At 51.4% G+C, this 115,343-nt stretch carries 93 protein-coding genes and 1 tRNA gene (1 of these 94 running past the window's edge); 31 read left to right on the forward strand and 63 right to left on the reverse strand.

Going from position 1 to position 115,343, the window contains the following annotated elements; all coding sequences use genetic code 11:
* Nucleotides 1-177 precede the first annotated feature (177 nt).
* Both AB1656_15175 and AB1656_15180 read left to right on the forward strand, forming a co-directional pair.
* Nucleotides 178-1,176, forward strand: coding sequence for a methyltransferase (locus tag AB1656_15175; GenBank protein ID MEW6236724.1), 999 nt, complete (start codon nt 178-180; stop codon nt 1,174-1,176).
* A 412-nt stretch (nt 1,177-1,588) separates the two neighbouring features.
* Nucleotides 1,589-2,590 carry a hypothetical protein gene (locus AB1656_15180; GenBank protein MEW6236725.1) on the forward strand — a complete coding sequence of 334 codons (1,002 nt, stop codon included), beginning with the start codon at nt 1,589-1,591 and terminating at the stop codon, nt 2,588-2,590.
* 97 nt (nt 2,591-2,687) lie between these two features.
* Here the strand turns inward: AB1656_15180 and AB1656_15185 are convergent, their stop codons facing one another.
* On the reverse strand, nt 2,688-2,864 hold the full coding sequence (locus AB1656_15185; GenBank protein MEW6236726.1) for a hypothetical protein: 177 nt from the start codon (nt 2,862-2,864) through the stop codon (nt 2,688-2,690).
* A 178-nt stretch (nt 2,865-3,042) separates the two neighbouring features.
* Nucleotides 3,043-6,657, reverse strand: a complete 3,615-nt coding sequence (locus AB1656_15190) for a VCBS repeat-containing protein (protein MEW6236727.1) — start codon at nt 6,655-6,657, stop codon at nt 3,043-3,045.
* 485 nt (nt 6,658-7,142) lie between these two features.
* Between AB1656_15190 and AB1656_15195 the strand changes: the two genes are divergently transcribed.
* The 6 genes from AB1656_15195 to AB1656_15220 all read left to right on the forward strand — a co-directional run bounded on the left by AB1656_15195 (nt 7,143) and on the right by AB1656_15220 (nt 16,345).
* Complete coding sequence (locus AB1656_15195) at nt 7,143-10,010, forward strand: Cache 3/Cache 2 fusion domain-containing protein (GenBank protein MEW6236728.1); 2,868 nt, start codon at nt 7,143-7,145, stop codon at nt 10,008-10,010.
* 98 nt (nt 10,011-10,108) lie between these two features.
* The gene (locus AB1656_15200; protein ID MEW6236729.1) at nt 10,109-11,980 is read left to right on the forward strand and encodes a hypothetical protein; all 1,872 of its coding nucleotides are present in this window, start codon (nt 10,109-10,111) and stop codon (nt 11,978-11,980) included.
* A gap of 168 nt (nt 11,981-12,148) precedes the next feature.
* Complete coding sequence (locus AB1656_15205) at nt 12,149-12,478, forward strand: flagellar FlbD family protein (protein MEW6236730.1); 330 nt, start codon at nt 12,149-12,151, stop codon at nt 12,476-12,478.
* Between the two features lie 208 nt (nt 12,479-12,686).
* Nucleotides 12,687-13,511 (forward strand): flagellar motor protein MotB, encoded by an 825-nt coding sequence (locus AB1656_15210; GenBank protein MEW6236731.1) that lies wholly within the window; start codon nt 12,687-12,689, stop codon nt 13,509-13,511.
* 1 nt (nt 13,512) lies between these two features.
* Complete coding sequence (locus AB1656_15215) at nt 13,513-14,340, forward strand: flagellar motor protein MotB (GenBank protein ID MEW6236732.1); 828 nt, start codon at nt 13,513-13,515, stop codon at nt 14,338-14,340.
* Between the two features lie 76 nt (nt 14,341-14,416).
* Nucleotides 14,417-16,345: a 6-hydroxymethylpterin diphosphokinase MptE-like protein gene (locus tag AB1656_15220; GenBank protein MEW6236733.1), complete on the forward strand. Its 1,929-nt coding sequence runs from the start codon at nt 14,417-14,419 to the stop codon at nt 16,343-16,345.
* 60 nt (nt 16,346-16,405) lie between these two features.
* Here the strand turns inward: AB1656_15220 and AB1656_15225 are convergent, their stop codons facing one another.
* The 13 genes from AB1656_15225 to AB1656_15285 form a co-directional block, all read right to left on the reverse strand.
* A complete protein-coding gene (locus AB1656_15225; GenBank protein MEW6236734.1) occupies nt 16,406-17,551 on the reverse strand; it encodes a VCBS repeat-containing protein in 1,146 nt (381 codons plus the stop codon).
* A 74-nt stretch (nt 17,552-17,625) separates the two neighbouring features.
* Entirely contained in the window at nt 17,626-18,111 is a 486-nt protein-coding gene (locus AB1656_15230; GenBank protein MEW6236735.1) for a hypothetical protein, read from the reverse strand.
* 39 nt (nt 18,112-18,150) lie between these two features.
* Nucleotides 18,151-20,061: a hypothetical protein gene (locus AB1656_15235; protein ID MEW6236736.1), complete on the reverse strand. Its 1,911-nt coding sequence runs from the start codon at nt 20,059-20,061 to the stop codon at nt 18,151-18,153.
* Nucleotides 20,062-20,161: 100 nt separating this feature from the next.
* Nucleotides 20,162-23,026 carry a secretin N-terminal domain-containing protein gene (locus AB1656_15240; GenBank protein MEW6236737.1) on the reverse strand — a complete coding sequence of 955 codons (2,865 nt, stop codon included), beginning with the start codon at nt 23,024-23,026 and terminating at the stop codon, nt 20,162-20,164.
* Nucleotides 23,027-23,147: 121 nt separating this feature from the next.
* The gene (locus tag AB1656_15245; protein ID MEW6236738.1) at nt 23,148-24,032 is read right to left on the reverse strand and encodes a hypothetical protein; all 885 of its coding nucleotides are present in this window, start codon (nt 24,030-24,032) and stop codon (nt 23,148-23,150) included.
* 2 nt (nt 24,033-24,034) lie between these two features.
* Nucleotides 24,035-24,643: a type 4a pilus biogenesis protein PilO gene (pilO, locus tag AB1656_15250; protein ID MEW6236739.1), complete on the reverse strand. Its 609-nt coding sequence runs from the start codon at nt 24,641-24,643 to the stop codon at nt 24,035-24,037.
* 157 nt (nt 24,644-24,800) lie between these two features.
* Nucleotides 24,801-26,261: a hypothetical protein gene (locus AB1656_15255; protein MEW6236740.1), complete on the reverse strand. Its 1,461-nt coding sequence runs from the start codon at nt 26,259-26,261 to the stop codon at nt 24,801-24,803.
* Nucleotides 26,258-27,565 carry a helix-hairpin-helix domain-containing protein gene (locus tag AB1656_15260; protein MEW6236741.1) on the reverse strand — a complete coding sequence of 436 codons (1,308 nt, stop codon included), beginning with the start codon at nt 27,563-27,565 and terminating at the stop codon, nt 26,258-26,260. The genes AB1656_15255 and AB1656_15260 overlap by 4 nt, the downstream gene beginning before the upstream one ends.
* Nucleotides 27,566-27,623: 58 nt before the next feature.
* The gene (locus AB1656_15265; protein ID MEW6236742.1) at nt 27,624-28,466 is read right to left on the reverse strand and encodes a prepilin-type N-terminal cleavage/methylation domain-containing protein; all 843 of its coding nucleotides are present in this window, start codon (nt 28,464-28,466) and stop codon (nt 27,624-27,626) included.
* Between the two features lie 9 nt (nt 28,467-28,475).
* On the reverse strand, nt 28,476-28,931 hold the full coding sequence (locus AB1656_15270; protein ID MEW6236743.1) for a type II secretion system protein: 456 nt from the start codon (nt 28,929-28,931) through the stop codon (nt 28,476-28,478).
* Nucleotides 28,906-29,439: a prepilin-type N-terminal cleavage/methylation domain-containing protein gene (locus AB1656_15275; protein ID MEW6236744.1), complete on the reverse strand. Its 534-nt coding sequence runs from the start codon at nt 29,437-29,439 to the stop codon at nt 28,906-28,908. The genes AB1656_15270 and AB1656_15275 overlap by 26 nt, the downstream gene beginning before the upstream one ends.
* Nucleotides 29,440-29,565: 126 nt before the next feature.
* Nucleotides 29,566-30,786 carry a type II secretion system F family protein gene (locus AB1656_15280; GenBank protein ID MEW6236745.1) on the reverse strand — a complete coding sequence of 407 codons (1,221 nt, stop codon included), beginning with the start codon at nt 30,784-30,786 and terminating at the stop codon, nt 29,566-29,568.
* Between the two features lie 139 nt (nt 30,787-30,925).
* A complete protein-coding gene (locus AB1656_15285; protein ID MEW6236746.1) occupies nt 30,926-32,611 on the reverse strand; it encodes an ATPase, T2SS/T4P/T4SS family in 1,686 nt (561 codons plus the stop codon).
* Nucleotides 32,612-33,277: 666 nt separating this feature from the next.
* Between AB1656_15285 and AB1656_15290 the strand changes: the two genes are divergently transcribed.
* Nucleotides 33,278-33,511, forward strand: a complete 234-nt coding sequence (locus AB1656_15290) for an FmdB family zinc ribbon protein (protein MEW6236747.1) — start codon at nt 33,278-33,280, stop codon at nt 33,509-33,511.
* Here AB1656_15290 and AB1656_15295 read toward each other — a convergent pair.
* Nucleotides 33,481-33,657: a hypothetical protein gene (locus AB1656_15295; protein ID MEW6236748.1), complete on the reverse strand. Its 177-nt coding sequence runs from the start codon at nt 33,655-33,657 to the stop codon at nt 33,481-33,483. The genes AB1656_15290 and AB1656_15295 overlap by 31 nt on opposite strands.
* On the opposite strand from AB1656_15295, the gene AB1656_15300 reads away from it, so the two are divergent.
* The 4 genes from AB1656_15300 (at nt 33,656) to rimI (ending at nt 36,897) form a co-directional block, all read left to right on the forward strand.
* Nucleotides 33,656-34,354 carry a tetratricopeptide repeat protein gene (locus AB1656_15300; GenBank protein ID MEW6236749.1) on the forward strand — a complete coding sequence of 233 codons (699 nt, stop codon included), beginning with the start codon at nt 33,656-33,658 and terminating at the stop codon, nt 34,352-34,354. The genes AB1656_15295 and AB1656_15300 overlap by 2 nt on opposite strands.
* A 277-nt stretch (nt 34,355-34,631) precedes the next feature.
* Nucleotides 34,632-35,714, forward strand: a complete 1,083-nt coding sequence (locus tag AB1656_15305; GenBank protein MEW6236750.1) for a 5-formyltetrahydrofolate cyclo-ligase — start codon at nt 34,632-34,634, stop codon at nt 35,712-35,714.
* A 23-nt stretch (nt 35,715-35,737) separates the two neighbouring features.
* Nucleotides 35,738-36,448, forward strand: coding sequence for a tRNA (adenosine(37)-N6)-threonylcarbamoyltransferase complex dimerization subunit type 1 TsaB (gene tsaB / locus AB1656_15310; protein ID MEW6236751.1), 711 nt, complete (start codon nt 35,738-35,740; stop codon nt 36,446-36,448).
* Nucleotides 36,409-36,897, forward strand: a complete 489-nt coding sequence (rimI, locus tag AB1656_15315; GenBank protein MEW6236752.1) for a ribosomal protein S18-alanine N-acetyltransferase — start codon at nt 36,409-36,411, stop codon at nt 36,895-36,897. The genes tsaB and rimI overlap by 40 nt, the downstream gene beginning before the upstream one ends.
* A 4-nt stretch (nt 36,898-36,901) precedes the next feature.
* Here rimI and AB1656_15320 read toward each other — a convergent pair whose 3' ends face one another.
* From AB1656_15320 to AB1656_15330, 3 genes are read right to left on the reverse strand one after another with little or no spacing between them, the layout of a single operon-like run.
* Nucleotides 36,902-37,513: a Uma2 family endonuclease gene (locus tag AB1656_15320; GenBank protein ID MEW6236753.1), complete on the reverse strand. Its 612-nt coding sequence runs from the start codon at nt 37,511-37,513 to the stop codon at nt 36,902-36,904.
* Nucleotides 37,514-37,537: 24 nt separating this feature from the next.
* Nucleotides 37,538-38,116, reverse strand: a complete 579-nt coding sequence (locus tag AB1656_15325) for a Uma2 family endonuclease (protein ID MEW6236754.1) — start codon at nt 38,114-38,116, stop codon at nt 37,538-37,540.
* Between the two features lie 8 nt (nt 38,117-38,124).
* The gene (locus AB1656_15330; GenBank protein ID MEW6236755.1) at nt 38,125-38,706 is read right to left on the reverse strand and encodes a Uma2 family endonuclease; all 582 of its coding nucleotides are present in this window, start codon (nt 38,704-38,706) and stop codon (nt 38,125-38,127) included.
* 165 nt (nt 38,707-38,871) lie between these two features.
* On the opposite strand from AB1656_15330, the gene AB1656_15335 reads away from it, so the two are divergent.
* The 3 genes from AB1656_15335 to AB1656_15345 all read left to right on the forward strand — a co-directional run bounded on the left by AB1656_15335 (nt 38,872) and on the right by AB1656_15345 (nt 43,626).
* On the forward strand, nt 38,872-41,415 hold the full coding sequence (locus AB1656_15335) for a S41 family peptidase (GenBank protein MEW6236756.1): 2,544 nt from the start codon (nt 38,872-38,874) through the stop codon (nt 41,413-41,415).
* Nucleotides 41,416-41,540: 125 nt separating this feature from the next.
* Nucleotides 41,541-42,758 (forward strand): N-acetylglucosamine-6-phosphate deacetylase, encoded by a 1,218-nt coding sequence (nagA, locus tag AB1656_15340; GenBank protein ID MEW6236757.1) that lies wholly within the window; start codon nt 41,541-41,543, stop codon nt 42,756-42,758.
* 79 nt (nt 42,759-42,837) lie between these two features.
* Complete coding sequence (locus AB1656_15345; protein ID MEW6236758.1) at nt 42,838-43,626, forward strand: N-formylglutamate amidohydrolase; 789 nt, start codon at nt 42,838-42,840, stop codon at nt 43,624-43,626.
* A gap of 15 nt (nt 43,627-43,641) precedes the next feature.
* Here the strand turns inward: AB1656_15345 and AB1656_15350 are convergent, their stop codons facing one another.
* Complete coding sequence (locus AB1656_15350) at nt 43,642-43,827, reverse strand: hypothetical protein (GenBank protein MEW6236759.1); 186 nt, start codon at nt 43,825-43,827, stop codon at nt 43,642-43,644.
* 110 nt (nt 43,828-43,937) lie between these two features.
* Between AB1656_15350 and AB1656_15355 the strand changes: the two genes are divergently transcribed.
* Nucleotides 43,938-44,252 carry a cupin domain-containing protein gene (locus AB1656_15355; protein ID MEW6236760.1) on the forward strand — a complete coding sequence of 105 codons (315 nt, stop codon included), beginning with the start codon at nt 43,938-43,940 and terminating at the stop codon, nt 44,250-44,252.
* 95 nt (nt 44,253-44,347) lie between these two features.
* Here the strand turns inward: AB1656_15355 and AB1656_15360 are convergent, their stop codons facing one another.
* Nucleotides 44,348-45,673 carry a Gfo/Idh/MocA family oxidoreductase gene (locus AB1656_15360; GenBank protein ID MEW6236761.1) on the reverse strand — a complete coding sequence of 442 codons (1,326 nt, stop codon included), beginning with the start codon at nt 45,671-45,673 and terminating at the stop codon, nt 44,348-44,350.
* Nucleotides 45,674-45,976: 303 nt separating this feature from the next.
* Between AB1656_15360 and murJ the strand changes: the two genes are divergently transcribed.
* Nucleotides 45,977-47,560 carry a murein biosynthesis integral membrane protein MurJ gene (gene murJ / locus AB1656_15365; GenBank protein ID MEW6236762.1) on the forward strand — a complete coding sequence of 528 codons (1,584 nt, stop codon included), beginning with the start codon at nt 45,977-45,979 and terminating at the stop codon, nt 47,558-47,560.
* 401 nt (nt 47,561-47,961) lie between these two features.
* On the opposite strand, the gene AB1656_15370 is transcribed toward murJ, so the two are convergent.
* The 6 genes from AB1656_15370 to rpoN form a co-directional block, all read right to left on the reverse strand.
* Nucleotides 47,962-50,364: a beta-L-arabinofuranosidase domain-containing protein gene (locus tag AB1656_15370; protein MEW6236763.1), complete on the reverse strand. Its 2,403-nt coding sequence runs from the start codon at nt 50,362-50,364 to the stop codon at nt 47,962-47,964.
* Between the two features lie 98 nt (nt 50,365-50,462).
* Nucleotides 50,463-50,813 (reverse strand): cupin domain-containing protein, encoded by a 351-nt coding sequence (locus tag AB1656_15375; GenBank protein ID MEW6236764.1) that lies wholly within the window; start codon nt 50,811-50,813, stop codon nt 50,463-50,465.
* Nucleotides 50,814-51,701: 888 nt separating this feature from the next.
* On the reverse strand, nt 51,702-52,559 hold the full coding sequence (locus tag AB1656_15380; protein MEW6236765.1) for a sugar phosphate isomerase/epimerase: 858 nt from the start codon (nt 52,557-52,559) through the stop codon (nt 51,702-51,704).
* Between the two features lie 153 nt (nt 52,560-52,712).
* Nucleotides 52,713-54,446 (reverse strand): chloride channel protein, encoded by a 1,734-nt coding sequence (locus tag AB1656_15385; protein ID MEW6236766.1) that lies wholly within the window; start codon nt 54,444-54,446, stop codon nt 52,713-52,715.
* Nucleotides 54,447-54,460: 14 nt separating this feature from the next.
* Nucleotides 54,461-55,168: a PTS sugar transporter subunit IIA gene (locus AB1656_15390; GenBank protein ID MEW6236767.1), complete on the reverse strand. Its 708-nt coding sequence runs from the start codon at nt 55,166-55,168 to the stop codon at nt 54,461-54,463.
* 132 nt (nt 55,169-55,300) lie between these two features.
* Nucleotides 55,301-56,743, reverse strand: coding sequence for an RNA polymerase factor sigma-54 (gene rpoN, locus AB1656_15395; protein MEW6236768.1), 1,443 nt, complete (start codon nt 56,741-56,743; stop codon nt 55,301-55,303).
* Between the two features lie 194 nt (nt 56,744-56,937).
* Here rpoN and AB1656_15400 point away from each other — a divergent pair, with 194 nt between their 5' ends.
* From AB1656_15400 to AB1656_15410, 3 genes are all read left to right on the forward strand, one after another.
* The gene (locus AB1656_15400) at nt 56,938-57,108 is read left to right on the forward strand and encodes a hypothetical protein (protein ID MEW6236769.1); all 171 of its coding nucleotides are present in this window, start codon (nt 56,938-56,940) and stop codon (nt 57,106-57,108) included.
* 100 nt (nt 57,109-57,208) lie between these two features.
* A complete protein-coding gene (locus tag AB1656_15405; GenBank protein MEW6236770.1) occupies nt 57,209-61,297 on the forward strand; it encodes a heparinase II/III family protein in 4,089 nt (1,362 codons plus the stop codon).
* A 75-nt stretch (nt 61,298-61,372) separates the two neighbouring features.
* A complete protein-coding gene (locus AB1656_15410) occupies nt 61,373-62,854 on the forward strand; it encodes a hypothetical protein (GenBank protein ID MEW6236771.1) in 1,482 nt (493 codons plus the stop codon).
* A gap of 65 nt (nt 62,855-62,919) precedes the next feature.
* Here AB1656_15410 and AB1656_15415 read toward each other — a convergent pair whose 3' ends face one another.
* From AB1656_15415 to AB1656_15455, 9 genes are all read right to left on the reverse strand, one after another.
* On the reverse strand, nt 62,920-64,842 hold the full coding sequence (locus AB1656_15415; protein MEW6236772.1) for a 6-hydroxymethylpterin diphosphokinase MptE-like protein: 1,923 nt from the start codon (nt 64,840-64,842) through the stop codon (nt 62,920-62,922).
* Nucleotides 64,843-65,041: 199 nt separating this feature from the next.
* Entirely contained in the window at nt 65,042-68,083 is a 3,042-nt protein-coding gene (locus AB1656_15420) for a hypothetical protein (protein MEW6236773.1), read from the reverse strand.
* A 414-nt stretch (nt 68,084-68,497) separates the two neighbouring features.
* Entirely contained in the window at nt 68,498-68,656 is a 159-nt protein-coding gene (locus tag AB1656_15425; protein ID MEW6236774.1) for a hypothetical protein, read from the reverse strand.
* Nucleotides 68,657-68,818: 162 nt separating this feature from the next.
* Nucleotides 68,819-69,829, reverse strand: coding sequence for a GHMP kinase (locus tag AB1656_15430; GenBank protein ID MEW6236775.1), 1,011 nt, complete (start codon nt 69,827-69,829; stop codon nt 68,819-68,821).
* A gap of 33 nt (nt 69,830-69,862) precedes the next feature.
* The gene (locus AB1656_15435; GenBank protein MEW6236776.1) at nt 69,863-71,305 is read right to left on the reverse strand and encodes a hypothetical protein; all 1,443 of its coding nucleotides are present in this window, start codon (nt 71,303-71,305) and stop codon (nt 69,863-69,865) included.
* An 83-nt stretch (nt 71,306-71,388) separates the two neighbouring features.
* Complete coding sequence (gene hisF, locus AB1656_15440) at nt 71,389-72,168, reverse strand: imidazole glycerol phosphate synthase subunit HisF (protein ID MEW6236777.1); 780 nt, start codon at nt 72,166-72,168, stop codon at nt 71,389-71,391.
* A gap of 24 nt (nt 72,169-72,192) precedes the next feature.
* Nucleotides 72,193-72,807, reverse strand: a complete 615-nt coding sequence (gene hisH, locus AB1656_15445; GenBank protein ID MEW6236778.1) for an imidazole glycerol phosphate synthase subunit HisH — start codon at nt 72,805-72,807, stop codon at nt 72,193-72,195.
* Between the two features lie 71 nt (nt 72,808-72,878).
* A complete protein-coding gene (locus tag AB1656_15450; protein MEW6236779.1) occupies nt 72,879-74,021 on the reverse strand; it encodes a tyrosine--tRNA ligase in 1,143 nt (380 codons plus the stop codon).
* Between the two features lie 112 nt (nt 74,022-74,133).
* Nucleotides 74,134-74,216: transfer RNA gene (locus AB1656_15455), tRNA-Tyr, on the reverse strand.
* A 201-nt stretch (nt 74,217-74,417) separates the two neighbouring features.
* On the opposite strand from AB1656_15455, the gene AB1656_15460 reads away from it, so the two are divergent.
* A complete protein-coding gene (locus tag AB1656_15460; protein MEW6236780.1) occupies nt 74,418-75,530 on the forward strand; it encodes an NAD-dependent epimerase/dehydratase family protein in 1,113 nt (370 codons plus the stop codon).
* Nucleotides 75,531-75,682: 152 nt separating this feature from the next.
* Here the strand turns inward: AB1656_15460 and AB1656_15465 are convergent, their stop codons facing one another.
* The 7 genes from AB1656_15465 to def all read right to left on the reverse strand — a co-directional run bounded on the left by AB1656_15465 (nt 75,683) and on the right by def (nt 83,203).
* Nucleotides 75,683-77,134 (reverse strand): hypothetical protein, encoded by a 1,452-nt coding sequence (locus AB1656_15465; protein MEW6236781.1) that lies wholly within the window; start codon nt 77,132-77,134, stop codon nt 75,683-75,685.
* A gap of 376 nt (nt 77,135-77,510) precedes the next feature.
* On the reverse strand, nt 77,511-78,962 hold the full coding sequence (locus AB1656_15470; protein ID MEW6236782.1) for a hypothetical protein: 1,452 nt from the start codon (nt 78,960-78,962) through the stop codon (nt 77,511-77,513).
* 304 nt (nt 78,963-79,266) lie between these two features.
* Entirely contained in the window at nt 79,267-79,632 is a 366-nt protein-coding gene (locus tag AB1656_15475) for a DUF5615 family PIN-like protein (GenBank protein MEW6236783.1), read from the reverse strand.
* Nucleotides 79,629-79,880, reverse strand: a complete 252-nt coding sequence (locus AB1656_15480; GenBank protein ID MEW6236784.1) for a DUF433 domain-containing protein — start codon at nt 79,878-79,880, stop codon at nt 79,629-79,631. The genes AB1656_15475 and AB1656_15480 overlap by 4 nt, the downstream gene beginning before the upstream one ends.
* Before the next feature lie 314 nt (nt 79,881-80,194).
* A complete protein-coding gene (locus AB1656_15485) occupies nt 80,195-81,748 on the reverse strand; it encodes a hypothetical protein (GenBank protein ID MEW6236785.1) in 1,554 nt (517 codons plus the stop codon).
* Nucleotides 81,749-81,751: 3 nt separating this feature from the next.
* Nucleotides 81,752-82,684, reverse strand: coding sequence for a methionyl-tRNA formyltransferase (gene fmt, locus AB1656_15490; protein MEW6236786.1), 933 nt, complete (start codon nt 82,682-82,684; stop codon nt 81,752-81,754).
* An 18-nt stretch (nt 82,685-82,702) separates the two neighbouring features.
* Nucleotides 82,703-83,203, reverse strand: coding sequence for a peptide deformylase (gene def, locus AB1656_15495; GenBank protein ID MEW6236787.1), 501 nt, complete (start codon nt 83,201-83,203; stop codon nt 82,703-82,705).
* A 279-nt stretch (nt 83,204-83,482) separates the two neighbouring features.
* Here def and AB1656_15500 point away from each other — a divergent pair, with 279 nt between their 5' ends.
* The 3 genes from AB1656_15500 to AB1656_15510 all read left to right on the forward strand — a co-directional run bounded on the left by AB1656_15500 (nt 83,483) and on the right by AB1656_15510 (nt 87,953).
* Nucleotides 83,483-84,019, forward strand: a complete 537-nt coding sequence (locus AB1656_15500) for an LOG family protein (protein MEW6236788.1) — start codon at nt 83,483-83,485, stop codon at nt 84,017-84,019.
* A 482-nt stretch (nt 84,020-84,501) separates the two neighbouring features.
* Nucleotides 84,502-85,713 (forward strand): FIST C-terminal domain-containing protein, encoded by a 1,212-nt coding sequence (locus tag AB1656_15505; protein ID MEW6236789.1) that lies wholly within the window; start codon nt 84,502-84,504, stop codon nt 85,711-85,713.
* Nucleotides 85,710-87,953 (forward strand): response regulator, encoded by a 2,244-nt coding sequence (locus AB1656_15510; GenBank protein ID MEW6236790.1) that lies wholly within the window; start codon nt 85,710-85,712, stop codon nt 87,951-87,953. The genes AB1656_15505 and AB1656_15510 overlap by 4 nt, the downstream gene beginning before the upstream one ends.
* A gap of 125 nt (nt 87,954-88,078) precedes the next feature.
* Here the strand turns inward: AB1656_15510 and AB1656_15515 are convergent, their stop codons facing one another.
* The 3 genes from AB1656_15515 to AB1656_15525 all read right to left on the reverse strand — a co-directional run bounded on the left by AB1656_15515 (nt 88,079) and on the right by AB1656_15525 (nt 89,978).
* Complete coding sequence (locus AB1656_15515; GenBank protein MEW6236791.1) at nt 88,079-89,206, reverse strand: trypsin-like peptidase domain-containing protein; 1,128 nt, start codon at nt 89,204-89,206, stop codon at nt 88,079-88,081.
* 72 nt (nt 89,207-89,278) lie between these two features.
* Entirely contained in the window at nt 89,279-89,500 is a 222-nt protein-coding gene (locus AB1656_15520) for a hypothetical protein (GenBank protein MEW6236792.1), read from the reverse strand.
* A complete protein-coding gene (locus AB1656_15525; protein MEW6236793.1) occupies nt 89,481-89,978 on the reverse strand; it encodes a type II toxin-antitoxin system VapC family toxin in 498 nt (165 codons plus the stop codon). The genes AB1656_15520 and AB1656_15525 overlap by 20 nt, the downstream gene beginning before the upstream one ends.
* A 72-nt stretch (nt 89,979-90,050) precedes the next feature.
* Here AB1656_15525 and AB1656_15530 point away from each other — a divergent pair, with 72 nt between their 5' ends.
* Nucleotides 90,051-90,278 (forward strand): hypothetical protein, encoded by a 228-nt coding sequence (locus tag AB1656_15530; GenBank protein MEW6236794.1) that lies wholly within the window; start codon nt 90,051-90,053, stop codon nt 90,276-90,278.
* 47 nt (nt 90,279-90,325) lie between these two features.
* Here AB1656_15530 and AB1656_15535 read toward each other — a convergent pair whose 3' ends face one another.
* The 10 genes from AB1656_15535 to AB1656_15580 all read right to left on the reverse strand — a co-directional run bounded on the left by AB1656_15535 (nt 90,326) and on the right by AB1656_15580 (nt 103,080).
* Nucleotides 90,326-91,156 (reverse strand): glycerophosphodiester phosphodiesterase family protein, encoded by an 831-nt coding sequence (locus tag AB1656_15535; GenBank protein MEW6236795.1) that lies wholly within the window; start codon nt 91,154-91,156, stop codon nt 90,326-90,328.
* Between the two features lie 180 nt (nt 91,157-91,336).
* A complete protein-coding gene (locus AB1656_15540; GenBank protein MEW6236796.1) occupies nt 91,337-92,335 on the reverse strand; it encodes a hypothetical protein in 999 nt (332 codons plus the stop codon).
* A 206-nt stretch (nt 92,336-92,541) separates the two neighbouring features.
* Nucleotides 92,542-93,600, reverse strand: a complete 1,059-nt coding sequence (locus tag AB1656_15545; GenBank protein MEW6236797.1) for an HD-GYP domain-containing protein — start codon at nt 93,598-93,600, stop codon at nt 92,542-92,544.
* Between the two features lie 238 nt (nt 93,601-93,838).
* Nucleotides 93,839-94,696 carry a phosphoribosylformylglycinamidine synthase I gene (gene purQ, locus AB1656_15550; protein ID MEW6236798.1) on the reverse strand — a complete coding sequence of 286 codons (858 nt, stop codon included), beginning with the start codon at nt 94,694-94,696 and terminating at the stop codon, nt 93,839-93,841.
* Nucleotides 94,697-94,823: 127 nt separating this feature from the next.
* On the reverse strand, nt 94,824-97,187 hold the full coding sequence (gene purL / locus AB1656_15555; protein MEW6236799.1) for a phosphoribosylformylglycinamidine synthase subunit PurL: 2,364 nt from the start codon (nt 97,185-97,187) through the stop codon (nt 94,824-94,826).
* A gap of 169 nt (nt 97,188-97,356) precedes the next feature.
* A complete protein-coding gene (locus tag AB1656_15560; protein ID MEW6236800.1) occupies nt 97,357-98,673 on the reverse strand; it encodes an FtsW/RodA/SpoVE family cell cycle protein in 1,317 nt (438 codons plus the stop codon).
* A complete protein-coding gene (gene mrdA, locus AB1656_15565) occupies nt 98,648-100,510 on the reverse strand; it encodes a penicillin-binding protein 2 (protein ID MEW6236801.1) in 1,863 nt (620 codons plus the stop codon). The genes AB1656_15560 and mrdA overlap by 26 nt, the downstream gene beginning before the upstream one ends.
* A 4-nt stretch (nt 100,511-100,514) precedes the next feature.
* Nucleotides 100,515-101,018: a rod shape-determining protein MreD gene (mreD, locus tag AB1656_15570; GenBank protein MEW6236802.1), complete on the reverse strand. Its 504-nt coding sequence runs from the start codon at nt 101,016-101,018 to the stop codon at nt 100,515-100,517.
* A 67-nt stretch (nt 101,019-101,085) separates the two neighbouring features.
* Nucleotides 101,086-101,976 (reverse strand): rod shape-determining protein MreC, encoded by an 891-nt coding sequence (gene mreC, locus AB1656_15575; protein ID MEW6236803.1) that lies wholly within the window; start codon nt 101,974-101,976, stop codon nt 101,086-101,088.
* Nucleotides 101,977-102,042: 66 nt separating this feature from the next.
* Nucleotides 102,043-103,080, reverse strand: coding sequence for a rod shape-determining protein (locus AB1656_15580; GenBank protein MEW6236804.1), 1,038 nt, complete (start codon nt 103,078-103,080; stop codon nt 102,043-102,045).
* Between the two features lie 664 nt (nt 103,081-103,744).
* On the opposite strand from AB1656_15580, the gene AB1656_15585 reads away from it, so the two are divergent.
* Entirely contained in the window at nt 103,745-104,455 is a 711-nt protein-coding gene (locus tag AB1656_15585; GenBank protein MEW6236805.1) for a hypothetical protein, read from the forward strand.
* Between the two features lie 85 nt (nt 104,456-104,540).
* Here AB1656_15585 and AB1656_15590 read toward each other — a convergent pair whose 3' ends face one another.
* Nucleotides 104,541-106,253, reverse strand: a complete 1,713-nt coding sequence (locus AB1656_15590; protein ID MEW6236806.1) for a family 16 glycoside hydrolase — start codon at nt 106,251-106,253, stop codon at nt 104,541-104,543.
* A gap of 218 nt (nt 106,254-106,471) precedes the next feature.
* On the opposite strand from AB1656_15590, the gene AB1656_15595 reads away from it, so the two are divergent.
* Together AB1656_15595 and AB1656_15600 are read left to right on the forward strand one after the other, a co-directional pair.
* On the forward strand, nt 106,472-107,035 hold the full coding sequence (locus tag AB1656_15595; GenBank protein MEW6236807.1) for a Uma2 family endonuclease: 564 nt from the start codon (nt 106,472-106,474) through the stop codon (nt 107,033-107,035).
* Between the two features lie 77 nt (nt 107,036-107,112).
* The gene (locus AB1656_15600; GenBank protein ID MEW6236808.1) at nt 107,113-107,676 is read left to right on the forward strand and encodes a Uma2 family endonuclease; all 564 of its coding nucleotides are present in this window, start codon (nt 107,113-107,115) and stop codon (nt 107,674-107,676) included.
* Nucleotides 107,677-107,861: 185 nt separating this feature from the next.
* On the opposite strand, the gene AB1656_15605 is transcribed toward AB1656_15600, so the two are convergent.
* From AB1656_15605 to AB1656_15630, 6 genes are all read right to left on the reverse strand, one after another.
* Entirely contained in the window at nt 107,862-109,091 is a 1,230-nt protein-coding gene (locus AB1656_15605) for a hypothetical protein (GenBank protein ID MEW6236809.1), read from the reverse strand.
* Nucleotides 109,092-109,423: 332 nt separating this feature from the next.
* Entirely contained in the window at nt 109,424-110,065 is a 642-nt protein-coding gene (locus tag AB1656_15610; protein ID MEW6236810.1) for a DUF6338 family protein, read from the reverse strand.
* Nucleotides 110,066-110,178: 113 nt separating this feature from the next.
* Nucleotides 110,179-110,820, reverse strand: coding sequence for a uridine kinase (gene udk, locus AB1656_15615; protein ID MEW6236811.1), 642 nt, complete (start codon nt 110,818-110,820; stop codon nt 110,179-110,181).
* The gene (locus AB1656_15620; protein ID MEW6236812.1) at nt 110,817-111,290 is read right to left on the reverse strand and encodes an ATP-binding protein; all 474 of its coding nucleotides are present in this window, start codon (nt 111,288-111,290) and stop codon (nt 110,817-110,819) included. Before AB1656_15620 ends, udk begins: the two co-directional genes overlap by 4 nt.
* Nucleotides 111,291-111,406: 116 nt before the next feature.
* The gene (locus AB1656_15625; GenBank protein ID MEW6236813.1) at nt 111,407-111,820 is read right to left on the reverse strand and encodes an STAS domain-containing protein; all 414 of its coding nucleotides are present in this window, start codon (nt 111,818-111,820) and stop codon (nt 111,407-111,409) included.
* Nucleotides 111,821-112,012: 192 nt separating this feature from the next.
* On the reverse strand, nt 112,013-112,888 hold the full coding sequence (locus AB1656_15630; GenBank protein ID MEW6236814.1) for a N(4)-(beta-N-acetylglucosaminyl)-L-asparaginase: 876 nt from the start codon (nt 112,886-112,888) through the stop codon (nt 112,013-112,015).
* A 271-nt stretch (nt 112,889-113,159) separates the two neighbouring features.
* On the opposite strand from AB1656_15630, the gene AB1656_15635 reads away from it, so the two are divergent.
* Both AB1656_15635 and AB1656_15640 read left to right on the forward strand, forming a co-directional pair.
* A complete protein-coding gene (locus tag AB1656_15635; GenBank protein ID MEW6236815.1) occupies nt 113,160-114,518 on the forward strand; it encodes a mandelate racemase/muconate lactonizing enzyme family protein in 1,359 nt (452 codons plus the stop codon).
* 424 nt (nt 114,519-114,942) lie between these two features.
* Nucleotides 114,943-115,343, forward strand: the 5' portion of a protein-coding gene (locus AB1656_15640) for an RraA family protein (GenBank protein ID MEW6236816.1). It continues 475 nt past the right edge of the window; only the first 401 of its 876 coding nucleotides appear in the window; its start codon is at nt 114,943-114,945; its stop codon lies off the right edge, out of view.

A 115,343-nucleotide genomic window follows, 5' to 3' on the forward strand; every position in this document is an offset into this window, starting at 1 on the left:
GCTCCCCACTTAGTCCGGCTGGTGAAAGAAGGAAAAACCTTTATTAACGGCATTCTTTTAAAAGAAGAAAAAAAGATTGATCGGGACGCTGCCTAACTTCCGATCCACAACTATTGACAATAACTCTCGTATTACAAAATAGATCGCAACTCCATGCCGCTTTAAGGAGACGCTTCCATGAAAACGAAAGAAAACGCCCTGACCAATATCGTCGAAGAAATCGCCGCCGGTTACCGAGGGTCTCAGATTCTGTTGACTGCCAACCGTTTGGGGCTTTTCGCCGCCTTGGGCGAAAAGGCGATGACTTCCATTGAATTGGCGAAAGCGTTAGACGCCGATCCGCGCGGAATTCGTATCCTCTGCGATGCGCTGGCGAGCCTCTCTCTTCTGGACAAAATAGGAAACGCCTACCAAAACAGCCAAGCGGCTTTGAAGAGTCTGATCCCCGGCGCGCCTCAATCCAAAACGGCGTTGCTGCTTCATTCGGCCAGACTCTACGAAAAGTGGGGAAAACTCTACGACGCCGTAAAAAAAGGGACGCCCGCGCGCGAGGAAGATATCGATCCGCGCCTCATCAGCGACGAAACCGCCTTCGCGAAAGCGATGGCGGATGTGGGACGCCTTTCCGCCATCGAGATAGCGGAAAAATTGGACTTGTCCGGCGTGAAAAAATTATTGGATATCGGCGGAGGACCCGGCTTATACTCCATCGAATTCGCCCGCCGCAATCCGGAACTGCGCGCCGTCATTCTCGATAACGAAAAGACGCTGAAAGTCGCCCAGCAGAACATCCAACAAGCCGGTCTATCGGATCGCGTATCCGTTCAAGCGGTCGACGCTTTGGAAGACAATTTCGGCCAAGGCTGCGACTATATCTTCATCTCCAACGTAATCCATAGTTACTCCGCCATCGAAAACGCCGCCCTCGTCGTGAAATGCGCTAAGGCTCTCGCTCCGAAAGGCCATCTCTGCATTAAGGATTTTATGCTCGATTCCACTCGCACTCAGCCGCAATGGTGCGCCCTTTTCGCCATCAATATGCTAGTGAATACGGAAAGCGGCGACTGCTATACGCGGGAAGAAGTTCGCCATTGGATGCAAACAGCGGATTTGGAACACGTGGCGGAAATGGACGTATGCGGACAATCCCACATTATCGTCGCCAGAAAAAAATGAAATGAATTGCAGTTAAATATCTAATACACTGATTATATTAGCTTTATTTATTGTATTCCAAAAAATACGATGGCTTCATTCCATCGGTAAAGCCACTGAATCTCACCATTCGGCTTTTCTCTCTTTGTTACCCACGACACAAAGTACTCCTAAATCATTAAATTCTTTTTGATATGCTCTTTGGTTTCCTTGTTCAGACCTGGAACCATCACGATGGCTTCTTCTTTAGACCAAAGTTCCCCCCCAAAAAAGTCAAATTAATGGGCTTACAAGAAAGAGAATTGAATTTTCCGCTAGTTGGAAAGAAAAAATAAATATTGAGGAAATAGGTCTTTTCTTTCTCGTAGAATTATGGCATAAATAAATAAGTTAGTTAGTAATCTATAAAACCGATAAAACAGGAGGTTGCATCATGAAAAGAGGCTTATTTTGGGCGCTGTTGATTATGGGGATCGCGCTGACGGGCGCCGCACAGGATTATCCTTTGCGGGCGACGATCAGTACGAAGATGGGTGGAGATCAGGTGGAATATCCTCCGGGAAATATCCGGCTGTTTCCCCAAGGACCTTCCAACGAAGACGTGGCGATGGCGATTTTGCTGCAGGATAATGGTGTTCGGGCGCGCGTGCTAGGCGATAAAGCGTTTCACGATAGTTTTGGGCATTTGACCATCAATGATAATATCGAGAATAACGAAGCCCCCGTAGATCTGGTGATTTTGTCCGGCTCCAGCGGTTCAGGCGACGTGCCGAACACGCAGCCGATGTTCGATCTGGGCATTGGCATGATGTGCGGCGAGCATGTATGCCTTGCGCAGGAAGACAAGCCCGCCAAGTTGAAAATGTATATCGGCGGCGGAACGGCGCATACGGATTGGCGCAATACGCGGCTGCGCAAAATTAGAATTATGGACAAGAATCATCCCATCACTAAAGGCATCGAGACCGACGCCGACGGCTGGGTGCAGATTTTCCGCGATCCTTATCCCAATGAGGGCTATTTCCGCGAGCCTGACGAGACGGGAACCATCGTCGAATGGCTGGAACCGAACAAATTGGTGGCGGCCACCGGCCTCTACGACCTGCGAGTCGCGCTTGGTTCGGTTAACCTCAAAGCGGATGGAACGCAAATCTTAGGCGAAGTCAGCGAAGACGAATTGATCGCCGCGGGCAAGGACCCCGATCTCCGGTCCGTATTCGCCGTCGTCGATAAAGGCGGCGTATTGGCGGACGGTACGAAATCGCCCTGCCGGTTGGTTCATTGGATCATCAACGGCGAAGGCAGCGGCGGCCCGGGGCGCAACTTCCTGGCGCTTAATGCGGTAGGACGGCAACTCTTCATCCGCTCCTGCTTTTGGGCGATGGGACAAGAGATTCCCAGCAATATCGCCGATTTTTCTCTTTACGCCAATTAATCGGCTAGGCGCATGAAAACGAATTGAGCCGCCGGAAGCGCACCGGCGGCTCTTTTTTGTCTGGATAATGATTTCCTGATTTCGCACTTGCAACACCCTAAATTTCGCGAATGGCATTGTATAGGGTTTTCTGATCCTGATCCATACTCAAAATGAGGCTCTTTTTCCCTTGGGAGTCGGGAAGGAGGTATTGCAAATCGTACATGGTCTGAGTCAATTCCTCCGCCCGGGCGGCGCTCATATCGATTTTCTTCGCTTTGAGCAGCCATTCCATTTCCTTATAAATTCGTATTTCTTCTCTTCATACGGCTAAATAGTTACGAAAATGGTTACTCTTCAAAGTGATGCGAGCAAAGCATCGGAGATTACTGCATTGGCCGCCCTCAGTTTTGACGAAAAAACGAATCTCTTATGTTGACCCTTGGCTGCTAATCGCTATTGTAAGGATGATATCAATAAAGCGGCCAGGCGCCAATTTCCGATTCTTCCCGCGGATCGTAGACGGTTACCCGCAATAAATCTTTGGCATTCCCGGATTGCGGATCGTTGGAATGTTCCAAGAAAACGGCCCATAGCTCGCATACGCCAGTTTCTTTCGGGCGCCAGGAAATCCAGGCGTAATTGTCCTCGCGCAATCCATACAAGGTTTGGATTCCGATCGTCTCCTCCTTCCGTAAAGACGACCGGTCGTGAAATACGACAAATCCGCTCTTCGTTAAGTAAGTTCCTTCGCAATGGATCTTTGCCCGCAAGTCGTATTTCGATCCGAGAGGGATGCGAATTTCGCCGGAAGATAGCAAACCGGCGCCGGTTTGAATCGCAAGGGAATCTTCGTGGAGAAAGATTTGCGGAGACGAACCGTATGAAGGAGGTTCGGCGCCAACGATTCTTTTCCCAACAAAATAACACGAGTTGTGGGGAAAATATCCTTCGTTGTTTCCATGATAGAGCCGTCCTTCTTTGTCGGTCCACCCGTCGGCGTTTGGATGTTCTTCGTCTTTCCATTCGTGAATTTCGTTGGGAATCGCGTTCTCCGGGTCGACGGTTACATAGATGCGATAGCCCAGGTTGCCGTCTGAGGGCAATCCAAAGCCGGTTGTATCCCAGACGACGCTGGCTTCTTTCTTCTCCCGCGCGGCCAGGGAAGTTACCGTGGTTTCGCCGATGAAGATTCTTTCTTCCGAGGCTTCCACCCGTTGGCTTGGATCGAATAGAACCGCTTCGAAGCGAACATGGAAGGGCGCGTTCATGATGTCTACGAGACTGAGATTGTAAACTCTCGCCGCCAGTTCGATTTTATCGCCTTCTTCAATCCCCGTTCCCGGATGGAGGACTTTCTCGTCCGAATTCGAATTCACGGCATACATGAAAAAGCCTTGCATCGCCATGCGCGTCTCTTCCTGGTTCAAATGCCAGGTTTCAAATTCGTATTGATCGGCGTAAGTGGGTTCGAAGCGATTGGGCAAAGCCAAAGCCGGATCGGGACGGCTTCCATAGTACCAATACCAAGCGTTTCCCAGCGAGCGGAAATCGACGGCGAAAGCGGTTTTCAAACCGCCTCCCTTGCTCATGACATAGACGGCGGGAACATAGGAAAAGGTCCAATCGCTCGTGAAAGGGGTTTCCGGTTGTTCGATGCGGATCCCTTTGCTGGAGGCCTGTTCGTTCTTGGCGATTTTGTTGTCGCCCCAATTCTTGTATCGATCGAGAGCCAGGGTAAGCGATCCTTCGATTTCCCCCGTAATCTCCCCCGAACGAGCTTTGGCCTTGTACCCTACTTGCAAATCGTAATTTTGATTGAATGCGTTCTCATGAATCGTTTCGTCGCTCTCCGCCGTCTTTTGCGAGAAATTGACCTTGATTTCCGCTTGATTGCTGGAATAGGTAAAATGGATTAGATCGTTCCAGGTTTGTTCAATTTCTTCTTCCTTGCCGTCCTTCAACACTTTGTAGGATCCCATGTCGGCGGGGAAAGATGGCGAGAAGTCGGGATAGGAAAACAAGTTACGATTGATATGAGAGGGTTGGTAGAAATCATGGACATGCGCCTGACCGGCAAAACGATACTTGGGACCAGGCAGCACAACATCCTGAAAGAGATAATTTCCGTTACTGTCTTTTTGATTAACCAATGGGTAGCGCCAGACATCGATCAATTGAATTTTTCCATATAGAATATCGTCTTCATTGGCTTCAAACGCCAGTTCTTGAGTAGTGGCTTGATATTCCTCGTCCATGTGTTCCTTTTTCGTTGTCCAATCCCAGCCAAGTTTCTCAGACGCTTCAATGGACAATTCCGTCTTTAACCAAATGTTATCTTCCGTCAATGTCCCTTTAGCCGAAACTTGTTCTGACAATCCCCATGTGACGGACGAGTGTTCGGTCGATTCGATCGATTCCAACTTTTCCTCTTCGTAACTGTACGCCGTCTTGAAGAACCGGTAGGCGTTGACGTTTTTTATTCCCCACTTATTGTTATCGTTTTCCCATTCTTTATAATCGAGAGGCAAATAATCGAGGTGTTTCGGGGGTTCCTGAATAATCGTTTGGGCGGATATAAAATCTTCCAGGACCAGATGAACGGGCGCGCCGAGAATCAGGGAGTCGCCGTCGGCGTCGTAACGCAAGACGGCGATTCGGGAATTTCCGTTAATCCCAGGGAAGACATTATTTTCGAGTATTTTCGGATTTCCCTTGGCGTCTGTCGAGAAAAGAAATATATACTCATTGGCCTCCGAATAAGCGACGAGTATTTCCTCCATATTCGAAGGAACATTTCCCTCCGGCGATTCCATAAAATTCCCCGCTATACAATCCACTCCATGAAATTCGTTTGACAAATTGGTAGGAAAAAGAGTATATTCGCCGACGTTCGTCAACGAAAATAGTCGATCCGCTTGAACGATATGAACGGCGATTTTGGATTTGTATCCGGCAATGGGCAGCCAATCCGCCGTAATGACCGCCAATTGCTTCCGAAGGGCATCATAGCCCTGTTCCGGATCGTAAACGAAAAATCCGGCGGTCATGCGAACATTAATAAATACGCTGGTTGAAAAATCCTCTTTTTGCTGAAACAGAAATTTCACTGGATCGATGCGCCCTGTCTTGACGTCGGCGTTATTCGCGTCAACGGCGTATAACCGCAATTGGTCCGTATAAAAGACGGCGAGATCGGCCAATCCATCCCCATTAAAATCCCCCGCCGCCGTATCGAAAATATTATCGTTGCAGGATTGATTGAGATCGGCTATCATCGGTTCTTCGCGATGATATAGGCTGTCATCCGGATCGAACGTATAGGATTGGATGACGAATCCATTCTTTTCAGTAGCATAAACCAGGACAAAATCGAGATGGCCGTCATTGTTGAAATCCCCCTTTTCGATTCTTATGCCGATAGGGGCGTTCGAATTCGCGCAAACATACTTTCCTAGATGGGGATCGGAACCGTCGCCGTCTCCGGCAAAGGCTGGAAGTAGATTTAGTTTCCGATCGTAAAGGCGAAGAGAAAAATAATTGCCTTTCGCTGCATAATGGACATATAAAATTTCGTCATGATACTCCTCGTCCGCATCTTGGTTAGGGAAGAAATTTCCGGATGCGATTTCGAAAAGACCAGTATTGAAATCGCCGATGAGCATGGATAGTTTCGTTTCGGCTGTCAAATCCTTATTGAGAATTTCGATGCAAAACTTTTCCTTATCGAGAAAGAAGGCGCGCGCAATCTGTTCGTATTCTGGCGCAAACCGTCCCGCGGCCGCTTTTACGATCTTGAAGGCAGGATCGTTGACCGCTTCCGTCCGAGTCTCGCATTTGCCGCTATCGATCTTGCCGGAAGACTCGCTGATCCAAAGTTTCGTTAAGCTGATGGTTTTGTCTCCCGATAAGAAAAAGACGCCTTCATCATCGCGATACAAGTTGGAATCTTCTTCCGTCTTATAAGGATTCTCTTCCCCGGGCCTGGGACCGGTTTTCTCATACTGATCGTCTTGAGCAATGGTCATCGAGGGAAGAGCAAGCAAAATGAGAATTGAAATAGTCCAACGACCTTGATTTGCGTTCATCTTTTCACTCCCGCCTTACAAGTAGTTTGACGCGTCGAATCCGCTATAAGAGGCAATTCCGTTTAGTGGATATCGCATCGCGCATTCGCCTATTATACAAAAAAAAATTCCCCATTTGTAGTTTTGGGGATTTCTCGAAAACAAATTAAGCGACGCTTTGCCCATAGGAAGCATCCATTACAGAGTCATGAAAAAAACCGTAAAACCCGTGTGATTTTCCCTTGAACTTGGTGGAAATGAAGAGAGATTGAACGTTGTTATAATTTGCATTGAGAAGCGTAGAGAAATTGTCAAAGATTATGAAGCGCAAATATTTTCGGGTATACTATATCGAAGAGATCGAATGGATTTTCTTCTCCCGCCGAATAGGATAGTGAATCGGATTGGATTGACGGCTTAAGAAAAACATAAGCGCATAACAATCGTTTCCTCGTTAAGCCGGCGCAAGATGGTTTTGATTCGAAGCGGTTTAAAGAGCGCGATTCATGTTCAATGTATTGAAAAATCGAAACCTGAATGTAAAGGTGTCTCTGCTGGGAGCCGGCAGCGCGCTGATTACGGCCATTTCACTGGTGCTGTTGGCGGTTTGGCAAAGCGGACAATACAGTCGGCTGGCTCAAACCGAAGTGGACCAATTGATTCGCGCCGATTTGGACCATATCACTCAAGGGATTTACAACTTAGTCAAGATCGGCGATGAAACCGTGCAAGAGCGCGTCAACTACAATCTCAATGTGGCGCGGCTCCTTCTCTCCAACGCGGGCGGAATAAGTTTGTCGCAAGAAGAAGCCGCTTGGACCGCCGTAAACCAGTTCACCGATGAACGCATCGATATTCGATTGCCCAAGATGTCGATAGGCGGCCAATGGCTCGGCCAAAATAGCGATCCGAACGTTAAGACCGCCGTGGTGGACGAAGTGATGCACTTGGTCGGCGAAACCTGCACGATCTTTCAGAGAATGAACGAAAAGGGCGATATGCTCCGCGTGGCGACGACCGTGCGGAACGCCAGCAACGAACGCGCTATTGGAACTTACATTCCCGCCATCAATCCGGACGGCGCTCCCAATCCCGTTATCGCTTCGGTATTGAGAGGCGAAACGTACCGCGGGAGAGCTTTTGTCGTCAATGCGTGGCATCTCACCGCTTATGAGCCGATCTATACCGAGGCGGGCGTCCTCTTGGGCATGTTGTATGTCGGCGTCGAACAGGAGAGCGTCGTCTCGCGGATTCGCCAAACCATCCTGCAAACCAAAATCGGCAAAACGGGTTACGTCTACGTTTTGGGCGGCAAAGGCCGCGAACGGGGCCTTTACATCATTTCCCAAAGCGGCAAGCGCGACGGCGAGGATATTTGGGACAGCAAGGATAGCGACGGCAATTATATGGTCCGAGCGATCATCCATACGGCGATCGTCCTGCAACCCGGCGAACTGGGCGCCGAACGCTACCGCTGGCAAAATCCGGGCGAACCGGCGCCCCGCTGGAAAATCGCCCGGCTGGCTTACTACGAGCCTTGGGATTGGGTTATCGGAACCAGCGTTTACGAAGACGAAATGGAATATTATTACTCGGTGCTAAGCCACGGCAGGATGCGAATGACTCGAATCATGAGTATGGCGGGTTTGGCGATTACGCTTATTATCATAGCCATCGGCATACTCATCGCCTGGACGATCGTCCGCCCCATCCGGCAAATCAAGAATTCGGTGGAGACCATTATACGCGGCGACTTGGATCAGACTTTCGAAATCCAATCCCATGACGAGATCGGCGCATTAGCCCAAACCTTCAATCTCATGACCAATCGTTTGAAACAAACGTTGGATGGATTGCGCCAAAGCGAAGAAAAATACCGGCATATCTTCGAGAACTCGTTGGAAGGACTCTTTCAAACCTCCTTAGAAGGACATTTTTTGAATGCCAGTCCGGCGATGGCGCAAATATTAGGATACGATTCTCCGGAAGAAATCATCGAGACGGTGACCGATATTCGGAATCAAGTCTATGTCGATCCCGAGGAACGCGATCGACTCCTATCCCTTCTTCTTGACGAGGGAGTGATTCGAGGACGGGAAATCCAATATTGCTGCAAAGACAAAAAGAAGATTTGGGTTTCTCTCAGCGCCCGCATTGTTCGCGGCGAATATGGCCAGCCGTCATTCATACAGGGCTTCGTGATCGACATTACCGAACGAAAGCGGTTGGAAGAACAGCTGCTGCAATCGCAAAAAATGGATGCGGTAGGACAACTGGCGGGCGGCATCGCGCACGACTTCAACAATCTATTAACCATTATTTCCGGCTATAGCGAACTCGTATTCAACAAACTGGCGCAAAACGATCCCTTGCGAGACAAACTCAAAGAAATCATCAACGCCGCGGAACGAGCCTCTTCTCTGACGAAACAACTATTGGTTTTCAGCCGCAAGCAAGTGTTTCAGCCTGTCATTGTCAATCTCAACGAATTGATCCTCAATATGGAGAAAATGCTGCGGCGATTGATTGGAGAACATATCGAACTGACCGCTTCCCTTTCCCGGGAGAGCGGCTGCCTCAAAGCCGATCCCACTCAAATCGAACAGATCGTTATGAATCTCGCCATTAATGCTCGAGACGCCATGCCCTCAGGGGGAAAGCTGACGATCGAAACCGCGAATGCGGATTTGGACGATACGTTTTGCTCGACTCATGCCGAGGTGCAAACGGGATCTTACGTTATGTTGTCTATAAGCGACAATGGCTGCGGCATGGACAAAGAAACATTGTCGCAAATTTTCAATCCGTTTTTTACGACAAAGGAAAAAGGGAAAGGGACGGGTCTCGGCTTATCGACTGTTTATGGAATCGTAAAACAATCCAGTGGGCATATCTTCGCTTATAGCGAACCGAAATGCGGCACGACGTTTAAAATCTATTTCCCCCGATTGGACGAAAGGGCGAGTCCGCATCCCATGAAATTAATGGGGGAAGAAACGCTGCGCGGCGACGAAACGGTGTTGCTCGTGGAAGATGAAGAAGCCGTGAGAAATACGGTATCTGAAATATTGGCGGATTCGGGCTACGCCGTACTTCCAGCGAGAAATGGCCAAGAGGCTTTGGAACTATGCAAAACGCGCCAAGATGATATCCAATTGCTGATTACCGACGTCGTGATGCCCGATATGAGCGGCGTGGAGACGTCGCAACGTTTAAGCCAAATGCGGCCGGACATCAAAATTCTCTTTATGTCCGGCTATACCGATAACGCCATTTTGCGTCACGGCATTTTAGACGAGAGCGTCGCTTTTATCCAAAAACCATTTACGCCGGATAACCTCTTGAGAAAAGTGCGCGAGGTTTTGACGAAATAACCGGACAACGAACGCCCGCCGCGTTACTCTTATTGTTATTGACCGATTTGAGGAATTGCGGTTTTAACCTTTCACCTATTTACAAGATGCGGCGGCTGATGGCTAGATCTAATTTTTCCTCCTTATTCATCGAACGAAGCCTCGCAGTTCTTTCCCATAAAAACCTGCCTCTCGGCGTTTCGTTGTTCGCCGTCTTGCTGGCGTCTCCATTAATTTATACCGGTTGGTTCGCCGACGATCTATTGCAGCGCTGCGCCTATTTGGATACGCCCGCCGCCAATGAATTCCTCCCCAAGGAAGACCGGCTTGGCGGACCAATGCGGATGTATTCTTTTTTCGATGGAAACAAGGAACGGAAACAGCGCTATCTGGACAAAGGCGGTTTTCCCTGGTGGATCGATCTTGATATCCTGGCCTGTTTTTGGCGGCCATTTACCGCCTTGCTGAGCATGGCCGATTATCGATTGTGGCCCCAATCCTCCGTCTTGATGCACATTCACAGCCTTGGTTGGTTTGCGGCGCTGCTATTCATCGCCAACGCGCATTATCGCAGGATCATGGGACCGGGATGGGCGGCGGGCTTGGCTCTTTTGCTTTTCGCCGTGAACGACATTCAAGCGGTTCCGATTTCGTTTCTGGCCAATCGGCACATTCTTCTCGGCGCCGTCTTCGGAGCGTTGACTTTATTGGCTCATAGCCGCTGGCGTGAACGGAAACAGGTTCGCTGGGCTTTCGCCGCCTGCCTCTTCCTCTTGTTTTCGCTGCTTTCGTCGGAATCGGGAGTGGCCGTCTTCGCTTATCTGTTTTCGTATTCGCTTTGGATTGAACGGGGCGCAATCCGTGCGCGAATCGCAACTCTCGTTCCTTACATTCTGCTCATTCTTGCATGGAGGATCGTATACGTTTCGTTAGGCTACGGAATCTCCGGGATAGACCTCTACGTCGATCCGGGAAGAGAACCGGTCCGTTTCGCCTATAAAGTGATGGAGCGGCTTCCCATTTTGTTGCTGGGCGTACTCGCGTTTCCTCCGTCCGATATTTACATCATACTCACGCCTTTTGCGATGCCGATTTATTGGCTATTCGCCGCGGCGGCGCTTTCGATTTTATCGCTGGTTTTCTTTCCTTTATGGAAAAATTGCCGGCTTTCCTGTTATTGGCTGTGCGGAACCGTTCTATCAGCCATTCCTTTATGCGCCGCCATTCCGGGAGGGCGTTCCATGCTTTTAGCCAGTCTGGGCGCAATGGGGCTGCTCGCGCAAACGGCGCGTAATTTTGAATGGAAAAAAAAGTTATCTGGATATCCTTTCCAAAAAAAGAATTTGACGCTGGGAATTCTTACCTTGGCGCTGTTCCTGCGGTGGGCCGACGGCGCGGCGGCTTTAACGCAGAATGGCAAGATGTTCAACTATGCTCAAAAAGGAATCGACGTTTTTTCCAATATCGGCGTCCATGATCCTGGTTTGGCCAAGCAGGATTTGATCGTCGTCAATCCGCCCATGGCGCTCATCGTCGCTTACCTAATCCCCTTGCGATTGTTGGATGACGAATCCATACCAGCTCATATAAGGGTGTTATCTCCCAGTCTGGAATCCATAGAGGTGCGCCGAATCGACGAATATGCGCTGGCCGTGCGTCCGCAATACGGATTCATGAGTCCTCCCCGGTGGCATAAGGGAAATTGGACCGAATGGCGGACCTATATCGATTTTCCCAACGCAATAAAGCGTTTCGAGCAATTGATTATGAGCAGCCATCGGCCTATGTCCGTAGGGGAGAAAATTCGCTTAACCGGATTGACGATCGAGATAACCGAATTGACCGAGGATAACCGTCCGGCGGAAGCGGCGTATCGATTCGATGTTCCCTTGGAAGATGCTTCGCTGCGTTGGCTGCAATGGAATAATAAGCGGTGGCGATACGAGGAATTCATCCCTCCCAGCATAGGCCGATCGGTTTGGCTGAACTAAGTTAGAGATCTTCCTTCCTTCCCGTATTCCATAGATTGGCGAATGGCGAAGATAGCGGATCGTTTGATTTATCGGCGGATTTGCGGTTATAATAGGCTGAAGGGAATCCGAAATAGGAACGCCTTCGAGCGGATCCGTTTGCCCAACGGAAGAGCGAGGAGTTGGCCGATGATGCTTGGACCTATCGACCAGCAACGGTTGAACGATATTCGCCGCAAACTGGAAATAGTGTACGCAGCCCCCATCGCGGAACAAGAGATTCGCCGTTTCCTCCCCGGCGTACTTTATAGGAGAAATGGCTTGATTCATCTCACCAAACTAAACGATACGCCGTTCGTCTTGAATGCGGAGTTGATCGAAACCATCGAAGCGACGCCGGACTCCATTATAACGTTGGTCAACGGACGCAAATACCTCGCTCGCGAATCGGTGGAAGAAATCCGCAGGCGATGCCTTGAATATAAACGGGAAATCCATTCGTATGCGAAGAATCCATAAAGCCGGAAAACAAACCTTTCGATAAGGAATACAGACGACAGATCGAATGCGCCGAGAGATGCCTGCGTTATGAGATATTGGCGCGCGAGGTATAAAGCGCCCGCCGCGGCCGCTTGCCGAAGAAATCCGCTTGAGTTTTCTTGAGCGGCGATATAATGAATTCAATCGGACGCAGATGCGGACGATATGGGAAATGAGGTGATGATTTATGCCGAGGAAACAAGAAAAAGCCTCCGGGGGCGCGCCGGAGTGGATGTGCACGTTTTCGGATATGATGTCCTTATTATTGTGTTTTTTCGTTTTGCTCTTTGCGATGTCCTCCACGGAAAAGATGAAAATGATCCAGGCTTCTGGTTCCTTGCGAGCCGCCTTCGGTGGACTTCCGGCGCCTTATTTGGTGGAAAACATTCCCGACATGAAGCAAAAACCGGAACTATCGCGTCCACCGCAGACGGAACGAAAGCAATTTTACGGCAAAGACGAATTGTTGAGGGAGGAAGAACATAAATTCCGATCTCGCAATTTGCAGGAAGTGATTCAGGTTACCGGCACGGAACAAGGCATCACTTTCCGGCTTTCGGGTGACCTGACGTTCGAAAAAGGCAGTTCGGAACTGACGGCCGCCGGTATCCTCGCCCTGCTTTTCATTACGGACGAATTGAATCAATTTCCCAAAAATCCCGTAAAAATCGTGGGCCACACCGACGCCTCTCCCCATCGCGGCGATCCTAATCGCAATTGGACGCTGGCGGCGGACCGGGCATACGCCGTGATGGAATACATTACGAAAATTGGCACCCGCTGGGGGCGCGTTGCTCAAGACCGCTGCACTTACGAATCCTTCGGACAATACGCTCCTTTGCCTGACGTGAATCCCAATACGGTGATAGGCATGACGCTTAACCGCAGAGTTGAAATCACGTTGATCCAAACCGATGAAGGAAATGGAACCTTCTACACCGATTCTTGGATTAAAAATCCCCGGACGCCGCTGATGAATCCCGACAATATGCCGCAGGCGAAAGGCGAATAAAATGGTCGAAAGAAAAAATAAAGAAGAAGCGGCCGGGGGAGCGCCGGAGTGGATGTGCACCTTCTCCGATATGATGTCGTTATTGCTTTGCTTTTTCGTGCTCCTTTTTGCGATGTCTACCGTCGAGAAACAAAAATTCGCTCAAACGATCGGATCGATCCAAGGCGCATTGGGCCGCATTCCGAACATGTTCAATAATTCTTTTGTGAAACCCATAACCATCAAACCGCAAATCGCAAAGCCGGTGCAGCGGACGAAAACCGTGCAACGGGCGAAAGAAGCCATCGCCAAGAAGGCCCGCTCGCGGTTGGTGGCCGATGAAGCGTCCAAGGAAATCATCGTCGAAGGAGTGGACGAAGGTCTCCGCTTCTCCATCGCCGGAAGGATTCTATTCGACGAGGGCGTGGCCTACCTTAAGCCGGAAGCGAAGGAGATTCTATTGAAACTCGCGGAAATTCTCAACGATTTTCCCACGCTTCATATCCGCGTAGAAGGACATACGAATTCGATTCCCCTCAATTCGCCCTTTTTGAATAATTGGAGATTGGCGCAGGCGAGAGCGTATGAGACAATGCTGTTCTTGAAAAACGAGGGAAATGCGGATCAAAGCATGGAAAGGGGACAATCCCGCGTGAGTTTCATGTCCTGCGGCGAGTTCCGTCCCCGTTTTCCCAACGATACCGTAGAAAATCGCGCACTCAACCGGCGGGTGGAAATCGTACTGATGCAAGGGGATCAATCGGAAATTGTTTCCGGCGCCATCGAAGGCGATGAGGAAAGACACGAAGAAGCCGATAAAAAAGATTTCGTCCCCATCGCGCCGCAGTAAAAAGACAGAGGGGACGGCAAGGGCAAGTCGTTTCTGTTCTTGAACGATGCCTGCATTCTCGAATCGTGGACGCATCTTGAAACGATCAATTTTTGAAGAAAATTTGGCGGCGTTGGAAATCCATTCTCCGGAAACGGCTCGCCTGATGCGGGAATGCTCGATGGAAGGGCTTCCCATTGAATTGATTCCCACGAAAACGCAGGCGGCGTCGGCCCGTTTTCTTCCGCCCGGAACGGATAAGCCGGTGTTGCTGCATAGCGCTTACGATCCCATGCGCGAAGCCGTTCGTTGGGTGGAGAGCATAGAGATCGCCGAACCTACGAACGCCGTCGCGTTGGGCGCGGGCATGGGCTACCATCTCCTGGCGCTGCACCTGAGGCATAGCGGAAACCTGCGCTATATCGTCGTGATCGAACGCGATCCGCGCCTTCTGCGGCTGGCTTTCAGTTCGATCAATCTCACCCGGATCATCGCCCATCCCGGAACGATTTGGATCGCGGGGGAAGAACCGAAAAAGATTCCCGAACGCCTGCAGGAAACGCGCACGGACATGATTTTGCATAATTGCAAAATCCTGCCCCACGATCCCTCTTTGAAATGCTTCGCCGATTATTACGCCCAAGCGCGGGAAGCGATTCTCGACGCTTTGACTTACGACGAAATCAACTTGCGTACGACCTTCGAAAGCCAGGGACGCAATCAATTCAACGTCTACATGAACGTCCCCGCCGTCTTTCGCGGCTACGCCTTGAAGGACTGCGAAGGAATGTTGAAGGGCTATCCCGCCATCGTGTCGGCGGCGGGACCGTCGCTGGATAACAACATCCGCCTGCTGCATGGCATCGGCGACCGGGCGCCTTTGCTGATCGTGGATACGGCGCAAAACACCTTCAAGAAGCATGGCCTGCGAGCGGACATGGTGGCCGCCGCCGATCCCACTCCATTGAACTTCAGCCATTTCGAAAAGATCGACAGCCTGGGCGATGCGTTCTTGGCCTTTCACCCCGAAGTCAACCGGCAAATCCCTTCTAAATTTCTCCATCATCCCTACCTTCTGCCGCTTTTCGATCGCGATTCCACGTTCCTCGATTTTCTGTTCGATGTGCAAAACCATTACGGCGTCGTAACGCGAGCGATGAACGTCGGACATATCGCCTTCAACCTAGCGCGCCATCTCGGTTGCGCCCCCATCGTGCTCGTAGGCTTCGATTACGCCTTCCCCAAGCATGGCGGCGCCACACATGCGGCGGATGCGGCGGTTTCTCGAAGCGTAGACAAGATGGAAGAAGACGGTACGGTGCGCATCGGCGGCAAGGAAGGCAAGGCGATGGCGGAATCGGGAACCATGATGTTGGTTCCGGGCTATTACGGCGACAGCGTCCCCACTACCGTTCCGTTTCAGCAATATATAAAAGCGCTGGAAAAGGATATCGCCGAATGCGATTTCGACGTGATCGACGCCACGGAAGGCGGCGCATATTTTGAAGGCTCCATCCGGATGACCTTAAGCGAGGCGATGGAAAAGACGCTGCGAAAGCCGGGCGTAAAAAAGATTTTCGACGATTTCCGGCAAAAGAAAAGACATCCCGATTTGGATCGAATTCTTGGCAGACTGCAAGACTGCCAAGACCATCTCGTCAAGAACCGCTCGCATTGCGACGTTATGAAAAAACAATTGGTAGAATGGGCCGCATTGCTGCAACAAGGCGGTTTTGACGCGCAAGAAGCGAAGCGGCGTTGGGAGAAATTCGATAAGGTTTGGATAGAGATGGCGAGCGATCCCTACATTGACGGCTGTTTAGGAACAACCGTTCAGCCGCTCTATTTCCGCCGCCAGCGCGCCACCCGCCCCAAAGACGGAACTCCCATCGCCTTCTTGCAATGCATGTACGAGAAATACGATCCCATCGTCCGCGACATGGACGCCCTGCTCGGCAATTTCGCCCACTGCATCGATCTGACCCGGGCGGCGCTGCAAGCGTTGGAAAAGGAGCGCCGCATTTGAGAGCGCATCAAGACGCGTTGCTTGGCGTCGAATCCGCTTCAAGATCAATCGTCTCTAAGATTATTTCACTTGTTCGAACAGATAGAGGCCGCTTTTGCCCGGACAAACCAGGTCGATATCGCCGTCGCCGTCGATGTCGCCGATGGCGGGATTGAGGCCGAAGCCCGCATTGCCGTTTTCCTCGACAACATGGCGCTTCCATTCGTCCTTTTTCGGATCGAACGTATAAACATAGATGCAGCGGGGATCGTTGGCGCCGGGATCGTGGCCGTTGTGCGCATAGTAGCGCTTGCCCGTAACCAATTGCCAGGAACCGTCCCCTTTCAAATCGCCGATCCAGATGTAATGGGGCTGCGACCAGCTCTTATCGATCAAATGCTTCGTCCAGGTTCGCTCGCCGTCCTTCTTGCCCTGTTGCAGCCAATATAGCCCGTAATCGTGACCCAAGCCCCAAACGATGTCGTTCAAGCCGTCGCCGTCTACGTCTTTAACGAGAATGGGAAAGCTGGCCGTCCCCAGTTGAAATTCGGGGCGCCATGTCCAAGCCATTTCCGCGCCGTTCTTTTTGCCTTCCAACCAGCCGCCGGGAGCGACGATGTCGGTAACGCCGTCGCCGTTGACGTCGCCCACGCCGTGGCCGTGGCCTCCACCGTTCTTGCTCGCGAAACGCTTCGTAAAGTAGGGCGCCCCTTCTTTGGCCGGGCGTTTTTCGTACCAAACGACTTCTTGAGCCAGATCGGGAAATACGTCTTCCAGGCCGTCGCCATTCACGTCGAAGAGAAAGCCCGTCTCCATGTTGCCTGGAGTATCTATCGTGTGCGTAGCCCAAATCGCATCCTTGGCGCCGGGATTCTCGCGCCAGAAAACTTCCTTGCTGAAATACGTCACGCAAACGATATCCAAATCCCCATCGCCATCTACGTCTTGTATTTCGTCAGCGAAGTCGTTGTAGTACGTATCGATAGGCTCCAGCTCGGCGATTTTATGCGGCTTCCAGGCGGGGGCTTCGTACCAATATTCCCCGCTGACAATGTCTTTCTTGGCATCGTTGTTCATATCCCCGATTCCCGCCGCTTCGAAATGGGAATCGGCGTTGATCGTATGTTTTTTCCAATGGAAATCCCCCGCGGATTGATCCGCTGCGGCGGCGGGAAGGACAAAAATGGCCATCAAAAAGAGAACGATATTTCTTCGGCTGCGAAGCATAGAAATCCTCCTGAAAGAATAGGTCGAATGGAAGAAAATTGTATAACGGCGGCGAGGAAAAAGATATGTCCGAATCAGGCCGTTCGCTTATAGCGGGAGGGAAGATAGAGTCCAATCAGTGTTACGGCGCCGAACCAGATTACGACGGCGTACAGCCAATACATGGAGATATACGCTCCCACCGAAGGCATGATTCCCACCGTCCAGACATAGGAGAAGATCAGCGTATAATCTCCTGAACCGACAGGAGCTTCCAAGTCGATATTATCCGGCAGTCCGGCCATGCTGGCGTCGCGCACAATCCGCAAGGGAGCGATTTCCGTGAAATAATAAATCCCCCAAATCAGTTCTATCGACAAAAATAGAAGCATGATCGCTAGGAATAAAATGCGGAACCTTCGCTTTCCGCACTTGGGGCATTGGGAAAGACGGTACAATTCCCAAAGGCGCGCAAATCCCAACGAGAGAATCCCTGTCAACAAATGAATGGCGGGGAAAGAAGGTGGAATTTCAACGTCGAAGATTTTCCCGCAACGGCAATGAAAACGATATTCGTCCATGCCTTTTCCCTTGTTCTCGTTATTCCATTCGCTGTTGCGTCAATAGCCCATAAACCGGTATACGGCCAGCCCCAGCAAAACCGAATCCACGAGATGCGATAATTCCGGCGCAGCGTAGGTTTCCAAGAACCATTCCTTTTCCTGCACGCCTGCGCTCAGCGCCATTGGCTTAACTAGATCGGCGGCGGCGGTGGTGAGAGCGCTGAAATCTTTTTTCGATTCCTCGTCGCCGGGGAGGCGGTCTTCTTCTTGTTTTAAAATATATAGGAAGAAGTCGGAAGAGATAACGGTTTGAATCTGCGCGGGCGAGCGGACATCTTTCAAAAGCAATCGCATCTCTTTCGACCGGCGCGCGGCGCCCGCCGGATCGGAAGCGGCTTCGCCGAGGTAGTTCTTCGCCGCTTCCTCAGCATCAAACACGTAGGTGATTCCGTCCCTTTCCACGGCGTAGAGATTATTCAAAGGCAGCATAGGCGGCATGGGATTGTCGCCGATTTGAAATCGTTTCCCAGGCAGCATGGCCAACTCAATCTCCGATGTTTGAACGAACGGCATTTTGGAGAATTGGGATAAAAACGATTTTTGCGGATCCAATTCGGGAAACGCCATCGCCATCGTCGGCGTTCCATTGACAAAGCCGAAGAGGTTGAATCCGATTTCTTTCCCGGCTGGAAACCATTGCGAAAGCATCTGCCATTGAGCTTGAACGGCGAGAGGTCTCTTCGATTCCCCCCGATTCGATCCCATATTTGCGATTTTGTCTATCGGCGGTGTTCCCGACGCCATCATTTCTTTTAGGCGTCCATCGCGGTTTCCACGCCGGTTGGAGATTTGAACCTCCATTCCCGCCGGCATGGTTGGTCGGCCCGGCGCCATTTCTTCTCCCGATGCGGAAGGCTCCGCCGCAGCGGGGCCGGAGGAGGCGGCGACGGCGGCGGTAGCCGAAACGATCTCCGGCCACCGCATGGCGAATTCTATCATGCCGGGCGGATCGGCGGGAGTGAATAAGAACTGTTCGAGCGGCTTCCAGGCTTCCGCCCACGGGGGCAGGCTGTCCGCTGGCGCCAGAATCGTCAATCGTCCCGCTCCCTCTTGAAGCTGGTAAAGGCATACCGCCTCACGAACGCCGGAAGCCTTGAGAAACATTGGGAACGTTCCTGGAGGTCCCAGCGACGGCCCTTCTTGTTTCGCCGCATTAAAGAAAAGCGCCGCGCCTGAATTTTCGAAGCGTTTTTTGTAAGGAGAATAGGGATCGGATTTTTCCGCCAATTCCGGAGGCGGCGGAGTGGTCCACAATTTCATCAAGGCGTCTTTTTGATTGGAAATCCATACGATCCCCGAATCGGCCAGGATAGCAATCTCTCCGAAGGGTACGGAAATCACTTGCATTTTGGCGGCGCCTGCGGGCATTTCCGAAGTCGCCGCGCCGGGAAAAGCGGCGATCAAGGTCTCAATGATTTTGGGGAGTGGGCTGCCTTCCTCCGTACCCTTCAGAATTTTCGCAGCGGCGGCTATGGAAGAAACGGGAGCATTGCCTTCGGAGGGAAGCATAAACAACCGCACTTGCTCTGCATGGGCGCCAATGGCGGAAACAGCCGCCGTTACCCCGTGGGGAAGCAACGCCGAGGCGAATTGGCCGCCAATCTGCGAAAAGATTTCTTCCTGGCCTATCGCCGAAAAAACATCGCCTTCGGCTCTCAACGTCTCCATATCGAGAAGCAGCCAACAGGGGGAAGCATTAGGCAGCGTTTTTTCGAAAAGGAGAGCGGAAAGATTCGCAGGCATAACCGGAACGGGAGCGTTGGCAGTTTGATCGCCCTGGCCGTCTTTTTTGTCTTCTACGGCGGCCGCCTTGCCGGTTCCGGACGGCGTTCCCCAATAACGATCAAGCGAAATTCCACATACTAAACCGATTATGAAGATGACAAGTACAAGAAGATACTTTTTCATAATTCTCCCTGACGATAACGTTTTTTTATAAGGACGAATCCAAGGGGACGAATAAACATGAACGGCAAAAATCCCCATCCCTGCCTCCTTAACGAATAACCTAATTGGGTTTGATTCCGACCTCGACATTGAGGTTATTCAATTGCTTCATGAAATCGCCATATCTTTCCATCCGTTCGCTTTGCCGCCGTAAGATGCGTTGGCGGTCTTCGGGCGTTTGCAGGATGAATGGCGTAATGAAGGTCAGAAGTTCCGTATTCGATTTTCTTTTGGATTTCGATTTGAACAGATACCCCAAGATGGGAACGCTTTTCAATCCGGGAATGCCTTTATCGATGTCGGAATAGCTCGTATCAAGGACGCCGGAAAGAACGGCGGTCTCTTCGTTGTCGATAGTCAGGACGGTGGTAATAACGCGTTTTGCGAAAGCGGGAATGATCGTATCCCCCACTTTTAATGAATAGCGATCGACTAATACCTGGCCCGTTTCCAGATTGACGTTAATCGTAACGGTAGTGGCGCTGTTAATGCGCGGCTTTACTGAGAGTTTCAATCCCGGCTGTTTGAATTCAATGCTTTGCTGGGAGAGATTATTGGATATAGTAGATCCGCCAAGAACGGGAACCTCATTAATCACTTCGACGTAGGCGCTTTGATTGTCCTTCGTCAGGATGTTGGGCCGGGCGACGACGTTGGTTTTTTCGTCATGCGCCAGCATATTGAGAACGGCGGAATAATTGGCGCTGGAGAGAACGGCGACTCGATCCAGATTGAGCGCGGAGATCGGCGTTTCCAAATTCGCTTCTACGTTGATGGGAAGATTGTCCGCCCACTTAATGCCCAGCTCGTTGTTCTTGATATCCGAAATTTCCACGATGAGAATTTCGATCAACATCTGAGCGATGTCTTGATCCAACTCATTAATCAACTCGCCAATGGGTTCGAAATACTGGGAATTGGTGGTTACTAAAAGCGAATTGGTGCGGGTTTCAGCGACGATGCGCACATTGCCGATCAGGTTGCTGATTTGCTGGTTCTGATTGGCGGAAGATTGATTCATGAACCAATAGAAGCCCTGGTTGCGCTGGTTGCCGCCGCGCTGTTCTTCGAAAAGAGACGTCAACTGCTGGCTCATATATTCTGCTTCCGCATTCTTCAGAGGAAAAACCTTCGTGGTTCCATATTCGGGATTCTTTTGATCCAACTGTTTGATCAGTTTTTCCACGACGTCGAAGGCGCGCGGCGTACCTGCGATTACGACGATGGAATTGGTTGTCGTGTCGGCGATGACCTTTACTTTGCCGGAAAGTCCCGTCAACGATTGTTGCTGTTGATAGAAAAAGAAAAATCCGCCGCCCGATTGCTGGTCGCTGAAAAGTTCGTTGATGATATAGGCCAGATCCGAAGCTCTGGCGTATTTAATGGGATAGACGCGAGGCTCTTCCTTGGATTCGGGCAAGGGTTGATCGAGTTGTTTGATCAAATCTTCGATCATGTCGAAATCGGACGGCCGGGCGGTGATGATGAGAGCGTTCAACCGCTGATCCTCGATGATTTTGATTTGATCCTCTTCTCCGCCTCGTCCCCGGCGGCTGTAGCTGTAATAGTAATCGTAATAATACCCGCCGCGGTTTGAAGAAGAATCGCCTTCTCCAATTAACTGTTTCAACATCCCGCTGAGGATAATGGCGTCGGCGTGCTCTAGGGGATAAACGCGGGTGATCTTGTCGTAACTTTTCTTGGCGTCCAGCGTTACGAGGATATCTTTGATGGTTTTCACGTCTTCGGGATAGGCGGAAATGATTACGGTATTAGAGCGTTGATCCGCCACTACCGTCGGACGGTAATTCTGCGACGAACGCGATTGCAGCATCTGATTCAAGCCCTGCGCGATTTCCGTCGCGTTGCCGTTTTTCATCGTGAAGGTTTCGTTGAGTATTTCCGCCGTGGCGCTGACGTCTAATTTCTCGATGAAGTCGGATACTTCCTGAATCGCTTCTTGAGGAGCGGAAATGATGAGGGAGTTGGTGGAACGATCGCCAATGACTTCCACGTTGGCGTTGCGGCGCCGGTCTTGCCGGTTGCCGCCAGTCATTTTGGAAACCACTATGTTTTCCAACAGATCGTTCAGGCTTCTCGACATTTCCGATGCGTTCAGGTAGCGCAGCTTGAATACTCGGATCGCCACGCCTTCCAAGGCCCCTTCTTTATCCAACTGGCGGATGATTTTCTCCAGTCGGGCGGTGTTGGCCGCCGTATCCGTGATGATGATCGAGCCGGTGCGGTCGTCGGCGATGACATTGGCGTTTTCCGGCATCAACGGCGCGAGGGATTCTTTGAGTTGGGAAGGAGAAGCGTATTTCAGATCGATGACCGTGCTGGTAACGCGGGCGCTGGAGTCCTGATCTCCAGTTCCGACTTTTACGTCCACGCCCATTTTTTTGGCGTCTGCAATTGGCAGTATCAGAATCATCTGATCGGTTTCGATATACGTCGTCCCCTTGAGGCCGAAGGCGGCGTCGATGATGTTCATCGCCTCTTCCTGAGTCACTTCGTTGGGATTCATAATGGTATAGTTGCCCTGCACCTGATCGCTCTTGAGAACGACTTTCTTTTTCATATCGCTCAGAAATTTCAAGATTTGATCTACAGGAGCGTTATTAAAATTAAGTTTGAACTTCTCCGGCTCTCCCGGCTTGCCCGGCTCTGACGGCGTCGCCGACTCGCCGTTGGGGACGAACATCTTTCCCTTTTTGAGCATATCCTGCAGCGCTGTGGCGAACAGATTGCCCAAACCTCCCGAAGCCTTTGGATTATTGTCATCCGCGGGCTTGGCCTGCGCCGCCGCTTCGGTATTGGCGTTTTCACCCGCCGAAGCGTCTTGGGACAAGACTCTCGAAGGCAGAGCGATCGCTCCCAGGACGATGAGAACGATCGTTAGGATTGTTTTTATTCGGTAGTTCATCTTCTCCCACCTCGTATAGGAATAGTTTTCATTCGGAATGCGCGGATGCGCGCGCGATGATCTCTTTTCAAGAAGATCCAATGTAATCGATTGAAGGTCTATATCTTTATAGATTCGTTTCTCAACCGCCATTTCTCATTTTCTCAAAGACTTGTTGCCGTTCCTGCGGACTCATATTTTGCATTTTCTGTTGCAGCTGTTCCCGTTCCTGCGGCGACATGCTTTCGAAACGCTCTCTCATGCTTTTTTTTAAGGCTTGATCCGGAGGAGGCGCCGAAAAAGAAACATCAACATTAACCGATGTTTTGGATGGACCCGAAGGACGCTTTGCATTAGGCATAGAAGGCTGGGGACCGCCCGGCGGCGGAGCACCGCCTCCCTCGCCGGGCTGGAACAAATTCAGTATCCGGGGCTGGTTTTTGCCGTCTTCCATCAATGTAACGGTATCTACTCCAATAGCCGTCACCGTCGCATTGCCGATTTTTCCTCCCACGGCGATATACTGGTTGTTGATAACGGCTTTATCCATGAAAATGCCCGTAAACTGATAATTCATTGGCATCTCTTTAAAGATATTGCGAGCGGGTTTTCTGGGCGGTTTTTGCCCTTGAGGTCCCCCCGGAGGCATTCCCGGCCCGCTCATTCCCGGACCCCCCATTTCTGGCCCGCCCATTCCTGGCCCGCCCATTCCTGGAACGCCAGGCGGCATTCCCTTCCCTTCCGGGTGCATCCCCGGTTTGTTCGATGGATTGTTAGAAGGATTTTTCATTTCCTTCTTAGCGTTAACTTTAGAATCCTTGGCGTTGCTTTCTCCATCCTTGGCGTTGGGAGACGAATTGGGGTTTGAAGTTTGGGCGATTAAAGAATCGACCTTGGCGAGTTCAACGTAAACCGATCCCCATGAGTACAATTGAAACAAAACCAATAGACTTAAGATGGCTAATGCAAAGGATTGCCAATAACGCTTAGCGATAAGTTGAAAGCGGTTGAGCGGAAATGGATTCATAATCATCCTCTCGCAACGGCGGCCGCCGGACTGGCGGATTGGGTTTTGGCATCGATCAGATAAGTGGAAACAGTCAACTGAACGTCTAAATCCGGCCGGTTTTTATCCTGCAATGTACTTTTAATGGATGTAACTTGGCAGACGATGCTGCAATTGCGCAGATTGTCCAGAAAAGGGATCAATTGCTCGTATTGGCATTGCATCGACAATTTGACATCCAAACGCGGCATAGGCCGCGTGCGCATATTTTCGTTGTAGGAATAACTCTTGATTTGCATTCCGCTCATCCCCGCTGTTTGCTCCAATGCGGCCACGAATTTGTGAGCCTCGTTTTTCTCGATGAATGTCCCTTTTTCGTTGCCTAATTTATTGCGCAGCGCCAAATTGCGCGTCTTTTGCTCGTCGACGTTATCCATCATGGCGAAAAGTTCAAGAAATTGCTGCTGGGTAGCGCTGGATACGCTGGAATCGGATATCCTGGAGGAGATTAGTTTGCCTCCCCACATCAAGATAACCGCAATCGCCGATGCGAAAGTGATCCATGCTAAACGTTTTTCCCGTTTGGAGAATGCCATGCGTCCGCGCTCCTTCCGCTCGATTATTTCACTCATGTTGTGCATTTCCATTCCCTCGCCCTTTGGGAGAGGGGGTAGGGTGATGGGGATTAAGTTCAATCAAATCAACCCTCACCTAACCTCTCCCAATCTTGGGAGAGGAATTGTAAAGTCAGCAAATTCCTTTAAAAATAGTTTACTTGCATAACATTAGTTATTTCAATTTGCCTTTCAAGTAAATGACGAATTGTCCCGATTCGTTCACAGAGCGGTCGAGTTCCATGTCTTTGATAAGGGAACCGGAATTCAATTTTTCGATGATTTCAATGATGCGTTGGTGGTTGACGCCCGCCAGAGCCAATTCTATGCCCGTCTTCAAATCCACGGAGATGGAACTTACCATTACGCCTTGGGGAAGCGCTTCCGACAGGAATATGAAAAGATTGCCGAAATCGAAATCGCTGCGCATCATCTCTTTCAAGACGGTCTCTTCCCGCAACAGGCGTTCCGCCACTTTAATCATGTCCGCGCCTTTATCCAACCGTGCGGCGCGGGCTCCTTTATACCAAATCGATCCTCCCGCCCATAGAACGATTAGAAACGCCGCCAGGCAACCGGCGGCGGCGAGGAACGAACGCGAAGGCGCAGCCGCTTCATGGAACAAAGCGCGCCAGGAGATCGCTTCCGCCTCCGCGCTCAACAAGTTGATTCCCTTTATCGCTTTATGCAAACGGCAGTAGGCGATGCAGAGAAGCGGCAGATGCAGCGGCGTCAATTCGCCCCCCTTGCGTTGGAAATACGCCATTACGTCTTTCAGAACAAGATGATTAAGAACAATCCCGTTGCGTTCGGTCATTTCCCGCAACTGATTCAGTTCCCAATCGGGAAAACCGCAGAGGATCATGCTTTTGATCGATCCTTTGGGAAAGCGGTCCGAAGCGAAAGCCATCGTGCGTTCGATTTCGCCCGCCAGAAGTCTCTCTTTTTGAACCTCCGAGTCCGCCTCTCCGCCGGATAGCGAAGGGCGGGTCAGCGTGACGGAGCGGGCGGCGTATACGGCGCGGCGGTTGGCAACGGTGATCGTCGCCCTTCCCCCTTCCTGGGAAACGATGACCGTAGGCGTCTTGAGGGATTCTTCGTCCAGGCTCAACAGAAATTCGTAAAGTCCCCAAAAATCGGGAGTAACCTGAGTGGGCGCCAAATCCGAACTGGCCCATTCCTCCATCAAGGAATCGATAAAATCCTTGCGGGCGGCCACCCAGAGAAGGTGCTTCTCCATCGCGTCGCCGTGAGCCGATGAGATCAGTCTGTCCCATGCGATCTCTTCGATGGGAACCTGCAACGCTTCGGAGACTTCGAACGCCGCCAATTCGCCGATGTCTTGGATATCGGCGGGCGGCGTCTCCATAAAGCGGGCGGTGAGAAGATGCGTGGGCGCGATCAGGATCACTTCCGGCTTCTCAAGCCAGCCCACATGAAGCTGGTTCGATACGGCATGGATTGCTTGGCGCAAGTCCTTAGCGGAAGAGACCTCTTCTCCCCCGGCGGCCAACGGCTCCATCCCGCCGCCGATCAAGAGCAGCGAACCTTCCGTCTCTTTCGCCTCCAGCCACGCCAAATGGCCGCCCGCGATCTGCAAAAGCACGATATGTTTCGCAAGTTTTTCCGATTTCATCGCAGCACTTTCCAATAGCGGATTTGCACAGGGTCCGACCCTCGGTCGAAGAGGGCGAAAATTTCCTTATAAGCTTTCGTTGCCGGCATCGAGCCGATGGATCGCATGGAGAAGACGGAGGATTTAGTACAGACCAGATTGATCAGTTGCTTGATCTGGTTGTTCGAAATGCCCGCCACGTCCACCAATTGTCCTATATCTTCGAACGGTCCTTGATCCGATTGGCGGTATTCGAGGATGTTCTCCACGATATCCTCGTTGTTGGGGAGCAGGCAGCGCAATACTTGAGGAGGGGCCGTGTTGATATTCACGCGTCCGATGAGTTGATCTTCGTCGGAAATCGTGATCCGGTCGGCGATGGCTTTGAATTTTTCCTTGCTCAAATTGACGCCGCCTCCGCCGCCTCTTCCTCCCCCTCCTCCATCGTTTCCCAGTAGATCGCCAATGGATTGAAATTGGTTTTGATCCCGCGTGGTGACGATGGAGTTGATTTCCTCTTCCGATAGTTCGTTTTGAAAATTCTGCGTTAAGGAATCTTTGTCCGCCGAATTAATATTGATGCGCGTACTTCCATTTTTGTCTACGTTTTTCTCGTAGGAATAGTAAGTAATAAAGGGACGCCATCCGTAATCCAAAATCCCATCGTTGTTGTCGAGAGGATAATTCTTGGCGCCGTCGTTTTCATTGGCGTCCAGAATGCCGTTGCCGTTCGTATCTTCGCCATACAGAATATCGACGGTCATATCCTTGACCAGCAGCAACTCGTCAATGGAATCGAAATTGTCGTTCTTAGGGGAATACGGCTCCGCCAGGGATTGATAATAATCGATCTCCGCCCCATACGTTTGAGGATTGTCGTCATTGTCTCGCCAATCCAGCACGGCTTCGACGACAGGTTCTACCGCGTTAGGCAACTGCATAAGCATTTCCTTGGTCGCCACGTTGATGTTGATTTTGCCGCATTCGTCTTCCGCCCCGTACCGATAGGCGTTTTTCTCTTCCAGGTTGGGATGGATGAGCGTATAGACTCCTTTCCCCAGGGCGGCGTTGAAAAAAGAGGCCTGGTTGTCGCACCAGCTCTCTTTTTCGTTGTCCGATAACGTTTCGAGGGCGTCTTGAACCAACGCTCCCATCATATGATGGATGCCCGCCTCCGCTAACAGTTCCGCCTGCGTCGCCTCCGTGGAATTGCGGTTGATCTTGAGGGATAGACGCGCCTGGCGGGAAAACATCATCGTGATCGTTCCCATAATGGCTACGATCCATAACACCACAATCAAAGCGAATGCCCGCTTCCGTCTCACCCTCGCCGGGAGGAAAAAAGAGGCGTCCGCCGCCCCTCGACGTTTTTTTCCAAGCCTTCTATCGCCCACGGGACGAATTTCCTCCCCGACTCGAATTGCCCCCGCTGTTCGAATTTTCTCCCCGGTTGGAATTGCCTCCCCTATTGGAACCGCCGTTGTTATTGGATGAATTCCCGCCGCCGGAGCGGTCGCCGCTTCCCTGCGATTCCGCCTCCGTCCCCATCGTCGATCCAGGCTGGCCTTGGCTTTCCACATAACGGTAATTAGCTAGCCAAACCATGGTGGTATATTTGACGAGGGCGTCTTCGCTCGGCTCCTGGCCCAATTGTTCGGGATTGAAAAGACCGATGGAGATATACACGGCCTTGGGGATCGACTCGCTGGAGTCCCATTCCGGCCACCACATCTCCCCGTCGTAATACTGAAAATCGAGATAAACCACGTTCGGACCCAACAAAGCGATTTCGCCGCCGTGGAAGGGGTCCATATCGGGCGTAGGATCGTAGCGCCGCATCAACCAGGGATTATTCGTCTGAGCGGTCTCTTCGGAATTGTTGAAATATTGAATTTCCGCCAGGTCGCTGGTTCCTTCGCCCATCTCCACGGGATTGTTGACGGCGCTGATAAACATGAGTTTGTCTTGCTGCATGGCGGTATTTTCGGAATCGACGCCGACAAAGCGCGTCATGTTTTTGTGCGGCGAGAAATAGGTTGCGGTCAAGTCCCGCCGCATCCGGTCCAAAATGAGGCGGGCGCTGTCGGCGGTAGAGGATTTCCCCGCTTGGCTCTTGTAGGCTTGCAGCACCACCGAAAGCGATAAAAACGCCCCCGTCAGCACCAATCCCGACAGGGTGGCGGCCATCAATAATTCGACCAAGGTAAATCCAGGCGCTTTTTTCATCGTCTTTCGCTAGACCGACGACGGTCCGGCCGTTTCTTCTTCCGGAGACGCATAATAATGATAGGTATAGTATAAAAGCGATTGCTCTTGATTGGCCCGAATCCAAGCGATTGTCAAGCGCACCTGATAGAGTTTATCGATCTCCGTATAATAGTAATCCACCTTCCAGGCGAATTCCGGATAGGAAGTAAAATTGCCTTGGTTAACATCGGTAGGAAGAAACATGTCCGTCCGCAATTCCGCCCGCAATTCGTCCATTAAAGTAGCGGCCAAGGCGTAATCCTGCGATATTCGCGACGCCACGAGGCTGGCGGAGAACGTGGTCAATATGCTGGTGACGGCGATGCCGAGTATGGTCATCGCCAAAAGCGCTTCCACAAGGGAAAAGGAAGCCTGGCCTTCCGGCGCCAAGATCGTCCGAGAGGGCGTTTTCGCTAAATTAATCGGTAAAAGAGGTCGCTTCATAATTCCACGTCATCACCTGACCGGTTAATCCCACGATCGCGATCGTATTCTTCCTGCCGTCCCGATCCGCCAGATAAATAAAAGCGTCCGAGGTCGAGCCATCGGGATTGAACGTCAATTCGTTCTCCGCCTGCGATCCAAAAAGCGAATTTTTAACGATGCCCGCTACTTTTACTTCTTTCTTGTATTCCTTGGGATAAGCGACGGGAACCGGTTCCGGAACATAAACGCCCGGCTGCAACGAAGGGTCTTCTTCCACGGAAAAAATAACGTCGCCGTTTTCGGGATTGAAGCTGATTTTCGTACGTACGCTGCGTTCCACGGCGGCGCTGCGAGCGAAACGGATGATATAACCCAACGTGCTAGTGGCATTTTTGATGGTATTGCCAGAAAAATAGGAATTGAGATTGGGGACGATGGCGCCCGCCAGGACCGCCATGATCGTAACGACCATGATTAACTCCAGCAGGGTGAAGCCCGCTCTATCGGGGGAGGCGCTTTTTCTCACACTTCTTCTCCTGCTATGGATGAAACGCAAAGGCGAACCAGCCGGTTTAAGATTTACTCTGGAAATGATTTAAAATCATGCGTCCAGGCGGCTTATTTCTTTCCTATGGAATATTCATCGAAAACCTCATCCCATCATGTTGCCGATTTTCATAATGGGCAGCAAGAAAGCGAAAAGAATGCCTCCCACGCCGATAGCCATAAGAATAATAACCATAGGCTCGAAGAGGGTGATGAACCGTTTAATGGAATGCTGGACTTCCACATCATAAGCGTCCGCCACCTGGAAAAGCATCTCATCCAGCGATCCCGATTCTTCCCCAACGGCGATCAAGTTCGTAACCATCGGCGGAAAGAAGCCCGTTTCGCGCAATGGCTTAGCCAATCCTTCGCCTTTTTTGACCTTTTCGCACACATTGCGAAGCGAATGCGACAAAATGGCGCTCGTTGTCGTATCCACGACTAGATTCAACGCGTTGAGCACGGGTATGCCGCTTTTCACCAGCGTGCCCATCGTCCGGGAAAAGCGTGCGATCTGCGCTTTAATGAAAACCGTTCCCAAGGCGGGAATGCGATCCTTGAAACGATCGAGTTTTTCTCTCCCCGCCTCGCTTTGAAGCATCCGGCGTATCATGTATACAACGCCCGCTAGCGCCAGAAAAAACACCCACCAATATTTCAATACGCCGTCGCTGAAACGGATGAGCGTCCGCGTCAACCAAGGAAGATTGTCTCCAAAATCGGCGAAAACGCCGCTCAAACGGGGGATGACGAAGGTAACCAGAACGGTAATGGAGCCGATGCCCACCAATACCACTAACATGGGATAAGCCAAAGCCGTCAGGATGTTGGAACGCAAGACGTTCTCCGCTTCCATGAATCCCGACAATTGCTTAAGAACCACATCCAGCACGCCGCCGGATTCGCCGACGCGCACCATGCTGCAATACAACTTATTGAATTGCTTTGGATATCGGCTTAGGGATTCCGACAGACTGGCGCCGCCGTGAATATCCTCGCGCACGTCGTGAATGATTTGGGAGAGAGAACCGCTTTCCGTCTGCTCTTCCAGGATGGAGAGCGCGTTGGACATCACGATTCCCGCGTGTAAAAGCGCCGCCAGCTGGCTGGTGAAGACCTGGATGTCGCGGCTGGTGATGCGAGATCGTTTTTCGATGGACGCAACGGTGGGAGCCGTCTGGACCTTGGCGCTTTCTTCGTCCACATTGACCGGCCGCATCCCCCGTTCCTTGATCTGGGAGACGGCTTCGACGCGCGTCACGGCGGCGATGGCGCCGGAGACGAGTTGTCCTTCATTGGTTAAGGCTCGATAATGATACAAAGGCATAAAAATTACCGTCCCCTAGATTCAATTCGCACTTACCCGCGCAACGCGGCCATCCTTCCCGCGCCGCACGGCGATCAGGCTTATCTTTTGCTCTCGACGGAAATAAATGAGATCGGCGCCGCCGAACCTTGGCTCTTGGTTATAGATTGACTCCGGCGATTTCTTCTTCCTCGGTAACTCGGATCACTTCTTCGATCGTCGTTTCTCCATGCAGAACCTTCTGCCAGCCGTATTCGCGCAAACTTTTGATATTCGCCATTTGCTGAATTTGGTTGGAAGAGGGGCGAGTCAGGATCAAATTCCGCAGTTCGTCGTTAAATGCAATCAATTCATAGATACCAGAGCGGCCTTTATAACCCTGGTTATGGCAAAATTCGCAACCGATGCCTCGAAAAGGCCGAATGTCTTTCGGCAGTTGAGCGCCGGCGAGCATCAAAACTTCGGGATCGGGTTCGTAAGGCTCGCGGCATTTCGGGCAATTCAAGCGCACTAGGCGCTGCGCCAATACCGCCGCCAAGGAAGAGGAAATGAGATAGGGATCCACGCCCATATCCAAAAGCCGCGTAACGGCGCCGGAGGCGTTGTTCGTATGCAGCGTGCTGAAGACGAGGTGGCCCGTCAACGCCGAGCGGATGGCGATTTCCGCCGTTTCGAAATCGCGGATTTCCCCCACCATGATGATGTCCGGGTCCTGCCGCACGATCGACCTTAGCCCGTTGGCGAAGGTCAAGCCCCGCCTGGGATTGACCTGCATCTGATTGATGCCCTCGATGTTGTACTCGACGGGATCTTCGATGGTAACGATTTTTACCATGGGGTTTTTGATGCGGTTCAATCCCGCATAGAGCGTAGTAGTTTTCCCCGATCCCGTCGGTCCCGTCACCAGAATGATGCCGTGGCTGCGATGCAACAGGCGGACGAACCGTTTGCGCATGTCCTCGAAAAATCCCAACTCGGATATATCGTAAAGGACGTTCGTCTTATCGAGAATGCGCATAACCACGCTCTCCCCATACACCGTGGGGATGGTAGAAACGCGAAAATCCAACTCGCGGTCGGCGATGCGCAGGCGGATATGGCCATCCTGGGGAGTGTAGCGTTCGGCGATATCCATTTCCGACATGATCTTCACGCGGGAGATGACCGCCGACTGCAAATGCTTCGGCGGCGGCGGCATTTCCCGCAACATGCCGTCGATGCGATAGCGGACTTTCAACTCGTTTTCAAACGGTTCGATATGGATATCGCTGGCGTTTTCCTGCACCGCCTGGAAGATAATGAGGTTCACCAGGTTGACGACGGTCGGTTCGCGCGCCAATTCCTGAAGATCGGAGATATTGTCGCCCACCTGGCGGATTTCGTCTTCCTCGCTGCTCAAGTTGGCGATCATTTTTTCGATGCTGGCGCCGAAATAGCGTTCGATGCTTTCCAGCAGTTCTTTCTTGCGCGCCAGCACCACTTCGATTTCGCAACCCGTCAGCATTCGTAAATCGTCGAATACTTGCAGATTGTTGGGATCCATCGCCGCTACCGTAAGGGTTCCGTTTTCCTTTACTACCGGCAACACGCAATGGCGCAAGGCAAACTCCGCCGGGACGGCGTTAACGACGCTCGGCGGAAGTTTTTTGGGGATTTCCATCCAACGTACGCCGTAGGCTTGACTTACGGCGTCTAATAAACGCTCTTCTTCAATAATTTGATGCCGCAAAAGCACTTCATCGAGCGGATCACCCGTCTCAAATTGCTCCTGTTTGGCTTTTTGCCATTGTTCTTCGTTAATCCACTCGGAACTTTTCAATATTTCCTGTAAATTCAGCCCGTTCATGTCCTCTTCCCATCGACTAGTGACTCGATAAAAGAGAAGGCGCAGCCAGCGGCGCCAACGCATTCCCAAAACATACTATTAATAGATACCTTATCGTATAGTATTATAGTAAAACTAGGATAAATTGTCTGGGTAAAGTCCCTCTCTTATCATTTAACGAATCTGTCGGTGAAAATGTTTCATTTGTTCTGTTTATTTGTTGGTAGGGCGCATTCGTAAAATTCCTTATCTGCTTTGCTTTAGGCTTGATTTTCTTGAAGTAACATTCTCGTCTCCCTAGGATGAAGGCGTATAAAATCCAAAAACGATTTTCTGCCGCCATTTTTTCTCAGCCGCAGGATGGCGCCGTTTCTTTATCTCATGAGCCTCTTGCAAAATTCCTTTATTTTTATTCCTCCCCCAAGCTTGGGGGAGGTTAGGAGGTGGTTGACGTAAGTCCATAAAAATCAACCCCCCTCTAACTCCCCCCAATCTTGGGGGGAGAATTTTAAGACGGATTTCATTAATTTTGCAAGAGCCTCTCTTTATACGGCAATTTCAAATATAAAAATTTAACGGCGTTGACTATGCTGCGCCCCCATATAAACTATTTATAGTCTATTCCCATATCGAAAAAACCTTTTATTATATTTTTCGGCAACCATCACTAAAATTAGGAGTTACGCCATGCCTCTTTTCGAATACCAATGCAAGGAATGCGAGCGCGTGTTCGAGGAATTGGTCTATTCCGGTTCAGAAAAAATTCATTGTCCTTCATGCGCAAGTTCTAAAGTCGAGAAGATCCTCTCAACATTCGGCGTGAGGATGGCGCAAAACAATCCCTGCTCGAGCGGCGTTTGCGGTATGCCGGGCCCCTCTCCCGCATGCGGTCAAGGATGCTGTCCTTCTTGCATGGATTGAGAATCCGTGCAAAATACACCCATTACCCGATTATTTATATTTACCTGTATGGTTTGCAAAACCTTCAAGGTGGAGGCAATATAGCCTTTAATTTCAAAGAGTTGCAATCGCTCACTCCAAACAAGAACGAATAAAGGAAATTTCATGACCCCTTCCAAAATCGACCGCAAGGAACTTCAACGCCGTTTGAAAGAAGATGAATTAACCGTTTTTTTACAGGAATTTTATGAAAACGCGCGGGTTTTCTTTTCCCAATACGGAAAAATGTTAGGCTTGACGTTGCTGCTAATTATAGTTGTCGGCCTGGCCGGTTATTTCTGGCGCACGAAGTCGACGTCGGACTTCAACGAAGCGCAAATCCTGTTCGGCAACGGCGCCGCCTTTATTACGCAAGGACAATATGAAGAAGCATTAGGCGAGTACAATAAATTGCTCGAAAGCTATCCTAACCAGAAAATCGCCAAACTGACCCTTGTGCAACGCGGCAACTGCTATTTCAAAATCAATAAGTACGCCGAGGCGTTGAACGATTATAAAGCCGCCCTCCCCGGTTTGGAGTTGTCCGAGGCGATTTCCGTTCGCATCGCCATGGTTCAAACCTTCCGCAGCCTGGGACAATTCAATGAAGCCATAACCGAATTGGACGGCATAGAAAAAGAAGCCCAATCCAATTCCCTGAAACAATATCTTCTCTTTTTAAAAGGCGGCTGTTACGAGGATATGGACCAACCGGAAAAAGCCTTGGATAGTTACCGCGCCATTCCCGCCGATTCCGCTTATTACATGCAAGCGTTGGAAAGAATCGAATGGCTCGAAACGAAACCGGTCGGGGCCATCAATTAGCCCGAGAAACAGTAACAATCGGCGAGTAACGAGGATTTTAATAACTCATATTACGCAGCCAATATTTTCATACCATCGGAAAAATCATTCAAAAAAGGCGTTGAGGCTTCCATGATTATGGTTCTTTCGAAACGCAAAAAAAGTTGAATGCCGCGAAATTGCTTCTCCCAGCCTTGAAAGGCTGGGCTATTGCCAAATGCCCCTTTAAAGGGGCAAACAATAATAGCCCGCCGTTTCAACGGCGGGTTTTGGCTGACCATTGGCCGCTGTTTTTGGAATGAATCCTCTCTCTTCCGCCCAATCTTCCGCTTTGAAGCGGCGAGCTTTCCCTCCTTCCGCCCTTTGGGAAAAAAACGTTTTACGCCCCTTAATGCGGGATATGCGCGCCTCCCAAGACCCCAGGGCCATTCGTTATAAAAACCAGAAAATCGCGTCAGCCGTTCTTTCCCTACCGGAAATCCAAGCGGCGCAATGCGTCGCCGCCTACGCTTCCCTGCCTACGGAAGCGGGAACGGATGAAATGATTTCCTCTCTCTTGGATCAAAAAAAACATGTCGTTTTGCCCCGCGTTAACGGCAATAATCTCGAACTCTACCGCATCCGGGATTTGCGCGACGACCTTGCGCCGCAAGGCGCTTTTTCCATCCGCGAACCGATTCCAAACCGCTGCGAGCGAATTTCTCCCTCCTCAGTCGATCTCTTCCTGATTCCAGGCGTGGCTTTCGATCCCTTCGGTTCCCGCCTTGGATTCGGCGCCGGTTATTACGATCGCCTGCTTTCCCTGCGCCGCCAAGATGCGGCGGCGGCGGCCTTAGCGTTCGAATTCCAGGTGGTTCACGCTCTGGAAACCACAGAGCGCGACATCCCCGCCGATCTCGTCGTTACCGAGGAATCGATTTACGAACTTACGCTTAGCGCATTCACCAGCGCCAGCGAGGAGGAGACGCGAAAACTGGCGCAACGGCTTTTGGAAAACGGTTTGCGCAATGGAGGCCTCATCGCCATTCACGGCGGACTGGGAACCGGCAAAACGGTCTTCGTCCAGGGATTAGCCGCCGCTTTGGGAGCGAAAGGACAAGCCGTCAGCCCCACGTTCGTTTTCTGCCGGGAATATCGCGCCGCCGTTCCCCTTTTTCATGCGGACTGTTACCGTATCGAAGCCATTTCGCCGGAGGATGAGGAGTTCTGGCGCGAGACGATCAACCAACCGGGAATCGTCGCCGTAGAATGGGCGGAAAGGCTGGGCGCCCTCATCCCCAAAAACGCAATCCATCTTTTTGGCGATTTGCGCGATGACGGCAAGCGCGAATGGACGCTGGCAACCGTTTTGCGGGATCAGAAATCGTTGCACAAAGTTTGAATCTGAACGCCGGGAAAAATCCTATGCTTCTTTTAGCCATTGACGCCTCGACGCCCACCGGTTCGGCCGCCCTCTGGCGGGATGACGGCCTGGCGGCTCTCATTACCGCCAGCGTCGATATGACGCACAGCGAAGGATTGATGCCCGCCGTGGACCTATTGCTTCGTCACGCCCGCTGCGGCGTAGAAGATTTAACGGCGGTCGCCTGCATTTCCGGCCCCGGCTCCTATACGGGTTTGCGCATTGGCATCGCCACGGCCCAGGCGCTGGCTTTTGCGCGCAACCTGCCCTGCGCCGCCGTCTCCTCTCTGGAAACGCTCTCCTGGGCGCTGCCTTATGCGTCCCATCCCCTATGTCCTCTTCTGCCCGCCCGCAAGGGATGGTCCTACGCCCAGTTCTTTCAATGGAATGGAACGAAACCCGAAGCGATTTCCGAAGAACTCAACATTCAGCCGGACGAATTGGTTTCTCATATCCATCAACCGGCGATTTTCTATGGGCCGGGACTACCCGCCTGCCGCGAGCAACTGCGCCATATGCTGGGTGAGGATTATCTGGAACCGCCTCAAGCCTTTCACCAGCCCCGCGCCGATCTGTTGGCGGAAATCGCCGTCCACCGCCTGATGGAAGGAAAAGGAGTCGCGCCCCAGGAGCTGCAACCCCATTACCTCGGCCCCTCGCAGGCGGAAATCAATTGGAAAAAGCGTTATCCTCATGGACGGCCTCCGCTATGAAATTCCGCTTCCGCTCCATGCGTCTTTACGACGTGCCCCAGGTTTACGCCATCGAGGTGGAATCGTTCAGCGATCCCTGGTCGGAACGCATTTTCCTGGAAGATTTGCAAGATCGGGGATACAACCGTACTCTGGTCGCCGAAGAGGCGGAGACTTGCGCCATTGCGGGCTATTGTTGTTTTTGGGTTTTTCCAAACGACGAGGCGCACATCAACAACATCGCCATCCATCCCGCACGCCGGAGAATCGGCCTGGCGGAAGCGCTCTTGAAGCAGGCGATTAATGTCGGCTTAAAGGAACGAATTCACTCCGTTACGCTTGAAGTCAGAGTCTCCAATGAAGCCGCAATCGCTTTCTATAAAAAATTGGGATTCCAAGAGGAAGGCCGGCGCAAAGATTACTACGTCAAACCGAAAGAGGATGCCTTGATTTATCGATTAATGTTATGATCCGCTAGATTTCGGTCTTCGCGGACGCGTCGCCATCGGGCGCGGCGTTCTCCGCCTCTGGTCCTTTAACTTCGAAGATTTCCCATAAAAGAATTTCCATCTCGCCAAGCGATTTTAGAGACATCGTTTGTTGAGAATCGAAAATCTCTCCCCGGTCGAATTGCCCATCGCTCCCTAACAAATAACGTTCAACGAAAAGTGCGGAGGGATCGATTAGGATATATTCCTTTACGCCGAAATGTTCGTATAAATTTTTCTTATCCCAGCGGTCTTTCTTGGCAGTAGCGGGACTCAAAACTTCGATAATCAAATCGGGAGCGCCCTGAATATTCCCCCCTTTCATTTTGTTCTTGTCGCAAACGACGAAAACATCAGGCTGGACGACATCGCTTTCCGAGAGAACCACATCGGTGGGAGCCACCCAAGGCGTACAGGCTTGTCCGCGCAATTTCTGTTTCAGATAAGCAATAAGATTGCCCACAATCGCCTGATGCTCAAGATTCGGCGCCGGAGACATGGCGTAAGCCGTTCCATCGATAATCTCCCAGCGCTCGTCATCCGGCCAGGTCAGATAATCCCGATACGTAAATTTCGTTTTTTCTTTCAGCAAGGGCATGGTTAACCTCTCTCAAAGATAAAACTAAATATTGATCTCTTCTTCCGGTCCTTTAACTCCGAAAATTTCCCATAAAGAAATTTCCATCTCGCCAAGCGACTTAAGAGACATCTTTTGTTGAGAATCGAAAATCTCTCCCCGGTCGAATCGCCCATCGCTCCCCAACAGATACCGTTCGGCAAACATTCCGGAGGGATCGATTAGAACATACTCTTTTACGCCGAAATGTTCGTAGAGATTTTTTTTATCCCAGCGGTCTTTCTTGGCGGTACCGGGACTTAAAACTTCAATAATCAAATCGGGAGCGCCTTGAATATTCGCCCCTTTCATTTTGTTCTTATCGCAAACGACGAAAACATCAGGCTGGACGACGTCGCTTTCCGAAAGAACCACATCGGTGGGAGCAACCCAAGGCGTACAGGTCTGCCCGAGCAATTTTTGTTGGAGAAACGTTATAAAATTGCGCACAATCGCCTGATGCGCAAGGTTCGGCGCCGGAGACATGGCGTAAGCCGTTCCATCGATAATCTCCCAGCGCTCGTCATCCGGCCAAGTCAGATAATCCCGATACGTAAATTTCGTTTTTTCCTGCGGCAAGGGCATAATTAATCTTACCTTAAATCAGTCTCTTTTTCCGGTCCTTTAACCTCGAAAATTTCCCATAATGAAATTTCCATCTCGCCAAGCGACTTAAGAGACATCGTTTGTTGGGAATCGAAAATCTCTCCCCGGTCGAATCGTCCATCGGTTCCTAACAAGTAGCGTTCGGCGAAGAGCGCAGATGGATCGATCAGGATATACTCCTTTACGCCAAAATGCTCGTAAAGATTCTTTTTCTCCCAACGATCTTTCTTCGCAGTAGATGGACTCAAAACTTCTACGATCAAATCGGGAGCGCCTTGAATATTCCCCCCTTTCATTTTGTTCTTGTCGCAAACGACGAATACATCAGGCTGGACGATGTCGCTTTCCGAGAGAACTACATCGGTGGGAGCAACCCAAGGAACGCATGTCTTCCCCTTCAGTTTTGCGCCAAGCGTCAAAACCAAATTCCAAATGATGGACTGGTGCTCAAGATTCGGCGCCGGTGACATGGCGTATGCCGTTCCGTCGATAATCTCCCAGCGTTCGTCATCCGGCCAGGTCAGATAATCATGATATGTGAATTTCGTTTTTTCCTGCGGCAAGGGCATAATCATCTCTCCCGATTTTTTATTATACTATCAATTCTCATTCATACGATGACGATCGACATTCTTCAACCACTTTTTAACAACAATAATTCATATATCCATTCATATCCACAAAGCCGTCTATTTATGATATTTTATTAAAAAAATAACGATGGGGGAACGATAATGAAAAAACTATCCGTTCGGATTCTTGGGCTGGCGTGCGTTATGCTGTTGGCCTATTCCTGCGCGCCGAAAGATAAGGGGTTGTTGGGAACATATCCCACAACCTTGACGGAAGGCTATTCCCAAGCGGAACAAGCCAAGCCGTGGCGATTTACTTCCGACGATATTTACAAAATATCTCGTTTTTCTTTCTCCGTGGGATCGAACCTTACCATCGAATGCGGCGAGTCGGACTTAGGCGTGGGACATAGCGACGACGGCGCCGTCTGGGCCGTCGTCATGCCTGTGGAAAAAGGATCTTTGACTCATATCCGCAATAAATCCGCCGAAGAAATTTCGCATCTATGGCTGCGATTTCATCCCGCCAAGATCAACGAATTGTTTCCGCCGAAGACAGTACTTTCCGGGAAAGAAAATCGGGAGTTGCTTCCCCTGATGCAGCGAATCGCCAACGCAAAGTTTCGCAACAGCTATCATGCGGGAATGTCGGCGCTCATTCCCTCTCCTCCAGACATGATCGTCGATGCAGACGTAAAGTCGGAGCCGCCGCTGCGGCGTTTTTACTCGGTGGATTTAAAAAAGAAATCCATAAAATACGAATCGTTTTTCCAGAATAAGCCGCTGCCGCCGCTGCAACCGATTACGCCGGAAATGACGGAAAAAAGTTTCGACCAATTATGGACGGCTTACGATAAACAATACCCCCTGTTTACGCTGCGTCCGGAAGTGGATTGGAACCAACTGAAAGAGCAATTCCGCCCTCAAGCGTTGCAGGCGAAAAACAGTTTCGAATTCGCTTGGATTTTAGCCAAGATGCTCGCTCCTTTGCGCGACCTGCATATCTGGATTCATATCGGAAAAGAGAGCGTCCCCGTCTTCAACCGGCCTCGTTCCAGCAACGCCAATCCCTCAGCGCTTGAAGCCATGATCGGAAAAATAACGAAAACGGGTCAGCAAGTCCATTGGGGAAAAACGAAGGAGCAAATCGGTTATATCGCGATTTGGAGTTGGACGAATCCCGAAATTCCCGGCCAATTCGATCAGGCTTTAGAGGAAATGAGGGACGTGCGAGGGTTGATCGTCGACGTCCGTCTCAACGGCGGCGGCAGCGAGGATTTAGCTCAAGCCGTTGCCGGACGTTTTTTGGAAAAAGAAGTGATTTATTCTTATAGCCAATACCGAAAAGGCCCCGCACACGGCGATTTGACGGAAAAGATGCCGCGAAAAACTATCCCTCGCGGCCCTTGGCGTTTCGACCGTCCCACGCTCATCCTCATCGGCCAAAAGTGCATGAGCAGCAACGAATCCTTCATCTGCATGATGGCGGAAGCGCCGCAAGCAACCACAATGGGAGATCGCACCTGCGGCTCCAGCGCTAATCCCACAATCATCGATCTGCCCGCGGGAGTGCAGGTCAGCCTGCCTCGTTGGATCGATCTTTTAGCGGACGGGACGCCTTTGGACGAACGCGGCATTCAACCGGATATCGCTTTCGAACCGGACGCAGACGCTTTTACCGGCAAAAACGACGACCTGCTCGCCGCCGCCCTTGAACGGCTGCGCCATGAGCCGTTACCGCCGCAGCCTATCGCCGGTCCTTCCGCCATACACGCCGCCGCCAAGAAGCGGGCATGGAGCGCGGAGCAAGTAATCGGCGAACCGGACGTCCACAATCCCGGCTCCTCTCCCGCCGCCTGGGCGCCTGCCGCGCCCCATAGTCCGGATGAATGGTTACTGCTCGCTTACGGCGAAGTAATCGATGCGGCGTCGGCGGTTATTCACGAGAATCATCATCCGGGCGCGGTTTATAAAATCTGCGCCCTCAATCCAACGGAAGAAGAAATCGAACTCTGGGCGGGAAACGATCCCACGCCGCCGGATCGAAATAACGGCGTTTCGCAGATAGATTTTTCCAAACCGGCGAAGATCCAGCGCCTCAAAATTTATCTTGACGGTTCCCGCGTATTCGGAAGCGGCGAGATCGACGCCGTGGGACTGATCGGCGTGGACGGAAAAACGCGCTGGGCGGTTGGAGCCGATGCCAGCAGCAGTTTCGCCGACATCATGGAGCCGATCGTCCTATCATCCACCCCTCTCCAAAAACGGCCTTGGGGTCCCGAACAAGCGACGGGCGAACCCAACACGCCGAACGCGGGCGATCTAGTAACGGCCTGGGCTTCCTTGACCCAAGACGGGCAGAGGGAATGGCTAATTTTGGAATTCGAAGAGCCGATTTTTCCCGCAAGCGTGAAAATCGTAGAAACCTTCAATCCCGGCGCCGTGGATAAAGTTACGCTCATTAACGAGAACGGCGAGGAGACGGAAGCCTGGAGCGGCGAAGACCCGACGCCTCCCGGCCAGGAGATCGGCGTATCCGAGATCAAGTTCGAAAAGTCGATCCAATGTCAAAAGATCAAGATTTATATCGACTCGCCCAAAGTTCCCGGCTGGAACGAAATCGACGCCGTCGGATTGGCGGATGAGGCGGGAAAAACCTACTGGGCAGTTCGCGCCGAAGCCAGCAGCTCCTACGCGGAAAGATAATAAGATGCAATTTATATTAAAATCAACGCCAATCCCCTATCTTTGCTTGTTACTGTTCAAGGGAGAGTTATACTTCAAATCCATGTTGCGCAAATACTAAATCAGTCTTATGCCGCGTTAAAAAAATGATCGATGTCAAACCTATCGTATTGAACAACGTTACGGCGATTACGCCGTTTCGCCGGGCGGAAAATTGTTTTCTGCTGTTGCGATCCGGCAAGATCGTCAAGATCGGACGTACGGAAGATTTGCTGCACATGCCGGACGTGGACGTATTCGATCTGCCCGGGCATTACGTCTTGCCCGGCTTCATTGACGTCCATGTTCACGGCGGGGCGGGTTTCGACTGCACCGATTCGGATCCCGATGCGCTGGACGAAATCGGACGCTTCCACGCCAGTCATGGAACGACTTCGTTGATCGCCACCGTCTATTCCCAGCCCAAGCAAGAACTCTTCGCCTGCATCCGCCGCATCCGGCGATTCTGCGAATCCTCCAGTCCCCACCGGATCATCGAAGGCGTCCATCTGGAAGGCCCTTTCCTCAATCCCGAAATGCACGGCGCCATCCGGCCCGATTACATGTGGCCCGCCTCTCGCGAAGCGTTCCGGGAGATTATGGACGTCGGCGGCGCCTGGATTCGCGTCATGACCATCGCACCGGAAATTCCTGGCGCCATGCAGGTGCTGCGTTCAGCCTCCATCGCCAAATCGGCGGAAGGCAACGTCGGAACGGAATTCATAAAGCCGTTGCATCTTTCCATCGGCCACTCCAAAGCCCGCTACGAACAGATTTCGGAAGCCATCGACAGCGGCTTGGAAGGCGTTACCCATATTTTCAACGCCATGCCTACTATGCACCATCGGCGTCCCGGCGTTCTGGTGGGTACAATGTTGCGGGACGAATTGTTCGTCGAGGTTATCGCCGACACGCTTCATGTCCACCCCGCCGTTCTGCAACTGCTTTTAAAAGTGAAGAAGCACGACAAAATTCTATTGGTCAGCGACGCCATCCGCGCCGCCGGTTCGCCGGACGGCGAATACGATTTCAGCGGCCAGAAAGTCATCATGCGCGAAGGCCGGGCTTATCTGGCGGATTCTCCCGATACGCTGGCGGGAAGCACCTTGAGCATGGACAAAGCGTTGAAAACCATGATCGATCACGCGGGCGCTTCTTTAGAACAAGCCGCCCAGATGGCCAGCCTCAATCCCGCCCGCATTCTGGAATGGAAATACCGCCGCGGCATTCTGGCCGCCGGCAAAGACGCCGATCTCGCCGTACTCGATAAAGATATGAAAGTCCGCATGACCATCAAAGCCGGGCGTATCGTCTATCAAGCTTGACGCCTTGAAAAACAACGGTTCGCTTCGATAGTTGCTAACCACTGGTCACTAATCACTATCCACTGGTCACTTTTTTAGAATGTACGACTCGACTCTATGGCGTTTGACGGAAGGAGACGGCCCCATCCTGGCGGCGGCCAATCATGATGGCCATGAATTGCGTCCGGAAGTCGCCGAGCGGCTGGCGCTATCGGAAGAAGATCGTTTGCTCGAAGAAGACCCTTTTACCGGTTTATGGACGAAAGCGGGGGATATCCAAATCGTCATGCGCCGCTCGCGCTTCGAAATGGACGTCAACCGTCCCCACGCCAAAGCCGTTTACCTCCATCCCGAAGACGCATGGGGACTGCGCGTTTGGAAAGAGCCTCCCTCGTCCGAATTGCTCGCCCGCTCGCTAGCGCAATACGACGCCTATTACGCCGAAATGCGCCGCCTCCTTTCCCGCCTGGAAAAACGCTATGGCCGTTTCATCGTTCTCGATCTTCATTCCTACAATCACCGCCGCCTCGGCCCCGATAGTCCCCCCGCCGATTCCGCGCAAAATCCCGAAGTCATCCTGGGAACGCTGACGATGCGGCGGGAGCGTTGGACGCCGCTCGTCGAACGCTTTTTGCGGGAACTGCGCGAAGCGGATTTCCTGGGACGAAAATTGGACGCGCGCGAGAACGTCAAGTTCGGCGGCGGCTATTTTCCCCAATGGGTGCATGAAAACTTTCCCCAATCCGGCTGCGCTTTGGCCATTGAATTCAAAAAATTCTTCATGGACGAATGGACGGGAGCAGCGGATCACGTACAATTGGACGCCATCACGCGCATCATTCAAAAAGCGGCTGACGCTTTGCGGGAAGAGTGGGGGAAGCGGGAATGAGCAGCGGGACAGATCTTATCGATCAGTATGATCGCTTGCTGGCGAATTGGTTAGTAGATTTGTCTCTGACTCTTGCTTGATCGCAACCTGGAGGATGGCTTGCGCCGCTTCCTCCATCCCTTCCAAGGAAACGTTAAACGCCACAGCCTTACGGATCATTTCTTCACGTTCCACTGGGTCCATTTGTTCATAAAATTTCATTCGCGTTGTCCATTAATCCGTTTTTACATAGTATACAACAAAACGATAGATACATCCGGTTATCGGATGATTTCCTAAAAAACAATCCACTATTCTCAGGAGTTCAAAAAATGCTTCAATACAAAGCCGACTTTGAAAAGATAGCCTGGGAATCTCCCATTGCAGGAGTAAGGCATAAATGCTTCGATCAAAATCGTCTGCGCCTGCGCTTGGTTGAGTATACGCAAGCCATGCCGCCCCATTGGTGTGAGAAAGGGCATTATGGATATATCATCGAAGGCGAATTGGAAATCGAATACGACAAGGAAACCATAACCTATAAATCGGGCGACGGCCTGTTCATCCCCGATGGATTGGAGCATCGGCATAGAGGCAGAGTCCTATCTGAAAAAGTGTTGGTTTTCTTTATGGAAATGGTTCGATAAGATAGGGCGTTTCGATCAAGCCGTCATTTCTCTATCAAAACAAACAGGAGACGATCCGAAAACCGTCCCCTGCCTTATTTCATGGAAGAATCGATCTAAGCTTCAATAACTTCTTGTTTCTGTTTATCCCAGACCAGACGGCGGCCTTTGTGGTAGGCTTCCACCGCCATCGAGGAGAGAGCGGAGCCGTAAAATCCGGTCTCCACGTCGCAGTTGGGGGTTTTGCGCGATTTGATGCACTCCAGGAAGTTGTGAATGTGCGCCTGCACGGAAGAAATATGGCCGTACATTTCGTCCTTCTTTTCGTTGTCTTCGGGGAAATAGTAGGTTTTCTTTTCCAGGTTTTTGTTGACGCGCAGATTCTCCGGTTCCGGAGTAACGGTCATCGCCATGGATTGCAATATTTCGATGGTTCCGTCCGTTCCGCAGATGCGGATGCCGTATTGCTGAAGCGAGGTGCTGAAATTGCTGCGGTAATTGGCCTGAAAGCCCTCGTCGTATTCGAAGACGCTGCTCCAGGTGTCGCAGGAAGTGCGCCCGTCTTTCCAACGGTAGATATCGCCGGAGGAAACGACGCTCTTGGGCATGACCGCGCTCATGACCAGGTTGATGACGTCCATCTGATGCACCATCAGATCGCTGCCGATGCCGTTGGAATAATCCCAGAAACATCGCCATTGGAAGTAACGCTTCAAATCGAAGGGAGCAAAAGGCGCCGGGCCGATGAACTCCTTCCATATAATATTGTCTTCGGAAGCGTCATCGGGAATTTGGTATTGCCAGGCGGCGTTGGGCTGGCCTTCTTTGAAATTGCGGTGCCACCAGCCTTCGCAATAATTGACCTGGCCGATCTCGCCGTTTTTGACCATATCGCGGGCCATGTAATAAAGAGGAACGCTGCGGCGCATGGTGCCGCACTGAATGATGCACTTGCTCAACTTGGCGGACTTGACCACCTTCTTGCCTTCCTCGATCGTATGAACCATCGGCTTCTCGACGTAAAGGTCTTTGCCCGCCGCGATGACGTCCAGCATTTGTTGCGCGTGCAAGTGCTCCGGCGTGGCGATGATGACAGCGTCTACGTCTTTGTTCGCCAGCAGTTTGCGGTGATCATCGTACCCCTTCACTTCGCTTTCCGCCGTGCGTTCGGCTGTGGCGATGCCCTTTTCTCTCCAGCCTTCGAAAATATCCGCTACGGCGATGAATTCGAGCGGTATATTTTTATCTTCCGCCACGCGCTGGGTTTGCTCCATCAGGAATCCGCCCCGCTTTCCCGGTCCGATGATTCCCATGCGGATTTTATCGTTCGCTCCCTGAACTCCGATCGCCGGACCGGCCAAAACAGCGGCCCCCACGCCTGCCGCAACCTTGCCGGAACGGTTGATGAACTCTCTTCGCGTCACATTTTTTTTCTCGGACATGCTTGCTTCTCCCACTTTATTTTTGGATTGATTTTAAAGGCGTTTTTATATCAGAGCCTTGCTCTAACCATCGCAATTATAGAATAACCGGCTAATCCTCATAAGGTGGAAGAAACGGGAGAGAAAAGATTCCGTTTTTTTCCATCCCTTCGGCGGCCAGGATTTCGCCCTACAATTCTCTCCGATTTCAATAAAAAATAATTTCGATCGATTCGTTGCGTTGGGCGGGAAATGGATTCGTCGTTTATTTCTCCAAACGTCCAATAAAATAATACTCTCGATTCCAAAGGCGGCGCCGCATCGATGAAAAAAACGGATTCCCTGCTTCGTTCCACTAGCCTATTCAGCCTGGCTACCTTGATCTCGCGGGTGTTGGGGGTGGCGCGCGATTCCAGCATCGCCGCTTGCCTGCCCAGGGTTTGGCAAGATATTTTTTGGGCGGGAATTAAAATCCCTAGCACGTTCCGCCAACTCTTCGCGGAAGGCTCGCTTTCAGCGGCATTTATCCCGCTGCTATCGGGAGTGATTGAAAAAGAGGGAGAAGACAAAGCGCGGGAAACGGCTCATGCCATCTTCAATTTATTGGCGTTGGTCGTATCGGTTGTCATTCTCGCCGCTATTCTCCTGGCGCCTTGGATTGTGCCTTATATCCTCGCATTCCCTTCCGAGAAAACAGCGGACTGCGTCATTGCCGACTGGCGCGTTGGGGCGGGAGTGCAGGTTACGCAGATTATGTTCCCCTTTCTTTTCTTCGTAGCCTTGGCGGCGTGGGCGATGGGGGTATTGAATACGCATCGCCGTTTTTTCATGCCCGCCGTCGCTTCTTCGTTCTTTAACGTCTGCGTCGTTGCGGGCGCTGTTACCGGCGCGGCGGTCTTCCATCTCGCAGACATGCCAATGATGTGGTACATGGGAGGCGCCGTCATCTTCGGCGGCTTTTTGCAATTCGCCGTCCAATTGCCCCAGGCGCGTCAGTTGCGTTATTTCCCTCCCAAGGCGGTTTCGCCCTTCCATCCCAAGGTGAAAATTTTTCTGCGCATGTTGGCGCCCACCGTTTTCGGTTTGGCTATCTACCAAATCAACGCCCTCATTACTCAAACCTATTTCGCCTCCAAATTCGGCGAGGGCGGCATTTCCATTACGCAATACGCTTTCCGCCTCATCCAATTTCCTCTCGGCATAATCGGCGTAGCGTTGGCGACGGCGTCTTTTCCACAAATTGCTCAACAGATCGCCCAAGAAAAACACGCCCAAGCTGCCCGCACCCTGACGGAAGTAATGAAATATCTTCTGCTATTGATGATACCCGCCGCCGTAGGATTGATCGCATTAGGCCGCGATATTAACGGCGTTATTTACGATCATGGCGAATTTCACAAAAGCGCCTGGTTGGAACCAACCGTGCAAGTATTGAATTTTTACTGCCTGGGATTGTTCTTCTACGCTGTTGTGCAAGCGTTGGTGAGAACATCGCAAGCGCACCGCGATTTCCGCACGCCCGTTTATTCCGGCGCGGCGGGCGTCATCGTTAACATCGCGTTATGCAAAATCTTCGTGGACGAGGGGATGCCATTATGGTCGTTGGCGTTGGCTTCTTCCATCGCCAGCGGCGTGAATAGCCTCTATCTGCTGATTTCCCTACGGAGGCGCATGGAGCATTTCCTGATTCTTCCCCTCGCCGCCTACGCCCTGCGCGTATTGCTCGCTTCCGCGCTGATGGGATTGGCCTGCGCTCTCTTCGCCGCCTATTTTCCTATCGCGGGAGGAACATTCGCCCGCTTTACGATCCGAGTAGTTCTAGGCATCGGTTTGGGATTGGGAGTTTATGGCCTTTGCGGCTGGTTTTTGTTTAGGGATGAATTGAAAAGATTGTTGAAAATGCAATAACGCAACTCAATTTTCGAAATTCCATTCCCTCGCCCTCTTAACTGATCTTCACCCATAAGTTGGGCAGGATGGATCGAGCGGGGGGTGGCAAGGTGGCAAGGCCTCAGCCTTCCCTTGAGGGATCGATCAAAAGCAGACATCGTCTTGCTTTGCCGCCCCGTCACTCATCGTCATCCCAGACTTGAAAGGCTGGGCTATTATAAAATGCCCCTTTAAAGGGGCAAACGACACTAGCTCGTCGTTTCAACGGCGGGTCGGCAGGTCTTTTCTTCCTGCAATCGCCGAGAGCCTTTCCTCGGTAAGTGGCTCAACAATCAACATTCAACATTCAACATTCAACATTCAACATTCAACATTCAACATTCAACATTCAACATTCATCATTCATCATTCATCATTCATCATTCATCATTCATCAGTACGCGGCATCCGAACAAGCCGCCCGCCATGGCGCGGGGATGCGCCTGCAGCCGCACGGTGATTTTCTCTTTCCCGCGCACAAGTTCGAGCGGAAGAGCGTAGATCTCGTCGTAGAATTTCCCCGGCTGGTTGTTTTGCAGCGTCTGTTCGGCAATCTTGACGCCATCCACTAAAATATCGAACCGGCGGGCGCCGGAATCGCCGCCCCAATACGTGCAGGCTAATTCCTGCGGTGCATTCGCCTTAATTTTCATCTCGAAGGAGAACCAGCCGCCGTCCGCCGCATGACGCCATTTGCGGCCGTTTAATTCGCCCGCCGACGTTTTTTCGCCTTGCAAGTTATGATCGCGTTCGGGCTGCATTTCGCCGATGCGCAGAACATCAACCGTACGCGCTTCCAATTCGCGCAACCGCTTTTGTTCGGTTTGGATTTCCACTTGCCGCTTGTTCCAATCCGCTTCCGTATAGAAATCCCAATAAACGGCGTAACGGCGATGGTGCATCCGATAGAAGGGAATCAACTCGACATCGTTTGGCCGTCCCACGCCTTTGGTTTTAAAGGATAAATTTGAACCTGGGATGGATTGCATCCATTGCTCCGGCGCCGCCGCTTCCGTTAGCAATACCGGAACATGGGCGGCATCCCCGCCATCATCGGAGGCCTTCTCCGTTATCGCCCCCAGATCGCCTGCGAGAACCAGCGGGCCATAAGCAATGGCTGCCCGCTTGGAATTGTCCGGCATAGCCTCCAGCCGCAGACTCATAGGAATCGTGATCTCCAGCCGGTCGCCGTCTTTCCATGTTCTATCGATCGCGGCGTAACTGCCCGGCTGACTGTCGATAGCCAGGGCGCTGCCATTGCACAGAATCTTCATTCCCGCCTCGGCCCATCGCGGATGGCGAATATGGATCGGCGTTTTCACCGGCTGCTTGCAGGAAATGCTTAGGCGGATCGCATCCTCTTCCGGATAGCGCGTCTCCTGGCGAACCGTCATTCCCATCTCTCTCCAGGTCAGGATGGAAGGAATAAATAGGTTCACATATAAACCGTCCGCGCCGTGGAAATAGATGCTGTCGCCGTATTTGGCGTGATTCTCCATGCCCGTCCCCACGCAGCACCAGAAGGAATCGAAGGGCGTGGAATAGGTTTTGGCTCCGCCCGCCCGCAGCGGGATGAAATAGCACATCATGCCGTCATCGGGATTTTGCGAAGCGAGAATGTGGTTATAGAGCGCCCGTTCGTAGTAATCCGCATACGGAGCCGAGGCGCTCCAGCCGAACAAATGCCGCGTGAGTTTCAGCATATTGTAGGTGTTGCAGGTCTCGGCGGTATCGTCGCTCAACCGGTCGGAAAGTTTGTCCGGCTGCCCGAAATGTTCGTGATCGCTGTTGCCGCCGATGACGTAGGAATGATGATGCGCGACCGTATCCCAAAAATATTCGGCGATGGTTTTATCCCGCTCGTCGCCGGTATATTCATGCCGCAGAGCGACGCCGATGATTTTGGGAATTTGGGTATTGGCGTGACGTCCCGGCAGGCAGTCTTGATGCTCGGCCAGGGGATCGAGCATCGCCTTATGATGGAAGCGGCGCGACAAGACTAGATATTTTTCCTCCCCCGTCCGCGCGTAGAGTTCGGCCAACGATTCGTTCATGCCGCCGTGCTCGCAGGCCAACATTTTTTGGAACTGCTCCTCGTTAAGGCCGGATGTAACGCCGATGGCCCAATCCCCCAATTTGACGGCGATGTTCAGCGCCTTGGCCTCCCCGCCATAGCGCTGCGCGTCCAACAGCCCCGCCAGCAACTTATGCAGGTTGTACCACGGCACCCAGCCGCCGTTGAGATCGAAGCCCGCCGAGCGGATATTCCCCGCCGCCACTTCAGCGAAGATGCGCTTGCCTTCGGGAATGGCGGCGACGTAGCCCCTCTCGTCCTGGCACTCATCTAATTCCTTCACAATATAGACGACGCGTTCGCGAAAGCGTTCGTCGCCGGTGGAGGCGTACATCAGCGCGCAGGCCGTAAGATAATGCCCCAGCGAATGGCCGGCGATGCTCTGCAATTCCCAGCCGCCGTATTTCTTGCCTTTTGGCTCCAGCCCCGCGTTCTCGCGGTAGCCCGCCAGCAGCCTGTCGGCTTCGAGTTGCAGCAGGTATTCCCCATCCAACTCCATCGCCTTCTTGAAGGGACCGTCGAGCAGACGCACATCCTCCAAATCGAAAGGCAGCGCCTTCAGCGAGACGGCGGGCTGGATTTTGTAATCGATGCGGCAAGTCGCAGCCCCCCTATCAATCCCCGCGCCGCTCTTCAAGTCCGCCGCGAAGGAAGCCAGAACAACGCATACAGGCAAAACCAGCGCCATTTTCCATTTCCAGATTGACATACCGCAATTTCTCATCTTATCCTCCGCAGAATGCATTATTTATTGATGGGTCAAAAAACGCGACCCATCCTACGTTTCTTCATCCCGCCGTCACTACTTCACGGAAAGAAAATATCATCCTCGGCGATATCAGGCACGCCGCAGACCAAAACTAAATGATCCCCCTCGCTGGAGTGGATGGAGCCGGGATCGAGTTTGACCATGGTTCCGGGGCGGATGGGGAAGGATTCGCCGTCGACGGTCATGATTCCCTCGCCTTCGAGGACGTAATAGAACTCCGTCGCCCGCTTATGGTAATGCTGCTTCGAGGCGTGGATGCGCACAAGATGGAAAAAGGCGGGAGAATCGTCGCCCGTGCTGAACAAACGCTGCCGCCAACCGCACGTGCTTTTTTCCTTCTCGATCGCCTCCAGCCGCCGCACTTCGAAACGCTTGGTTTTATTTTCCATTGGAATATTCTCCACATCTTTCGAATTAATGGTGGCTACGCTTCGCTTTGAGCCCACCCTACAAAAACTGGATCCGGATAGCCAGGATTTGCAAGATATCCAGGATGATTTTTTATTTTTATCCTCGTCATTTTTTCATCCTGGCTGCGTTTTTGAATCACGGATTTCATGGATGCTTAGGATTTCACGGAGAAGAACTTATCCAAACGTTATTCCTGGCGCAATCCTTTTTTCGCCTTTTTTCGCGCTCTTCTTTTTCCTTCGCGTCTTCGTGATTCAATCCCATAAACGCCATCGCGACATCCTGGTCATCCTTTCATCCTGAGCATCCCGATTCGGACATTCATCATACCGAACCGCCGCGGCCATGTAAATTCGAACGCCCCCATCCATTTGCATTTTTCCCCAGTCTCATACAATAGCGTCTACAGGCTCTTACCCTTCGCGAAAGGAGTACGCTTTCATGGATAAGAGTTCTCTATTAATTGCAATACTTAAAAATGGTCAAATTAAAACCACCGCATAATCAGGGGGTTTTATATTATATTCCTATAATATCAATGACTTACGAACGCTTAAAATCCCCATTTTCTCATTAAAAGTTAAACGCGAATTATGATTGATTTAACCTCTTTTAGCACTTTAAAACGTGGGAAATTAGTGGAAAATGAGATGGATTGAGGGAAAAACGTTGACCTGAAAAAGGGAGTGGGAACCATACCGAGAAGACCGAATTCTTATGGCTGCATCGTCAAGAAGGGAAATAATTTTTATCTGCGCGTAACCAGGGATGGAAAAATCCCACATTATCGTCGCCAGAAAAAAGTAACGAAAAGGGAGCCGACTTATCGGCTCCCCATAAAAACAGCGATGGGATCGCATTCAATGCTAAAGAACGGCGAGAACTCCCCGCAAATAGCCGAACGATTCCGCCATTCCCGGCAGCGGATCCTTCGACTCTTTTTCGTATTCTAACGCCACATGGCCTGTAAAGCCGATTTCCATCAGCGTTTTTAATACGCCGGGAATATCGATGACGCCGCGGCCGATCTCGATCATTTTCCCTTCTTTCGCGCGGGCGGATACGTCCTTGATGTGAAAATCGTAAAGACGATCCTTAACGGCGCGGATGACTTCGATCTCATTGTCTCCCCAACGGACGGAATGGCCGATATCGATGCAAAGGCCGATGCGCTTGTCGTAAGGCAGCGCGCAACGGTAGGCATCGAGAGGCGAAGGATATTTATTGTCACCGGGGCCGTGATTGTGGATCGCGACTTTGATATCGAATTCATTCACCATTTTTTCAACAAGAGGCAAGGCGTCGATATCGGGTGCGCCTACGATGACGGGCATCCCCGCGTCGCGGGCGTATTCGAAGGCGTTGCGCACCTGCTTTTCATCGTTTTTCATATAAATCACGCCGCCGCCCATGAGAACGAGTCCGGCATCCTTGATCTTCCTAGCCGCCTCATTGCGCTCCTCCGCCGTTGTATCCATCTTCAAATGAAAATCTTTCAGCGTCAGATAGCGTACATCCAATCGCTTCGCCATTTCGATGGTCTGATCAAGCGTAAATTCCCTCGTCGAATAGGAAGCGATTCCCACTTTCAAGCCGCAAAAACGGTCTTTCGGCGCCGAGGCTTCTTCGCCATGCGCGTTTCCCTTCGGCAGTCCAACGGCAAAAGCCGCCGCGCCGGATGCGCTTAGAAATCCGCGGCGCGTTAACATTTCTTCTCTCTTCATATCCTCTTTCCTCCTATGCGATTCCTTTTCGCGTTACTAGCATGAAGCCATTCCATTCTCCCAAAAATAACGGCATTTCCAAGAAAGGATAGGGCGGCTCTGCATCGTTCGCTTCGCTCCCATCGAAGGGACGCCGCTAATGGACGCCCTTCCTTATATTGTCGTTTGAACGATCAATTCTTTTCGATACTGCATCAGGACGTCGGCTTTCGAAATCGCGCCGATGAAGCGGTTGCGCTCGATGACGGGAAGCACTTCCGTTCTTCCATGATCGAAATAATCCATGACGGTAAACAAGTCGTCAGTAGGAGAGATTCGGATATCGGCCCCTTCGATAATCTCCTCCACGACAACGACGTCGAATAAGTCGGGGCTTAAAAGATACGGCTGAGCCTTATCAACCAAAACCAATCCGATATATTTCCCCGTTCCCGGATCGATGACGGGAAAATAGGAACGGGGATCCTGCTTAATCAATTCGACGAATTCGCGCAAGAGCATATCCGGCGGCAGCGGCCGCCAATTTTCGTTCAATACGTCGAGAATGGAGATATCCGCCAAGATGCGGGAATCCGTGCGCGGACGCAAAAGCTGGCCTCTCTCGATCAATTCCTTGTGATAGATGGAAGCGCGCAAATAAGCGCGGCAGAACGTGGAAGCCAAAACCGACGCTAAAATCAAGGGTAGAATCACTTCGTACCCTCCGGTAATCTCAACAATCAGAAAGATGCCCGTCAACGGAGCGAGCAATACGCCGCTGACGACGCCCGCCATGCCCAAGAGAGCAAAACAGCCGCCGCTGGCCCATACTACAGTCGGCCACAACCAATGCAAAAGTTCCGAATAAGCCAATCCTACAAACGATCCCAATGCCAATGACGGCGCAAAAACGCCGCCTGCGCTGCCCGTTCCCAGCGTCAAGGACGTCGCGATAATCTTGCAAACAATCAATACGCCCATCATCCCTAACGCGGGAGCATAACGCCCCTCGATGATGGAACGGATGGTTTCGTAGCCTTCTCCCAACACGTCCGGCGCAAAAAGGCCGATGCCGCCGACAAGAAGCCCCCCCGCCGCGCCGCGAAGATAAATATTGGGAAAAAAACGCTTGGCCTTTCGCTCCGTATAGGATAGAGTTTTGGAAAAAATCACCGCCGCCGCGCTGACCATGACGGCCAGCCCAAAACTGGCGGCGATATCGATCGTGTCGATAGGAAAACTCGTATGCTCAAAGGGAATTTGATTGCCCCTTAACAGGCGGCTTGTTTGGGTGGCGACAACGGAAGCGATAGCGATGGGAACCAGGTTCACGGATACCCACTCGCCCAAAATCACTTCCACGGCGAAAACGATCCCGGCGATCGGCGCATTGAAAATCGCCGAGATGGACGCCGCAATGCCGCAGCCCACCATCGCCACCCGCTGCCGTTCCTTCAAATGAAACAGCCGGGCGATGCTCGATCCAATAGAGGAGCCGCTTACCACAACAGGTCCTTCCGGCCCCGCCGATCCCCCGAAAGCGATAGTGCAAAGACATCCGATAAGATGCGAGAAGGCGGATCGGACGCGCAGCAAACCGCCCTTGCGCGATACGCTGTAAATCACCATCGGCACGGAATGCCCCGCCTCTTCCCGAAAAACGTTGGTCAGAAAAAAGATGGAGAGAACGGCGCCGGCGGCGGGGAAGAAAACAAAATACCAATGAGACTGGGCAAAATGAAGCGTCGAGGAAAGCCATTCAATGGAATGATTCAAAGCGACGGAAGCCAAGCCCCCGCATACGCCGACGGGAACGCCGAAAAGAATGAGTAAAAAATGTTCGTCGAAGAAAGGAAACGTATGCAGGAATATTCGGCGGGACGAACGCGGACGGCGCAAACGAAACATAATGGGAAACAGTCCTATCGGCCTTTCATGACTTCCATTTTCGCTTCCAGCTCCTCCACCCTGCGCCGCAACGCCTCCCCATCCGGCTTTTCGCGCAAGAAAGCGGTGAACGATTTATCCCGCAAGCAAAAACCGACGCGAGCCAGCAATTGAAGATGCGCTTTGGTATTGGGCGAAATCATGAGAAACAAAACGAAAACCGGCTCGCCGTCGATCGCTCCATAATCGATGGGAGAGGACAAAAAACACGCCGCCGCGATCGGATCGGGGGGAGCGTTCTTCAATGGCGTCCGGGGATGAGGGACGGCGACGCCGCCGCCTAGGCCCGTGGAGGCTAGATTCTCCCGCTCCAAGAGTTTCGACAACAGCAAATTCCGGTCGATTCCATCTGGCAGGGCAACAGCGCGGACGGCGGCTTCCAAAACCTCGCGGGCATTCGTTCCGGCAATATCGCTATAAACGCCGCCGGATCGAATGGCGTTGGCAAGGCTTATAGTTTTCGCTTCGGAGACGGGCTTTCTGGGGCTTTCGAACCAAGCCATCTTATTCGATTGCGCCCATTCTCGCAGTAGCGACTTATCGAAAGCAATCTCTCCTGCGGATTCGATGCAAGGAATGGTTCCTTGGCGGATCCAGCGTTCCAAAGAATGCTCCGAGACGCCCAAAAACCTGGCGGCTTCCGTCAAACCAATTTCATAGGGATCTTCGTTGACCGTATTCATTGAGTTAAGGCAAGGACGTTCGATCTCGTTCTTTAAAACTATTGCCGCATTTATACATACTGTCAATCTTGATACGGCGAACGCGAACGAAGTTCATAGAAATCCAACAATTGGATAGCGGCGATTTCCGTTTCATACGCGCTTCCGCTTGCTGGTGGGTAGAAGACCCATCTTTTCGCGGTATTTGGCGACGGTGCGGCGGGCGATGTTGAGGTTGTAGTCGCGATGTAGAATTTCGGTAATCTTTTGATCGGAGAGGGGTTTTTTGGGATCTTCCTCTTCAATGAGAGTGCGGATGTACTCCATGACGCTTTTAGCGGACATATCCTCGCGGCCCGTCGCGTCCAATCCTGTGGAGAAAAAATACTTCAGTTCGAACAAACCGCGCGGCGTTTGCAGATATTTTCGATTCACCACCCGGCAGACGGTAGCTTCGTGGATTCCCAATTCGTCGGCAATATCGCGTAGTTTGAGCGGCTTGAGCGCCGTAACTCCCTCTTCGAGAAAATCCTTCTGCCGCTCCACGATGGCGTTGGCGACGCGATAAAGCGTCTGCTTCCGCTGCTCGATATTGCGCATCAACCAGATCGCCGATTGAAATTTTTTCTTGATGAAATCATATTCTTCGCTAGAGATGCCATTGCGGTTTTGCAACATCTCGCGGTATTTTTTACTGATGCGCAGGGGGGGCGCCCCCTCGTCGTTGACGCGAACTTGCCACTGACCGTCCACTCTCTCCACGAATACGTCTGGAGTAACGTATTCCACATTGGTGGGAATATATTGCCTCCCTGGCCGCGGATCGAAAGAACTGAGGATGTCGGCGATCTCCTGCACATGCTGTTCCGTCACATCCAAAGCGCGGGCGATATCTTTCAAACGGCGCCGCTCCAAATCGTCGAGATGATGGCATATCACTTCCAAGATATCGTCGTCATCGATATCGAAATGGCGGCATTGGATTTCCAGGCATTCTGATAGATTTCTCGCCCCGATGCCTGGCGGATCGAATCCCTGAATAATCTTCAAGACGGATTCCACGAACTCGAGGCTCTGGTTCAAATATTCCGCCGCATCCTCCACGGTCACGGAAAGATATCCGTCATCGTTCAATTGATCGATAAGATATTCCCCTGCGATATATTCGTCTTCATTGTTCGTGGAAACGCCCAACTGCCAAATGAGATGATCCTTCAGCGATTCCTCTTTGGTAATCTGTTGCGCGATTTCCTCCTCTTCGCCAGAAGAATAAGAGACGCCGCTCGATACTTGCCCCAGGTCGCTGCTGTCGGTGAAATAGTCGGACCAATTGTCGTCCAGATCGATATACCCGGTTTCGGAGAGATCGTGGACGGGCAAATCTTCATCCTGCGCCGGTTCGGCCACGTCGGCGCCGCCGTCTGCATATTCCGTAAATTCCTCTTCCTCCAGCATGGGATTTTCCGCCATCTCTTCCTGGAGTAGTTCGGAGAGTTCCAGCGTCGAGAGCTGCAACAGTTGAATAGACTGCTGCATCTGCGGCGTCATAATCAGCCGCTGCGACATCTTCTGCTGGAGTTGAAGGCGTTGATCCACGTTTTTTTGCCTTTGAATATTCGGAATTACTTATAATATTGTTTAGCAATAAATTTTCATGCCAACTTTATCATTACCTCGGCGCATTGTCAATGGAATAAGAATAGCCCGATTTCGCGAAATATTATCTTATATCATTACCAATCAAGTACTTAAATAACGCAATAGCATGAGAGTATAATTGGAAAGATCATATGCGTTCCTTTTATAATTTTATCGCTTCTATTCGCTTACGCAATAAGAAGAGTAAAGGAATCAACGCCGTCCAGACGGATTATCCAGTTTGCAAGACGAACCGCGCCATTTACTCCACTTTTAGCTATATCCATAACCAATGGTTCGAAAAACGCGGCCCATCCAATTAATCTTCTTGCATACCATGAGATAATCCATATAAACCATTAGAATTCGTTATCGAGCATTATACCATCAACGTAAAGATTCATGCTTTGAAAGTTAAGTTTTATGCAAAGTCTATTTATTTTATTATTTTTAATCGTAGGATACTCCATTCCGGCGGCTCATTCTCTCGCCGATGAGTATCCCGCTACAGCCTGGGATTTTATCCCCTTTATGTTGGATGCGAAGGAACCGGCGCCTTTATCATCCATTCGCTCCATGCGCCAACCATTGCAACTCGAAAGCCATTCCGGCGCCATGCTCTTGGCTATCCGCAAAAGCGGCGAATTGTTGATCCATACCTCGAAAAGCCATCTTTCGATATCTATCTTTAAGCAGGATTTAAACTGGGAAGCCGGACCCGATCCCTTGAATCTATCGTTATACGATTCCTTCGACCGTCTTTTGTTCGCGCAGGAGATCGAAGACGACGGCGACCAACAAGCGACGTTTTGGCGCGGACCGATCATAACCAAAACATTCGATATTCGTCTTCCCACCGCCGGAATCTACCGCATTCAAGCTGTAGGCAGCCGAGATCAAACCTTTTTTCTCGATGCGGACGCCGAACATCAAGCCTATTATTCCACCCTTGAACTAACCAACTCCATACTACCTATGGACCTCTATTTTCCCGCGCCGCCGGAAACACTGGAAATCTCCCTATCCACGCTTCACGAAGCGGGATTGAACCAAACCGTCTCGCTCTATGACTCCATCGGCCGCCTCGCCGCCAGCGTCAACCTCTCGGAAACCAACAAACAGTACGTCTTGCGCGCCGTTCCATCGACGGAAGAAGCAGGACTGCTATGGCGCCTATCTCTTAAAGCCCAAGACCTGGTCATGCAATCGCCGAATATATCCTATTGGTTTCTGCGCCCGGAAGATTATTTCCCCTTCGATCAAGCCGCCAGCCTGTTGCAGCCGCGTTCGCTGGAACTTTACGCCGTCCCCGGCGCCGACATTCCGCTGCGCTTTAAAATCGCAAACGATCGATCCCAACCTATGAACGTCATCCCCCAAGCCATCCGCCTGGAGGGACCGGATTGGCCCATCGCCGCGCCAGCCGCGCCGGCAACGGTGAATTCAGCCTCTTTTACGGCGGTCTATTTCCATTTAACCGTTCCAGCTAACGCTCAACTAGGAGAAACGGTTTCCTACCAAATCGATCTCTTGGACTCGGATAACCAACCGCTGGCATCCTCCCTAGCCATCGTCCATGCAACGCAACCGCCCGCCCTGCCATCCCCCCCGCGATGGATTTATCTTACTCCCGAACGGCTGGAGCAAATCCGCCATCAAGGCCGGGAAGGCCAACCCTACCAGCGCGCCATCTACCAAAACCTATTGCAATGGGGCGACCAGATCGTTTCGGAACATCTGCCCGTTCCCGAAGAAGAAGGCGGCTGGTTCAACAATTATATTTGCGACGGCGTTGGCGATGGCGACGACGATCCCAACAACGGAACCGGCGCTCCTTTGATCTTTAATCCCAATCGTCCTGGCTTTTTCATCTCCTCCGTCGATGGCCGACGTTATCGCGGGCGGCGCTACGAGCGGGGATGGTTAGGCCATTATCACTTCGAGATGGGAACACGGCTTCAGCAGCTCGGCCTCGCTTACGCCCTGGAACCAACGCCGCAATACGCCGCCCTGGCGCGGGAAATGCTGCTGGCCTACGCCGACCGTTATCTCTCCTGGCCGTTGGACGATTTCCAGGATCGCCCCTCCCCCCGCGCCGCCCGCATTCTCACGGATACGCTGGGTGAATCTCAATGGTTGCTGGGAGCGCTTACGGCGTATGACTTCACTCGCCGCGATCCCCTCTATTCTCCCGCCGACCGCACCCATATCGAGTTGAACCTGCTGCGTCCCGCCGTCGATATCGTACGCGGCAATCCGATGGGCGCCGTCAACTGGCAATCCTGGCACAACGCCGCCATCGCTTTCGCGGGTTATTTGTTCGATGACGATGCGCTATTGCAAGAAGCCCTTTACGGTCCCAACGGTCATGAATTTCTGAAACAAAACGCCATCCGCGACGATGGATTATGGATCGAAGGCTCCATCGCTTATCACTATTTCGCTCTTGCGCCTATGAATCTGCTATTGGAAGCCCTCGAATCCCACGGCGTACCCGCCTTTGACGACCGCATTCAGGCAGCCTATTCCGCTCCCCTCGATTTGATGCAGCCGGACGGGCGCTTCCCCGCTTTAAACGATGCCTCGCCGCAACCGATATGGCGGCTAAAAAACCAGTACGAATACGCCAATGCCCATTACGGCGGCGCCCGCTTTTATCCCATCCTTTCTTTTATCTACGACGAATTGGGCTACCCCCGCGATTCGATGGAAGCGTTATTCTTTGGCAAGGACTATGAATCGAATCCCCAGTTATTCGACAGTTCCCTCAAAGAAGGGATGGGATTGGCCGTCTTGCGTTCGGGAAGCCTTCAACAAGACCAAATGGCGTTGATGGATTTCGGCCCGATGGGCATGGCGCACGGCCATCGGGACAAACTCCATCTCTCTCTCTACGGCGCCGGGGAAGTGTGGCTGCTAGACATCGGCAATGGTTCCGTCCTGCTGCCAGAATTTACCGGATGGTTCCGCAGCACCATCGGGCACAACGCCATCCTGCTTGGCGAGAATTATCAAAACGAGGATGCGGAAACGGTAAGACCTATTGGCGCTTTTTCCGCCGCCTTCCCCCTTCTTCGCGTCATGCAGTCCGCTTTCGGCGCGCCGGTTTATCCTGCTGGATCGCAGGTAAGCCGCGCCGTATTGATGGCGGATCGCTTTTATTGCGCCGTCATTGACGACGTTCAGGGAGGGCCGCCGCCCTACGATTTCGTTTTTCATACGGCGGGAGACCTTAGTACGTCCGATCCTTACTCGCTCGCGCAAATATCGCCCGGTTGGGAGTCATCGCAAACCGGTTACCAATTTCTTCGCCCGCCCCGATTGTTGAACGGCGCTCCCGTTGCAACCATTCTCCAATACACCACTACTAATGGAGGCGCCGTCATCAGCGAAAAAACATATGGCTTCGGCGACGATTTCGAAAACGTCGACGACTGGTCGGGAAACATCGGCATCGACGATGACGCCGTCCAAGGCGCGCATTCTCTGCGTTGGGTAATCGTCCCCCGTGACTACCAATCCATCCAAAAAGAATTTTCCATTCTCGACGAACCGATGATTGCGCCCGATAGATTGACGTTTCAATACAAGATCGGCGGCGCCACTTTTTCCCGCCTGCTATTGACTATCAACGCGCCGCCGCTCTATCGCAACGCGCAATACGAAATCGCGCGCGGCGCTATAGTTGAAACTGGACGCTGGCTGACAGCGGAAGTGGATTTGACTAAACCCATCGCCGTTGCTGGCGGAAATCGCAGCCATGGCGTGGTTCAATTCCTTCTCACCGGCGCGGATCAAGGCGAGAACGCATTTTCCATTCTTATCGACGATCTGCAAGCCTTCAGTAAGGGAGTTCATATTCCCCAACAAACGCGCGGCCTGCAATTTCTCTTCCCCGGCGGAACCGAGACGCAATACTTTCTCGCTTCGGGGCCATCGTCCGAGCCGCCCCGCGTTCATCCCGTCGTCATCGCCCGCCGCGCCGCTGCGGATTCCACCCGCCATATCGCCGTGTTGGAACCATTCATCACTCAACCCAAGATTCTCGACGCTAAGCTAACCGATCAAGGGCAAATGGTTGTTCATCACGCCGATTTTACCGACGTCCTCGCCTTCGATCCCGCCAACAAAACTTACTCCCTCATTCGCCGCAACAGCGGAAATGAATTCGCCGCCGCCGTCCTCATCAATGGCCGCGAAATCGCAGGAGACGGTTGGTCTTATCGCGCAGAGACGGCGACATCCTTTGCGCTCAACTTGAATTATACGCAGGGAGAAGATCGGGTATTTCTAATCGAAAAAGAAGGCGAAGCGCCGGATCGTCTGGAACTCGCAGCTCGCCCTGATTCCATCATGTTCTTGGATGGGAATAAAATTGATATCGTCGTATGGATGGAACGGGAAGGACGGTTTTATGCTTCGATAAATAATTTACCAACAGGCGCGCATGTTTTAGAAATTAATTCTCCTCACGCTACCACCGTCGATAATTGGCCTATCCATAAGAATTGACCCGTCGCGCAGACTCTTTTATTCTCAATTCGTTTTCAAAAATAAATCCCAGCGAATAACCAGCAAGATAGATAAATGTCATTATCCAAAATCATTCATTCCATAAAAAATGTCCCCGCCCGCCTTTGGAAAGCATTCCTAGAGCATCCCTATTCTTATGTCCTCTTGCTGGCGGCCTATATAGGAATCCACTTGCATTTTTATGGGCTGGGAGGAACGTTCGACGATTACGATTACGGGTTTTGGCAGATGCTGGACATTGAGCTTTTGCGTACTCGTCTGCTGGAAAGCCTTTGGTACTTGCACATCCAACCGCCGCTCTTCAACCTTTTTCTTGGCCTGGTGGAGCAAGGTTCGTTCGGTTGCGCCAAAATCGTTTATCCTGTTTTTTATCTTCTCTTAGGCGTTGTTTCCGCCATCGCCCTCTTTCGCTTATTGCTTCGTTTCCGGATTCGAGCGTGGATCGCCCTCTCCGTCACTTGCGGATGCTTTATTTCCCCTTCCTGGCTGCTTTATGAAAACTGGCTGATGTACACCTTTCCCATCATGGCGCTTTTGTTGTTCATCGCGCTACGGTTTCACGCCTACGTTCAAATTCAGAAAACCCGCGACGGCGTAATTTTATTTCTCCTGATGATGCTTATGGCTTATCTCCGCTCGATTTTTCATTACGTTTGGTTTCTCGCCGCCGTGTGCATTTTATGGACTTATTTTAACGGGAAACGCAAATCGCTTTTGCTGGCGGCGTCGATTCCATTTCTCCTTATTATGGCTCTCTACGCCAAAAACGCCATCGTATTCGGCGAATGGACCACCAGCACCTGGTTGGGACCGAATTTGAACATGATGACGGCGGCCATCCCCATAAGCATCAAGCGCGATTATCTCTTGCAGGGAAAAATCACTCCCATTTCGGTGGAATATCCCTTTTCGCCGGTAGGTTACTACCAAAAATTCATAACGCACAAAACCTGGGGCGTTCCCGCGCTGGATCGAAAAGAGAAAAGCAACGGCGACATCAATTTCAACCACGGCGACTTCGTCGAAATCAACCATCGCTATCGAAAAGAGGCCTTGACGCTGATCGCCGCCAGCCCCTGCGATTATTGGATTCTCGTGAAGCGAAACTGGCGGCGCTACTGCCATCCGGCCTGGAACTACGAATTCTTCATCCGCCAATCGCCTGTTTACAAGAATTATCTTCTTGCATTGGATCAATGGTTGTTCGGCTGGAAAGAAGCGGATTTTTCCCAATCGACTTACAAAACTAAAACCAGCCCCCAAGGAACTTTTTTATGCTGGGCGCTTCCGATATTGATTCTATTTTGGCCGGTTCTGATGGCGGCGCCCGAAAAATACTCTCGCCTATCGCCCGCCGACCGCGCAACGCTGACGTACTGCATGTTTACGCTGCTGTTGGTTACTTTCGCCGCCCTCTTTTTCGTCAACAACGAAAATTTCCGCATTCGCTTTACCCTTACGCCGTATTATGCTCTTTTATTGGGTCTGCTGCTGGATCGAGGGATGGGATATTTTTCTCAGCGAAGAAGAAACTAAGAGATTGGTGGGCTACGCTTCGCTTTGAGCCCACCCTACTCAACATTGAGCCCACCCTACGCAATTTATCTTTCCAATTCTCCGATCTTCTCTTCCAACAGCGAAATCATCACGCCTGCTTGCCAAACGAAAGCGTCGAGCGCTTTGGAGCGGGCGCGCAGTTTTTCCGTGAGAATTTCCTCTTCGTTTTGCAGAAGCAAGTTTCGCCAGCGGCTATCGTCGAACTCGTAATGCGGTTCCTGCAAGAGTTCGTTGAGCAATTCGAAAGCCAAGGCATGTTGTTTGGAGCATAATTCAATGGTATGGTCGAGCCGTTCTAGCAGCCGCCGTTTCTCCTCCATTTTCAGACCCGCGAAATCGTCCGGCGACATCAGGTTCAATCCGATCTTCGCTTCGGCGTAAAACGCCTCCACGCTCTGCAGCGCTTCCCGCAAAATCGCGCGCAGATCGATCAGATCGATCTGGGGACGGAAGGATTGATGCAGCATAGCCAACTGCTGGAAATAATTCATGGAACCCGTCTTCACTTCCATTAGCAGCGAAAGCAGCCTCGTCGTGATAGCGCCATCGATCGCCGCTCCCGAACTCGTATTGAATACGGGAATCTTGAAACGGGCGATTTCATGCTCCAGCCATTGCTTATAGACCAACAACGTGTCGCTCGTTGGAACGACGCCTCCGTCCACCGAGGCGACCCAATGCGCCGACTCGCTGTCTTGAGGAAGTTGCTTGTCGTCGAATATGGTTCCTGCGGCGTATCGTTTATCGTTGGTAAAGGCAAGGTCCTGGCCGATGAGTACGATCGGTTGGCATCCCAAACGCGCGAGAATATGAAATCCAACGACGGCCACGCTGCCGGGACCGAAAACGTCCCCCTTGCTTCCCGCCTTGGTTTGCAGCCACAGATAAAACGAATTGCCGCTTTTTTGGGGTATGGGGATGCGGCTGAGAGGAGCGGGCTGGCCCATCGTCTCCATCGTCGAACGCCATGACGCCAAAAAGACTCGCGGATGAAAATGCCGCACGATTTCCGGATGAACCCGGGGATCGGCGATCAAAAACGATTCCGGAGACGGCGCATCGTTTTTGAAGGATTTGACGTTGCGCTCCTGGTGATCCATGGCGAAAACGATATGCGGCCGAATGCCGTTCTTGCGCAAGATCGGGTAGGCCGTATTCACGCATGAGATCAGCATCCGATCCTGCGCGTCGCGCAGCGTCGCCAATTCGTTTTCCAGCGAAGGACCGGCGGCAATCAACGCGGCGGGCATCCGGGGGAAATGATGGAACAGCGCGGAGACGCCGGGATATTGGACAATGGCGCCGGCATTGGCGATGGTGTTGATGACGACGTTGTTGCTATGCTCGACGCGGGAGCGCCGGTACATAAGTTCGCGCTGCAAAGCGTTGCGCCATAGAGCGGCGAATTGCGAAGGATATTCCGGACGCAGCCGCCGCAGCAATGGATTCGCCAACAGATGATACGGCAAAGCGAGAAAGCGCGAATATTCCAGCTCTTCGCCGAGGCTCTGCGCCGCCTTTTCCATCGTCTGGCCGATATAGAGATGCACCCGTTCGTCCCCCAGAATCCGCGTCAAATCCACATGATGGAAGGCGGTAAAAAACAGCAGCGGATCGGGATCGACGACGGCTAGAACCCCCCTTTCCGGCAGCAAGGATAAAATTTTCTGCGCGTAATACCCCAATCCGAAGCCCAACAGAATCACGGCATGTTCCCGCTGCTTGCCCAGAGGGCTGCGTTGGATCCAGCTGGCGATTTCCTTTTCCGGATCGGAGGTTTTGAAAAGCGGCTCGCTAGAACTGAAGGAATCGTAAAGGACGACGTTGAAGTATCCGCATTCCATCGGTTCGAGGGGATAGAGGCGATCCGACACTTTGGGCGCAAGCTGGGCGATCGTTTCCGCTTGCGCGGGATTTCTTTTTTTGAATGCTGCTAAGTTGACCTCGAAGAAAGACCCATCCGCCATCGTATCCAAAACCTCAACCCGCGCGGTTAAGATATTGCCATTTTACTTTTCGAAATAATATTTCGACTCAGCCGCATCGCCTATCGATTCGATGATGCGACTCTCAGTCTATTTTTGCCGGACGCCAGCGAATTGAATAGGCGCCGAAACCACTCTAAGCGTTTCTTTTGCGGGAAAAAAGCCTTCTCAAGCATCGGCGCTATTCTTTCCAATTCAATTCATAGCGAATGGCTTTTCCTTTGGCGGAAATCGTCCACCCCTCCTTGCTGGATTCGGCCTTTGCTTCTCCCAGATTTTCGCCATTGACGTCCCATGCCGTCGCGGAAAAAGTTTTAGCCTTGGCGGCGGACGCAATCCGGGCGCGAACGTCAGCGGCGCCATATTCGCCGCCGGGAGAAACAATCTTGATTCGATCCACGCCCTCCACGGCAATGATGGAAAGCCCTTCCCCATCCTTCGCCTTCCTCACGGCGGCGCAGCCCGAAACGCCGACGCCGCCAAAAACGCGCTCCACGCCCCGCCCATCGATGAAAATAAACTCCGGCGAGAGGACGCGGTCGCAACGGCTTCCCTCCACCAGCTCCGACGCCACGTAAAAATCGCCGCCTTGAACCGCCAACCAGCCATATGGCGGCAGTTCGTGGACATCCTCTCCCTGCGTTACGCGCCAAGGCTTATCCGCATGGCCATTGACCCAAATTTCCAAGCCGCCGGGATAACGCACAACCAAGCGCGACTGCTTCCATTCTCCATTCAGAAACGCCTCGGAAGAACTAATCGTTCCCGCATCGGTTCCATAGCGAATCGCTTGCGGCTTTTTCATGACATAGCGGCTTTGCAACGGCTGCATCGTATAATAGGAACGGCAAGCGCGGCGGATGCCGTGACTCTCTTCCACCAGCCATCCAATATGACCGTAGGCGATAGTGGCGGCGATGAATTGATCGATGCTTCCATCAATATTTTCCGGCTTATCCCATCCCTCTTTTTGATCGAAGAAATAAGCGGTCCAGGGCATCCCGATATCCACGCTGAGCGAGTGCATTTTTAATAGATCGAAATGAGGAAGATAGGGATATCGCCATAATTTCAGGCCGCTGTACGCCAATCCGTAATTCCCCGTACAAAGTCCGGCGTAGAGCCACTGATGATTTCCCTCCGACCAGCAATGATGATCGTAAACCTGTTGATCGTTCAACAACAGCTCGCCGTAAGCGTAAAACGTAGCGGCGAAGGTTCCCGCGCCGGGAACGCGGGCGTCGTAATCCGTCCGATCCCACGGAGAGACGGAAGTATGCACGTCCGTATACGCCGCGTCGGATTGATATTTTTCATGAATGGCGGGAGCGAGTTCGCGATCCATCTCCACGGCGTATAGCGCCTTGGGGGAATAACAGCGCGGCCAGGCGGTTACGAGATCGCCGGACGAATGGCGCATCACTCTGTCGATGTTCCAATAGGAATTCACCGGCGAGAAATCGCAATAGTTCGTATACAATCCCGAACGCCAACCTAGCGATTTCTGCGCTGCGACGTATTTCTGCAACGCTTCGTCGCCTCCTTTGGCCGGCGACGCCTTGGTGCGGAACGTAAAACTCTCGCCCTCGTTGCGCCAGGTGATTTCATGATTGCACTGCGTCAGCATTTCGATGCCGTAGGCGCGCAGAGTCAGGCAGCGTTGATGCTCCTTCTCGTAATCTCCCGGCCCCCAGCTCTCCTGCCACAACCGCGTCCCCGCTATCTCCCCTTCCACGGCGGGAGTATTGGGAATCGTCGCCAGCGTCTCCTCGAAAGTGGGAGCCAGCGTAACGAAAAAGCGCTCGTACATATCGTTGCGCTTGCCGTCCGTTTTGGGTTGATAGCGCACGCCGCCATTCAAAAAGATTTCTCCGTTCTCGATTTTATCGGCGGCGTAAGGCGCTGAAGCGTTCGAGCGATACCAATCCATCCATACGGAAGCGAAAAACGGCTCTATGCCATGAGACATCAAGACATTCAAATGATGGCCGCCATAATTCATGAACGGCAGTTGCATCAATTCCGGCTCCCGCACATTTAGAAACTTGCCATAAGACAATTCCACCGCATCGCCGCCCCGGCAGATGAAATCCACTACTAAACTTTTTTGCCATAACCGGATCGACGATTCCACCGCAATTTCCTTATCGCCCAGCTTCCCCTTCCATTCCGCATGAGCCGTCTCGTCTTTCATTTCGCATTGCGTCAAATGCATATCTTTCAATTTCTCCGAAAAAACGGGACCGGCCTCCGCGAGGATATCGGCGACGGGAATACGGTTCATCTTCGCTTGAATCGGCCCCCAATAAGCTTCGCCGGGCGACCAGCAAAATTCCAATACGATATCCGTCGCCGAATAGATGGCGCGAAATCGCTTCATATCTTTCGAAAAAAGCATCTGCGTCTTGAATTTTTCCACGCCGTTTTCCGGCAGAATCGTCTCTTCGCGAGTGGGGAACGGCAAACGCCCCGGCCCCGTATTCGCCCCGGCAGACTGGCCGGGGAAAGGATCGATGCCGCGCTGCGGGCGTGGAGCGAAGGCGATCGGCTCCAGGGATTCCTTGTAAAAACAGATATCCTCGAAAAAGAGTTCCCGGTCTTCCTTATTGGCGCAGCCGCGAACTTTTATTCCCAACAATTTCAACGGCAGCTTCGCTTGCAATTCTTGGGGAAGAATTTTATGCGCCAGCCACCATTCCTTCCACCGCACCCGCGTTATCTCCAAATTATGCGCCTTGCCCTCGCCGTCTTGCAGCAACAAATCGACGTTGACTTGGGGAGTCGTTGGATCGGGAACCCAGCCCCAATTGTTGCCGTAAATCCATACAGTAGCGGCGGAAACGGGATCGCCGATATCCATCGGCGCAGGCGGGCGCAGCGTAACGGCGCTATCCGGAGAGTCGCCGCGATAGATCATCCGCGCCGTCGGCGACTCCCAAACTCGCTGCTTGTTGGAGCCGATCAATTTCCCCTCCGCTCCCTTTTCGCATTCCAACGTCCAACCCTCCAACGAGTCGAAATGAACCAATGGCGTATGCGGCGGCTCGCGATTGGCCCATACCATTTCGTAAGGCCTCTCGCCCAATGATTCCGCAGGATCGAGAGGCTGGGCGGCTACGATTTTCACCGCCTCTTCCGCCGCCAGCGCCGCTGGAAGCTGTAGAATAGCGAAGTTAAATAAAACCGCCAATATCGTCAATAAGAATTGATAAGCCAGACGCATTTGATTTCCCCTTTTTATAAAAATTAACTCGATAATGATTAGACTTCATTTTGAGCCGTTGCGATTCAAATTTCAAAATATCGAATCCGCCATCGACCCTATTACTCTAATTCATCGACGGCCTATTCATCAATCCATAAGCGGATTATGGATGGGGATTTTCTATCAAGTACTATCTAAAGGAATTCAAAGAAAAACAGGCCAAGAAATCCTGGCCTGTTCCAAATAAAAGCCACAAATTATACCAGTATGCGTTAGGATTATTGCTTATATATTCCCTCGCTCTCTGGGAGAGGGTTAGGGTGAGGGAATAATAAGTCCAATAATATCAACCCTCACCTAACCTCTCCCAATCTTGGGAGAGGAATTTGAAAAGCGACAATCTCAATGCAGATTGGTATTACTTCGAAATTGTCACCAAAAATCGCCGAAATCTTCTCCCACATCGGAATAATGGTCGCGCGGCCAGGTTAATAATTTCGGTCCAATGTCGACAATGGACCAATCCGAATCGAAATCCTCGTCTTCATAAGCCGGATTCAGATCGTTATACCACGGTTGATAAGCGCTCATCCGGCCCTCCGTGGAGGCGCAGCCTATCATCCCCAAGAGCAATCCAAACAGGAACAAAGAAAGTAAAAATCGCATGGATTCACCCATCGCTTTCTAAAAAAACATTTGTCTTCTCATTTACATTGTACGCGCCGCGCGCCGAAAAAGTAACATCTTCGCCTTTTACGGTTCGGGAGTAATCTGCGGTACGATCACTTCCGCGCCGATTTCCGCGTAGGTCTCCTTCAATTGCCGCAGCATCTTCTCTCCTTCGTAGGTCCCGATAACGGCGCCGCCGGAACCGGCGAACTTGGCCGTCGCTCCCACGGAACGCCCGCGAAAAACCAAATCGAGATCGCTGGGGCGCAGTCTGAATATGGAAGAGCGCAGATCGAAGTTCTTGTTCATCAACTCCCCGAGAGTCTCATGGTCGCGTTGGAGCAAGGCGCTTTTAGCGTCTTCCGCAAACTGGGCGAACTGCTTCATGGCGTTCACGACAACGGGATCGCCCTGGTTGAAACGTTCGCGGATGTTGTTATGGAACACTTCTGATCCTTCACCTAACCGCGTGTCGTAGGCGATGTAAAGCGGCGGCAGCAGAGCGGGATCGAGCGGTTCGTAAATGCCATGCCCTTCCTTCTCAATCAACTCCCGGTCGAAATTCATATAAACCACGTTTTCGTAAACCTGGATGACGCGATCCTGCAATCCCGCGCCGATTCCCAATTCGTCCCGTTCGCAGGAAAGGATCAGGCTGGGCTGCAATTCCATGGGAATCTCCACGCCGTAGAATTCCATCAATGCGCGCAAGCTGGCGGTGATGATGGCGCTGGAACCGGCTAGTCCAACGCGCGCGGGAATATCCGATTCGTACTCAATGGTGAAATTGCGTTTGGGAAGGCGAATCTCATGTTGATCGCAGTAATCGGCGAAGCGCTTAATCAGGGCGCGTATGAGCCGCACGCCGCCATAATAGCCGTTGAGTTTGATGCTTTCCCGCAGATGATGGATAGACTCCCAAACGGGATTGTCGACGGCGCATCCCCGTATCTCCACATTGGCGGAAGGATAGCAAACGGCGCGCGCCCGATAGTTGCGCACGGATATGGATATCGTTTTGCCATAATAGCCGTCGGATGGATTGCCGATCAATCCCGCCCGGGCGTAAGCATAGGTTTCAATTATCTGCGACATGGCTTACTCCTGTTTTCAGCCTTATGAATCTTATTATCCTTTATCTCTTTCCACAATCAGCCGATTCCATAACCGCCGCGTCACTCCCGGCTCGCCCGTATCCGTAAAGCGGGAATGCGCTAATCCCGCCGGACGGGGATTGATATCCAATACCCACGGCTTCCATTCCGGTTTCTCATTCCTCCATTCCAAACGCAAATCGATTCCTGCTATTTTACATCGGGGAAGCGCAGAAAGCGCCTCCTCGGCAACAGCTTCAATCATCTTCCATTCATCGCTCCCCATCGTTAAGGGATGGGATCGTCCTTCCGCTATTAGAGGAAAAACTTCGCGGCGCTTCCATTCGATAATGCGTCCCCCTTGCCCGGGAGAGGAGATAAACGACGGCGGACGCGCCGCCATCAAAAAACCGCTTTCCGATTTCCCCTCTACGACGTTCATGCGCAGATCGAAATAGGCGTCTTCGCCATTTTCCTGGCGATAGAAAACATTTCCTACGCCTCTACGAATGATTATATCGTCTACCTTGGCGATGGTTCTAGCATGATCGAGCAGATCGGCATGAAGCGCAAGCAAACCTTCCCAATCCGGCGGTCCCTCGAAAGCGCGAACGCCGCGCCCCTCCGTTCCCCGATTCGGCTGCATTATCAAAACGATGCGTTCGTCTTTTTCTTGCGGGAACAATTCGTAAAAGGCGCTTTTTAATTTCGACGGCAAATCTTTGCCATCGCCGCCTCTCGAAACCAGCGCCGCTTCCGGCGTAGGTACTCCCGCCGAATTCCACGCTCGATAACAAGCGTATTTATCGTCAGCCTTCTCCACTTCTTCATAAGCGTTGATCTGCGCGATTCCCATGTCTTTGCATCGCGCGCTGTAGTCCTTATGCGTCTCCGGCGTCATGCAGAGAAAAAGCGCCCCTTCCATCGCCAGCGGCGGATCGAATTCCATTTCGATAGGATTGTCGCGGTCTTCCAGCCAAATCATCCCCCTCCATAAACGAAAATCGCCGCCGAGCCAGGAAATATGCGAACAGACGACGTTTCGCCGTCTCGCGCCTTGCGTTTCCAAATCGTAGACATAAGAGTCCACCATCAAAGGATAAACTTCATTGAGGGCGTGAGGCAGCTGTTCGACGAGTATGGCGAAAACGGGAAAAGGAGGAATGGGTGGAGCGTCATCCCGCCGGGGAATAATCGCTAAGGGAGGACTCAGCGGTTCGCTATTCGCCGCTTCGATTACCGTCTGAATCGTCCGGAGACGGAACTCCGGCTGATAAACGGCTTTTAATAGAGATTCCGGCAATTTGCCGATTTTCTTTACGGCGTCATCGTAATGGCGATCGATCGTATCGATAATAGGGGATAAAAGCTGAGTTTCCCCCTCATGCAACCGTCGGCGCAAGCCGTCCAATGCGCCATGCTTGGATTCTACGATTTGTAATAAATGCTTTTGTATAAGCAGCGAGAGATTCCACATTTTTGAATGATGAATGATAATTTTTGATTTTTAATTTTTGATTTTTAATTTTTAATTCAAAATTCAAAATTCATCATTTCTTTTCAAAACGTCTTGCGCACTACGACGCCGTTTGCATGGAGATAACGTTTTATCTGCGAAATGGAATAGGTTTCGAAGTGGATCATGGAGGCCACGATGGCGGCGTCGGCTTTGCCTTCGGTGAAAACCTCGCGCAGATGCTCCGGCGTTCCCCCGCCGCCGCTGGCGATCACTGGAACGCCCACGGCTTCCGCGATGCGCCGCGTCAGGTTGATTTCGAAGCCGTCTTTCGTTCCATCCGCATCGATGCTATTGACGACCAATTCGCCCGCGCCCAGTTCCTCGCCTCTCTTAGCCCATGCGATAGCGTCCAATTCCATCGCCTTGCGTCCGCCATTGATATAAATCTCATATCCGGAAGGGATCGTAGTTGATGGCGCAACCCGCTTTACGTCCATACTCAAAACGATGCACTGGCTGCCGAAGCCTTTGGCGCCTTGCGTTATAATTTCCGGATGGAGTACGGCGGCGGAATTGACGCTGACTTTCTCAGCTCCCGCGAGCAGCGTCCGCCGTAAATCGTCATACGTCCGCAAGCCGCCGCCGACGGAATAGGGGATGAAAATCTCTTCGGCGGTGCGGCTGACGACATCGATCATGATATCGCGTTCGTCGCTGCTGGCGGTGATGTCGTAGAAGACGATCTCGTCCGCGCCTTCTTCGTAATATTTCTTCGCCATCGCCACCGGATCGCCCAGGTCGATGTTGTTTTTAAATTCGACGCCTTTAGTCACCAGCCCGGCGCGGACGTCGAGACAGGGAATAATTCGCTTCGTCAACATGATTTTTATCCCCCTTGGTTCCGCCTAAGCTTTGCAAAAATTTTCCAGCATCTGCAAGCCCGCCGGTCCGCTTTTTTCCAAGTGAAATTGCGTAGCGAAGATGTTTTCGAAAGCGACGGCGCTGGCGTAGCGGATGCCATATTCGGTCTCACCCACAACGACCGCAGGATCGGCGGGTTCGCAATAATAGGAATGGACGAAATAGAACTCGGCGCCGTCCGCCACTCCGTTGAAGAATGGATGCGGCTGCTTTTGATAAACTTGATTCCATCCGATTTGGGGAATCTTCAATCCTGCGCAGGAACCGCTGATAGGAAATCGCTTTACGCATCCTTTGAGCAAACCGAGACACTCCGCATCGTCCTCTTCGCTGCGTTCGAAAAGAATCTGAATGCCGATGCAGATGGCCAAAAACGGCTTCTTTTTTTCTTGGACTTCCCTTATGACGACATCCGTTAATCCAGCTCGATTAAGAGCCTCCATCGACGCGCCAGCCGCTCCCACGCCGGGAAAAATCAAGCGATCCGCGTCTGCAATGATGGCGGCGTCTTTCGTAATTTGGGCGTCGCAGCCGATATGCCTGACGGCGCGCTGAACGCTAGTCAGGTTGCCCCCTTCATAGTCGATAATGGCGATCATGATAGTTATAGCCTCGCGGAAAAATTCCCTCGCCTTCTGGGAGAGGGGACAATTTCAAATGTCAAAGAGTACTAGCGTAATTTCACTTCCTTCATGACTTGGCGCAATGATTCCAAATGCCGTCGATGCTCTTCTTGGGCGAAATGCTCGCGCACAGGGATTAAAAGATCGGCGATGCTTCTCGCGACCGCCACTTTCAGGTCGAAGGGATGTAATTCTTTCTTGCCGAAACAATCTACAAGTTCCTTATAGTTTGCGAAACTCAAATCGCCGCCGTGCTCCGCCTTGCGCTGGATGTAAAGCGGCCCGCGTCCCAAAGCGAAAACGAGATGCCGCGTCCAATTAAGAACGGGATTAAAATCGACTTCCCCTTCCGGGCAAAACGCTTTTTTAATCTTGCGCTCGATCTCGTCCGGTTCGTCCGTAATAAAGACGGCGGTGTCGGGCTTCGATTTGCTCATCTTCATCGCCGTCCATACTTCTTGAATACGTTCGGGATCGATCGGCCACATCGGCGGTTTGCCCAAGCCGATTAACAATTGATGATGCACGGCGACGGGAGCGATTTTTCCGCCTTCGTTGTCCAGCAGCGGATTGGTATTGATTTGATTGGCCGTATCCAACGCAATGACGTGCGCCTTGCGCTGATCCGCCCCCGCATGAGCGAGATTAACGCCCATTGTAAAGATATCCGCCACCTGCATCGGCGGATAAACCAGTTTGGCGAAGTCGATGGCCTCGCCCTCCGATCGGCCCATAATCGTGATAGAGCGCATAATGCGTTTGAGCGTGGTGTTCTTGCATACTTCGATGAACGTCGTCCAGAAATCGGGATGATCCCGGTAAAGGTCTGAACCGAGCACGACGCGAACGGCATCCGGATTTCCGCCCACCGCTTTCAAGCAGCATTTGAGACCTTCGGCGAAATACCCGTAGGCCATAGACCGGATCAGCTCGATGTCGCCGCCCAATTTATCGTTGATCCAACTATGCCAGTCGGCGAGAAAAATCGTGCATTCTGCGCCCGCCTTTTGAAAATCGGCGACTTTGGCCATGCACTGAATCCCGGTTCCCAGATGGATTTCGCCGGATATTTCAAAACCGATGTAATGGCGCAAGGGAATATTTTTTTGCAGATATTCTCGCAAGCGATCTTCGGTCAGCGTTTCGTCCAAATTGGCGGTGATGAGTTGGAATCGTTCTTCGGCGTTCATAAGTTTTTTTGAATAGAGTTGGCATTCGTGATTATAGATTTTCTCGGAAATAATCGCAGCGAACGACGATTAACAAGAGACGTTGCGCCGGAAGGCTGAATAAATAAAAAAATCCAGGGGGGAGGATTTGAACCTCCGTAGGCTTGCGCCGGCAGGTTTACAGCCTGCTCCCTTTGGCCGCTCGGGCACCCCTGGATGAATCGTATGCTTCTTTGATGGGGAAGCCGTCCACCGCCTCCCGCCTGATTCCTTCGATCGTGAAAACCTCGTAAGTTTTCATTCCGAATTCTTTCAGGAAGAATAATTTTGCTTCGATGTCCAAGAAAGTCAAGGAGTGGAGACGGCGTTCCTGGAACTTGAAGAAAAGCGCCTTCCTCCCGATAATAAGAGTTCTGTTTGTCATTCGCCAAAGCGGAAGCGCGGGCGTGGATAAGCGGCCGTTCGATCGATCCGCTTATCATCATTCAAGAAATTCAAGAGACGACTATGAGATACTTGATTATTGGAGGCGCCGGATTCATCGGCTCCAATTTGGCTCATCGCCTGGCATCGCTGGGCGAAGAAGTTGTGGCGGCCGATAACCTCTCCCGCCTTGGCTCGGAATCGAATCTAGCCTGGCTGCGGGAAAATCATCCCGCCATCCAATTTCAACACTGCGATATACGATATGAAACCGATTTGCTAAATCTCTTCAAAAAATTCAAATCCTTCGATGCGGTGATTCATTTGGCTTCCCAAGTGGCGGTAACGACTTCCGTCGCAGATCCCCGCACCGATTTTTCCATCAACGCTCTAGGAACATTTAACGTGCTGGAAACCATACGCCTCTCTGGAACCGATCCCGCTTTTCTTTTTTCCTCGACGAATAAAGTCTATGGAGGCATGGAGCATATCCGCATCGCCGAACGCGAAACGCGCTACGAATTCGCCGACTATCCCCAAGGCATCGATGAAGCCTGCCCCTTGGATTTCCATTCGCCCTATGGCTGCTCCAAAGGCTGCGCCGATCAATACGTCCGCGATTATTCGCGAATTTACGGCTTGCGTTCCGTGGTTTTCCGTCAATCGGCGATTTACGGTCACCGGCAATTCGGCGTGGAAGATCAGGGCTGGGCGGCATGGTTCCTCATCGCCGCCGCCAAGAAAAAACCCATCGCCATCTACGGTGACGGCAAACAGGTGCGGGATATTCTTTGGGTGGACGACCTCGTCGACGCCTACCTGAAAGCCATTGAAAACATTGGCGTCCTCAAAGGCGAAGTCTTCAACATCGGCGGCGGTCCGGAAAAAAGTCTTAGTATTTGGCGCGAATTCGGCCCGCTATTGATTAAGGAACTGGGGTATGAACCGGACATTTCCTTCCACGATTGGCGCCCTGGCGATCAAAAAGTCTGCATCATGAATATCGCCAACGCCAAAGAAAAACTAGGCTGGAATCCCAAAGTCGGCGTGGAAGAAGGCGTCGCCAAACTCGCCCGCTGGGTGCTGGATCATCTGGAGATTCTATGAAATGAACATAAAGCAAGGCCCGTCCGGAATCGCCGGACGGGCCTTGAAAAATCGTTCGTCTTCCATCGATTAATACAACTCCCACGGATCGACGGAACTTAAGTAGGGTGGGCTCAAAGCGAAGCGTAGCCCACCATTTTCCCCTCAATCGATTAATACAACTCCCACGTATCGACGGACGTATCCTTCTTCAAGGGATTTTCCAAAACGATAGCGAACGTATGTTCCGGCGGGGTTAATGCGTTGGTGGTTGGATCCAACGTTTGGCCATTCGCCGCAATGACGATGCGCTTGTTGTTCATGGATACGTTGACTTCCTTGCCTTCGTAGCCTTTCAATTCGGCTTCGTCTCCCCGTTCGAAAGTCTGGAATGCGTAAAACGTGGGAGTTGCCGGCTCCAGGTCGCTGTTGAGTACGCGGGCAATGATCTGACCTTTCGCCGGACTGCTGACCAACTGGTAGCAAACGCAGACATTGTCGTATTCGTCAACGGCTAAATCGCCGCGTCCGAACGTCCCCAAATCCCAAATTTCCAGCTCGTTAACGATCACTTCCTTGTCCGGCTTGCCAGTTTGGGCGTTGACGCGGGAGACAACCATATCTCCCACGCTGGCTTCCGAGCCGAGTATGCAAACGTAATCGCTGGTGTAGTTGGAAGCGATTCGGATATCGTCGCCGCGGCCTGTGTCTTTTACCGTCGACCATTCCGCCTGGTTCAAGTAATACTTCATGTTCCCGTCGTTATCGTAAATAGTCATGATCCCTTCCGTCCGCACGGCGAAGCCGCCATTAAACGCCGCGACGTTGGACCAAATGCTGTGAGGTTTCCCATCACCCGCCGCATTGAAGGGGCCTTTGATAACGCCGCCGGTCTTACTGTCGAATATCGTCGCCACGGCGCCGTTCCCGCCAGGAACGATCACTTGATTGCGGTCTTCGACGACAACCAGGATGTTTCCATTGGATAAAAAGCGAATTTCGCCGCCAAAACGCATCTGATTGTTCTGACCGCCCTCAATAGTTCCACTGCCGTAAACCGGATCGATGACATTCGTCAGTTTTTGCGGGCCGGAAGCAGTTTTGTTGAACGCTTGCACGGCGGCGACGCGTTCGTCCGTATAGACGAAACTTTTATCCCAGCGTCCATCCGTGTTGAATACGTCATACATATACGGAGTCGACTCCTCGCCTACGACGTACATGGTTCCGCCCGGACGGCGATCCGTGGCGATGCGCGGCGGATTTCCATCCTTCCGCTTTTCGTTGAAACTGCCCGTATACGGTTCTCCCGCATCCGTATAGAACGCCCAATACTCTTGGATGGATCCGTCTTCATTGATAAACGCCACCTTGGCGTTCATTCCCGTAGTCTGTCCTTCGGGAAACGCTCCGGCGATGATTGCCACGGTTCCATCCCCAAAAATGTCCGTGAAAGGCTCCCAATAGGTCCCCATCGCCACTGTCGATTTGAAGAAGACGGTGTCAGGAACCAACACTTTTACCCCAGCTGCCGCATGGTCGGCGGGTATCAAAACCTGCGCTGGAACTGCGGATGCCATTCCAATAAGCAAAACCATTGTTACTCCAAAAACCGATTTTCTCATTCTTTCTACCTCCAATTTGTTCGTAATGTACTCTGTAATTCAAAACTACCCTAACAAAAAAATTATTGTTTGTAAACATGATTATTTGAATTTTATATAAATTTATAAAATAATAATACTAACCTGCCTCTAGCTTATTACCTACACTTTCCCTCACCCTTTGGAAAAGGATTAGGGTGATGATATTATAAGTATAATAATATCAACCTACTACTAACTACTCACCAGCTAAGGGGGAGAATATAAATCGAATTTCATCGCTTTTGCAAGAACCTCCTATAAATGAGATAAACAAATCGATTAGTAGAATAAAGATAAAAGAAGGCCCATTCGGTAAAATCGAATGGGCCTTAATAAACAATACTTTTAAATTCGCTTAATACAACTCCCAAGTTTCGACGTCTGTAGCCTTCTTCAAAGGATTCTCCAATACAATAGCAAAAGCATGTTCCGCTAGAGTTAATGCGTTGGTCGTCGAATCTAAGGTTACGCCGTCCGCTGCAATCATGATTCGGCTATTGTTCATAGAAACGTTCGGCTCCTTGCCGACAAATCCCAGTAAATTGGCGGCGTCCGGACGCTCGAAATTGTTGAAGGCATAGAATGTGGGCGTTGCCGGTTCCAAATTGCTATTGAGCACGCGCGCTACGATCTGCGCCTGCGCCGGGCTGCTGGTCCATTGGTAAATGGCGCAGACGTTGTCGTATTCGTCCATCGCAACGTCGCCGCGATCGAAGGTTCCATTAAGCCACAAATCTTCTTCCTCAACTACGACTTCTTTGTCCGCTTTGCCCGTCTGGGCGTTGAGGCGGGAAACAACCATATCCCCATCTGCATTCTTGCCCAGAATGCAGATGTAATCGCTGGCGATGTTGGAGCAAATGCGAGTGCCGTCGCCGCGGCCTGCGTCTTTCACCGTCGTCCAATCCGCTTGAGCCACAACGAATTTCTTATTGCCCGCGTTGTCGTAAATCGTCGTGATGCCTTCTGTACGCACGGCGAATCCGCCTTTGAACGCGGCTACATTAGCCCAAATGCTATGAGCAGCATCATCGCCCGCCGAGTTGAAGGGGCCTTTGATAATCGCGCCGGTCTGGCTGTTGAAAATCGTCGCCACCGCTCCGTTTCCGGAGGGAACGATCACCTTATTGCGGTCTTCAACTACGGCCAAGATGTTGCCATCGGACAGAAAAGAGATATCGCCGCCGTAGCGCATCTGATCGATCTGCCCGCCCTCAATGGTTCCGCTGCCATAAACGGGGTCGGTTACTTTCGTCAGCATTTGCGGTCCCGCCGGCGTCTTCATGAAGCCCTGCACGACGGCCACTTGCCTATCCACATAGACGAATAGTTTGTCCCAGCGGCCATCCGTGTTGAATTCCGTCTCGTACATATAGGGCGTCGCTTCCTGGCCTGTTACGTACAGGATTCCGCCCGGACGGCGGTCCGCAGCGACGCGCGGCGGATTGCCGTCTTTTCTCGTTTCGTTGAAACCGCCCGTATAGGGCTGTCCCTTATCCGTATAGAAAGCCCAATATTCCTGGATGGTTCCATCGACATTGATGAACGCCACCTTGCTGTTGAATCCCGCCGTCAATCCTTCCGGGTACGCGCCCGCAATGAGAATAATGGTTCCATCCCCAAAGAAATCCGTAAAAGGTTCCCAATAAGTCCCCATCGGAACCGTCGACTTGAAGAAAACGGTGTCGGGAACCAATACCTTCACTCCGGCAGCCGCATGGTCGGCGGGAACAAGCACTTGCGCCGGAACCACGGACGCCATCCCAAGAAGAAAAACCGCTGTTACCCAAAATACCGATTTTCTCATCTCTTCAACCTCCCATTCGTTTATTTGTTAAATCCGAATTGAGCATATCATATCAAAAAAAAGATCGGGTGTAAATATAATAATTTAATTTTATATAAGTTTATAAGATTAAGAAAATCAACGTAATATGGCGTAATGTACAAAATAATAAAAATCTAATAGAGCCATCGGCTTCAATCGAAGCGTATATGAGAACTGGTCATACCCTAAAAAACGAAAAGCACGTCAGGTGCAAAAACAAGGGGGCGAACTTGCGTAAGTAGTCTCATACTAATTTACGATCTAATTTGAATGCAAATTTGTATCAATCCATTGTTTCTTTGACGGATGGACGAATTCTTATACGATCGACTTCGGCTGTTACAATCGCTCCTTCCAATAATTCGTTGGAGTAAAGAGATAAAATTCGCGAACACACCGCCGCTTGTTGTTTGATCGAGAGATTTACTAAACGAATAATCCCGCAATGAGGGATTCCCCATACAATGGCTAATTCCCCGAAATCTTTATCCAATGTTACCAATATGCGTTTTTGTTGACAGGCAATGGATAAGATTTCCGCGTCTCCTGGATCGTTCGTCCAATCCCCAGACCAGATAACATCGTGTCCTTGATCTATCAAGATTCCGAGAGTTCCACCCCAAACGCAAGAATCGAGCAACAATATCACGAACCCGTCTCCATGAACAGAGGTTCGATTCGTTCATGAGCCACCAAACGGCGGGCGTATACGAGACAAGCTTGAATATCTTCGCGTTCCAGCCAGGGATAGCCTTGCATGATGGTTTCGAAATCGTCGCCGGCCGCCAACATTCCCAGCACATGCTCGACGGCTAAACGACGCCCGCGAATAATGGGTTTACCGCCATAAATGTTGCTGTTAACGGTTATTCGTTCAAGCAATTTTTTTTCGTCCATTACCTTACTCCCGTTTATGATTTTTAATTTTGAATTCTGTTTTCTTGAGTTGATTTTACAATGGAAGTCAAAATTCGTAAAATCGCATCCGATTCATCGAGATAAGGTTCAATTCCATTTACGATAACCAGATATGAATCTCGTAGTAATCTCAACCAATAACTAGTATCAAAGCGAAGCGCAACCCGCCTATTCCTTTTTTCACTCCGATCTCTTCCCATGCTTTCACAACCATTCTTTTCGACGGCGCATTTGAAGGCAACGAGAAAAACAGAGAGAAACCGATGCGGGATAAACGGATTCGCCGAATGAACTTAGAGCATCGGCCAATCGGTAATCTTGGCGTGGTTGCGCAGCAATTGGATGGTTAAATACAACAAGGATAAAACAGCGCTTTGATAGAGAATATACTCTATCGTTCTTCGCGCTAGGGTTAAACGAGTAATCAGCGCCGTCATTGTCAATCCGGCGGGAATCGTCAAGCCGGAAAAGATGTCCCAGTCTATCGTCAATGGGCGGTCGGCATGCCATGCGGCGCTATAAATGAGATATCCGCCTGTCATGAAAATTAGCCATATCATAGCCGGTTCCATGCGTCCCCATGACCGCCAGGCGCCCAAGAATACGATTCCCAAAGGCAGCATTCCCGGCATCAAATAAAAATACTCGTTGAACATTTCCAGGTAATAATCGGCTCTAAAATAAACGCTCAGTGGATGAAACATAGCCCCGTCCGCTCCGCAAAAAATCACCTGATCGCTCCAAAAATGTTGGAACATCCATACAGCCTGTCCTTCGTAACGATGAAATAGAACGAATAACCAAAAAACAATCGTAAAGAAGAAAAAGCCAAAAATAAGCCAAGCGGCGTCTTCATAGAGCCTTTCCCATGATCCGCGTCGCAGCGATTTCAAAACCGGCAGCATGAGAAAAGCGGGCAGCCACCAGGCGCTTGAAAGATGTATGCAAAACAAAATCCCAAACGACAATCCCGCTCCCCACGCGGGACAACGGCCTTCCAAGTAACGCACGGTGAAAAAGAGATAAGCGGCCAGCCCCACTTGCAGCAAGGCGTAGATTTCGATATTCCCCGCGAAAACTTGCGAAAAGCCGCAAGAGCCGATCAACAAAGCCATAACGACTCCAGCGTAGGATTTGGGAACGATCCGCAGAATAACCTGGCTCATGAACCAAACGGCGGCGCAGCCGCAAAGAATCGTTAGAACGGTTATGCTAATGTAGGAATCCCAATGAAGCCATTTCATCCCTCCCCAGGCGGCCAATCGGAAAAGCAGCGTGCCCAGCGGCTCGCGCAAATAGTTGGCCCAGTTGCGGGGAATGGCGCTGTGCTTCATCCAATCGTATCCGTCGGGCGTGATATTTTGGCTTCTGACCAGCCACAAAATCATCGAGGCGATGAAAAAAAGACATAGCATCTTCTTACCGTAATACCCCCGGCGTTCCATTTCCCGATGCAATGACGACGCACCGTTCCAAACGCAAGAAAACATCTTGGGGTGCAATAACAGCAAAATGGATTGATACCAAATCGTCCGCAGCCAAACGGGAAATTGCCGCACGACGATAAAAGCCCAAAAATCGCCGCCCAACTCGTTGATGAGACAAAAACCAACAACATAAATGGAAAACAAGGCGGGAATGAAAACCAGTTTCGAACCGAAATCCGCCTGATTTTCATAGATGCGGAAAACGGTAATTGCGGAAAGAAGCATAAAGAAAGGAAAAACGAAGGCGGGAGTCGATCCGCTCTGCCCCAATCCGTTGGGTAGAAGCAGCAATATTTGGATCAATAAAAAAAAGAGATGAATGAGAAGGTCGGCTTGGAATTCAGACCTTCGAAGCTTCATTAGTCACTCGCATTTCGATCCAGCCAACGCCGGATGTCCCCGCAGAAAATCCCCCGCCGTCATCGCCTTTTTGCCTTCCGGCTGCAATTCCAATATCTCCACGATGGCGTCGGCGGCGGATACGCGGATCGTGTTGAATTCCGTCGACAAAATGGTTCCCGGTTCGCCAGGCTTCTTGGTTATGATTTCCGTTCGCAATATTTTCCAACGTTTTCCCGAATGAGCGGTATAGGCGCCAGGAACCGGATTCATGCCGCGAACTTGATTATGGATGTCGCATGCGCTGCGGTTCCAATCGATGCGGGCGTCCTCATTGGCGATCATGGGAGCGAATACGGCGTCCCCTTCAACCTGCGGAATGCGGGGAGCGATTCCTTTTTCCATGTCCAGCAACGTCTTCGCCATCAACCGCGCCCCCTTTTCCGCCAAACGCGCCGCCAAGGTTCCATAAGTATCGGTTTGCAGGATCGGCTCCCGCTCTTGGTAAATGATATCGCCATTGTCCCATCCCCCGGCAAGATAAATGGTCGTGTTCCCCGTCTCTTCGTCGCCGTTGAGAATCGGCCAGTGGATCGGCGCCGCTCCGCGATACTTGGGCAGCAGCGAGGGATGAAGATTGACGCAACCGTATTTCGGCAGCTCGCGGATATTCTGGGGAACGAAGCCGCCGTAAGCGACTACGACGATCGCGTCGGGAGCGCATGACGCCAGCCACTCGAAAACGCCGGGATGCCTTAATTTTTCCGGTTGGAGAATTTCGAGACCTCGTTCCAACGCCAATAGTTTTACGGGCGGCGCTTGAAGACGTTTTCCGCGTCCGGAAGGCCGGTCCGGTTGGCTTAATACGCCAACGATATCGATTTCCGGCGTTTCAAGAAGAACCTTCAAGGTAGGCGCGGCGAATTCGGGCGTCCCAAAGAATACGATGCGCATCATTTTGAATTTCCGGCCGCATCAAGCGGCGGCGAATTCTTGCAGTTGGCCTTCGATGGCGGCGCGTTCCGAATCGTCCAGGCGGTCGATAAACAAAACACCGTTCAAGTGATCCATCTCATGCATAATGACGCGGGCGAAAAGATCGGAGGCTTCCAATACGATTTCCTCTCCCGTTTTGGGATCGTTTCCCTTCACTTTGATCCGATCCGGACGAACGACTTCGCCTTCCACTCCCGGAATGGAGAGACAACCTTCCTTCATGATAAGACAATTCTGACTCTTCCACACGATCTTGGGATTGGCCAGTGCGATTTTCTCTCCCTCATCCTGCGTATCTACTACGATCAATTTTTTCGATAATCCCACTTGCGGCGCCGCGAGGCCGATCCCCCCCGACTCGTACATCGTTTCGAACATATCGTCGACCAGTTTCGCCAATCGATCGTCGAATTTCTTGATATAATGCGTTTTTCTCCGCAACACGTCGTCGCCATAAATTCTAATATTCAATTTCGGCATTCATCCGTTCTCCGATCGTTTTGCGATGGGCTCCTCTTAAGCTGAAAAATCGAATACCCTGACATTCTTACGAATTTTCATTCCAAATTACCGCATCCCCCCATTCTCCGATAATGATTTTATCCCCCCGCCGTCTAGGAAGCAAGAATACGCCTCCTTCTAAAACGATTTAACGAAAACGCCAATGGCCTTGCCAAGCCTGGAATGATGAAATCGTTGAATCATAATATCCCATTCAATTCCACCGACGATGTTTAGAACCAAGAAAGGAATCCCGCATTGAATCCCACTCCCAAAACCATCGCCGTCTATGGCAGCTCGGCCATTTCCCAAGACTCTCCGGAAGCGGAACGCGCCCGCCTTATGGGCCAGCGGTTGGCGGAGGCGGGCTTTCATATTTGCAACGGCGGCTATATGGGCGCGATGGAAGCGTGCAGCCTAGGCGCACGAGAAGCGGGCGGCGAAGTTATCGGCGTTACCTGCCGTTCTTTCTCCAAACGATCCCCCAATCCCTACCTGACTCAAGAAATCCTTACCGAAGACCTGCCGGACCGCATATCCACCCTGATGCGGATTGCGGACGCTTACGTAATCCTAGACGGCAACATCGGCACTCTCGCCGAGTTGTTTCTCGCCTGGAACGTCGTGGCTATGGGGTCGCAAAAACCGATCGTCATCGTAGGGGAAGCCATGCGCCAAGCCGTTTACGCCATGCAGCAATTTACGGAAGTATCCGAAAAACAGATTTCCCTATTGTCTTTCGCTTCCGGCGTCGAAGAGACAGTGGAAATTCTCCGGCAAAAATTAAACCATTAAACTCGTTGGTTCCTCGATTCTTTTCCCATTTCCAACATAAGCGCGATCACGTCCCAGCCGCGCACCCACTGGAATGATAGTCCTTACCTTCTTCGATATTTGCACTATAATTGATAAAAATTCTTTGTCCGCTTTTTTTTTATTATTCCAAATTTCATAATTTTAGAATTGCAACCTTTGGAGAAAGCGATTAAAGCGAAACCCGCCAATACTGCAAACCTGGAATGCCAAATTCCGTTGATTCATAATCTCACTAAAATCTGGTTATCATGAAATGAGTCAAGAAAAACATCGGAGAATTCGTCTCCCAATTCGATTGTTGTTAATAACAATTTATATTTATCAATTAATGGATTTATATAAATACAATTGTTAAGTAGATGGATTGGAAATGAATCGCGTTGGATTCCACACTGATTTAATATCGGATGTTTACGTCTTAGTAATTATTCTTGCCGCCATAAGGCAAAAGGGGGAGAAAAATGATTGGGATCGGCGCGAGCAACAATCCCCAGTCGGATGAAGCTGGCCGTGAAGCGGCGCAAATGGCCAACAATATGCTATCCCCAAAGGATTCGCCCGGCTGGGGTTTGGCTTTTTGCGGAGGACGGCACAATCCTCAATCCCTATTTCAAAGTATGCGCGCCTGCCTCGGCGGAGTGGAGATTGTAGGCGGAGCCGCCGCCGGAACGATTACGCATTATGGAATAGGATACAGCGGATGCGAATGCGACGTCGCTCTCTTCCCCGCTTCCATGCCGAAGCCCGCTGTTGTGGCGGCGAGCGGTCTTGAGAAAGGGGAATGGAAGGCTGGCCGCGAACTCGGCGCTCAAATAGGCGAAATCGCCAACGAAGGAGATACCATATTCCTCTTTTACGATTCCCTGCAATCCTCCCCGCCGCCTGTTTTGAATGTTGGCAGCCGGTTGCTGGATGGAATCTATGCGGAACTGCCGGATAAATCTCTCACGTTGGCGGGCGCTGGGATGATCGGCGATATTCATCTTAGCGGCAGTTTCGTCTTTGATGGACGCCAAAGCGCAAAAGGCGAAGCCGTCGCCATGGTGCTCCCTTCCGTTTTGAAAAGCCGCATCGGCATCATGCACGGCTGCCTTCCCCTTAGTTCTTTTTTGGAAATTACGAAAATCGATGGAGCCACCCTCTACGAATTCAACGGCCGCCCGGCGCTCGACGTAATCCAGGATATGTTTGGCCATCAAAGGCTTGATGTGAATTCCTTGCCGCTCTTTCTCACTCTCGGCGAAAAACACGGCGATCCTTACGCCGACTACGACGAATCCTCCTACGTCAACCGGCTAATCCTTTCCGCTGATCCCCAAGATGGATCCTTGACGCTTTTCGAAGCGGACTTCCATAAAGGAGCAAGAGTCCAAATCATGACTAGAGACAATCAAACGATGTTGGAATCCGTCCAAAAGCGCTCCCGGGAACTGATCGCTTCCCTTGACGGCAAAAATCCGGTTTTGGCTTTTTATATCGATTGCGCCGGCCGCACCCGCGCTTTCAGCGGCGCCGATAAGGAGGAAGCCAAGATTCTGCAAGAAACTTTGGGCCCCGAAATCCCATTGCTTGGTTTTTACTCGGGAGTAGAAATTGCGCCTCTCTTGGGACGAAGCCGTCCCCTCGACTGGACCGGCGTTCTTACTTTATTGACGTTGGAGGAGACATTGTGAATACCGTCGAACAAGAACGGGACTTTTATCGCCGTCAATGCGACGAATTGGGCGCGCGAATCCTGCGTCTGCAAAAAGATCAGATCGACGCCCGCCGCGACGCCCGCCGCAGCCGCACGGCGATGATTCTCACTTGCGAAACCTTCCGCCTGGCGAACCTCCGCGTCTCTATGGATGAAATCGGCAAACGTTTTCTGCAGATTTTTCTGGACGCCATGAACGCCGATTCCGCCGCCATTATGGAATATATTCCCCAAGACAATCGTTTCGCCGCCCGCTGCTCTTTGGGATTTTCTTGGCCGGCAAGCCATTTTTCTCCACCCATCCCGCCTTGCGAATTCTGTTTCGCCAATTCCGCAAGCCAGGAACATCCCTTCGCCGCATGGCTGCGCCAAATTATCCAAACGCCTTATCTGATATGGAGTTTCAATCCCCGTTCCGGATTCGCGCTGCTGGCCGGCAACGCCGCCGAGGACCAACACCTCCATCGGCCCTTCGAAGCTAACGACCGCGAAATCGTCGAAGGCGCGCTCAACGTTTTCATCGACCTCGCCGCGCGCATCCACGCCGAAAGGGCGTTGAAGAAAGCCCGCGACGAAATGGAAAGCCGCGTAGCGGAACGCACCGCCGATCTGCTGCGGGTGAACCAACTGATGGAAGCGGAAATCGCCGAGCGCAAGCGAGCCGAAGCCGCTCTCTTAAGTTCCAAATGGCAATATCGCGCCACGATCGACGCGATGGGCGATGCGATCCATGTCATTGACGCCGATTATCGGATACTTCTCGCCAATTCGACCATGCTGCAATGGAACGAGAAACTGGGCTTGGAAAAAGATATCATCGGCCGAACGGTTTTCGATATTTTCCCCTTTTTGCCGAATCGAGTCCGCGAGGAATATCAACGCGTATTCGAATCCGGAAAACCTCTCTCTACCGAAGAAACAACGAGACTCGATCGCAAAGAAATGATTACGGAAACGCGAAAAATTCCGATTCAAGAGGAGGGAAAAGTTACTCGCATCGTTACCGTCATTCGCGATATCACTGAAAAGAAAAAACTCGAAGGACGGTTGCTTCAAGCCCAGAAAATGGAAGCCGTCGGTCAACTCGCGGGCGGCGTCGCTCATGATTTCAACAATCTCCTCACGATCATCATCGGGAACGTGGCTCTGGCGGAAAAAAAAGCCTCCGCGGAAATCCATAGAAATCTCGTCAGCGCCTCTCAAGCGGCGTCCCGCGCCGAAAAACTCGTCCAGCAACTCCTGGCTTTCAGCCGGAAATCGCAAATAGAACTTAAACCTATCGCGCTGAATTCCATTATCGAAGAAGTCTATCGCCTCATGCGTGAAACGATCGACCGCCGCATTGAAATCGCTATTCAAACCGATAAATCGCTCCCCAAGGTTCTCGCCGATGGAACGCAGATGCATTCCACTTTCATGAATCTCTGTCTCAACGCCCGCGACGCCTTCGACGAATATCTTCACGATCCCGCCGCGTTTCGGCGGCCAGTGGATCGGTTTATGATTTTATTGAAAACGGAAACTACCGTGGTGGAAAACCGCTTCTGCGAAAGACACGCCTACGCGCGCCCCGGACGATTTGTCGTCGTAAGCATATCCGACAATGGGATTGGGATGGATATCGATACCCAGCATCATATTTTTGAACCTTTTTTCACTACTAAAGAAGTGGGCAAAGGCACGGGTCTTGGTTTAGCGAGCGTGTACGGGATCGTCGAACAACACGGCGGCTGGATTGACTTTTACAGCGAATATAAGAAAGGAACGACTTTCAAATTATACCTGCCTATGGTTGAAGATGAGGAAATCGAAACGGACATCGAATACTGCGAAGAAACTCGCGGCGGATCGGAAACCATTCTCCTAGTTGACGATGAGGAAATGATACTGGATTTTGGGCGAGAAATACTCGAGGAATACGGTTATACCGTTCTTCTAGCCGCCGATGGCGAGGAAGCGACGAATATTTTTCTCCAGAAATCGGATCGCATCGACCTCTTGATTCTCGATCTGTCAATGCCCCGTCTCTCAGGCCGCGAAATGTTGGAACGGCTTCAACTAGCGCTTCAAGGAAAAAAGGTAATCGTCAGCAGCGGCTACGCCGAAGAATTTCAAAGAGAAATGCTAACTCATCTGGGCGCCGCCGATTTCATAGCGAAACCTTATCAGCCCACTAGTTTAGCCCAAAAGGTGCGCCAGGTTCTCGATAAAGTTTGATGAGTACGCTTCTTTGAGAAACGCCCTCGCCCTCCGGAAGCGGGCTAGAACGAGGGAACGGATACTCAATGGCTTGGCGTCTATTCTAATCCGATTTTGCTCTTACGAGATTCCTCTCAACGATCCTACTGAAGGCCGAGTTTTAATTTGACCGTTCTCTCTTCGCCGCTGCGCTTCAGATTAAGTTCGATCTCTTCGCCGGGCGACTTGCTTTCCAATAGGCGAAGAAGATCGTCGCTGGTTTGAATTTTTTCTCCATTTAGCCCGATAATTACATCGCCGATATAGATATCTCCAGTCTCCGATTCCTGAACTCCGGTTAGACCAGCGTCCGCCGCCGGCGAATTCGGAGATACGCTTTGCACGACGGCGCCTTCCAACTTCCATTTTCGGGCGAGAGAATCCCGCAACAGCACCACGCCGATCATCGGCTTGGGAACTTTTCCCGTGGAGATAAGATGGGGAACAACGCGGTTGACGGCGTCGATAGGAACGGCGAAACCGATTCCGGCGCTGGAGCCGGATGGACTGACGATAGCCGTATTCACGCCGATGACCCGCCCGAACGAATCGATCAACGGTCCGCCGGAATTGCCGGGATTGATGGCGGCGTCAGTTTGGATGACGTCATGAATAGTCTTGTCGCCAAGCGACTTAATCGTGCGCCCTAACGCGCTGATGACGCCGGTCGTAAGCGTGGAATCGAGACCGAAGGGATTGCCGATCGCCAAGACCTTTTGCCCCACTTGCAAGTCTTTCGAAGCGCCGATCATCACCGGCGTCAATTGGTTGGAAAGCGCCTGAATGCGCACGACGGCCAGGTCGTAATCGGGATCCACGCCGACCAGAGAGGCGGGAAACGCCGTCTGATCTTGCAGCGATACAATAATCGAATCGGCGTTCTGCACGACGTGAAAATTAGTAACGATATGGCCTTTGTCGTCCCAAACGAATCCAGAACCGCTTCCTTGGGGAATTTCAAATGTGTTGAAAAAGAAACGGTCGCGCCGAATCGCCGTATTGGTGATATACGCCACCGACGGGGAGACGCGCTTGAAGACTTCGATCGTCGCCCGCTCGTCCACTCCCAATTCACCCGGCGCTGGAACGACGGGCAGCGGCGTCGCCGACGGACGCATAAAAGGACGCATCAAGGGATTGGGGATGGTCAATAAATTCAATAACGTCACGAAGAAGGCAAGAACGACCAAAACCAACACCAATCGCAGCGTCTTGGGACTAATCGAATCCATAGCGTCCTCGATCAATTGACGAACTACACGATTAAGCCGCACCGGCAAAGGCGGCGAATCGGCCCTTGTCGGTCATTGACCGTCTCGCGCGCCGCCTTTGCCGGTGTCGGCTTCAACCGCTTGTTCGGCGGCCGCGAGTTCTGGCGGATCGTAAATCAAGCGATCTCGGAATTGCTTCTGATACCGCATGAGATAAGCCACAAGTTTCGCCGGATCGTGATCGCAACTGGCCGAGATGCTATGGCGGATTTCGCGGATTTCATCGATGACTGGGTCAGGCATTGTTGAATTCATGATCGACTCCAAGTAATTCCAGCGGCGTAACAAGAGCGGGAACAAACAGACCAAGCACGGTGTTGACCCTGCGAATGTGCCCGAATTTGTTCGCGTTGGCAAGATGCGCACAGTTCCAAGTGACCAAGAAATCGCATTTGTGAAAAGACGCGACAGCCAAATGAAGGGCGTCCCCCGCGGGGTCCGCTGGCATGACTTTCTGTTGCACATAGGTCGTCGCGATGTCTGTGATCGCCGGTTCGATCGGCAACAACGGCAAGTCTCGAACCAACGACAAGCGCTCGGCACTTCGTTCGGGGACGCCCGCCGACAGTTCATTGATGACCGCTGGACTGGTTACCAAATCGTACTTGGCTGGCGCAGTGTTCCACCACAGCCGAGTCCAATCCCGCCGTGCGACAACATCCGGAGTGGTTCGCAATTCGTGGTAGAAGCTCGGAATCGAAGTTTCGACGTACACACGTGGCTTCTGCATCATTTCAGGATACCATTTGCGGCCAATTATCGAAAGACGCCGCGTTCAACGGGACGCTTCATAGGCGGAATACAAATGGATAATCCAGCCCAGCAAAACAACCCAAAGGCAAGCGGCCACAACGAAGTCGCCGATCGCCCGCCCGATGCGGCCAAGGAGCAATTGCCCAAGCCCTGGGATGAACAGCGACAGCATCGCTGGAACAAAGCCACCCTTCGATCCGCCACCGCCGCGATTGTCGATGTAGATATCGCCCATCTGGTCGTTCCTCCTGATGTTGCCGAGGAATGCGACGACGCGTGATCGCGCCGCCGAACATTATTTTATGAAATAATTATCAATAGTCTTATTTAACGATTCGCCTTTTTGACGACTTGCAAAGCGAAGGCGGGTTTGTTCGTTATGATTCCATCGGCTCCGGCATCGATGAACTTTTGCATCGTTTCTTCATCGTCGATGGTCCAGACCCACACTTTGAAGCCTTCCTTATGCGCTTTTTCGATATCCTTTGGATCGCTTTTGTTGTTGGCGCCGATGATATCCGCTCCCAAATCCTTCGCCCGCCAAATATAGGTGTTGGAAAGGCTATCCGTCAGGTAAAGCGTCTTCGCCGCCGGTTCCAGTTTTTTGGCGCGATAGACGGTCAACTCGTCGAAGCTGGCGATGACATGATTGTCCAACTCTCCCCGGCGGCGCAACAGATCGACGACGGCGTCTTCTAGAAGCAGTTGTTTGCATTCGATCATGATCCCAACGCCCGTTCCCTTCACGGCTTCTAATACTTCCTCGAACCGGGGAATTTTTTCTCCCTTATATTTTTCGCCGAAAACCTTGCTATAACCGGCGTCGAGTTTTCTCAACTCGGTGAATGTTTGTTCCCTAATCATTCCAGGGACGCTGGTCGTCCGAAACGCATCGTCGTCATGGCTGACGATTAAGACGCCGTCTTTCGACCGGTGCAGATCGAGTTCCACATAGGAAGGAGCGGGCTTTAAACTCGCTGCGCTGCGAAAGGAAGAGAGGGTGTTTTCCGGCGCCTCGCTGCTGTTCCCGCGATGAGCGATGACGATCGTTTCCCCTTGGGCGTTTTGAATGATTGCCGAAATAGAAGCCATGAAAACAACCAGAGAAAGCAAGGCAATTTTTCCTGCGCTTGAAGACATCCTTTTTTTATTCGTCATTATAATCGAACTCTCCTTCAATCCCAAACAAACATAGGATTATTTGATTTCAAAAAAAGACGTTTGATTTATTTACTTTACGCTAAGGCAGCTTTTTCACCCGCAAGGCAAAGACATCGCGATAAGTTAATTGTTGATTTCTCTTCCCAGTCTCCCAGTCTTCCAGTCCCCCCTCTCTCTTCAACGCTCTTTCTTTTTCGCGAAGGCCATGCGTTTGCTGCTGTCTCCGTTATCAATAACTTGGATTTTTTCCGTTATCTCTTGAAAAACTTCCTGGAAAAATTGCTGATGGTCAAGGTAGTCTTTCATGATGGGGAGAATTTTATCCCATAATTTCATGGATTTCGCCAGATCGTCTTGAGAGGCGGGCGTTTTTTGAGAAAGTAGATTTTGTTTTTCGCCTAATCCGTGATATTGCTTCAAGAATCCCGCATAATCCTGGGCGATGCTTTTTTCGGCGGATTTTGCAGACTCCTGAGCCGCGAGCCTCGTCATCGTCTTTTGAAGCGAAGCAATATGAGTATGTTGAAGTTTCCAGCGCAACTGGTAAATGCGCCATAATTCCCGCTGCATATCCGCGCGGCCATGACGCGCCGATTCCAGGTAAGGTTCCAGCGATTTGCGCCGGATTTCGTATTTTCTCAACGTCTCGCCATGAATCCCCCGTAACTGAGCCAGTTTTTCGTTATCCCCCTTTTCCTGAGCCTCGCGCATCACTTTAAGGACATTTTCCGCTTGCTCGAATAGCGGATCGCCGCTCTTTGTCCGATCGATTTGGCTTTCGACATTCGTCAGTTCGTCTTTAAGGGTGGTGGAACGTTGTTGGATTTTGGAAGTGGAAGCCAGGTGGTCGACCCGTTCCAGAGAATTCAAAATGTTATCCTTGGCGAGGCGATTAACCAATTCGATGGTTTGATTGATTTCGACGAAGATTTTACCGATTAGACTGTCTTCGCCATCGCGCAAAGAACGGACGATTTTTTTGGGACCGCTCAGTTCCCGTTGCCTCTCCAATTGTTCGTAAGCTTCCTGTCTTTTGATCCAACCGATTTTTCCATTGGCGTAGCGAGCGATCAGTTCGTCGGGACTGACTCCCATTTCCGCCGCTTTCGATTCGGCGAGGCTTTGGCGGAAATTTTTCAATAGTTTGTTTTTTTCCGAAGCGGAAAAATCGCTCATGCTTTTATGCCCTCATCTTCAAACTCGTTGGATCGATAACGCCATCGTCCCCTTGCGCCTCAATGGCCAATTCCTCTTAACGCCATTGGATTGATTCGCTGCCATTTATATCGACAATATCCCCTCCTCGAAAAGTATAGCACCATAAAGATTCAAAGTATAATAAACGATGCGTGTTTTCCTAACTGTAGAAGTCTCTTGCGTCCTCAAAAACCTTGATCCGTCAACTTACCCATTTTCCGCAAAAACAAAATAAACGCCTTCAGAATATCCTGATCGAATTCGCGCTTCATCTCTTTCATCATCAAATTCAAGGCGTTGAATGGCGGCATTCCATCCTTGTAGGAACGGCGGGAAGTCAAAGCGTCGTATACATCGACGACTTTGCAGATGCGCGTGGTTAAGGGTATCTGTTCGTGCTTCATTTTGGCGGGGTATCCGCTTCCATCCGCCGATTCGTGATGGTGAAGGGATATCAAGCGCGATTCGCTGGACAACGAATCGTCCGCTTCCAGCCGGTCGAATCCCTTGACGGGATGGCTGCGCATGACCTCCCATTCGTCCTTGTTGAGAGGTCCGCGTTTATTGGTCAATTCGTTAGGAATGTCGCACTTGCCTACGTCGTGAAGCAAAAGGCCGCGGCTCAAATCATGCAAATCCGCCGAAGCAGCGCCGGGCGTCAAATCCATATACAATCCCAAGCTAAGCACGCAAACGTTCATGCTATGGCTATAGGTGTAGTAGTCGTAAGAGCGCAATAGGTTCAACTCCAAAATCGACTTCGAATCGCCAACAACCAGCCGGGCCATGGAATCGCTGATATTCTTCGCCGTCGCCACGAACATTTTCATATCCGGCGGCGAATCGAACAAACTTTGCATTACCGTTGACGCAATCGCATGGAATTTTTGAGTTTTTTCCTTGACCGGCAGGTTAGGATCGTCCACGATGGCGGAAAGGTCTTGGGAAAGATATTCGTTCAATTCGTAAGAACTAGTCTTCGGTACGAATACCGGTTTTCTTCCGCCCTTGCTGAGCATCGCCAATTGCTCTTGTTTGATGGCGCTTTCTTCGTTTTTAAATAGGACGAACCGCTCCCTTCCCGGATGGTAAACATAAATGGGGAAGGACGCCATTTTGTCCACGCTTAAAAAACCGGGATCGACAGGGATATAGAGATGAGACTCTGGAGTAGAGGGAAGTGGAAATTCGTCGGCGTCGGAAGGACTATAATAAATCGATTTCTCGCGTTCCAAGGCGGCCAAAAGCTGTTACTCCTCAACGATTTTTTTGCGTTCGAGTAATGCGTCCAGATCAATCGCCATTCCTAATACAGTTTTTATTAGAGTGATTTACTCCTGTTACGCATTTCCATTTCATCGCCCTCTTGGGTGATCTTCACCCGCAAGACAGAGGGATTAATCAAGGGCAGAAACAACCTTGCCTTTGCCACCCTCCCTTTTAATCTCTCCCCAGCTTGGGGTGGGAATCCTCTTCGTTTGGCTATTTGCCTGCTCTATTTAAATAATCCGCTAAGGATCGAAACAGCGCATATCCCGGCCCGGGCGTCTCCCATTGATCTGGGTTTCCCGCCATCGCTCGGCGCCTTTCGCCCCATTCTCCTCCCCATACGGAGGGAACCTGGCGCAAAAAGAAAGCGCGTTCGGGATGAGGCATCAAGGCCGCGACGTTGCCTCTTTCGTTGCATAATCCCGCCAGATTGGCGTAGGAACCGTTGGGATTGACTGGCAATTCCGGCGCAATCTCTCCTTCGTCAGAACAGTATCGCCAAACCGTCATTTTCTTCTCTTCCAAAGATTGAAGCAATTCCGGATCGGCGCTGGTGAATCGGCCTTCGCCGTGAGAAACCGTTATGGGAATAATCTCGCCGCGCCGCCATCCGCGGGTAAACGGCGTCCGTTCGGGATCGACTTCGCAGCGCAGATTCACCCATCCGCAATGATGGCCGCGCCGCACGACGCGCCCCTGGCGCGTGATGTAATTATGGGCAAGCGCCATTTGCACTTCCCCCGGCATCAAACCCGGTAAAAGCCCCGTCTCCAAGAGAATCTGCGCCCCATTGCATATCCCTAGAACGGGTTTGCCCCGATCCGCTTGCACGGCTAATTCCTCAAGCAACGGTTCTTTGGCGGCGATAACGCCCGCCCGCACCCGGTCTTCATAGGAAAAGCCTCCAGGTACAATATAGGCGGCATAGGCAGCTAAGGCTTCGGCGGGACGATTCCAACGAAACGTCTCGGCTTGCAACCCTACGCGCTGAAGAGCTAATACCGTCTCCGATTCGCAATTGGATCCGGGAAACTGGAGAACGGCGACGATCGGCGATTCAACTGGCGGCATTCTATCGGTTTCTTCCTTCTATCAATTGTATAAATTCGTAGGATGAGTCGCATCGTTTGACCCATCAATGATTCTATTCCATATCGATGGATCGAAAAACGCGACCCATCCTACTTTTTTATATTATTCACGAAGCCAGGGTCAATCCGTATTCGCCGCGCCACGCCGAACGCATGGCTTCGACGGAAAGATTCATCATCGGCTTGCCCTTCGCATCGAATATCTCCAGAACTTTGCGATCAGTGACTTCGCCAATGATTAAGCCATCAAGTCCATATCGTTTGAACAAAGAAAGCAACGGCAACGTATTATCGGGATCGAATTCCAACAGCATCCCACTGGACTCCGAAAAAAGAAGGATATCTTCGCGCAAGGGAGATTTCAGAGGATCCAGGCGCAACTCCAATCCCAACTTACTCTTGGGATGAAGCGCCAACAGCATCTCCGCCGCCGATATCAGCAATCCTCCAGCAGAGATGTCATGCGCGGCGTAAACTAATCCTTGTTCGATGGCTTCAATCGTTCCATAAATGATTCCGCGTTCTATTTCGTAACGCACGATGGGAACTTGCGCGCCCATGACCGCGCCAATCGCCCGGGAATACTCCGAACCGCCCAGTTCGCGAAATCTCTCGCCGATCAACATTAGCCGATGACCCGCCTTCTTGCATTCCATCGTCACAGCTTTGGAAGCGTCATCAATCACGCCCAAACATGCGATGATGGGCGAAGGAGGAATGGAACGGCCGCTTGCCGACTGGTTGTATAAAGAGACGTTTCCGGAAACGAAGGGGATCGGCTCCTTCTCTTCGCCGGGACGATATAATTCTCTGGCCGCTTCCGAGATGCCCTTTACCCCCTCTTCCAACGCCCAAAAATCCTGCGGGACTTCCGGATTCCCGTAATTCAAGCAATCCGTTAATGCTCGCGGAACCGCTCCGATCGCCGCTACGTTACGCATCGCTTCCGCCACCGCCGCCGCTCCGCCCCAGAAGGGAGAAAATTCCCCATAAAAAGGGTTGCCGTCCACAGAGAGCGCCATTCCCGTTCGGCAGCCCTCCAAGGGGACGATCAAGGATGCGTCAGCCTCGCCGGGCCGGATAACGGCGCGGCCCTGAACTTCCGTATCGTAATGGCGATAGATGCTCTCCTTCGAAGCCATATTCGGATGGGACAACATCCGTAAAAACAGATCGCTTAGATCGCTGGGAAATTCGAAATCCGGCTCTTCCAGACGAAGGCTGGGCGCTTGCGCCTGGCGTTCATAGCGTATCCCCTCGACGACGAAATCGATGGGCAATTCCACAACTACTTCGCCCTGATGCCGGCAACGCATGATCGGCTCATGCAAAATTTTGCCGATGACTCTTGCGCCCGCGCCGGAACAGATGGAAGGAAGTTCCCAATCCTCGTTGTAAATCCGCAGTACATCCGGCGTGAATTCCGGCGGAACCACAAGCGCGTACCGCTCCTGCGTCTCCGCGCAAAGAATCACTTCCGGGGGAAGCCCCGCTTCGGAAACGTGAACGTCATCTACGTTGATTTCAATGCCGAATCCGCCGCTGGCCGCTATTTCCGAGGTGGCGCAGGCAATGCCTCCCGCTCCCAGGTCTTTCATTCCAATCTCGATCTCCCGCTCGCGGGCCAGGCGGCGAACTTCATGCGTCGCTTTGTAATGCAGCAGCACGTTCTTCAAAAACGGATCGGGAATCTGTACGGCGCCCTTGTTCTCTTCTTCGTCCTCCTGATCCAATGTTCCCGACGCGAACGACGCGCCGCCGAATCCCGAACGATCCGTCGGCTTGCCCACCAGGATCACGTCGTATCCCGCTCCGCCTTTGGGCGCGCGGCTGTGAACGATCTCCTCTTCGCGCAAAATACCGATGGCCACGACGTTGACTAGGCAGTTGTCGTCGAATCCTTCGTGATAGACGACGTCCCCGCCCAAATTGGGAACGCCCAGGGCGTTGCCGTATTTGTAAATGCCTTCCACGACGCCGCTGGCGATGGCGCGAGTTCTTTCCGCATATTTCCCCTTAGGATCGCCGAAGCGAAGCGGATCGGCTACGCCGATCACTGAAGCGCCCATGCAGTCCACATCGCGCACGATGCCGCCGATGCCCGTCGCCGCGCCTTCGAAAGGCAGAACCTGCGAGGGATGATTGTGGCTTTCGTGAGCGAAGACGATGCCGTAGCGCCCGCCCTCATGTTCGGCGAAAAAGACGATCCCGGCGTCTTCTTCCGGCCCTTGGATCACATGGCGCCCCGTCGTCGGGAGATATTTCTTCAATAGTCTTTTGCTGCTTTTATAGGAGCAATGCTCGCTCCACTCGATATCGAAAACGAACAATTCGGCCATCGTAGGCGCCCGCCCCAGTCTTTGCCGAATGCTTTGCGCCTCCTCCGGCGTCAAAGCCAACCCTCTCTGGGAAAGTTCTCTCTTCAACGCTTCCCGATCCGAATATTTATCGTCTGGAATGGGTTGATTCATTCAAATATCCTTCTCTATTCGATAGGCTTTGAGAAAAACCGATGGGTCGAAAAACGCAACCCATCTTACTTATCTGATGGGTCAAAAAACGTGACCCATCCTACTTCTCTATAACTAATCACTGATCGCTATTCACTGTTTATTAGGATAATCCGGCTGGAGAGAACGTTTAGAAATCGTCGTCGATGCGGGTTGGAATGTCCATCAGCGAGCGGCCGTTCAAAAAGCTGTTCTCCATCATCTCCGTCGATGATCTCATGCGGATATTGGCCAGAAGCCCTACGCCAATCATATTGCACAACATAAACGATCCGCCGTAGGAAATAAACGTGAGAGGCAAGCCCGTAACAGGCAATAATCCTGTCACCATCCCGATATTAACCAAAATATGCGTAAAGAAAATGGCGATGACTCCCGTCGCCGTCAGGCTTCCCTGCATGGTTCTCGATCCCATCGCCGTATCCAGCCCGCGCAAGAGCAAGAGCAAAAACACCCCGATGATAATGATCCCGCCCAAAAATCCCACCTGCTCTCCCATAACGGAAAAAACGAAATCGTGCTTGTATTCGGGCAGAAATCCATATTGGCTTTGCGTTCCGCGCCCTAATCCCTTGCCCCAAAATCCCCCCGATCCTAAAGCGATCTTGGATTGATAAATGTTGTGATTCGTATCTTTGATATCGAATTCGGGATTCCAATATCCAATCAATCGGCTTTTAGCATGGTTGGGAAAATGATCCCATAGTTCCTGTCCATACCCATAAATAAGAGCATAACTGAACAGGCTGATAAAAAAGAACGGAATCCATACGCTCCATTTCGTCCGAAAGACGAGAGCCATCAGAATCAGAAAACACATTAATCCAATCCATAAAAAAACATATAAAACATCATGGTTGATTCCGATAAAACATAATAAAGGAGAACAGAGAAACAACAAATAAGTATAAGGCATTCCGGCGACGAACATGACGATCAGGGCGATCGGAGCGAAAACCATCGCTCCTCCAATGTCTCCCTGCTTGACAGTCAATAGCGCAGGAACCCCGCTGATCAGCAAAGGCCAAAAGAGATCGAGAAAGCCGTTCCAATTGTCTTTTCGCTTGCCAAATAGCCAAACCAACATCAACGCCGTCGCTAATTTGGAGAATTCGGAAGGTTGAAATTGAGGAAGCCCTCCTATTTTAATCCAGGACCTCGCTCCTTTAATCTCCGGCGCCAGGGGAGTAAAACACAGCAAAAGGCCGAATATTCCCAAAGCGTAAAAGAAGGGCGCCCAACGAATCAAACTCCGGTAATCCACGAACAAAACCGCGATCAGGCATAAGAAACCTAAAATCACCCATCGCAGTTGAACGATCCACAAGTAAGACTCCTCTCCCCCCAACGTGGCGCCCCAGATCGCGATGACGCCCATCGCCGCCAACGCCATGGCCAAAGCGATTACGATATAATCCAGGCTAAACAAGATCTTGGAGTTCAACACGTCCGCGATAAACCTCTATCAATTTTTTCGCCAAGGGGGCGGCTACTTCGCCGCCGTGACCGGCGTCTTCCAAAAGGACCGTTATGACGATCTCCGGATTTTCGAAAGGGCCGAAGCAAACAAACCAGGCGTGATCCAACTCGCCGCCATGCTGCGCCGTTCCGGTCTTTCCCGCTACGGTAAATTTTTGATCTATAACGTAACGCCAGGGATTGTTGGGATCTTGGTCGTAGACCCGCCGTCCCGTCCCGCCTATGACGTCGTTGCATACTTCCCACATGGCTTTTTGGACGATGGAAAAGGTCCGCGAACTCGCTTCGATTGTTCCCGAAGGCGTAGACTGAATTTCCAAATCGGGTGTTTTCCCGTCCGAAAAATGGATTTTTTGCGCCACATGCGGTTGATTAAGCGTTCCTCGATTCGCCACGGCGCAGATCGCGGTGGAAATCTGAATGGGAGTCAGCAAGATATCTCCCTGGCCGATAGCTTGGTTGATCGTGAATCCCGGCACCCACTCCCGTTTGGTGGCGCGAGAGGGAAAAGGCCCCCACTGTTCGTTGGGAAGATCGATGTTGGTCTTATCGCCCAATCCGAAATCGATGGCGCAGGCGGCCATCCGGTCGATGCCAAGCCGTCTTCCCGCCATTTCGTAAAAATAGACGTCGCAGGACTTGCTTAACGCTTGGATCATGTCCACGGAACCATGCCCTTCCCTCTTATGGCAGCGCCAAGGTTTCGCCCTGCCGGGCAGTGAAAAACTGCCGGGACAATACACTCGTTCGCTGGGATCGACCTTCAAATCCTCCAAGAGGCCGAACATTTCGAAGACCTTGAATACGGAGCCGGGTTCGTATCGGGCGGAGATGGCCCGATGGACCAAAGGATGCGACGGATCTAAGAGATATTTGCCGTAGTGGGTAATAATATCGTTGGGATCGTAGCGCGGACTGGACGCGAGCGCGAGCAGCGAATTGTCCTTTACGTTCGTTACGACGATGACGCCGCGCGAGGCGCCGAGAATCGTTTCCGCCGCCAACTGCAATTTGTAATCCAACGAAAGTTGAACGTCGTTCCCGCTTATCGCCGGTTTGATCTCGATGGCGCTTCCATGCTGTATCTCCAATTTGTCGACGAAGATCTGATTGGTTCCATCCTGTCCGCGCAAGTATTCCTCGTATTGATATTCCACGCCGCTGATCCCCACCCGGTCTCTCGGCGAATATCCGGTGTATCTTTCTTCCTGGAGCTGCGTGGAATTGATATTGCCCGTATATCCCAAAACATGCCCGGCTAGATCGCCGTACCGGTAACGGCGGTTGGGCGTTTCCACGGTGAAGACCATCGCTTCCATGGGAAACTCGATCCGGCGCTCCTCGATGGCCACGTATTTGTCGAAGGGCGCGCGGCTCTCGATCAATACCCGTTTGTGCTTGTAATTGCTGTCACGCTTTTTCGTTTTGTAAGTGTTTTCCAGCGCCGCGTATGGTTTTTCAAGGATTTCCGACAGAATTTGCAGCGAACGGCTTACAGCCGGGGTAACGATGCGCTTTTCTCGCCGGTCGGTTGCAATGGAAATCCACACGTCCCAAAAACTGACGTCTTCGGCCATCGGACGTCCATGGCGGTCGAGAATCTTTCCCCGTTCGCTCGGAACCACTACCTCCCGCACGTAATTCACTTTCGCCAAATCTTCGAATTTCTCTTTTTGATAAACCTGGAGCGTCCATAGGCGAAAAACCAGCATGACGAATGCCGCGGCGACGACCGACAAGAGAAGGTGAAGCCGTTGATCCAGGCCGTCCGATTTCGGCGTCTGCGGATATTTTTCTGATTTCATCGGCTTATCGGTTTGCAAACAGGGTTTGCGGCGATTTTCGCGCTAAACTAATAGGTTTCGATCGCCAAGGAAACAGCATAAAACATACTCCGCTCACCACCGCTCCGGCGAGAATGTACCGTTGCGGCCAAGCGAGCGGCAAGGGATGCTCCATATTGGAAAGCCAAAAAATCGTTTCTCCGAAACGAACGAGAGCGGAAAGTAGAAATCCCAACAGCAGCCGGGAAATGGCGTATTGCACCCACAACAAAGGACGAAGCCGGGCGGTTATCATCGCCGCTAAAATAAAGAGAAAGGAGTGCATCCCGTAAAAATCCAAAAATGCGCCATCCCAAAAAAGTCCGCTGACTAAGGAGATGAAATACGCTTCGCCCAACGGCGCCGAAAGGGTGACGTAAAGAATAGCGAGCAATAGTAGATCGGGACTCCATTCGCGAGGCTGGATAAAAATCCGCACGGCGATATCGGCGAGATAGGCGGCTATAACGATCGCCCAAGATTTCATCATTCTTCACTCGTTCGCAGGGACGCCCCCCCGCGGGCGCCCACTGGCGATGACGTTCGCCCAATATTCATCATTCTTCACTGGAAAGCAAAGAAACCATTTCTTCCTTCAACGGCGTCTTCGTTACAACCCGCACAGATTGAACCGTATCGAATTTCATGGCCGGTTCCACGACTTTCAAGCCTTCAAGAGTGGCTTCGGAGATATATCCGGCAAGGATGCCGGCGGGAAAGACCATGCCCGTATTCGAAGTATAAACCGCCATCCCTGGCTCCGGTTTTCTCATCTCGTCGCCGGCGGGCACTAAATGTTCGTCCTTTAAAACCAGGGATTTTCCATCGACCCATCCCCGCAGAATGCCTTCGTACGATGTGCCTTCCACATAAACGCCAATGGCGCTTCCCGGATCTGTAATCGGCTGCACCTTTGCGTAGTGTTCCGTAATTCGTATAGTCCGCCCTACAATGGCTCTATCGACGCATACGGGCATGTTAATGTCCAATCCATCCAACTTTCCGCGATTGATGATGATATAGCGTGCCATCCGGTCGTCGCGCCCCGTCACGATGGCGGCGATGGAAGGAAACGAATCCTCCTCGGCCTGAAACAAGAGCGCTTTCCGGTACGCTTCGTGATTGCGCAATTTATAGCGCAAATCCAAATTCTCCTGCCGCAGCGTTTCCAACTCTTTCTTGACCGCCGCCAGTTCTTTTTGGGCGCGAAAACCGCCAAAAATATAATCGGCCCACCCGCCGAGAATATTCTTTCCTCCCTGCATGATGGAGATGGGTCCCGTCGTTACGCCGGCCAAGGGAAGAGAGGATGCGCCTCGGCCTCCCGAGGAATAATAAATCATCAATCCAAGCGAAATAACGATGAATACGATTCCCAGCGCTTTCGGATGGACGAAATTCCATTTCTTCTTTCTACCGTAGGAAGGCCGCGGATTGGAATTGAACATCGCCACGAGAATCCACTCCTTTCACGGGGATCGGTTTGGTTGGAAGGACAAGCGATCCTTCCTGCGTTAGATATTGTCCGTCGTTTGAATAACGGAGCGCAAACGATCCATTTCGTCCAACGCCTTCCCCGTCCCCATGACGACGCAGGTGAGAGGATCTTCCGCCACATGCACCGGCAGTCCTGTTTCGTCCGCTATCAACGATTCCAGGCCGCGCAAAAGCGACCCGCCTCCCGCCAGCATAATCCCCCGCTCCATGATGTCGGCGGCCAATTCCGGCGGCGTCTCTTCCAATGCGATTTTCACGACGTCCACGATGGCGCTGATCGGTTCCTGCAAGCATTCGCGTATTTCTTCCATGGTGATGCGCACGGTTTTCGGCAGACCGTTGATCAAATCGCGTCCTTTAATGTCGATGCTTTGCTCTTCTCCCACCTTCTTGGCGGATCCGATCCCGATCTTTATCATCTCCGCCGTGCGCTCGCCGATCATCAAGTTGTAGTTCTTTTTGATATGGGATATAATCGCCTCGTCCAACTCGTCGCCCGCCACGCGGATGGATCGGGAAACCACCAGGCCGGAGAGAGAAATAACCGCCACTTCCGTTGTTCCGCCGCCGATGTCCACAATCATGTTGCCGGATGCTTCCGCTACCGGCAGTCCCGCCCCAATCGCCGCCGCCATCGGCTCCTCGATCAGCATCACCTCGCGGGCGCCTGCGCTGATGGCGGAATCTTTCACGGCGCGCCGCTCCACGCTCGTGATGCCGGAGGGAACGCAGATCATGATCCTGGGATTCACCATCCGCGTTCGGTTGTGCACTTTATTAATGAAGTACCGCAGCATCGCTTCCGTCACTTCGAAATCGGCGATCACGCCGTCTTTCATCGGACGGATGGCTACTATATTTCCCGGCGTGCGGCCTAACATGTTTTTCGCTTCGCTTCCAACCGCCAAAACCTGGTTGGTACCCTTCACGATCGCCACCACGGAAGGCTCGCACAAAACGATTCCTTGCCCTTTAACGTAAACTAACGTATTCGCCGTCCCGAGATCGATCCCCAAATCCCTGGAAAAAAACCCTTTTATACGCGAAAAAAGCATCTATTGCTCTCCTAAAAATTCAGCGAATCCTTTGCTGTTTTTCGATAACGTCTTTCTTCATGCCGTACAGAAAGCCGTAGTATACAATCTTACTAGGATAAACCCTTTTGCCAAACCTATAAAACTCCCCCCGCCGCGCCAAGTTCAGGAGAATCTAACTCTCGAAAATCCCCTAAACTTGCGCCGCCGGAAATTTCCATTTAGAAATATTAAGCCTATTATGACAACCATTATAGAGAAAAAAAAGGAAAAAGATATTCTGAACGCGCTCCCGCAAGAAAAAAACCTTCCCCTAACCTCTCATCTTAGATATTTTCAAGCCACATATTATTATATTAAGTTACATTTCGAAATATTTTATAGCGTAATGTCTCGTATCAGTCAAGTTAACATCAATGATTGAAGACGCCATATATAAAATCGACCGCCGATCCCAACGAACAATTCGTATTCATCGTAATAGATGAGAACGGATCGGCAGGATTATTTCGATCAACCTTTACTGCCAATCGATCACATCTCCATAAAAACTTCGATAAAGAGACTTAAACCTTCTTGAAATTCTTGGATTGCGAACAGCGAAGAAAAAGATGCGCTTTTTCGTTACAATAGGAGGCGATTTTCAGTATACTACACAAAAGAATGGATGGGATGGATAACCAAAATGGATTTATTGACCTCGCTTTATGGATTTTCAATCACTCTTTATGTGTTTTCCTTCGGTCTTGCCGGCCTTTTCCTTCGCAATTCCATCCTTCGTTGCCGAAAAAATCCTATTACTCTGGAACGCCGCCGCAAGGGTAAATTCGCCCGCGACAGCGGCTTGTTGTTTAGCGCCTGGATATTCTTCTTTGCGGCTCTGGCCGTCATGAACGCCGCTATTTTCTTGCAAACCTACCGGATTTTTACCGTAGGCCGGCCCGTCGCCGAAATCTCGATTGCAAAAGCTCCCTCCAAGGACGGATTTATTCTCCATCTTAAGGAATTGGGAGAACCGATGAATAACAAGACCAAAGCGCTGGACGAGGACTATTTCATCCGAGGCGATTTATGGACCGTGCGGGGCAACATCGTGCGCTTCAAACCTACATTTAATTTTCTGGGGATGAAGCCGGTTTATCAGTTGACCCGCGTACAAGGCGATTTTTCCTTTATCGAAGACGAACGGGACGCCGATCAGCAAAACAAACGCACGTATTATTCTTTGATGGATCCTTCGCGCGAAAAATGGTGGCGTTGGATGATGAAATACAGCGATTCCATTCCTCTGGTCGAATTGACTTACGGTTCTTCCGTTACTCATGAAGCCAAAGAGGGGAGCCGGTACACCCTCACCGTACTCCCCTCCGGTTTCGCTTTGGAAAAACAAGAATAACGCAGAACTGTTTACTGTCCGGTTGCATTCTTCAGTAATTGTAGGGTGGGCTCAAAGCGAAGCGTAGCCCAACATTTCCTACTCATTATTGCCCGGTAACGTTCTCCAGCAAATATAATCCGGTTTTGCCCGGCGCTACCAAATCTAGATCGCCGTCGTAATCGATATCCACCGCATGAGTGTTCATTCCCATGCCGATGTTCTCGTCATAAGAAACGATGTGTTTGGTAAATTGGGGATCGGGACCCTTTTTCACGCGATACCAGAAAATGCACTGCGGCTCCATGGCGCCTGGATCGGCGCCGTTATGCCCCCGGTAGCGCTTGCCCGCCACAATATCTTTTGTCCCATCGCCATCCAAATCGACTAGAATGGGGCAATGAAGTTGAGAATAGGTTTCGTCGATAGGATGTTCGATGAATTGCCGCCGCCCGGCGCTGTCCTTCGTTTGTTCCAGCCAATACAAGCCGTAATCGTGCGCATAGCCGAAGACGATATCGGCAAGCCCGTCCTCGTTAAAATCGTCCACTAAAAAGGGAATGCCCGTATGCTCGGCGCGGAAGTTGCGGTGAAAACTCCACTGCTCGCTTTTCGGATGGAGCGGGCTTTCGTACCATCCGCTGGGCGTCAACACGTCGCTGCGGCCGTCGCCGTTCAAATCGCCGAAGCCCATGCCGTGCCCGCGTCCTTGATCGCCGAGGACGCGCCGCTCGAATCCGCTTTCGCTCTTGTCCAATCCCACGTAAGCAAAATACGTCGCGGGCAAATCCATATTGTAAAAATTGGCGAGAACATCTGTTCGCCCGTCCTTATCGATGTCGCAAGGATAGATGACTTCCGTCCCGTCGAGATCGTTGGCGATAACATGCTCTTTCCACAACGCCGCTGATTCCGGATTTCCGGGATTCTCGTACCACGCCATTTTGGGAATGAACCACCCGCCGGAAATAACGTCCATCCAGCCGTCGCGGTTGACATCCAAAGCGATCTCGCCGTAATTGTTCATGTATTCGCCGCTGACGATCACTTCGCGCAGTTCGTGCGGCGTCCAGTCAGGGGCCTGATACCAGCGCGGACCGCAAGTAATGTCGAGCCGCCCATCGCGGTTGATATCCGTAACCGTGCACCCTTCGCTTAATAGAGAATCGATCTGATGCGTCTTGAATTGCAATGGAGATTGCAGGCAGCGGTATTGCGGCTTCAAATCCTTAATGCGAATATTGCGGAACTGAACGACCTGATCCTTTAACGCCGCGCCGCCGTGCACTTGCAACCCGATCCTTCCTTCCAGGGAGTTCGTCATATTCCGCGCGTCCAGCACCTTCTGCTTGTTCACGTAAACAACGATATGATCCTTCACGCAAGCGATGTGCATCTCGTTCCAATTCGGCCCCTGCATTTTTATATTGGCGGCTAGGTGGCGGAAAAGGCTTCCCGTTGGGAATTCTTCGTCCACATCGCTGATCTGCACTTCATAGCCATATTGTGATGGGCGGCCTTCCGCGCTTTTGGGCATGCGGATGCCGACGCCGCTATTGCAGTTGGACGTCATTTTAAATTCCAACTGCAGAATGAAATCGTCCCAAGTATTCTCGGTAAACAACCATGAATCGCCGCCTTTCGCTGGATCCTGCCGTCCGGTCAGAACGCCCCGTTCGACATTCCAAAGCCCTTCCCATTGCATCTTCCAGCCGCTCAAATCGCGCCCGTTAAATAGGCTGACGTAACCCGCCCGGTCGGGATATTGCGCCAAAGCGGAATCTGCGCCCATCCATCCCGCCAAGCAGACGGTCAACAATAGTATTCTCCCGAAAATTCTTCGCTTCCTCACCATATTGCTCCTTTCGCGTGTAGAAATGAAAATGCCTTTCTATCCTACCGCATCCCCAAGCGTTGGAATAGACCCTAAGACGGAGCGGAAGGACAAAGAAAGCGCCGATGTTTTTATGGTAATTTTTAAGGAAAGGATTTATAATAATTAGTAAATCCAAAGAAGCTGGAATCGGGTGAATTATCATGTCTATTCAAACGCTCAAACGGCTTTTCACAATCGAGGAATATTATCAAATGGGACGTTCGGGCATTTTTACCGAAGACGATCATGTAGAACTCATCGAAGGAGAGATCATCCAAATGACGCCGATTGGAAATCCTCACGCCGGATGCGTAAAATGGTTGATTCAATTTTTCCGCCGCCGTATTGGCGAAGAATTCATTATCGGTGCGCAGGATCCCTTGCGTTTAAGCGTCTATTCCGAACCGCAGCCGGATGTCGTCTTACTAAAACCTAGACTGGATTACTACCGCAACGCGCATCCCGTTCCTGACGACGTGTTTCTGTTGATTGAAGTCGCGGACTCGTCTCTTGGCTATGATAAGAACTTGAAAATCCCGCTTTACGCCAAACATAATATAATCGAATGTTGGCTAGTGAATCTTCAAGATAAAAACATCGAGGTTTACCGCCAACCTTCCGAAAACGGCTATCGGCAAATTCTCACGTTAGCGCCGGATCAAACTTTATCGCCCCAAGCTTTTCCCGATATTCTTGTGAAAGCGGGCGATATTTTGGGAATATAATTACTGGATTTCTTCTATTTGAAATCGATGCAACCATGCGTAAACGAAGATAACCAAAGAAAACTGGGGTAAGTCCCATGACTGTATCAACGCTTAAACGGCTCTTCACTATCGAGGAATATTACCAAATGGGACGTTCTGGCATTTTTACCGAGGACGACCATGTGGAACTCATCGAAGGAGAAATCGTCCAAATGACGCCGATAGGAAATCCTCATGCTGGATGCGTGAGATGGTTAAATCGATTCTTTCATCGTCTTCTTGACGATAGATTTATCATTGATGCCCAAAATCCCCTGCGATTAAGCGTCTATTCCGAACCGCAGCCGGATGTCGTTTTGCTGAAACCAACGCCGGATTGCTACCGCAGCGCGCATCCCGTTCCCGACGACGTGTTCCTGCTCATCGAAGTCGCCGACTCTTCTCTCGGCTACGACAAGAACGTAAAAATCCCGCTTTATGCGAAACATCGTATTGTGGAATGTTGGCTAGTGAATATTCAAGATAACAACATCGAGGTTTACCGCCAACCATCCGAAAATAGCTATCGGCAAATCCGAATCATGACGCCAGATCAAACTATATCGCCCCAAGCCTTCCCCGATATTTCTCTAAGAGCGGGAGATATTTTGGGAATTTGACTTTTCGATTTCTGCTATTGACTCATACTTAAGCAAAAAAAGGTAGATGGATTGCGCCGTCCGATCCATCCATTACTCTCGCCAATAAAAAAGGATGGATCAAAATTCACGACCCATCCATTTTTCCAAGCTCGACCCCGCTTATTCTAAAAAAACTCTCCTTGGTATGGGATTTCATTCATCATTCACCCAAAAATCCTGTCCCGCTCCCGCTGGTTGTATTCCAGCTTATCCTCCAACGTCATCTTGGAGAAATCCGGCTCCGTCTCGCCTGCCATGCGCGGCTTGATTGCGGCTTTCGCCGGTTCCGGACGATACGGCGCAGCCGCCGCTGGAGCGGATTGCGTTCGCAAAGGATTGGCGGCAATGCTCACGGTCGAACCACCCGCATAGCTCATGCTGACGTCGGTGATCTTCATATCGTCTTCCAAACTGCGGATGGGCCGAATCCCCATCTCTTTCAAAACGGCGTGATAGGCTTTTACGCCTTCTTCCGCCGAAATCTCGCCGTCTACGATCATACGCAGAAACTTGATGAATACGAGTTGGTCTTCCGCATTGTTGATCTTCCGTCCAAAAAGCGCCACGCGCCCGCCGTATTTCTGCGTATCGGCGATCAGTTTGAAAGCGTCGTAGGTCGTTCCGGCGGAACCGCCGAGAATACCGACAATGATGCTCGAATCGTAAGAAACCAATTCCTCCAACGATTTCGGACCGTGATAAACCATTTTGAGAAAAAGCGGCCGCCCCTTCAACGTTACGCCCGCCAGAGAACGCACGATGGCGTCGTTGACGAAATCGCCTATCTTCTCCAGCGGCACGGTTCCGGGGATATTCGGATCGAAGACTTCGAGAAAATACCGGAAATTCTTCGCTTCCGCTTCCAGACGGAAATTCTTGAACGCTTCCAACGAAGCCACGTCGCGCTCCAGGTCGTTATTGAAGGTCATGGAATATAACCCCAGATTCGTTCCCAAATGCCGTTCCTCCGGCCCGCATTCCATCTTGCCGCATTGCAAATGATCGATGGTGGCAGTGCGGAACGGACGCGACGCCATCGAAGCGTAGGAACTGCCCCGAAACGTATGGATATCCGTTGTATCGTTGACGCGCCCGGCGGGCGTTACGCGGGAATTGTCGAACAAGCGTTCCTGGATCGTCAACACCTCGTTGCTGCTGGCCGACATCAGCATAATGTCCACAATCCCCTGCCGCACCACCTGCCGCATCATATCGCGGTATTCGTGAATATTGCGGAATTTTACTTCCCCGTGATGGTATTCCGGCGAAACCGGCCCGCACGAGCGCACCCCCCGCGCCATATCGGCGTCCTTGGCGTCGCATATAATAAAAGCCCTGCTGTTGGGATTGGCGCGGATTTCCGCGATCTTCTTGTCTAAAGATTTCTCAACCATCGTCCTGTTTGTTCCTCATGCTGTAGAATGTTATTTTGAATAGATTTTTTCCATCGAATAGCAATAGACTAGGCGAATTTCCTCCAAAGTCAACTTTTCGAATCGGCATCCCCTTGGTTTTGACCGCTCGGCGACGGTTGGGCGCCGCTTGGCGCCGGCGCTGGGCTGGAAGGCTTTGGAGAAAACGGCAGAATCGACTCTGAAGGTCTAGGCGTAGTTGGTCCTGGATTTACTCCTCCTTTTTGTATAGAACCTTCGCCAAGAAAGTTAAAAATGGAAAACTTTTTCTTAGACATGATCTTTATTCTCCTTATTAACGAATCTTTCTTATTCTACTGTATTATAGGCAATTCAAGAAACTCGATTATCATTTTCTCTTTTGCCTTAGGAAGGTATATCGCGGGAATATCCCCAATTTTTACACCTGAGGAATTCACATATAGTTGAACTTTAGTCAAAAATAATTCATCCTTTTCCGCGCCTGTTGAAAAAGCGAATACCCATCCATAATAGGCCCGATCATGTTCAAAATCTCGTACAACCACCCAAGAATAAAGTCCTCTATTCATAATATGAGAAAAAGCATCCACGTCTCCATGCTTTCTCGTCGCCCCGATCCGCCGGGCAAATCTATGAAGCCATTCATAAGTATACGCATACGTAAATAGAAATCCCAAAAACACCGAAAGAATGGATACCCTCAAAATTTCCCCAAAACTGATTTTCGCGCTTCGATCCGAAATCGAATTTAGTAAATGAAAGGGAAAATTATCTTCGCCTGTTATCCAATTGGCGATAGTAAGGAAAATATAGTAGACGAAATAACAGAAGAAACCGTAGAGAAAGGAATAGAGAACGATATCGTAACCTTTATGTTCTTTATGCTCGGTCAATTCGTCCGTAATTTTATAGATGACGATTCCCGGCAGAAAAATCACCATAATATGTAGAGTGAATTCCGAAAGCGTAGACATTAATAAGAATTCTCCCCAAAAATTGCTAATGATTTCGATTCAAATAACCGTCTCGCTCAACGGTGCAATATACCCGCCCCATCCAGCGCCAGACAAGGTTTGCGCTGCTCCTCTTATCGGTTCGCAACGAGCGGCGCCAATCGACGCAACAATTCTTCCGCCAGTTCCTTTACCGGCTTTCTTCCGTCCAAAACGACATCCGCTTCCAATTTATAAGGCGCAACGTATTTTTCGTACATAGGCCGCACCGTTTCCAGATATTGCCGGGCGATGGATTCGATATCCCTTCCGCGTTCGGCGATGTCGCGCCGGATGCGCCTGAGCAATCTAATGTCATCCGGCGCATCGCAATAGGCCGCCAAATCCAACCGCGCGCGAATTTCAGCGAAAGCGAACAACAGCGCCCCCTCGGCGAGAATCAAATCGCCTGGCGCCAACCGCTCTTCGCCTCGGCGCGCATGGATCGCAAAATCGTAAACTGGCGCGAAAATCTCATACCCCTCGGAGAGAAGCGAGAGATGCTTCAAAAAAAGTTCCCCATCCACCGCTTCGGGACAATCGAAATTCATCCGTCCTCTTTCCTCTTTGGACAAAGGGGAAAGATCGCGGTAATACCGGTCCATACCGATGACGCAGATGGGATAAGGCGCCCGCTCCCGTAAACGCTTGGCCAAAACGCTTTTTCCGCCGCCGCTCCCCCCGCAAAGGCCGGCGACCGGAATTCGAACCTCTTTTTTCGAAGGAGGAATAATCATCCCAAGATGGATTCGCCGCCGCTGCGCGCGAAGAATTTTACGAGATGCAATCGGTTGCCCGCTTGAGGATCGTGGACGTAATGAACTTCATCCATTAAGGTTTTGATGATCTGCAACCCATATCCTCTTGTCCTCGTACGGTCGGAGGAGGGACAAAGAGGAAGAGCCTCGGCGAAATTTCGCGAAAAATCCTTACCGTTGTCATGAATGGTGATGCGGAAATGGTCATTCTTGATTTCGACGTCGATCCGCACTTTCGTTCGCGGATGCTCCCCCTCTACTTCGCGGATTGCTTCGATGGAATTGGCGCAGGCTTCGTCCAAGCACATTTCCAGTTGAACGGCCTCTTCCGCCGCAAGGTTCAAATGCTTGGCTAGGCAGTTAGCGAAACTGCGCACCAGCGCCAAATATTGGAGATGCGCGGAAATTTCGATCGAAATATCCGCATTCCGCTCAATGGAAGCTCCCATCTTCCGCCAACCTCCCCGCTTATTCGGCTGCGTTCGCCGATGAACGCCTTTGAAACGATGATAACCTTAGCCGCCATGAGAACAATATCCAAAGCGGTTGGAACGGAACCGTTTCCCTAATAGCTGTCTTCCACCGGCGTTTTTTCGTCGTCGGCAGCCGCTTTGATATCGTTCTCTAAGGCTTTTGCAGCCGCTTCTACATCCAGATAAATGCGAATCAATCGCGAAAATCCTAAAATATCGAACAGTTGCTGGATCTTGGACGATAAATTTGCCAATTTCAAATCGCCGCCGCGGCTCCGGATCTCTTGGAGCATCCCCATCAAAACGCCCAGTCCCGCGCTGCTGATGTATTCCAACTTGCCCAAATCTACAATAATCCAATTCGCTCCGTTGTCGATCAGTTTTTGGAGATGATCTTGCAATTGGGGAAACGTGCTTGAATCCACATAGCCTTCCACTTCGACAATCATGAAAGCTATATCGTCAACTTTTCCGCTCTTCGTGCTTAGATTGAATTTGTCTAACATAACGATCCTCTCCATCGGCGGGGGCCGTTGTCCCTTGAGCTCGCGCCCGGCAATGACGCTAGAACTGGCCGAATCTCTTCCTTTATTCTACTTTCATGACGACATCCGTAACGGCTCACTAAATAAATTATAATAGAAAATTTATTAAAAACGCAAAAAATATAGCCTCGATATGGGACATATTTTATCGCTCTACCGAAAATCCTTCCTGTAAACCGCCCCCGTCTTTAGCGTATTTTCTTGCTCCGCATATTCTGCATAGACGAATCCCTCCTGCAATGCGGCGCCTCCCGTTTCGCCATTGCAATTGAGCGCCATGAACGCCAATTGAAAATCGATATTGGGACGATTGCGTTCCACGACGCGCAAGATGAGCTTTTCGCACGCCTTCTGCGGACATAAACCGTTGCGCATAAATTCCACAATGGCGAAGGAACCGCAGACTTCGATCGCCCGTTCCCCCACTCCCGTACCCACGGCGCCGCCGACTTGCCCATCCAAGTAAAGGCCGCAGCCGATAAGCGGCGAATCGCCCACTCTTCCGCTCCATTTCATGGCCAAGCCGCTGGTTGTGCACGCCGCCGCCATGTCCTCCTGGGCATCCAGGGACAATACGCCAATCGTATCGTGTCCCTTATCCGCTTCCTTTTTTTTCAACTGTTCGGCGTACCAGGCGGCGCTCTTTTCCGTTAATAGCGTCTCCTCTTTGAAGCCGTGCTTGAGAGCAAAACTCTTGGCGCCTTCTCCGACGAGAAAAATATGCTTCTTCTCTTCCAAGATTTTCCGCGCCACGCCGATGGGATTGCGGATGCCCTCCAAAGCGCCCACGGCGCCCATTCTCCCGGTTTTCCCATCGATGATCGCGGCGTCCAATTGCACGACGCCCATTTCGTTGGGATATCCGCCATAGCCGACGCTGGTTTCGTTGGGATCGCTCTCGATGAGTACCGCCGCCGCTTCCACGGCGTCTAGCGCGTTTCCGTCGCTGGTGAGAATTTCCCACCCCGCCTCGTTGGCCCGCAGACCAAACCGCCATGTGGACAATATAATTGGAGATCGCTTCGCCATATCCTCTTTTCTCCTCGAAAATCAATATGCTTGAGTATGCACGATACTTTCCATAGGGCAAAGGGCGCAGCGATTTCGTTTTACGATAGACTCTAACCTTTGCAATATAAAATTTCAAAATTTTAGCGTATAAAAACCGCAAATAAATGATTCCGCTTTTTATCCAACTGATCCTCTTCGAACAAAGGAAAAAGTAAAATTTCCGTCTCTATTCAAATAGATTAAGGGATGGTATTTTGTTGAAATCAATCCAATATGGATGGGAAGAATCATGAAACCGAATAATTGTTTTAGCCGCCGCTCTCTCTTGAAATCGCTAAGCGCGGGAGGATTGTTAGCCGCCGCCCTATCGCCATTCGTCATCGAAGAAGAAATCGCTTTCGCTTCCCAAGATATAAATCGCGCTTCCAGGCCGTCGGGATTGAAGATTACCGACATGCGCATCGCTTGGATCAAAGACGCGCCAATGCGCTGCCCCATCATCCGCATCGACACGAATCAAGATATCTATGGCTTGGGCGAAGTGCGGGACGGCGCCAGCGAGAAATACGCACTCTTTCTCAAGAGCCGCCTCCTCGGCGAAAATCCCTGCAATGTGGAAAAGATTTTTAAAAAAATCAAGCAATTCGGCCATCATGGCCGTCAGGGCGGCGGCGTCTCCGCCGTAGAAATGGCCTTGTGGGACCTGGCCGGAAAAGCGTACGGCGTTCCCGTTTACCAACTGCTGGGCGGAAAATACCGCGACAAAATCCGCATTTACTGCGACACGGCGATGTCCACCGATCCCAAAGTTTTCGCGCAGCGCATGAAGGAAAGAGTAGAGAGAGGCTTTACTTATCTCAAAATGGATTTAGGCATTAATCTTCTGCGCGGCATTCCCGGCGTCGTCACCCAGCCCAGCGGCGCTCAATACGACAACATAACGCCGCATCCCTTCACTGGCATAGAAATCACTCATAAAGGCGTTGATCTGCTAGCGGGCTTCGTGGAAGAAGTGCGCAATGCCATTGGCTACGAAATTCCTCTCGCCGCCGATCATTTCGGACATATCGGCGTTAATAGTTGCATTCGCCTCGGCAAAGAGCTGGAACCTTTCCAAATAGCCTGGTTGGAGGATATGGTTCCCTGGCAATATCCCGATCTCTTAAAGAAAATCACCGACGCCATTGACGTTCCCACGCTGACGGGCGAGGACATTTATCTCAAGGAAGATTTTATCAAGTTGATTGATGTTGGAGCGGTGGATATGATCCATCCCGACCTGGCCACGGCGGGCGGCATCCTCGAAACCAAGAAGATCGGCGATTATGCTGAAGAGAAAGGCGTCCCTATGGCGATGCACTTCGCCGGAACGCCCGTCTCCTGCATGGCGAATGTCCACTGCGCCGCCGCCACGCAGAACTTTCTCGCTTTGGAAAACCATTCCGTGGATATTCCCTGGTGGGACGACCTTGTAACCGGTCCCGCCAAGCCCATCATCCAAAACGGATTCATCCCCGTCCCCGAAACGCCAGGGCTGGGAGTGGAATTGAACGAGGAAGTTATGAAAGAGCATTTACTGACGCCGGGATATTTCGAACCTACGCCGGAATGGGATCGCATTCGATCTCACGACAGATTATGGAGTTGATATTTGATAACTCCTGTCACGCATTTCCTTGCCCTTTGGGCTGGTCTTTACCAACAAGTCGGATTTACAGTTCATGCGCATACGGAAGATTTATTTTTTGCCGCGTTTTCGAATCGCGAAACCACGAAATGGCGCGAAATCCACGAATTTTTTAAATCACGGATTTCATGGACGATTCGGATTCTATGGAGTTACTATGCGTTTTTCCGTCCCAGCCTTGAAAGGCTGGGCTATTATCAAATGCCCCTTAAAAGGGGCAAACGACACTAGCCCGCCGTTTCAACGGCGGGTTGACTACCAATTTTTTTTCGTGTTTTTCTTTTTCATTTCGCGTTTTCGCGATTCAATACGAGACGCAAACCATTACTCTTTTTTATCGCGCGTAACATGAGTCAATAATTGTTATTAGGAGGATCATACTATCATGAATCGAAAACTTATCTTCGCCATTGCTATTCTCTGCGCAATTGCCCATCTCGCCGCCGCGCAATATGGAACCTTTTCCAAGGAAGAGCGGATTCTTTATACCAAAAAGAACCCCTACGACCGTTTCGAAGACGGGCGTCCCCGCGTTCCCGACGATATTTTAAAAAGGATGAAAGACGTTTCCATCGAAGAAGCTTGGAGCGTATTGAAATCCAACGGTTATAAATTCCAGTTCACAGGCGATTGGATCAACGTCCATCCCGACCGCATCCTCGTAGGCCGCGCCGTTACGGCGGCTTTCATGCCCAAGCGGCCGGACATCGAAGAGACGACCAACGATCTGGGCGAGCAGGATAAGCGCATCGGAGCGCAAAATTCCTGGGTCATCGATACGTTGGT

This window comes from Candidatus Omnitrophota bacterium (assembly GCA_040755155.1).
Taxonomy (GTDB): Bacteria; Hinthialibacterota; Hinthialibacteria; order Hinthialibacterales; family Hinthialibacteraceae; genus JBFMBP01.

Coding starts and splice junctions, on each gene's coding strand:
- hisF (MEW6236777.1), bottom strand. CDS start 72,168: ATGTTGACGAAGCGAATTATTCCCTGTCTCGACGTCCGCGCCGGGCTG.
- AB1656_15605 (MEW6236809.1), bottom strand. CDS start 109,091: ATGGTTGAGAAATCTTTAGACAAGAAGATCGCGGAAATCCGCGCCAAT.
- AB1656_15505 (MEW6236789.1), top strand. CDS start 84,502: ATGATTGGGATCGGCGCGAGCAACAATCCCCAGTCGGATGAAGCTGGC.
- AB1656_15200 (MEW6236729.1), top strand. CDS start 10,109: ATGGCTAGATCTAATTTTTCCTCCTTATTCATCGAACGAAGCCTCGCA.
- AB1656_15280 (MEW6236745.1), bottom strand. CDS start 30,786: ATGCCTTTGTATCATTATCGAGCCTTAACCAATGAAGGACAACTCGTC.
- purL (MEW6236799.1), bottom strand. CDS start 97,187: ATGAATCAACCCATTCCAGACGATAAATATTCGGATCGGGAAGCGTTG.
- AB1656_15520 (MEW6236792.1), bottom strand. CDS start 89,500: ATGAATTCAACAATGCCTGACCCAGTCATCGATGAAATCCGCGAAATC.
- AB1656_15350 (MEW6236759.1), bottom strand. CDS start 43,827: ATGAAATTTTATGAACAAATGGACCCAGTGGAACGTGAAGAAATGATC.
- fmt (MEW6236786.1), bottom strand. CDS start 82,684: ATGATGCGCATCGTATTCTTTGGGACGCCCGAATTCGCCGCGCCTACC.
- AB1656_15540 (MEW6236796.1), bottom strand. CDS start 92,335: ATGAGCGATTTTTCCGCTTCGGAAAAAAACAAACTATTGAAAAATTTC.
- AB1656_15335 (MEW6236756.1), top strand. CDS start 38,872: ATGAAAAAACTATCCGTTCGGATTCTTGGGCTGGCGTGCGTTATGCTG.
- AB1656_15515 (MEW6236791.1), bottom strand. CDS start 89,206: ATGGATTCGATTAGTCCCAAGACGCTGCGATTGGTGTTGGTTTTGGTC.
- AB1656_15525 (MEW6236793.1), bottom strand. CDS start 89,978: ATGATGCAGAAGCCACGTGTGTACGTCGAAACTTCGATTCCGAGCTTC.
- AB1656_15625 (MEW6236813.1), bottom strand. CDS start 111,820: ATGTTAGACAAATTCAATCTAAGCACGAAGAGCGGAAAAGTTGACGAT.
- AB1656_15480 (MEW6236784.1), bottom strand. CDS start 79,880: ATGGACGAAAAAAAATTGCTTGAACGAATAACCGTTAACAGCAACATT.
- AB1656_15425 (MEW6236774.1), bottom strand. CDS start 68,656: ATGAGCGCTTATCAACCGTGGTATAACGATCTGAATCCGGCTTATGAA.
- AB1656_15415 (MEW6236772.1), bottom strand. CDS start 64,842: ATGGCGGATGGGTCTTTCTTCGAGGTCAACTTAGCAGCATTCAAAAAA.
- mrdA (MEW6236801.1), bottom strand. CDS start 100,510: ATGAAATCAGAAAAATATCCGCAGACGCCGAAATCGGACGGCCTGGAT.
- AB1656_15345 (MEW6236758.1), top strand. CDS start 42,838: ATGTACGACTCGACTCTATGGCGTTTGACGGAAGGAGACGGCCCCATC.
- AB1656_15620 (MEW6236812.1), bottom strand. CDS start 111,290: ATGGGAGCTTCCATTGAGCGGAATGCGGATATTTCGATCGAAATTTCC.
- AB1656_15530 (MEW6236794.1), top strand. CDS start 90,051: ATGGATAATCCAGCCCAGCAAAACAACCCAAAGGCAAGCGGCCACAAC.
- AB1656_15390 (MEW6236767.1), bottom strand. CDS start 55,168: ATGAATACGGTCAACGAAGATCCCTATGAAATTGGTTTGACGGAAGCC.
- AB1656_15240 (MEW6236737.1), bottom strand. CDS start 23,026: ATGAACTACCGAATAAAAACAATCCTAACGATCGTTCTCATCGTCCTG.
- AB1656_15535 (MEW6236795.1), bottom strand. CDS start 91,156: ATGACGAATAAAAAAAGGATGTCTTCAAGCGCAGGAAAAATTGCCTTG.
- AB1656_15405 (MEW6236770.1), top strand. CDS start 57,209: ATGCAAAGTCTATTTATTTTATTATTTTTAATCGTAGGATACTCCATT.
- AB1656_15290 (MEW6236747.1), top strand. CDS start 33,278: ATGCCTCTTTTCGAATACCAATGCAAGGAATGCGAGCGCGTGTTCGAG.
- mreC (MEW6236803.1), bottom strand. CDS start 101,976: ATGTTCAATTCCAATCCGCGGCCTTCCTACGGTAGAAAGAAGAAATGG.
- AB1656_15225 (MEW6236734.1), bottom strand. CDS start 17,551: ATGCTTCGCAGCCGAAGAAATATCGTTCTCTTTTTGATGGCCATTTTT.
- AB1656_15210 (MEW6236731.1), top strand. CDS start 12,687: ATGCCGAGGAAACAAGAAAAAGCCTCCGGGGGCGCGCCGGAGTGGATG.
- AB1656_15630 (MEW6236814.1), bottom strand. CDS start 112,888: ATGGCGAAGCGATCTCCAATTATATTGTCCACATGGCGGTTTGGTCTG.
- tsaB (MEW6236751.1), top strand. CDS start 35,738: ATGCTTCTTTTAGCCATTGACGCCTCGACGCCCACCGGTTCGGCCGCC.
- AB1656_15325 (MEW6236754.1), bottom strand. CDS start 38,116: ATGCCCTTGCCGCAGGAAAAAACGAAATTTACGTATCGGGATTATCTG.
- pilO (MEW6236739.1), bottom strand. CDS start 24,643: ATGAGTGAAATAATCGAGCGGAAGGAGCGCGGACGCATGGCATTCTCC.
- AB1656_15230 (MEW6236735.1), bottom strand. CDS start 18,111: ATGGACGAATATCGTTTTCATTGCCGTTGCGGGAAAATCTTCGACGTT.
- AB1656_15360 (MEW6236761.1), bottom strand. CDS start 45,673: ATGTCCGAGAAAAAAAATGTGACGCGAAGAGAGTTCATCAACCGTTCC.
- AB1656_15245 (MEW6236738.1), bottom strand. CDS start 24,032: ATGAATCCATTTCCGCTCAACCGCTTTCAACTTATCGCTAAGCGTTAT.
- AB1656_15430 (MEW6236775.1), bottom strand. CDS start 69,829: ATGTCGCAGATAATTGAAACCTATGCTTACGCCCGGGCGGGATTGATC.
- AB1656_15470 (MEW6236782.1), bottom strand. CDS start 78,962: ATGAGAAAATCGGTATTTTGGGTAACAGCGGTTTTTCTTCTTGGGATG.
- AB1656_15215 (MEW6236732.1), top strand. CDS start 13,513: ATGGTCGAAAGAAAAAATAAAGAAGAAGCGGCCGGGGGAGCGCCGGAG.
- AB1656_15265 (MEW6236742.1), bottom strand. CDS start 28,466: ATGAAAAAAGCGCCTGGATTTACCTTGGTCGAATTATTGATGGCCGCC.
- AB1656_15190 (MEW6236727.1), bottom strand. CDS start 6,657: ATGAACGCAAATCAAGGTCGTTGGACTATTTCAATTCTCATTTTGCTT.
- AB1656_15595 (MEW6236807.1), top strand. CDS start 106,472: ATGTCTATTCAAACGCTCAAACGGCTTTTCACAATCGAGGAATATTAT.
- AB1656_15270 (MEW6236743.1), bottom strand. CDS start 28,931: ATGAAGCGACCTCTTTTACCGATTAATTTAGCGAAAACGCCCTCTCGG.
- AB1656_15175 (MEW6236724.1), top strand. CDS start 178: ATGAAAACGAAAGAAAACGCCCTGACCAATATCGTCGAAGAAATCGCC.
- AB1656_15285 (MEW6236746.1), bottom strand. CDS start 32,611: ATGAACGGGCTGAATTTACAGGAAATATTGAAAAGTTCCGAGTGGATT.
- AB1656_15380 (MEW6236765.1), bottom strand. CDS start 52,559: ATGAAGAGAGAAGAAATGTTAACGCGCCGCGGATTTCTAAGCGCATCC.
- AB1656_15610 (MEW6236810.1), bottom strand. CDS start 110,065: ATGTCTACGCTTTCGGAATTCACTCTACATATTATGGTGATTTTTCTG.
- nagA (MEW6236757.1), top strand. CDS start 41,541: ATGATCGATGTCAAACCTATCGTATTGAACAACGTTACGGCGATTACG.
- AB1656_15435 (MEW6236776.1), bottom strand. CDS start 71,305: ATGTGGAATCTCTCGCTGCTTATACAAAAGCATTTATTACAAATCGTA.
- AB1656_15205 (MEW6236730.1), top strand. CDS start 12,149: ATGATGCTTGGACCTATCGACCAGCAACGGTTGAACGATATTCGCCGC.
- murJ (MEW6236762.1), top strand. CDS start 45,977: ATGAAAAAAACGGATTCCCTGCTTCGTTCCACTAGCCTATTCAGCCTG.
- AB1656_15295 (MEW6236748.1), bottom strand. CDS start 33,657: ATGAAATTTCCTTTATTCGTTCTTGTTTGGAGTGAGCGATTGCAACTC.
- AB1656_15400 (MEW6236769.1), top strand. CDS start 56,938: ATGCGTTCCTTTTATAATTTTATCGCTTCTATTCGCTTACGCAATAAG.
- def (MEW6236787.1), bottom strand. CDS start 83,203: ATGCCGAAATTGAATATTAGAATTTATGGCGACGACGTGTTGCGGAGA.
- mreD (MEW6236802.1), bottom strand. CDS start 101,018: ATGATGAAATCTTGGGCGATCGTTATAGCCGCCTATCTCGCCGATATC.
- AB1656_15320 (MEW6236753.1), bottom strand. CDS start 37,513: ATGCCCTTGCTGAAAGAAAAAACGAAATTTACGTATCGGGATTATCTG.
- AB1656_15305 (MEW6236750.1), top strand. CDS start 34,632: ATGAATCCTCTCTCTTCCGCCCAATCTTCCGCTTTGAAGCGGCGAGCT.
- AB1656_15180 (MEW6236725.1), top strand. CDS start 1,589: ATGAAAAGAGGCTTATTTTGGGCGCTGTTGATTATGGGGATCGCGCTG.
- AB1656_15465 (MEW6236781.1), bottom strand. CDS start 77,134: ATGAGAAAATCGGTTTTTGGAGTAACAATGGTTTTGCTTATTGGAATG.
- AB1656_15185 (MEW6236726.1), bottom strand. CDS start 2,864: ATGGAATGGCTGCTCAAAGCGAAGAAAATCGATATGAGCGCCGCCCGG.
- purQ (MEW6236798.1), bottom strand. CDS start 94,696: ATGCCGCCAGTTGAATCGCCGATCGTCGCCGTTCTCCAGTTTCCCGGA.
- AB1656_15375 (MEW6236764.1), bottom strand. CDS start 50,813: ATGGAAAATAAAACCAAGCGTTTCGAAGTGCGGCGGCTGGAGGCGATC.
- AB1656_15195 (MEW6236728.1), top strand. CDS start 7,143: ATGTTCAATGTATTGAAAAATCGAAACCTGAATGTAAAGGTGTCTCTG.
- AB1656_15420 (MEW6236773.1), bottom strand. CDS start 68,083: ATGCGTCTGGCTTATCAATTCTTATTGACGATATTGGCGGTTTTATTT.
- AB1656_15600 (MEW6236808.1), top strand. CDS start 107,113: ATGACTGTATCAACGCTTAAACGGCTCTTCACTATCGAGGAATATTAC.
- AB1656_15450 (MEW6236779.1), bottom strand. CDS start 74,021: ATGAACGCCGAAGAACGATTCCAACTCATCACCGCCAATTTGGACGAA.
- AB1656_15255 (MEW6236740.1), bottom strand. CDS start 26,261: ATGAAATCGGAAAAACTTGCGAAACATATCGTGCTTTTGCAGATCGCG.
- AB1656_15330 (MEW6236755.1), bottom strand. CDS start 38,706: ATGCCCTTGCCGCAGGAAAAAACGAAATTCACATATCATGATTATCTG.
- AB1656_15585 (MEW6236805.1), top strand. CDS start 103,745: ATGGATTTATTGACCTCGCTTTATGGATTTTCAATCACTCTTTATGTG.
- AB1656_15485 (MEW6236785.1), bottom strand. CDS start 81,748: ATGAAGCTTCGAAGGTCTGAATTCCAAGCCGACCTTCTCATTCATCTC.
- AB1656_15235 (MEW6236736.1), bottom strand. CDS start 20,061: ATGAAAAAGTATCTTCTTGTACTTGTCATCTTCATAATCGGTTTAGTA.
- AB1656_15410 (MEW6236771.1), top strand. CDS start 61,373: ATGTCATTATCCAAAATCATTCATTCCATAAAAAATGTCCCCGCCCGC.
- AB1656_15370 (MEW6236763.1), bottom strand. CDS start 50,364: ATGTCAATCTGGAAATGGAAAATGGCGCTGGTTTTGCCTGTATGCGTT.
- AB1656_15635 (MEW6236815.1), top strand. CDS start 113,160: ATGAAACCGAATAATTGTTTTAGCCGCCGCTCTCTCTTGAAATCGCTA.
- hisH (MEW6236778.1), bottom strand. CDS start 72,807: ATGATCGCCATTATCGACTATGAAGGGGGCAACCTGACTAGCGTTCAG.
- AB1656_15580 (MEW6236804.1), bottom strand. CDS start 103,080: ATGCTTTTTTCGCGTATAAAAGGGTTTTTTTCCAGGGATTTGGGGATC.
- udk (MEW6236811.1), bottom strand. CDS start 110,820: ATGATTATTCCTCCTTCGAAAAAAGAGGTTCGAATTCCGGTCGCCGGC.
- AB1656_15385 (MEW6236766.1), bottom strand. CDS start 54,446: ATGTTTCGTTTGCGCCGTCCGCGTTCGTCCCGCCGAATATTCCTGCAT.
- AB1656_15355 (MEW6236760.1), top strand. CDS start 43,938: ATGCTTCAATACAAAGCCGACTTTGAAAAGATAGCCTGGGAATCTCCC.
- AB1656_15300 (MEW6236749.1), top strand. CDS start 33,656: ATGACCCCTTCCAAAATCGACCGCAAGGAACTTCAACGCCGTTTGAAA.